Genomic DNA, 115,343 nt, shown 5'->3' with positions numbered 1-115,343 from the left:
CGCCTTTGATAAACCCTTAACTTTACAACCAGGGCAAGTATTTGATATTGGTGTAGAACTGATTACCGATCATCCTGTAGATCATGTAGTCATTACAGATCCTCTACCAGCTGGATTAGAAGCAGTAGACGCAAGTTTCCAAACTACAACCGCCGCATTGCAAGCCAAAGCCGATAGTTGGCAATTAGGGTTCAAGAATATCTACCGCGATCGCATTATCGCCTACGCCGACCACCTCGAACCAGGAGTTTACAGCTTGCATTATTTAGTACGTTCCGTTACTCCCGGTAAATTCCTTTGGCCTGGTGCGGAAGCGCATTTACAATATGCACCTGAAGAATTTGGACGTGCGGCTGAGTCTACACTAATAGTAGAGGAGCAAAAGTCATAAAGAACTTTCACTCTAGGAAAGCTGTATGCATGAAGTCGATATTCTGGAAGCTACTAAATCCTTACCTGAATTAACTCAATCTGTGATTGAAGGTGAAGAGGTAATAATCACAAGTGAAAATCAGCCTTTAGTTAAACTTGTACGAATTGCTGAAACAAAGCCTCGTCCAAAGTTTGGTAGTGCTAAAGGTTTAATTGTGATGTCTGAAGACTTTGACGTACAATCAAGCTAATCACACTAAAATTCACTCTGTTTAGCTTGGACAAATCCCAAGACTTAGTATTAACTAAATTAGGAGAAGGGCTACCCGCCATAACTCCATCTTTTGGAGCTACTTTAGCAGAAGCTTGTGCGGTTTGTTTAGAAGAACAAGGTCATTTGCAGGGTGTAGAACTCGCGGTGAACGGAGAATTCAATACTACTTTTAGACTATATTGGCAACCTGTCACAGAGCAAATGCTGCGTTGCTGGAATGATGAAGAGTTTACAACAGAACAAGCAGCCTATGGTATTGCTTTTATGCTCATCAGACAATTAACTGAGTTTACAGTGATTGAGCGATCGCGCAAAGGTACTGGATTTGACTATTGGTTGGGTAGCGAAAATACAGCAGGTGAACTTCCATTTCAAAATAAAGTCAGGCTGGAAGTTTCAGGTATACGTAAAGCAGAAGATAGCAGGATTCGAGCTAGAATCAAACAAAAAATCGAGCAAACTAATCCTTCAGATGGTAAATTTCCCGCTTACATTATTGTTGTTGAATTCAGCAGACCTCAATCGTTTATTTTAGAAAAATGAGTCAGATTCAAGAGTTACATCAACAGGCGATGGATTTGGCCGAAGCAGCCTTTACTGTTAAGCTCAGAGGTGACTTAGCGCAAGCTATTCAACTTTCTCGACAAGCGTTAGATAAGGAATCTCAAGCTGCTGCACTCATAGCCAATCAACTTGATGCTGAACCAACACGTTCAGTATTACATCGTAGCGCTGCAACCCTTGCTATTGACTGCGGTGAATTTCGCGCAGCAGAACGTTTGATTGCAATCGCATTATCTGGAAATCCACCTCAAGAAATCGCTGAAGAACTGAAGGATTTATTTATTCAAATAAATCTGCGTCCATATTTAGAACGTCATGGGTTGACTTTTGATGAACAAAAGTTGAGTACTTTAACTTTAGATAAAAAATCTAGTTAACATTCAAGTGTATGAATGTAAATATTAATATTCAAGAAGCAGAAGTCACCTTTTTTATGGTGGATTACTGATAGCTCTCGATTATCGTTCGTGAGTCCAACATAATCATGCAACTACATCGATTTGACAACATTCAGGAGTTCTGGCACTGTACTCAGGCTTACTTACTTCAGCACCAGGTAGAAAATAATGTTTTGCTCAGTATTTTGCATACCTTATTGCATAACCCAGAACGTTATCTGAGTAAGCCTTATTTAGCAATTGTCCAAAAAAATGGCGAGATTGTGGCTGTTGCCATCCGCACCCCACCCCAAAAATTGATATTATCCAAAGCCCAAAATATAGATGCCTTGCGGTTAATTGCTCAAGATTTGCGTCAAGAGGAACTACCAGGAAGCATGGGACTGGCTTTTGAGGCAGAAATATTCTCGCATACTTGGCAAACGCTGACAGGACAATTCTATCAACGGTCGGTGGTAATGAAAATTTACCAATTAACGGCAGTGCAAAAAGTTTCAATGGCCAGAGGATATCTCAGACTGGCAACAAAAAGCGATCGCTCTCTTTTAATCAAATGGCTTTCTGCATTTTTATCTGAGATAGATGAGGCGATAAGCGAAGATGTGGAACACCAAGTAGATAATCGCTTGAAACAGCAGAATACTTATTTATGGGAAGATAGTACTCCAGTTTCCGTTGCTTCTAGTAAACAAGTTTTGCCTACAATTGGTCGAATTAATTTAGCTTATACACCACCAGAGTATCGTCGCAAAGGATATGCGACTGCTTGTGTCGCAGCGTTAAGCCAAAAACTGCTAGATCAGGGATGTCGCTATTGTTTCCTCATAGCAGATTTAGCCAATCCCACAGCTAATCATATTTATCAAGCGATTGGGTATCGCCCTATTTGCGATTGGGATGAATACTCTTTCACCTCGAGGGAGTAAGCGTATATCTATGTTTTTACCCGTTTGTCTTTGTCTATCTATTGTTTTGGGATAAACGCAATCAGCAATTGTAGTGTCAAAAGCAGCAATTGTAGTGTCAAAAGCAGCAATTGTAGTATCAAAAGCAGCAATTGTAGTATCAAAAGCAGCAATTGTAGTATCAAAAGCAGCAATTGTAGTATCAAAAGCAGCAATTGTAGTATCAAAAGCAGCAATTGTAGTATCAAAAGCAGCAATTGTAGTGTCAAAAACAGCAATTGCTTATGCGTAGCTAGCTTTTAGCATCGCCTATACAGTTGTAATATGATGCGTTACTTTTTGGAATTGGCGAATATATCAAGAAGATGGGACACAGTCAGAAATTGTAGTTTACTGTCACAGATTTGAGGCGATCGCAGCAAATATTGTGATCAAGATTAAAACACCTGACAACCAATATTGCGATCGCATTCTGCCTATAGTATCAAATCCTCGCCATTTCCCCGAGGAGATGAGTACAATATTGAATAATTTTATCCAAGAATATACTTACTTTTAAGCTGCCTCTTGTATAAACTAGTTGCAAAAAAGGCTTCTGAGGCGATACTGACATGATTCTATCTACTCGTCAGCATTTATGGCAATTGAGGTTGGTAATTGTATTAGTAATAACTAGTGTTACTACTGCATTGACGAATTCTGCACGCGCTCAAATTATCCCAGATAGCTCATTAGGTGCAGAAAGTTCCATAATTACACCAAATGCTACGATTCAAGGATTACCAACAACCTTAATTGAAGGTGGTGCTACCAGAGGTACAAACCTATTCCAGAGTTTCTTAAAATTTAATGTTGGTGATGGACAACGAGTTTACTTTACTAATCCTGCGGGGATTGAAAACATCTTCACTCGAATTACAGGTAATGAAGCCTCAAATATTCTTGGAACTTTGGGTGTAGATGGTCAAGCAAATCTATTTTTTCTCAATCCCAATGGTATCATTTTTGGTTCAAATGCCCGCTTAGATGTTGCAGGTTCATTTTTGGCGACAACGGCCAATAGTTTTGTGTTTGAAAATGGTTTAAAGTTTAGCGCTACCAATACTGAAGCTGCGCCACTGCTAACAGTTAGCTTGCGTCCGGGGTTACAATTTGGCGCGAATTCATCTGCAACTATTAATAATACTGGAAATTTACAAGCTGGGCAAGATTTGACTTTAGTAGCTGGTAATCTTGACTTACAAGGTCAATTACAAGTAGGCAGAAATTTAACCCTAGAATCTCACAATGATATCACAGTAAAAGATATTATCTCTGATAATTCACTCGGTGTTAGTGGAGATATAACTATCACTGCTCCTGGTGATATTAATGTAGGTAATATCAAAGTTGCTCGTAATTCTAATAATAGTGATTTTAATAGCATCAGCATCAACTCTACTGGTGGTTCTGTCTACTTAAATAACTCTAATTTGAATAGTAATAATATTGCTTCCGGCTATGCAGGCGATATCGCGATTAGTGCGCGCCAAGAAGTTAAAATTGAGAATAGCAGTAAAATATCTACTATAGGTAATCTAGGCAGAATCTTGATTGGAGCCTCAGAATATGCAGATTTTTCTCCCCAAAAAATCACGATTACCAACTCTCAAATAAATAATAGTAATTTTTCGACTAGTAATGACGCAGGTAATATCATAGTTAAATCTCTAGGAGATTTATTGATAACTAACAGTACTCTAGAAACATTAACTAATAGTTCCGGAAAGGGAGGAAACATTAATGTCGAGGCTGGTTCAGTATCTCTAATTAATAAAAGTTCTCTATTCGCTAATACTCTGGGAAATGGCAAAGCTGGAAGTGTAACTGTAAATGCAACTGGTGGTACAGTCTCATTATCAGACAGTAGTATTAATACAGGTAGCAATAAACTGGCAGTAAATATCCAAAATTTAACTGAGCAAGTAGGCGGTGGTGGCGGTGATATTAATATCACTGCGGCTTCTTTATATTTAACAAAAAGTTCTTTTTTAAATGCTAGTAGTTTGGGTGCCGGGGATAGTGGAAATGTTTCTATTACGGCAGACAAAACAGTATCTTTTACAGAAAATTCTATTTTAAATGCCAGAACTTATGTGCGAGGCAATGCAGGTAATATCAATATCAAAGCCCAGGAACTTTCTTTTAGTAAAGAATCGCTAATTCAAGCCACAACTTTTGGCAGTGGAAATGCAGGTAATCTGAATACAATTACGCAATCATTTTCTTTAAGTGATACATCCCGAATAGAAGCCCAGACTTTTGGTAGTGGTCATGCAGGTAATATCAATATCAAAACTCAATTTCTTTCCCTAACAGAGGGAGGAAAAATCAATGCGGAAACCTTTGATAGTGGTAACGGTGGGAATATTATTATTAATCCTCTCAACGATGAAAACCAAGCTACGGCTTCTGTGACAATATCTGGTTCAGCACCTTCGCTCGGAATTTCTAGCGGCTTATCTGTGAATACAGAAAGCGAAAAATCAGATGCTGGGGCTGGTGGTAACATCACTATTAAAACTGGAACATTAAATATCAGTGATGGCGGAGTTTTGAGCGCTCCTTCTAAAAGTAGAGGGAGAGGTGGAAATATCAGTATTAATGTGAATAATCTTAATCTGACAAGCGGCGGACAAATTACTACCAATGCCTATAGAAGTGGAGAAGCAGGTAGTGTCAAAATTAATGCAACTGATAATATTATAATTGCTGGACAAGATTATCAATATGAGCAAAGACTGAATGCACTAAAAAATAGACTTGATATCTTGAAAGCTATCTATGATGTTTTTTTAATTGACAATAACCAAGGAAATCAACAGATATTAGAACCAATTAATAATTTAATTAATAAATTAACTGAATTACTAGCTAATCCTAATTCTGCTGAATTACTTAATGAACTAAAAGAAAAATTTGAGTTATTTACAAATAGCTACGATTTTAGTCTAATTGCAAATAACCCAGAACTGAAAAGTTTATTTGAACCAATTAGTAATTTACTCGATAACTTCAATGGACTGCAGCAAATTCTGATTGCGGCTCAAGACTCTACTTTTGTGCAAAAAATTAATGAATTAAAGCAGCAAATTAATCAACTTCAATATGCCTATAATTTTGTTTTACCGCAAACTGATGGCGAACTGAAGCGCATACTTGGTTCTATTAATCAATATAGTGGACTATTCGCCAATACAGAAGCAAACTCTACTGGTAATGGCGGTACAATCAACATTGACCCCCAGCAAGTCACCATTAAAGATACTGCGAGAATTTCTGTAGATAGTAAGGGTACTGGTGTGGCTGGTAATATTAGCATTACCGCTAATCGGCTAACTCTGGATAATCAAGCCGCAATTACAGCCGATACCAACAGTGGTCAAGGCGGTAGTATAAACCTCAACCTGCAAGATTTACTGCTGTTTCGCCGCCAAAGTGTTGTATCAACTACCGCAGGGAGACAAGGTGCTGGTGGTAATGGAGGTGCGATCGCCATTAATCTAGATACTAATCATGGCTTTATCGTCTCTCCTGCTTTAGAAAATAATGATATCGCTGCCAACGCTTTCTCTGGTAGCGGCGGGACTATCGAAATTAACGCTAAAGGAGTGATAGGATTAGCGACTCTCACTCGACCAGAACTTGAGCAGAAATTAGGTACAACCGACCCAGAGAAACTTAACCCGCAATTTTTGGGTAGTAATGATATTACAGCCATTTCCCAAACCAACCCGCAGCTAAACGGTATAGTCAGCATCAGTTCCCCAGATATTGACCCCAGCAAAGGAATCGTTTCCCTACCCACAAATGCTTCTGACCCTTCCCAGCAAATTGCTCAAAGCTGTGGCGGTGTCAATAAGAAAGCAGGTAGTGCATTTACTGATATAGGACGTGGCGGTTTACCTCCCAAACCGGACGAACTTCTCAGCAGCGATACTGTGTGGGAAGATATTCGCCTGAGAAATAGTACGACAGAACAGGGAAATACAACTCAGGCTACTGTAAACCCAGTCAAACCAAAGGCAGTATTAATTATGCCTGCAACTGGTTGGGTATTTAACAACAAAGGCGAAGTGACGCTGATATCTCATACACCTCAATCTTCCGCTTCCTGGCTGAATTCTTCTAGCTGCGCTGTTAAAAGTCAATGAAAGAGAACAGCGAAGAAATCAAATTATTAGTAACTTTTAGCCTGATTATTTCTCACTAATCTTTCCGCCAAGCATAAGGCACTTTCTCTACTACTCTTCCGTCTATATTCTATATATTTATAGCAGACTGCATAGGAAATACTTTGCGTTACTTTGCGCTATCCTCTGCGTTTAAAAAGATATACCATTTTGAAAAAAGAATGCGACAGATGGGTAGGGGCACGGCACCAGTAAGATAATTGGATATACCAAAAGATTATGGATGCCGTGCCCCTACAAAGAATTTATTTGTCGCAAACGTTATTTCAATTTGTATTACAAATTTATACAAATTAGGAATTGGCAATATCTAAAGATAGATAAATTATGCAACTTAAAAATATTTTACTAGGAGTCGCCTTCACAGGCTTAAATTTTGCTGCTTATCCTAATTTAGTCAATGCTCAAACTTGTCACCAAAAGGAAGTAGTTGCCCCTACAAATCAAACTAGAACCATTCGTCAACAACAACTTGGCTATCAATTTAATATTCCCAATAACTATAGAGCTATGGCAGTTAAGGGAAATGCTATTCTCATCCTTGACCCTAACAATTTTACACTGACACAATGTTTAATCAAAAACAAAGCACCTAGAGAATATCCACCTAATATTTCGATTGACACAACACCAGTTAATGATCAAAATCGCACTTTGACAGAGATTATCAAAGAAAATCATCATACAGCAGATAAATTTAGCAATACGAAAGTTGCTAATGAAACTGCGATTATTTACACTTCTAACACCTTAGGAGAAGAGCAAACAGTTGCTTTTTTCAGTCCAAATCGCAAATATATCATTACTATCTCCGCTCCCTATAATTTCAATCAAGGAAAACCCACAAGCATCTTTAATAAAGCCGTATTTGAGCAGGTTGTCTCCAGCTTCACCTTTATAAATTAAATAGTTGGTGTTTGGTAATAGGTAATGGGAATTTCCCCCTGCTCCCTGCCCCCTGCCCCCTTCCTTTTCCCCCAGTCCCCCCAATCCGCTAAAATATAACTTCCGCCGGTCAGCATTGTTGTTCGGTGAGATTTGTTCTACACCTATGCGGTTAGGCCGGAAAGGAATCGCTATGTCATGGATGGAATTAAGCCTAGACACCACCAATGAGGCGGCTGATTGGGTTTGTACGCTACTGGCTAAAAATAACTATACTGATGAAATTCAAATTACAAAATATAGTAAACCAGATGTTAGCGCATCTCCAGCATGGGATTTAAGCATTAATTTGTACTTACCTAATGATGTCTATGCAAATAGCCGTAGTACAGAAATTGCCAATTTGCTTTCATCATTAGAACGTACAGGACTTTCTACTGCTCTGCAAATGGCTGTAGTTGATGAAAAACCAGTAAAATCAGAGCTAGCAAATCCCTTAATCCGGCGAATTGGGGAAAAGTTTGTGGTTATCTCGGCTGATACATCATATAGTTCAGAATCAAATGAGAAAATTACCTTAAGACTTAAACCCAGCTTGGCTTTTGGTAGTGGTTTACATCCTGCAACCATACTCAGCCTGAAACTATTGGAACGTTATATTAACCCAGCCATGAACGTGCTGGATTTAGGTTCGGGTTCTGGGATTTTGAGTGTGGCGATCGCAAAATTGGGCGCAAATGTTTTAGCTTTAGATAATGACATTATTGCTGTGGAAGCAACTCAAGATGCTGTATTGCGTAATGTCGTAGAACAGCAAGTTACAGTCACAGAAGGTAGTCTGGGATGTGGTAGCGAGTTAGGACATTGGTTAGGTGGAGATTCTATTAACAATGTCCCGACAGTGGAAGCAAAAGCGGAATTTGACTTGATTGTGGCAAATATCCCAGCGAGAATGCATATTGCTTTGGCTACTGATTATCAACAAGCGCTGCGTTCCTCAGGATTAGTCATATTAGCTGGTTTTACGAGCGATTATGAGGAAGATTTGGCGGTAGCATTCACAAATGCAGGATTTGAATATGTAGATTGCGAACGTCAAGATGAATGGCTGGCTTTGGCTTATCAGTTGAAATAAATATGCTAGTTGCGAAGCAATTAAAATGTGCGTTGCGCTGCGCGACAACGCACCCTATTGGCGTGAACAGGCTAAAATAGTGCATTGCTCAAACTCTTGTGGGATGGGCATCTTGCCCGTCCTGGGCGGACAAGATGTCCACCCCACAAGAAAATTATATTGCCACATTTTAGCCTTGTCATACCAAATTGAAAAAAGAATGCGACAGATATACAGACTCAAAGTCTTGTCCTGTCTGGATTCTTAATTTTGAATTTTGAATTTTGAATTTTGAATTGGTATCAGTCCATACATTTACAAACTGGCGACAGCTTCACCAACTAGCTTGGATATATAAGGTAAAATTGCTCTGCTTCTGGCGTTAGCTTTGCCTTCTGTGAATACTACCAACAAGTAGGGGCGGCGTTCGGGAATTTCGATATATGCTGCATCATGGCGCACTTGGCTTGTCCAGCCGGCTTTTGACCAAAGTTGAGCATCTTGGGGAATTCCACCGCCTAAAAAGCCTGTAACTTGGTCTTCATCAACATCGGTGGGTAAATCTTCGGGTTTGAGGCTGCGTTTTAATAAAGCCATCATTGCTTGCGATCGCACGCTGGAAACTGCGACTCCGCCAACGATACTATGTAATAATCTGGCGATCGCATTGGTGGTCAGCATATTGCGATTTTCTAGCATTTCTCCATAAAATGCCCTTTCTCTACCATAAGGGCCATCACCCCAGGTTTTTTGGCAGACGTTAATTGTCTCCATTTCTTCCCAACCTAAAGACTGATAGTAGCGATTGACAAAATTACGCTGGGATTTCCAAGTTTCAAAGGGGCCGGGGGGTAATTCGGGGCCGGAAGTTGTGCCTGTGAGCACATCTACCACTAAGCTGGTAGCATCATTGCTGGAATCAACAATCATATCGCGCATGGCTTTTTCCAAATCCTTGGAAGTTTGCACCATGCCTTTTTCTAACCATTCTTGTACAGCTACCAAGTAAAACAATTTCACTACACTAGCTGGGTAAATGCGCTCTACTCCCCGATACGTAAAACCACGTACACTATGATTCCAAAAAGCATCAGGAGTTAAAGCCCCACCAGTATTTACGAGAACTGGGGGATCGTAGACAATCCAAGTCAAAGCAATTTGATTCCGCGCTAATGTGGGAAATGCTGCCCAAGTTGCTTCTAAAATACTTAATCCGAGATTTTCGAGTTGTTCGTCTTTTCGGAAGAAAACCATATTTAGTTATTAACCTTAGAGAATGGTCATTAATTTAAAATCTCCAATCCAAAATCTCAACGCGGCTGAGTACAATTGTCTGGCTGACCTCAATTTATATGATTCTCCTGAATGTACTCGCTTGGCGACTCAAGCCGCAGCTGGGCGACATTTGCGGGTAACATCAAATCATCAGGATGCCGCTGTTGAAGTTTGTTTGTGTGAAGATGACTATCCAGGGTGGGTATCTCTTAGTGATTTGGGTTTATTACAAACAGCTACTTTACCTTATCGGGCAGCAAAATTAACGGAAGCAGAAATTAAAAAACTGCTACCAGGGGCGATCGCTTTTACGCACCAAGCCATGCAACAATCAAATTATTACCTGTGGGGCGGTACGGTAGGGCCAAATTATGATTGTTCGGGGTTGATGCAAGCGGCTTTTGTGTCTGTGGGAATCTGGTTACCGCGCGATGCTTACCAGCAAGAAGCTTTTACCCAAGCAATTAGCATTGCAGAATTAGTACCCGGAGATTTGATATTTTTTGGCACTCCCCAAAAAGCAACTCATGTGGGACTCTATTTAGGAGATGGTCGCTATATCCATAGTTCCGGGAAAGACCAAGGACGCAATGGTATTGGCATTGACCAACTATCGGAACAGGGAGATGCTGTTAGTCAGTCATATTATCAACAACTGCGCGGTGCTGGCAGAGTTGTCAAGAGTTACGAACCACAGGGAAGCTGAGGACAGGGAAAAAATATGACGACTGGCTGGGTTTCAGAGAGAACAGAAGGGGAAAATGGCACAAGCTTGGCGATTGTCCCTGATATTTCGGTGGTGGTGCCAGTACGTGATGAGGTAGAAAGTTTGCCATTATTATTAGAGGCGATCGCATCTGCTGTCAGTGAAAATCAGTTAACCTATGAAATCATTTGTGTTGATGATGGTTCAACTGATGGTTCCGCCGAATTACTCAAGGAACTAGCTAAAACCCGCAATGATTTAAAAGCCGTAATTTTGCGCCGTAACTACGGACAAACTGCGGCGATGGCGGCGGGGTTTAACTATGCTTTGGGTAAGGTGATTGTCACTTTAGATGCGGATTTGCAAAATGACCCAGCTGACATACCCATATTATTAGCCAAGTTAGAAGAAGGTTACGATTTGGTGAGTGGTTGGCGACATAAACGCCAAGATGCGGCTTTATCGCGGTTACTTCCTTCTAAAATTGCCAACTGGCTAATTGGTAGCATTACTGGCGTAAAATTACATGACTATGGCTGTTCTCTCAAAGCTTATCGTGCCGAAGTTTTGGCAGATATGAACCTTTATGGAGAACTACATCGCTTTTTACCTGCTTTAGCTTACATTGAAGGCGCAAGAATTACCGAAATACCTGTCCGTCATCATCCCCGCCGCTTTGGTCGCAGTAAGTATGGATTATCGCGGACTTTCCGCGTCATGATGGATTTGTTAACCATATCTTTTATGAAAAAGTTCCTAACAAAGCCTATGCATGTTTTTGGTTTGTTAGGTTTATTATCAATGGTTTTAGGGTCAATTTTAGGGATTTACCTGACTTTTATCAAATTAGCTTGGGGTGAAATGATTGGTAATCGCCCATTGCTAATTTTAGCGGTGCTGTTATTAGTAACAGGGGTGCAATTATTTTCTTTTGGGTTATTAGCAGAATTGTTGATGCGTACTTACCACGAATCCCAAGGTAGACCGATATATCGAGTGCGGGAAGTCATAGCAAAACATGTTAACTAACATAACAATAAAAGAACAACAAATTTAATCTTCGCTTTCTAAAATTTGCTTTGCTTGCAAAAGTTGCTGCTGATATTCTTCACTCAAAGTAGGGTATTTAAGATTAAGCTCTTTTAATTTAGTGCAGATAATATCAGCCACAGTCAGACGTGTAAACCATTTGTGATCGGCAGGAACAATATACCAAGGTGCCCATTCAGTGCTAGTATTTTGGAAAACATCTTCATAAGCCCTCATATAATCATCCCAAAAAGCTCTTTCTCGCACATCATTAGCAGAAAACTTCCAATTTTTTTCTGGCGATTCAATTCGAGCTAAAAATCTTTTTTTCTGTTCTGACTTAGAAACATTCAAAAAGAATTTGAGGATAACAATGCCATTATTTACTAAATACTTTTCAAAATTATTAATCTCTTCAAAACGCTGCTTCCATATATGATTTCCCTGAGGAAACTGTGGAAGTTGCTGTTTTTTGAGAATTTCCGGATGAACACGTACTACTAGTACTTCTTCATAGTATGAGCGGTTAAATATCCCAATCCTACCCCGTTCAGGTAAAGCTTTCATTGACCGCCAAAGGTAGTCATGGTCTAATTCTTCAGCACTTGGCGACTTAAAACTAAAAACTTGACAACCTTGGGGGTTAACCCCGGACATAACATGTTTTATTGTGCTGTCTTTACCAGCAGCATCCATTGCTTGAAAAATAATTAGTAATGCATAGGTGTTTTGAGCGTAGAGAACGTCTTGGTAATAAGCTAATCGTTGAATATCTGCCTCTAATTTACCTTCAGCATCAGCTTTTTGCTGGTAATTTCCTTTAAACCCTGGGTCATACTGCTTATTTAAAGAAACTTTTGAGCCTGGTTTAACAATAAAAGCATCATGGTTCATAGGTTTTAGCCTGACTGAATTTCAGCAGTAGCATATGTGCAACGACACAACACCAATAGATACAGTTAATTTTAAATCATGGGGTGGGCAATACTGCGATCGCAGCCTTGTCCCAGCAATAAGTCAGCTTAAAACCTAACTTTCGCACAACACTGAGATAAAGTAGGTATTGTAGCAATAATCACAGTAAATATTAATAATTGTATTTACTGAAAGACCATAGAATATCAAATGTACTCAGTGATATTGAACATAAATCAATATCGAATCTTGCTGTTCCCCTGCAACCTTTAGTGGTTGTAGGGGTTTATTTAAGTTTTGACTGCTGCTTAATCGCTCCGGTAAAAAGTTTAGATAATACAAATGATTTATTTAATATCACACAAACAATTAACAGTTATCTCTACCTAAAGACTAAGCTGATAGGCACATAGATAAAATATTTTTAGTTAGGTTTGTCCAATGTTAAAAGTTATAAGTAGGGCAATACTATTCGGTTAAACGTTTTGAACTCAAAATTGGTTTTGGGGAAAAGGTTAAAGGTTAAGGGTTAAAGGTTTTTTCTTTCCCTTTTCCCATTCACCTTTTTCCCTTTAACCGACAAGTATTGATAAGTAGGGTGTGTTACAATACTGCTCGGTTAAGGATTTTCAACTCGGAATTTGGTTTGGGAAAAAGGTGAAAGGGTAAGGGTTAAAGGTTTTTTCTTGCCCCTTTTACCCTTCCCCTTTTCCCCTTAACCGACAAGTATTGGGGTGTGTTACGGCTATGAAAGGATTTGGGACTTAGAGATAATAAAATTTAGCCGTAACGCACCGCCGCGTGGATGGTGTATTAGATGCTAGGATAGTTATTTCCTGACAAAGTATATTGGAATTCTAAATGGATAAAGTCGAATTAAGCTCCCATACCAGAATAGCGCTTTAAACCCATACGCCATAGCCAGCGATTTAAAACTAAAAATATTAATGTCCAACCTATCAGTGCTAGAAAACCACGCCCTAAATCAACAGGTAGTCCAATCAAAATACTAGCAGGGAAATCAATTAGATAGGGGAATGGTGTTAACATCACAATTGTCCTTACAGAGTCAGGAAATACCTCTAAAGGTGCAATCATACCTGATAAAAATAGATAAAATAACATCCAAAGATTTTCTAATGCAGTCGCTCTTTCTGTCCAAAAAGCGAACATTGCAAATGTATATTGAATTGCAAATCTCAATATAAAAGCTATTAATACTGATAGAACAAACAATAATATACTACCCAATCTCGGCACCCAAAAGGCTTGGGGATAAAGAATAAAAAATAAAGCTACTAAAATAAATGCAAACTGTAGGCGTGCAAATCTATCAGAAACATGAATGGCAACATGATGCCATACAGGGTCAATAGGCTGTAATAATCTAGGAGAAAGCTTCCCTTCTACCACTTCCTTTTCAAAATCCCAAATTACCCAAACAGCAGTAAATTGCCTAATAACAAAAACTACTAAAAAATAACGAGCAAAATCGACAGGTGTCAAATTAAAGCGTCCACCTTGGGCCGCTTGTATCCAGATACCCATAAAAATAATAGGTAACGAACCAGACAACACCCATAAAATCATTTCTGCTCGGTATTCAAGGATGTAAGCATAGTAGACTGCAAGTAAAGTTAGAGCTTTCCTAATAATTCGCTTCATTTCTGTTTGGTGTTGATTTTTGGTAAGTCTTGGCAGATTATTTATAGCAGTTTGCAATCAAATTAAGTACATAACTAGAGAATTAAAGATAAAAATTCGTTTACCTTTAAATACACATACTCAGCACTCTTGTACAGACGCGATTCATCGCGTCTGTTGCAACTTAGCACTCAGCACTTATTCTACAACTCCAGACTGAAATACTTTGCCAATCACTTCTTCTACTGGTGGTTCAGTTACTTGTAAATCTACTACTTCTAACTCAGCTAAAATTTGAGATACTGTTTGCGTTAGTGTATCTTGAGGTACTAAAAAACGCACCGTTCGCCCTTCTAATAGTTGTAAATCTCCATAAGAAATAAGTTTTTCTTTAGGCAAACATTTAGCTAACTCTAAATGAATTTCTCGATAAGGAGCGAAGCGTTCTAAAAGTTCATCCAAGCTGCCATCGTACATCAGCTTTCCCTGATGAATCAACAGCACTCGTTGACACAAAGCTGTGATGTCAGCCATGTAATGGCTTGTTAATAAAACAGTCGCTTGATAACGCTGATTGTACTCGCGTAAAAAATCACGAACTCCAGCTTGAGCATTCACATCTAATCCCAAGGTAGGTTCATCTAAAAATAACACCTGGGGACGATGTAAGAGTGCGGCTAAAAGTTCCGCTTTCATTCTTTCACCCAGTGACAGTTTTCTTACTGGTTGGGTAAGCTTTCCTTCTAGGGAAAGCATCTCTGTTAATTCTCCGACTCGCCGCTGAAATTCTTTATCAGGGATGTTATAAACAGCCGCGTTAATGTTTAAAGAATCTAAAGCTGGTAAATCCCAAATTAATTGCTGCTTTTGTCCCATCACCAAAGTAATTTTTTGCAAAAATGCTTCTTGGCGCTGAAAGGGAATTTGTCCTGCAACTCTCACACTACCGCTAGTAGGATGAATTAATCCTGTGAGCATCTTTAGGGTAGTAGTTTTACCAGCACCATTTGGCCCTAAAAAACCTACTACTTCTCCAGTAGCAATTTCAAAGGAAACATTCTGAACTGCTTTAATAGAACGGTAGGTGCGGCGGAAAAAGTGAGCAATTGTACCTTTAATACCAGGTTCCTTTACCGCCACCGGATAAAATTTATTTAAGTCTTCAGCCACAATTATCGGCATAGACCTCATTTTAAACGACCCGATCGCAAAATACTCAAAATTAGCCACAATCCCAACAGACTCGCAGCCGCAAACAAGATATTGCTTAACAAAGATAGTTGAGTTGTCTGGGCGTGGTTAGAAATAATTGCTGCTCCCATAATCAGTGAACCTACTAGGATGCTAAAAGAGAGACGATTGGCAGCATCATCCATAGTCCGTCGTACGCCATCTAAACCCCGCAGCGATAAATTCCACTGCAATGTTTCTGATGTTACTCGGTCTAATAGTAGTTCAATCTGACGGGGAGATTGTAAAGAAAGACTTTTGAGATCCAATGCTGTTCTTAAGAGCGATCGCAAGGGATTTTCGCCGACTAACTGACGACGGAACAAGTCTGTGAGTAATGGCTGAATTTCATCAACAAAGTTTAATTCTGGATTGAAGCCACGGGCTAACCCTTCTAAGTTAGCTAAGGTTTTGGCATATAACCCCATGTTACTGGGCAAGCGAATTTTATTATTGCGGGCGACTTGCAGAATTTCATAAATGACATGACTGAAATTAATGGCTGATAAATTGACGTTGAGGTACTTTCGCAGCATCCGGTCATAATCATTTTCCAGTCGCGCTAAAATCACTGGCTGGCTAGAATCTGCTAGCTGTAAAGTTAACTGGGCACAGCGTTGAGCATCCAAATCGACGATCGCTAACAACATCTCTGTTAAAATCTGCTGGGTACGAGGATCGAGCCTACCCACCATGCCACAATCTAACAAAGCTACCCGACCATCTTGCAGATAAAATACATTCCCCGGATGGGGATCAGCATGAAAAAATCCATCTATATATAGTTGTTGAAAAAAAGCTCTAAATAGTAAACTCGTGAGCGCTTTCCGTTCTGCGATCGGATCTTTACCATCTTGATTACTTAAATTTGCGGTGAGCAGAGGTACTCCTTCTAACCACTCCATCACCATCAACTTTTCTGTAGTCAACTCCCAATAAATTTCAGCAACTACTATCTGTTGGGGATCAAACCATTTACCCTGGGATAAGTTGCGGCGGAGTTGGTCTGTATATTCTGCTTCCCTAGTGAAATCTAACTCGGCTTCTAGGGCTTTAGTAAATTCTTCAGCGATAGATTTGATTTCGTTGTTTCGCCCAAAATCCGTGCGTGCGACTAAATCAGCAATCCCTTGAATTAAGGCAATATCTTGAGCTACTGTTAAATCAATCCCCGGACGTTGCACCTTCAAAGCCACTTCTCGACCATCTGCTAATGTAGCCCTATGGGTTTGAGCAATTGATCCCGCCGCTACCGCTACAGGATTAATCGTTTTAAAAGTCTCTTCCAAAGGAGTTTTTAGCTGTTGGCGCAGTAGTACTTCAATTTCTGACCAGGGAACTGGTGGAACTTCATCTTGCAGAGTTGAAAGTTCATCAATATAGCCAGCGCTAAGTAAATCAGGACGGGTAGAAAGTAGCTGCCCTAGTTTGACATAGACAGGCCCCAAATCCACCAGAATGTTTTTTAATACTGCAGGTGTTGGTAATTGTGGTTCATCAGCTTTACCACCAGTAAGTAACCTACGCATATAGTCCCAGCCGTTACGCAGGACTACTTCAATAATTTCTCGTTGACGAGGAACTGTTTGAGTGAGGAACATTTTTTTGGGGACTGGGGATTGGGGATTGGGGATTGGGGAACTCGGGGCCCCCTCTGGGGATAAGGGGTAATGGGGATTGGGGAACTCGGGGCCCCCTCTGGGGATAAGGGGTAATGGGGATTGGGGATTGGGGATTGGGGAACTCGGGGCCCCCTCTGGGGATAAGGGGTAATGGGGATTGGGGATTGGGGATTGGGGACAGGAGATTGGGGATTATTAATTTCCTTTGTCTTCCTAGTCCCTAGTACCTAGTACCCAGTCCCCAATACCTAGTTATAATGAAAATAGCAGAATCTTAGCCTCTGCCAAGGGTTTTAACTTTTACAGCTATAGCAAGTCGGTAAATCGGGGATCGCTTTGGAGTGTTTTAAGGATTTGTTTAATTTCCTGGGTACGGTCTTTTTTGACTATGAGGGTAACTTTGCGATCGCGCACGATCACTACATCCTCTAAGCCTATGGTAACAATGACATCTTCGGGATCGGTGGCGTAAAGTAGTGCTCCTTGGGTATCAAGCCCCACATGGGTAGCAAGTTCCACATTAGGAGTATCTTCTGTTTTCAGTAAACGTTCGATCGCATTCCAATCGCCTAAATCATCCCAGCCAAATGCCACTGGTAAGACATATGCTAAAGTGGTCTTTTCCATAAGTGCATAGTCTATACTTTTCTTAGGCAACTGCGGATAGATACTAGGGCCATTTTGTGCTAGAGGTTCGATAATTTCAGGCGCGTGGGTATATAGTTCCTTGAGAACAACACCGGCCCGAAACACGAACATTCCACTATTCCAGCTAAAACGCCCCGTTGATAAAAAAGTTTCTGCCGTTTCCCGGTTGGGCTTTTCAGTAAAGCGGTTGACGTGATAAGCTGGCAACTCATCAAAGGTACCAATTTTTTCGCCTTGTTCGATATAGCCGTAACCAGTGGATGGGAAAGTAGGCTTGATCCCCAGTGTGACAATCGCTTCTGTACTTGCCGCTAAAGAGCTAGCAGCATTTAAGGTGTTAGCAAACGCTTCTTGATCGGCAATCCAGTGATCTGCTGGAAAAAAACCGATGATCGCATCCTCGCCATAACGCTGTTTAATGACTAAACTTGTCCAAGCAACAGCTGCGGCAGTGTCTCTTCCCTCTGACTCGATCAATAAATTTTGTGAAGGCAGTTCTGGCAGCTGTTGTCGCACTCCTTCAGCTATCTGATTAGAAGTGATGACAAACACAGAATCCCACCCGCCCACGAGTTTTATCAACCGATCGGCGGTTGCTTGTAATAAGCTTCTAGAGCTACCATCAAGACTTAAAAATTGCTTGGGTCGTCCCGAACGACTTAAGGGCCAAAAACGCTCACCTTTACCACCAGCAAGAATTACCGGGAACAATGAATTAGTCATTATGTCATACAACTTTACTAAAGAACATTACAAGTTTACAGTGGGCTTTTCTACTGGCAAGATTTGTAGCTTGGACTAACATACTTTTAAGGAGTGGTTGAGTGGGGAGATAATTGTGATTAAACAAATGCAATGGACGGAAAATCAAGTCACGCCTCAACAAGTACCAGCTTTAGATTTAGATGAGGTTAAGCCTCAACAATTACCAAAGTCAGATACTCAAGTTACGCCTCAACCAGCAGTAGCACCAGAGCAAGAAAATAGACCCCAACAAGCTACTAATGTTTCCCGTGGTGTTGTCGAGTCTGTAGGTGAAATTCCTAACCAGCTTTATGAGCGGTTAGGCTTAACCATGCCACGCTGGCTATTGTGGGTGTTAACGGTTGTCTTAGGTATCGTTTTATCTGGGCTGCTAGTTTCTACCTTGGCGTTGTGGACTCCTTTATGGAGTAATCTCGACCAAACTGAAGAAGACGCAGGAACATCTGGGAAGGAACAGGCAAAAGTTCCACTTCCTGGGGAATTATGGGGCAAAATCTCTGAATATCAGCTTTCAAAACCCATGAATATTTTGATCATGGGGATTGAACCAGTCAAAGGTACTGTTGACGGCTCACCAGAAAGTTTTGCTGGCAAAAGCGACACGATGCTGATGGTGAGGCTCAACCCTGGCGATAAATCCATGAAGGTGCTGTCAATTCCTCGGGATACGATGATTGCTATCCCAGAAAAGGGATTAACTAAAGTATCTGATGCTAACGCTCAAGGCGGCCCAGTATTGGCAGCGCGGGTAATTAGCCGGACTTTAAATAATGCACCAATTGATCGCTATATGCGGATCTCTACTAGCGGCTTACGCCAAATGGTAGATCAGTTGGGTGGAGTAGAGGTATTTGTGCCGAAACCAATGGCATATCAAAACGCCTCTGGTCAGTCAGTTAGCTTAGTAAGCGGCTGGCAAACGCTCAACGGCGAACAGGCAGAACTATTTATTCGTTACCGCGAACCCGGTTTAGGTGATTTACCCCGAGTTCAAAGACAGCAAGCGCTGATGAAAGCGTTAGTAGAACGCCTAAATAGTCCTACAGTTTTACCCAGGTTGCCGCAATTAACCCGCATTATGCGGAAGTACTTTGACACCAACCTGAAAATTGAAGAAATGATGGCATTGGTGAATTTTTCCGTAAATCTGGAACGGGATAATTTCCAAATGACCGTATTACCTGGTGGCTTCAGCCGCTTCAGCCAAGACCCCAATAGTTATTGGTTGAATATGACTGGGCAACAAAGCCTATTGAATGATTATGTTGGGGTGAATGTACCTGGTCTCAAGCCGGATGTACGACCAGTTACTAAACTCAAAATTGCTATTCAAAATGCTTCCAATCAACCACAGTTAACTCAAAAAGTTATCAACTCTCTCAAACAAAAAGGCTTCACCAACGTTTATCCGGTACCAGATTGGCCTGATACCCAACGCCAAACTCAAATTATTGTGCAAGGAGGTAAGCGAGAATTAGGAATTGATCTCCAAAAAATTATTGGTTTAGGTCAAATTGAAGTGACTGCGACTGGTGATTTGGAATCTGACCTGACAATCCAAATTGGTAAAGATTGGAAATAGTTAAGAGTTGGAGAGACGCGATTGATCGCGTCTGTAGATTTAAGAGACGCAATTAATTGCGTCTGTACAAAAGTCAAGAGTTAAAATTAATTTATGATGAATTTTTGACTTTTGAATCTACAAAAAAGTTATGAAAAAGTTTTGGTTACGCTTTTTTAGCTTGATATTGATTTTGATATTGGCTGGTTTATGGGTGATTCTTACTCCTAGACCAGCCTTTGCTCAAATAAATACAATAAATTACAACAACACTAATTTAGAGAATCGTGACTTTTCACATAACGATTTAGCTAGGGTAACTTTTGTGGCAGCAGAAATGCGAGGCACAAATTTTGCAGGAGCCAACTTAACAAATGCAATTTTAACTAAAGGTGTGTTACTCAAAGCCAATTTAGAAGGTGCAAACCTCACAGGCGCTTTAGTGGATCGGGTAACTTTTGATAATGCCAACCTCAAAAATGCCATTTTTACAGAAGCAACTTTAACCCGCAGCCGCTTTTATGATGCTGAAATCACTGGTGCCGATTTTACAGATGCTTTAATAGACCGCTATCAAGTATCGCTATTATGCGATCGCGCCGATGGAGTTAATCCAGTAACCGGAGTTTCCACACGCGATAGTTTGGGTTGTCGATAGGAAGAAAATCACCAATACCAAACCCCAAACACCAAATAACTAATTTTTGATAATTTGCCTGATAGACTCTACAATTGCAGGTTAAATGTGTTGACATATGCACTCAGTTAGAGTTGTCAGGTATTATTCGTGACTAAACAAGACCAAAAGCCCTCTCGTTCATTTGCAGGAATTGCTGGCATTGTTGCCATAGCTACCTTAATTAGTAAAGTATTTGGTTTAGTAAGGCAGCAAGCGATCGCAGCTGCTTTTGGTGTGGGTGCTGCTGCTACTGCTTATAGTTATGCCTACATTATTCCTGGCTTTTTATTAATATTACTCGGTGGTGTGAACGGGCCGTTACACAGTGCTATTGTGAGCGTTTTAGCTAAACGCAAGCAAGAAGAAGCGGCTCCTTTAGTGGAAACAGTTACAACCTTAGTAGGTGGATTGCTGTTGCTGGTGACATTGGCGCAAATTGTCTTTGCCGATGTAGTAGTGGATTTTGTTGGTCATGGTTTAAAAGAGACTACCAGAGCGATCGCCATCCAACAAATCCGCATCATGGCCCCAATGGCTCTATTTTCTGGCTTAATTGGCATTGGTTTTGGTACTCTCAACGCTGCCAATCAATATTGGTTACTCTCTATTAGTCCTTTATTATCTAGTATTACTGTTGTTGCAGGGATTGGGATTTTAGCTTTGCAATACGGCAAAGATATTATCCTCCCAGAATACGCTTACATCGGCGGCATGATGTTAGCTTGGGGAACCTTAGCCGGAGCCATTTTGCAATGGTTGGTGCAGTTAATTGTGCAATGGCGCTTAGGATTAGGCACATTACGGCTACGGTTTGATTTCAAATCCCCAGGGGTTCAACAAGTAATTAAAATTATGACTCCGGCAACCATCTCTTCTGGGATGATGCCAATTAATGTGGCTACAGACCTTTATTTTGCTAGTCCTATTCCCGGTGCAGCGGCTGGTTTTAACTATGCCAATCTTTTAGTCCAAACTCCCTTAGGCATTATTTCTAATATTATTTTGTTGCCCTTATTACCAATATTTGCGAAATTGGCGGAGCCAGACAATTGGCCAGATCTCAAAATACGTATTCGTCAAGGGTTATTGCTGACCGCTGTAACTATGCTCCCTCTGGGCGCGCTGATGGTGGCTTTATCTGTCCCCATTGTGCAGATAGTATATGAGCGCGGCGCTTTTAAGCAAGAGGCTACCAAGCTAGTTTCTTCATTATTAATTGCTTACGGAATTGGGATGTTTGCCTATTTAGGGCGTGATGTTTTAGTCCGGGTATTTTATGCTTTAGGTGATGGTCAAACACCATTTCGCATTAGTGTTTTGAATATCTTTCTGAATATTGTACTGGATTGGTTTTTTGTGAAACCATTTGGCGCGCCTGGTTTGGTGTTAGCAACCGTAGGCGTAAATTGTAGCTCTATGTTAATGCTGTTATGGCTGCTCGATCGCAAACTTAATGGTTTACCTTGGCGAGAGTGGAGTGTACCGATTATTAGTTTAACTGCGGCTAGCTTAGTTTCTGGTGTAGCTAGTTATGCAACTTTATTCGGTTGTCAGCAAGTGTTAGGTAAATCTGGTTTAGTAATTCTACTAATAGAGTTATCTATTGCTGGCTTAGTAGGTCTTGGTTTGTTTGCAATCTTTGCCTCCTGGATGAAGATACCAGAGGTAAATACTTTTGTTGTGCGGATGCGTCAACGATTTTTGAAGAAGGGAAATCAAGTATAGTATGTAAGTCTTTGATTAAACTTGTGCATGAAATATAGACTACAAATAGTCTCTGTTAGAAAATAAAAGCAAAGGACTTAATCATTAATAAGTTATGTCAACAGTTCCACAACCACTGGAAGAACGAGTAGCAAATCTAGAGGCTGAAGTTGCAAGCCTCAAAAGCAAATTGGAAGTTGTTGCTTTGCCAACAAAACCTTGGTGGGAGAGGATAACTGGTACATTTGCTGAAAACTCAGCTTATGATGAAGCTATGGAGCTAGGACGTGAGTATCGTGAATCCCTGCGTTCCGGCTCTATAGAATCAAGTGATGCTTAGATGTACATTCTTGATACAGATCATCTCAGCATTTTGGATCGCGGAGGAGCAGGAGCGCAGCGTCTTCTCATGCGATTGGCAAATGTCAATCCTAATGAGATTGTAGCAACCATTATTAGCTACGAAGAACAAACACGGGGCTGGTTGAGTTATCTGGCAAAGGCTAGGACGTTTGAGGGACAAGTTGAAGCTTACAAGCAGTTGAAGAAGCAATTAACTAATTACTGTGCTATCCCAATCCTAGAATTTGATGGACAAGCAGCCCAAGAATTTCAACGTCTTAAGGCCTTATATCCTCGACTTGGAACGATGGATTTAAAAATTGCGGCGATCGCGCTTGTGAATCAAGCTATCCTATTGACTCGAAATTCTGCTGATTTTGGACAAATTTCCGGCTTAAGCATACAGGATTGGACTTGAAGAGAGCATCATTATTTAACATCCATATCCTAATAAGGGTGAACTGCGATCACCTCTTTGTTGGTATCAAAAATGGAGCAGGAGCGATCGCTTTTCGTCAAAACTAGGTTTATACGTACAACTGATCAAACAATTAGATACTAATTTTTTGCTTCACATTGCTGACATAGTTGATTGCGAAAGCTATGATGAAGCGGCCAAAAAAATTTGTCTAGGTGTGCGATATGAAACTACCAGAACCTCAAACCAAAACATTTTCAACTTTGGTAGGGGAAATTGAAAATGGTCAAATTAAAATTCCCCAATTTCAAAGAGAATTCGTTTGGACAATGCAGAAATCTGCTGCCCTTATTGACAGCATTATCAAAGGTTATCCCATTGGCACATTCATTTTTTGGCGCACTAATGAACGTCTTCGCTCAGTAAAAAATATTGGTAAGCTAGATTTACCAGAACCAAAGCCAGGTGAGTTTGTTGATTACGTTTTAGATGGACAGCAGCGATTAACTAGCTTGTTTGCTAGTCTGCAAGGCGTTATTTTAAAAAGAGAAGACGGAAGAGAAGATAATTTTTCACAAATATTCATCGATTTAGAAGCTCAAGACTCTGAGCAAATCGTCATTACTGATATTGTGGGTAAAGATGAAAAAAGTTTAATTAGCATTCTCAATTTACTCAAAGGTAGTTTTTTGCTTTTAGCAGCATATCCTCAGAAATATCATGATAAACTTCAAACTTATAAAAATAGGATTGAAAGCTATCAGTATTCAATAATTCAGGTCAAAGATGCACCGATAGAAATAGCCACAGAGATTTTTACAAGGATAAACGTTAGTGGTCAAGCTTTGTCTTTATTTGAGATTATGGCTGCTAAAACGTTTGATTACGAAAAGAAATTCGATTTAACAGAAAAATTTCAAGAGTTCATAGAAAATCTTAGACCTTTCAATTATGAGACTATTTCTGATGCTACTGTACTGCAATTTGTCTCAATCATTCTCTCCAAAGAGTGTAAAAGACAAGTCATATTAAAACTTGACAAGAATAGTTTTATTAATGTTTGGGGCCAAGCAATAGATGCTATTGAACGCAGTGTAGAGTATTTCAGAAATTTTTATCGTATCCCGGTTTCTCAGTTACTTCCATATAATGCCTTAATCATTCCCTTTTCATATTTCTTCTTTCACCACAAAGATAAACCAACTGATGATAAACAAAAATATCTAGAGGATTTTTTCTGGAGATGTTCTTTATCTGGACGCTATTCTTCTTCTGTAGAAAGTAAATTAGCACAAGATATAAAAAGAATAGATGAAATTCTTGCTGGAAATTTACCTAGCTATGATTGGTCAGTTGATACTTCAGCAGAATTTATTAAGGATAATGGTTGGTTTAGTACTTCTAGAAGTTATATCAAAGCAATCTTATGTATATATGTGTATCATCAACCAAAGTCATTTAATGATAACTCTATCGTCAATGTCAGTAACTATTGGCTCAAACAAGCAAATAGTAAAAATTATCATCACTTTTTTCCAAAAGCACATTTAAGAGGAAAGAATTATTTAGATTGGTACATTAACCATATTCTAAACATCACCATAGTAGACGACTTTTTGAACAAAAGGGAAATTAAAGCAAATCCACCTTCAAAGTACATGGCTAAATTTCAAGCAATAAATCATGACTTGGCGACTACTATGAAAACTCATTTAATAGAGAATTTAGATAATTTTGGGATTTGGAATGATGATTATGACCAGTTTTTATCTGAAAGAGCAAAAGTTGTTAGTCGAGAAATTTCTAAAAGAATTATTAAGCAGGAAATAGACAAAAAAGGACAATCGAATTTAGTTGATGATTTTGAAGAAGATTTAACAACTATTGAATAAATATAAATACTACTATCCAAAAGTAAGATAGAGGTACGATGGAAAATTCTCCGCGTACCTCCTCGCTTACCTTCGCACCACTTTGCTTTTAAACTTAAGCAGTTCTAAACCGCGCCAATTCTTCACCAGTCTTGGCATCGTGGGCGTGAACTGTACATACTAAACAAGAGTCAAACGATCGCGCAACGTGACCTACTTCTACTGGATCTTTAGAATCGTAGATAGGTGTGCCGATTAAAGCTTCCTCAATCGGGCCACGTGCGCCATTACCATCGCGAGGGCCAATATTCCAAGTACCAGGGGCAATAACTTGGTAGTTCTTAATTTTACCGCCCTCTACTTCTACCCAGTGACACAAAGAACCCCGTGCAGCTTCGGTTCCACCCCATCCCTTACCATCTTTTTCTTGGGGTTTGATATACCAGGGGTCGTTTAACTTAAATTCGCGCAAGCAGTGTTCGGCTTGGCGGTAAAGCTTGACAATTTCGTGAACTCGTGCTAACTGACGCACATGAATGCTAGGGCCACCCATTTGCTTGAAAACGTCTAAAATAAACCCGTCTTGGTGTTGCCAAGATTCGCCATGCTTACCACCTGCAACTAACTGACGCGCTAAGGGGCCTGCTTCTAAGCGTCCGAAATCTTTGTGGAGGACTGCACTGGCCCAAGAATAGGCATTATCGAAGTCTTTTGTATTCTTTTGAATGGGATTAGTTGTGCGATCGCCTGGGTAAACATCGGCTGTACCCTCATCGTACCAAGAGTGAGTAGTATTCTCACGGGCAAAAGATGGGTGCATCAAGCTGTGAGTGTCGCTGAAGCTGTCATACACTCCACTCTTCATGATCATCGCCGCATTTCGTCCATCAATTGTGGGCTGTTGATATTTGTCCTCATGGGGTAAATATCCCCAAGTCACATATTTACCAACACCAGCGCCGTATCTATCTAGACCAATATCTAAACCCATGCGCCAATATAAACCCAAGTCGGATTCCCGATGCTTGCGGTCTTCATCTAGCCAATCCATGAAGTCATCATAAGTTTGAATTTCTTCGTAGCGTTCCAGAGAACAACCCAACCACACCGGTTCTAACCAGTTGGTACGGAAATATTCTAATAGTGACCAAGCGCGGGTAATGTCTGTTAAAGTGGGGGCGCACATCACACCGCCAGGAACCATGTAACTAGAATGGGGCCATTGACCACCTAATAAAGCGTAAATTTCTACAGGTTTTGCAGAAATAGTCACACCTAGTTCGTAGGAAGTGCCTGTGAAAGCTGCAAAGCGTCTGGTAGCTTCTTCATAAAACCGACTATTGCGGTATTTTTTATTAGTCAGGTCAATTGCAAATAGACCATAAAAATAGCGGGGTATACTTTGGATAGTTTCGACAATTTGACCTAAATTTCTTGCTAAAATCGCATTGCGTGGAACTTCTGTACCCCAGAGTGTATCCAGTGCCCAAGATGCAGAAGTCAGGTGAGAACCACCGCAAATACCACAAATGCGAGGTGTAACGATTAATCCAGCTTGGGGGTCTTTACCACGGAGGATAATTTCAAATCCCCGGAAGAGTTCTGCATGAGTCCAGGCGTTGACTACATATCCGTCTTCAATTTCCACCCGGACATCTAAATCACCTTCGACTCTACCGACTGGCGAGATGTCTAATGTTTGAATTGTCATTTGTTATTTGTCCTTTGTCCTTTGTCATTAGTCAAGAGTCCAGGGTCAACGATATTGGTTATTCACCCAATGCCCAATGCCCTGTGCCCAATGCCCTATGCCCCATTCCCTAAATTGTGAAAATATCTTCTTCTGCCCAAGGTGGTGCGATGTCTTTGGCTACCATTGTCAGTAAGGCGTAGTCTTTTGCTTTGACTCCTGGTGGTAGTTCTTTGGGAACTCCCATGACAGTTTGGGTTTTAAATACGGTTCCTGGTTTAAGGTCGTAGAAGGGGAATTCTGGTTCGGTACATCCTAAACAAGGCATACCAGCACGGGTTTTGGAAGAGACCCGATTCCACAAAATACGGTTGCAGGAAGAATGGGTCATGGGTCCACGACAACCTAAATCGTAGAATAGGCATCCTTTGCGTTGACCAAATTCCACAGTGGATGCTTTATAGGCAAAGTGGACGTTACGCGTACATCCGATTTGGGTGTAGCTTTTAAAGAAGGTTTGCGGACGATTGAGTTCGTCTAAGGTAATATCGCCTAAACGTCCGGTGGCGATCGCCACTAAAATTTGACTAATCCAATCAGGATGGGCGGGACATCCGGGAATGTTAATCACGGGTAAGCCGGATTTGGTGCGGAAGTCTGTGCCGAAAAAACCACCGGGTTCACGCTTGAGGAATTGCAAACCTTGGGATTCGCTAGGATTGGGTGACATAGCTGGTATACCTCCCCAGGTAGCACAGTCTCCTACAGCCACAATAAAACTAGCAGTTTGGGCGAGGTCACTTAACCAATCTTTCATGGGGCGATCGGCAAAGCGGTTCCATTCACCTGTACCATTGGGGGCATTCACAACACTACCCTCAAATACCAAGATATCTAGGGGAATTTTCCCGGAAATGCAATCTTGGAGTAGTTGTTGTAAATTATCGCCTAGTTCCACACCCAAGGAGGGATGCCAAAGTAGTTTAATGCCAAAGTCCGCTATTAAATCGCATACTGTCGGTTCTTCAGCGTTGAGAAAGGACATATTATAGTCACTATAGAATAAATTTTTCCTTATGGGCGAGAAATGGTTTTATGGTAGGGTTTCGACGATTGAACAACAAGAGGATCGCAACGCACTCAAAAAACAGCTAGAAAGAGGTAAAAATGTCGGATGCGATCGCTTTTATTGGGATATTCAAAGTCGCACCACTGAAGTACGGACTGGGTTACAGCAATTAATTGATGATTTAAAAACATCGCCCAAGGGTACTGTCAGCGATTTAGTCGTTACCAGAATTGACCGCATTGGTTCATCATCAAAACTGTTCTACTCGTTGTTGGAAGTATTACGCAGTAAAAGTATCAAGCTAGTAGCACTCGACCAAACCATAGATACAGAAAGTCTGGGTGGGGAGTTGACAATAGATATTTTGTTAGCGGCGAGTAAATTTGAAATTAAAATGTTATCCAGCCGTGTATCTGCTGAACGCAAGCATCGTATGGTGCAGAGGAAAAGCCATCGGTTTGCGCCTTTTGGTTGGAAGGTAATGAATGATTGTTATGTTAAAGATGAAAGCTGGTGCGTTTCCCTGATAGAAGGGAAAAGAAGTTTTAGAGTTTGGGAATTAGCTTTATTTATATTTGAAATATTTGATAGTTGCGGTAGTGTGAGAAAAACCTGCAATCTCTTAAATGAGTTATTTGGGGTAAGCGGGAAAGTAGACGCAAAGAGTAAAAAATTAAAAGATAATCATCGGATTATGCCTGATGATATCGAGCAATTTGATTTATTACAAAATCAGAGAAAAACTTATCAAAGATACCCTTGGACTGGCTTACAATGGTCGCCAGCCGGGTTAAAAAACTTCTTAGTTAATCCTGTACACGCAGGTGGGACACCCTTTAATGTCACCACATCCAGTCCCTCAGGTAAACAAATCAACCATTTTGATCAATGGGATTGTAATTGGGATACCCATGAGGGGATAATTAGCCGCGAACAACACGAACAAATCAAACGCCAAATTCGTCAAAATCGCCATAATAAATGGGCTGCACGTCAAGAAGATATCAACCCATTTGCTAATTTATTGAAGTGTGGTCGATGTGGCGGTGCATTAACTCGGATGTCATCCCGACGCGATCGCAATGGAGAATATACAGCCTACTATCAATGTACTTACTATGCCTTGAGACGTTGCGATGCCAAAGAGATGCTAAATAGTCGGAGTTTAGATTCTCAGGTAGCTGATTTGCTAGTAAATGAAGCTACTAGGCTAGCGGGAATGGTAGATTTTGAAGAAGATAAAAATCCTGAACCAACAGAAGTGCAAGAACTGCGCGAAAGTTTAGCAGCCTTAGAGAAGATACCTAGTAATCCTTTTGTAGAGCAAGCCAAAGATGGTATCCGCGACCAAATTGCTAGTATCTTAAGTCTCCACGAAAACATTACAAAACGTAGCCTGATAGTGCGAGAAGAGTTAGTGCAAATGTTCCGCGATCGCGAATACTGGGAAAGCCGCACATCAGAGGATAAAAAACGCATCCTAAACAAACTTGTCCGTCGTATTGTGATTGATGGGAGAGTTGTTTTGAGTATTGAGTTTCTTTAGTTTTCTTTGACGAACAAGTGCTCGGTATTCTTCTAATTGACGCAACCAAAATTCCTTATCCGATTCTATTCTCATTTGTAGCGTTATCTATCTATAAATTTAGATTAGCTTTGAGCCACAAAATTTCTGTTCTCTACGAACAAGGTTTATGGAGACACATCAAGAATAAATTTAACCAAAAACTAACAGTACGAAACTGGTATAATTTTAAGATTACAATTTGTAGATAATTCTCACCATTATTTGTTTTTTTACATCAAACTCAGAAAAATTTAATTACATAATATCGTGCAATTTTCATGAATACAAATAACTCAAATTTTAACTCTTGGATAATTTGCCCTCAGCCTAAGCCACAAGCCAATTTACGTTTATTTTGCTTTCCCTATGCGGGTGGAAGCTCTTTAATTTTTCGTACTTGGTCAAATTCTCTATCATCAAATATAGAAGTTTGTGCAGTTGAAATTCCTGGTAGAGGCAGACAAATTCAGTTTCCACCATTCAGTAAAATAGAACCGCTTGTAGATGCGATCGCATCCCATATCTACCCATACTTAGATAAACCCTTTGCCTTTCTTGGTCATAGTATGGGTGCTTGGATCAGCTTTGAATTAACACGTTTACTCCGCAGAAAGTATGGGATTATCCCAGTAAATTTATTTATATCTGCTCGTCGCGCCCCACACTTACCTAGCTCAGAAGCAGTAATCCATAACCTTCCAGAAGCAGATTTTATAGAAGAATTGCGCCACCTCAATGGTACACCATCAGAAGTGTTAGAAAATGCAGAACTTATGGAGCTATTTCTGCCAATTTTAAGGGCTGATTTTGCAGTTCTCGAAACTTACATTTATACTCCTGAATCACCTTTAGAATGTCCCATTATCGCTTTTGGTGGATTAGAAGATGCAAGAGTTAGTTTTGATGAACTACAAGCATGGCAAGAGCATACCAAAGCTGATTTTTCGTTACATATGTTCCCCGGAGATCACTTTTTTATAAATTCTGCCCAACTTCCTTTATTAGAAACATTAACTAAATACTTATCTAATAAATTACCAACTTGATTTTTAATTTAAAAGGTATTAATTAAAAAATATCAATGACTAATACCATTTTGAAAAAAGAACGCGATAGATGAGTAGGGGCACGGCACCAGTAAGATATTTGATATGCCAAAAGATTGAGGATGCCGTGCCCTTACAAAGGATTTATCTGCCGCCAACATTATTTGATTTGGTATAACCGAATTAGTAGAAGCTCTACTACGAATTCATAATTATTTACTTATAGCCCAATTTTATCAGTCCAAAATTTATACAAATTTGTATAAAGAATGCGACAGATTGTAGGGGCACGGCAGTGCCCATAAGTGTCAAGTTCGCCTAATTCCAAATCACCTCAATACTGCTCGGTTAAGGATTTTCAACTCTTAATTTGGTTTGGGGAAAAGGTGAAAGGGTTTTTGCTTACCCCTTTTCCCCTTCCCCTTTTACCCTTAACCAACAAGTATTGCAAATCACCCTACTGTGATGCATCTGGGCTAGGTGCAGCCACAGGAGCAGGCTGACTGCTCCGACGCAGAGCATTTCGTAAACGACTAGCACTATCTGATGGTTGCGAAGATGGTTGCACAGTGCGTCGCCGTCTTCTCAGACGTTGTGGTGTTTCTCCTGATGTTCTCACATCAGCCGTAACTTCCCGTTGTCTGCGTCGCAGACGATTTCCAATAGAATTTTCTCCTTCAGAACTTCTTACCCTTGTTGGTGTTGCTTCTGCGGTATTAGCGCGCTGCAATCTCCGGTTGAGTCTTGATTCTCTACTACTAGCAGTGCTTTGCTGTCTGGTTGATGTTACAGGAACATCGTTACCCCCAGCCACCGCAGCTTCTATACGCCGCCTGCGCCGTGGTGTTTCTTCACCAGAGTTGTTATTTGAAGAAGCTGCTGTTTGTTGTTTTCTTTGGCGTTCTTCTCGTTCCTGCTGCTGCTTCCTAACTTGGCTGTGGCGACGTGAACCTTGTATTGCATACTCTGTAGCTATTTGGACTCCTTGTCTACCACTTTCAGAGGGCTTGAGTTTCCAGTTCCTAGCTTGGCGGAGATGTTCTTCATCTAAGTCTCTATCACCACTGGAACCAATCAGTCTGACATTAGTAACTTTCCCATTAGAGTCTGTATCAACAGCTACGGCAACTCTTCCTTCTGCTTTACGCCGTCTAGCTCTTTCGGAGTATCTAACATTACATTCTTCACAAGCTGCTCGACCATCACCACTACTGGGTAATTTTGGCGTTGTGGATGTGGTAGCTACTCGTTCTCCTCCATTATTGCCACTGCCGACACCAGAACCATTACCGCTACCTGTACCAGAACCGGAACCACTACCGACACCAGAACCGCTACCTCTGCCAATACCTGAGCCGGAACCACTACCGATACCGGAACCACTGCCACTGCCAATGCCAGAACCTGTACCGCTACCAATACCAGAACCGTTACCCGTACCAGAACCGCCAATACTGCCAATTCCGTTACCAGTTAAAACTGATGTACCGCCGCCACCCCCGCCACCACCACCACCAGGCGCACCATTTCCTGGTGTTGTGGAAGTGCTGACGTTATTAGTAGCAACCGACTGACTCCTACTAGAGTCTCTAATACCTCGCAGAGTATCGCGTAAATTACTGCCGGAATTACTGGAATTAGTAGGATTTGCGTTATTTACAGCAACAGATTTTGCTGGAACTGGGTCAACAGGCTTCTGGGCGACATTGGTTTCTGGTTTTACTGGCTGAACTTGAGGTTTTATTGGCTCGATAGGTTTCCGCAAATTCTCTACCAACTTTTGAATGGGTGGCTCTGCGACAACAGGTTGCTTAGGCTGTGGAGGTGGTAATTCCACTTTGGCAGGAAGCGGAACTGGTTTTACTGGGTTCTCAGGTTTGACAATAGTTTCAGTTTTAGAATTATTCGTTGAACTTGTCAGAACCTCTGCTTTTTCGTTAACTTCAAGCTTTTGGGGAGACTGCTCCGGCTTTTTATCTTCTGGGGTGTCGATAACTGTGACCTCGATTGGTTCCTCTTCAACTGGAGACACTCTGGAAAAGTAATTACCAATCCCAGAAGCGAGTACCGCTACATGAAAGCCGAGGGAACCTATTAGGCTCAAAACCAGAAAACCTTTAAGCGCCTTTGTCTCTTTCTCACGCTGCTCGAAAGTAGTGCCGGAGAAGCTCATAAGTATATTGCCATCTATTCTCACTAAAAAGGTTAAAGTGTCAGGGTGCAAAAGTCAATCAATATCTATAAATATTCTGACATTGCTTTTGCGTAAGTTTTTCAAATATTGGCGACGAAAAACTGTTAAATAAGAGCAATTGCATCACTAACACTTGAATAATTTACTAATTCGCTGTCATTATATTTTCACATCATGTTGAGAAGTATTCGCAGTACTATATAATTCTCAGTTGAGAGTATATCTCAACTCCACTGGAAACTGACGGCATCAGCATATCCATTGAAATTGAACTAAAGGATTTATGGGGATAAAAAATTTATTTGCTGCGGGTGGCGTGGTTATGTGGCCCCTGCTGGCTTTCTCTGTTGTGGCGTTAGCTTTGATTGTTGAGCGTGTGCGGTTTTGGTATCGAGTCAATACTCGCCAAGCCAAGGTAGTACGAGAGATTCTCAATCTCTATCGGATGGATAATGTGGTGGGAGCTATTGAAAAGTCCCGTCAGAATGCAAATTTACCGATTCCCCGGATTTTCCTTGCAGCGTTGGAATTAGAAGAACCGACTCCAGAAGAGTTTCGCTTGGCGTTAGAAAGTGAAGCACAAGCGGAACTACCAATTATCAAACGTTTCAACACAATTTTTGACACAATCATCGGACTTTCGCCACTATTTGGCTTGTTGGGTACGGTATTGGGTTTGATTGTTTCATTCGCTTCCCTCAACCTTGGTGATGTTGGTGGGACAAAAACTGCAGGTGTGACATCAGGGATTAGTGAAGCGCTTGTTTCCACAGCTTCCGGTTTAATTGTGGCAATTTTTACCCTGTTCTTTGCTAATTCTTTCCGAGGATTGGCTCAACGTCAAACTGGCTTGATTCAAGAATATGGTGGGCAATTAGAACTGTTGTACCGCCGTCGTTATGAACGAGGAGACAAAGTCTATGCGTCTACAAGATGAACCGGATCTACCCGCACAGATTAATATTGTGCCGATGATTGATGTCATCTTTGCTATTCTGACGTTTTTCATCATGTCTACCCTTTTTCTTACACGCCAAGAGGGATTACCCGTCAACTTACCTCAAGCTGCAACTTCCCAACAGTCACAAGTTCCCACCAAAGTAACTGTGACAGTCGAATCAGACGGCAAAATTAGCTTAAATAAACAGCCAACAACAGTTGATGCACTCACAGAACAGATACGTGCTTTGGTTGGTTCTACTCCAGACACAATTGTTGTGATTAACGCCGATCGCAAAGTTGAACATGGGGAGATTGTGACGATTATGGATCAAGTGCGTCAAGTTAAAGGTGCAAGGTTAGCTATTGCAACTCAAAAGCCTTAGTTAGGGGTTTGGTAATTGGTAATTGGTAGTTGGTAATTGGTAATTGGTAATTGGTAATTGCTAATGGGGATCGAGAATTTATCCTCTGCTTCCTCATCTCATATCCTACGGGTACTCCTACGAAGAACTCGCAGAGCAGGCGCTTTGTTTCTACCTACATCTCCCTAGTCCCCAGTCCCTAGTCCCCAATCCCCAACTTCCATGAACAGAAAATTGTCGAGATTTTTAGCCTTTATCCTCTGTGCAATTTTAGTTGTAGTTTTGGGCAATAACAGTTTTGCAACTGCGCCGAGAACTACAGAAATATTGTGGGATACCTACGGTATACCGCATATATATGGTAAAGATGTTCAAAGTGCTTTTCGGGCGTTTGGTTGGGCGCAGATGCAAAGTCACGCTAACTTGCTGTTGCGCCTTTATGGTCAAGCTAGGGGAAAAGCAGCCGAGTACTGGGGAGAAGATTATTTAGAGTCTGATAAATGGGTAGTAACGATGGGAGTACCTAATCGTGCTAATTCTTGGTATCAGGCACAAAGTCCAGCTTTTAAAGGTTATATAAATGCCTTTGCTAATGGGATAAATACTTATGCAAAAGCACATCCTGATTTAATTGATGATGATGTCGAAATTGTATTACCTGTAAAGCCAGAAGATGTATTGGCACACTTGCAAAGAGTGCTGTACTTTACTTTTATTGTTAACCAAGACCAAGTAGCAGATAATACTCAAACTCAACCGAAAGCTGGTTCTAATGGATGGGCGATCGCACCGAAACATTCTGCAAGTGGTAAAGCAATGTTACTGGCAAACCCCCACTTGTTATGGTCAGATTTGTTTCTTTGGTATGAAGCACAACTAACGGCCCCAGGGATGAATGCTTATGGCGCAACCTTGGTAGGAATTCCAGTATTAGCGATCGCCTTTAACGATAATTTAGGTTGGACTCACACCGTCAATACCCATGATGGTTGGGATCTGTATGAATTGAAGTTGGCTGATGGCGGTTATCTTTTAGATGACAAAGTCCGTCCCTTCACCACAGAAAACTTTTTGTTAAAGGTTAAACAAAAAAACGGCTCCCTCGTTGAACAACCTTTGTTGGTCAAAAGTTCCGTTCAAGGTGCAGTAGTACAAGAAAAAGAGGGTAAAGCTTTAGCACTGCGGGTTGTAGGCTTAGACCGTCCTGGGGTGTTGGAACAGTGGTGGGATATGGCGGCTTCCCAGAACCTTGACCAATTTCAAAGAATATTACAACGCTTACAACTGCCAATGTTTACCGTCATGTATGCAGACCGAGAAGGGCATATCATGCACCTATTCAACGGTTTGGTACCGATTCGGCAACAGGGAGACTTTCAATATTGGCAAGGCTTAATTCCTGGTGATACCTCCAAAACTTTATGGACAAAAATGCACCCGTACCAGGATTTACCACGTGTAATTGATCCGCCTAGCGGTTGGTTGCAAAATGCCAACGATCCACCTTGGACAACTACTTTTCCAGTTGCGATCAAAGCTGATGATTACCCTGCTTACATGGCTCCACGAGGAGAAATGGATTTCCGCGCCCAGAGTTCTGCAAAGATGCTAGCTGAAGATAACCAAATTTCCTTTGCGGAAATGATTAAGTATAAGCATTCTACAAACATGGAACTTGCAGAACGTATCCTTGATGATTTAATTCCCGCCGCGCAAAAATCTGGCAATGAATTAACTCGTCGTGCTGCTAATATTTTGGCTGCTTGGGATCGCAATGCTGATGCTGATAGTCGTGGTGCAGTATTGTTTTCCTTTTGGTGGCAAGAAATGTCTAAGGGGGAAATCTTTAGTATTCCTTGGAGCGAGAAATCTCCCCGCACCACACCCGATGGTTTAAAAGATCCAGACAGCGCAGCAAAAGCCTTACAAATAGCAGCAACAAAAGTCGAAAAAGCTTATGGCAAGCTAAATGTAGCTTGGGGTGAAGTTTTCCGTTTGCATAGCGGTAACTTAGATTTACCCGCCAATGGTGGTGATGGGGATCAAGGTATATTCCGCACCCTCTATTTTGCTCCAGCTAAAGATGAACGCTTTCAAGCCGTGGCTGGAGATAGTTATGTTGCAGCTATTGAATTCTCGCAACCAATTAAAGCAATGGCCTTGCTCAGTTATGGTAACGCTACTCAACCAGGTTCACCCCACATTACCGATCAGCTACCGCTATTTGCTCGCAAGCAACTGCGTCCTATTTGGCGAACTCGCCCAGAGATATTAGCAAACCTGGAGGAACGCAAAACTTTTTAAGAGCTTCGCCTGGTTATAGACTATGAGTTATGCATCGAAAATCTGCCAGCATATTGGGAAGATTCTGCTTTTGATAACGCTGATGAGTTTGCCTTTACCAGCGTTATCAGAAAATAAACAGCTAAATAATGAACCCCAAACGCTGCAGACTGAAATTAGCGATCGCGATTTAAAAATTATTGAGCAGCTAGTAGCGATCGCCCAGCGTCAGTCTTCGCAAGTAGGGGAGGCAAAAGCGGCAATGGGATGGGGTGCTTTCACTGATATTTTGAGTGTGGAATTTTCACCATCTCAAAGCACAACCAATTACAACTTGCCTGAGATATTATCTGAAAGCGAACGTAGTTTTGGGATCGCATTGACATTTGATCCCATTAAATTGTTGAACATTATTCAAGAATTACCACTAAGAGAAGCTCGTTGGCAAGAAGCCAAACAGCAAAAACGTTTAGCAGTTTTACAATCCTATCTAGCTTACTTACAAGCCCAACAAGCTAAGAAAATTGCCGCCTATAAAATGCAACAGCTTGCCGTTGCTGAAGCAAAAACTGAGCGGATTGCTAGTGTGAATCCCCAAGTTACTGTTCCCCATCAGATTAGCTTGGCGAATCCTGACTATGTTGCAGCCGCAACGGAAATGTTAAATACAAACGCACGCGAACGCCTAGCATTAGAAGAACTAGCAGCTTGTGTTGGTTTATCTTCCCAAGCAACTATGACAATACTGACAAAAGCCGCATTCACTTTTCACGAAAAATAATTAAGTAGGAATTTGTTTTCATTTTAATGGACATATGTTTTTTATCAATTGAAAATATCTCAAATTTATCAGGCTTTTGAATAGCTAGAAAATTAGAGAAAATTCCACCAATTGATATTTTATCTCCAGAATCTAAATTTAATGATGAATTCGGTATTTGTTTATCCATGAGATACACTGTACTATCTTTAACATACCAGCCTCCATAAAATTGTTGACTTAAGAAACCCATCGCTAACTGTGTAATTAAGTTGTCTCCTTTGACATTTAATTCATAAGTAAGATTCCTTTTAAATTCTGTATGATATGCAAAACCTTGATATTCATATTGCCATTTACCAATGATTAATAACTCTATATCTTTGTCTGAATTATTCTGCGTCATATTAAATCTATATGTTGATTTACTATAGTATTGATATTTGAGCGATTCGGTTAAGGATTTTCAACTCGGAATTTAGTTTGGGGAAAAGGTGAAAGGGTAAGGGGTAAGGGTTAAAGGTTTTTTCTTGCCCCTTTTCCCCTTCCCCATTTTGCCCTTAACCGAAAAGTATTAGTACCTCCCCGACAAATTCAAGCGTTACACCCAATACCTGACACCTCGCACCCAAAAGCCTTATCTTCGTGCCATCTGCTTGTGAGGCCTGCTCAATTATGAAAGCAAGGAACTATACTTTTTTGGTACCCAAGGATATTTATTGATATGTCGCCCTGGACGAGTCTGATAACTACTTTGTCATTGCTGCTGTACTTGGTAATCACAATTAATGTAGGTCGAGCAAGAGCTAAGTATAAAGTCTTACCTCCCCAAATGACAGGAGATGCTAACTTTGAACGAGTACTGCGCGTCCAGCAAAATACCATAGAACAAATGGTTTTGTTTCTCCCAGCTTTATGGATATTCTCCTTCTACGTCAACTCGTTGTGGGGTGCTGCAATTGGTTCTATCTGGCTTGTAGGTAGAGTGATTTATGCTTGGGGATACTATCAAGCTGCTGAAAAACGTATGATTGGCTTTGTCATCAGTAATTTCAGTAGTGTAGTGCTACTTTTAGGTGCGCTCGTTGGCTGCATCTTGTCTTTGGTGCATTCATAAGTCATTTGTAGAATGAAAAGCGATGTCTATCGACAAGACGCAGAGCGTCTACACACTTGGTTAGTGACTTCTTCCAGTGTTGATCGCTTTTAATTTATCATCAGTTTATTGCTATCAAAAAAACTGCCAAATCATTTAAGCCCATGAGTATTTAATGGGAATTTCCTCAACAAGATACTCTCAATCGCCCACTTAAATAAATTAAGTGTATGTGTCTCATGAAACAAAAATATTGGCAATATTTTTGGTGTTGTACTATGTTAATCGTTCTAGCGTTGACTTTTGGTGGATTAGGGGTGAAATCAGCACAGGCGCTACTTCGTCAACATCACGATTCACCTGGTATTTTACGTTACCATTCTCAAGTATCTATCAAAGATGAATTTGGATATGCTTGGCAAGTGCTGTTATTTAAACAAAATTACAATAGTATAGTTCCAGATTTAAGGTTGCGCTTGGTGGGGTTTCCTGGTGTTGTGGAAATAGCTCACCCTCAACCATTAGAAATTGAGACAGCAAATGGAAAATTGCTTTTAGCATCAGATGCTTATGCTTTCAATACACCTGCACCCAATGTAGGCGAATATGAATTAACAAATGTTTTACCTAAATTACCAACAACAGATGCCCTCAAACTTTATGTGCCCATCTCTGCTAAAAAGCCACTAGTTCTGAACATACCCAACACCATAGTAACTGAGTGGCAATGGTTAGTGACAGAGATTGATTAATGATTGCAAAAGTCTACGCCAGCCTTTTAGAGAAATCTAGCCAAATTGCTATACTGTCACTAAATTGATATCGTACTTTTTAGCATCGCTTTCAATACGTATAAATTCATTTAATGGGTTATAATTCTCAAAATTTTGGAGATTTTCCGCTTTATTATGAGAATTCTCCAAATAAGTTAATGCTAATGTAGAAGTCACATAAATATTTCCATGTTGTTTAAATCCTTCTATAATTTCGGCTTCAGGAGGATAATCTTTAACTAAATGCTCTGCTAGAAATCCTTTTAAGATTATTCCTTTTAAGCCCGTTTCTTTGTAACCTTCCTTCGCTATCATCAACGATATCTTATCCGCATCGAGATTTTTAAATTGCTCGTAATCTTCAAAAAACGGGCAAACTATTTTCATCAGATTTTTGACAGGATTTTTAACCTTTCCGTAGTTCGCCTCTTGCTGTTTTCTACGCTTTGATTCGCCCATGATAGCTATCTCCTAATAAACGTTGGTATTGTCATGCCTTCTAGATAAAACGGCACAACATAGTTTTACAATTGGCAAAATTATTTGGCAATACAAGATATCAAGGCGTACTCGGAATAAATACGGGGAAAGAGTAAGGAGAAAAGGGAAAAGGATTGAATTAACGAGAATTACGTAGATATGTAACAACCTCTCCAGGCTATTACGAATTTGTATTTAAGTAAGTCGGTCATTCCAGCAAACCATGTTAAGAAACCTAAATAGGCTTGAAAACTTTACCAATGAGTAATGACAGCCCTTACCAACCATCTTTAATTGCATCGCTCTACTTAATTAATATTGATGCTAGTTCTTCAGGACAAGATAAATGAGGGCAATGTCCAGAAGGTAGTTCAATCGCATCGACTCCTAAGCGGTGGCGTGCAGCGTAGTGCGACCAAGTAGAAGAGATGATTCGGTCATTTGTACATACAATATATTGGCGCTCTACTTCTGGCAAAGCTTTTAGAGGATTCGTCTCAAAAATATATGCCAGAGATTGTTGTGGAAGGCTGTTAGAGAGTGCCCACTGTGCTATGTTTGGCGGACAGTCATGATAGAAAAATTCCATTAATACTGCTGGATCTGAATAATCCTTCCCTAAAGAAGCTGGTTCATACATATTAGGTTCCGAATGGAACTGCTCTAGTAGACTTGGGTCTTTTGGCTGATAATTAAATGATTTCAGCGTATCAGCATCAATATAATGAGCAAATTGGTCGATGGTACTGACTCCGGGAGATGGAAGCAGTGCCCCTAGAAAAACTAATTTACGTACTTTTACTGCTTCTGCAACCAGAGGAATGATCGTACCAGCCATTGAATGCCCAACTAGTACGATATCATCGTCAGTTTTCGGTAGCGCTTGAATTACCACATCCGCAAATTGGGATAAAGTCGCGGAAGGATCTTCAATTGGTAAATCCATTGTTACAGTTTGATGACCCTGTGCTTCTAAGTAGGGAATTAGTAAATCCCAACACCAAATCCCTTGGAAGGCACCGTGAACAAGACAAAAAAGGCTCATATTAAGTAATTCAGTAACTAAGGTAAATTACGGATAACTAGTGTATTATTTTGTGGAGCAAGCTGTGCGATCGCCTCCTGCCATCAAGAATAATTCAGTAGTCATCTGGATGATAGTAGCGCAGATATATGCAAGTGAATATATAAATACTTCACCTCTAAATTGCTTATTTTCTTTATACAAATGAATAAAAAACTGTAGTTTTCTTTCCGGAACAGACTATTTTGCTCAGTAGATGTGAAATAAGTACAAAAATAAGAGTAAAACAGTATTCATTTGAATACTGTTTTACTCTCATAGTACCTTATGAATTCCATGCAAAAATGCCAGCATGGCCGTGCTGGCATTAGAACAAACAAACATTTCGTTAATCAAGTTTTGAAAGGAGTAACTCGGATGAGTAACATATTTAGCTCTGATTCAAATACTCAGTATCCGACAGCAAAAATGTTCTGGAGTCAGTTACCAACTATGAACCAATGGACTAACAACAATCAAAACCTGTTAAATGTAGTCTTCACAAGCAGCGAAGGTAAATCCGGAAAAAATTCAGATATTACAATACAAAGTTATACAGCCCAAGCGGAAACCCCAAATCTACCTCTACTGCTGGATAAAGCCATTGAGTTAGCCAAAACTAATGAAGTGGCGGGACTGATTATAGCTTGTGCCTTTTTTACATTTGTGATTTGTGCGGCTTTGTCCACATTTCTTCGCAATTGTGTAGATACTTTGCGGATATCTGTGGATATAGTAATTCGGTTAATTAATTACTTCCGAAAATAACTAGATCTATCTCATCAATTTAAGCACCCCAAAAAGGAAACATCTCATAATAATTGGTGCTTCTACCTTTCATCCCCAAAGGTATACAAAGGATGAATGACATTTCTGTGAAATAATTGCAATTTGCTAGTCTAACTTTCCCAACATCAGTATTTACTTACATTATTAATTAGAAATATTCTATGCCTACAATTATGGATAATAAAGATTTAGATGAAAAATTTAAACAACTCAATCGTTCGCCTAAACGCAAAGAAATTTTACTTAAATTGCTCTCTGGGGAAACAGATGAAGCAATTGCTTTAGCACTAAAAATTGAAACAGGAACAGTGAGAAGGCAAATTTCTTTAATTTGTCAATTATTTGGCTTAAAAGAAGAAGAATCGTATGAACGCCGTTCCAGACGCAGTGAATTAATTAGCTTATTCGCCAAATATAAACCAGAACTAGTGAGAAATAAAATCTCTACAAATTTTACTCCACAAGCACCTTTTAATTCTGAACAATATATTGATTTACCACAAGTTGAATCGATATGTCACCGAGAAATACTACAACCTTCTGCTTTAATCAGAATTAAAAGTCCTGGTTTAACAGGTAAAACTCATTTATTAAAAAATATTTTGCAATACGCTCAATCACAAGGATATTCCGCGATTAATATAAATTTTCTCGAAGCTGATCAAGAAGTTTTGAGCAACATCGAAGCTTTAAACTATTGGTTTTGTAATACTGTAGGTTATGCCTTATTCGGTGCCACTAAAATGGATATTTATTGGGATAAAACTCTATCTTCTAATATGAGATGTAGCGTTTATTTCCAAGATTATATCTTAGCTAATCTAGAGAATCCTTTAGTTCTTGGCTTAGATAACGTCGATCACATCTTTCCTTATGCTAGTCTAGCATCTGATTTTTTTGGGCTGTTAAGAGCTTGGCATGAAAAAGGAAGAAATGGCAATCAATGGCAAAATTTAAGAATCATACTTGCCTATAGCACAGATGTGTATATTCCTTTGAATATTAACCAATCGCCATTTAATGTTGGACAAATAATTGAGTTACCAGAGTTTACTAAAGCACAAGTACAAGAGTTAGCCATTAGATACGGATTAAATTGGCATGACAAGCAAGTAGAAAAATTAATGGCACTAGTAGGGGGACATCCTTACTTAGTTCAGAAAGCATTACTGCATATCAAAAATCAGCCACATATCAAACTAGAAGAGGTTTTAAATACTGCTGCAACCCCATCAGGATTATATGCCGATCATCTCTGGGAAATTTGGGTGAAGTTAAAACAAGAACCGCATCTAATTACAGCCATGAAAAGTCTTGTACAAGCGAATCAACCAATATTGTTAAACCCAGAGCAAGTACGTCAATTAAATAGAATGGGATTAGTTCGTTTATCAGGTAATAATGTAGAACCTCGATGCCAATTATATCGTCTTTATTTTCGTGTTTGGTTAAATTAAGAGATAGCTTATGTCAGCAGAAAAGACTTTACCTTATAGATATCAAGTAGGAGGTAGTTTACCTCATGATGCTCCCACTTATGTTAAACGCAAAGCAGATGATAATCTGTTTAATGCACTAAAAGCAGGTGAATTTTGCTATGTATTTTCTTCTCGGCAGATGGGTAAATCTAGCTTGAGAGTACATACTATACACCGCTTACAAAAAGAAGGAATAATATGCTCTGTAATTGACCTCACAGAAATTGGCTCTCAATTGAATTATCAGCAATGGTATAAAGGCATTGCCTACTCTTTAATGATGAATTTACAAATTAATAATCCTATCATTCACAAAGAATGGTGGGAGAAACACAAAGATTTATCATCTGCTTATCAATTAAGTTTATTTCTCGATGAATTGCTAAAATCTACTTATCAAAAAATTGTCATCTTTATAGATGAAATAGATTTTGTTAAATGCCTAGATTTTCCTACAGATGAATTTTTTGGCATCATCAAAACTTGTCATAGCAAGCGTTCTTACACACCAGAATATAAACGCTTAAGTTTTGCTTTAGTGGGCGTGACTACTCCCTCAAATTTAATTCAAGATAAAAATCATACACCCTTTAATCTTGGTAGACCAATTGAATTATCAGGTTTCCATTTTTCAGAAGCCGAACATTTAGCAAAAGGTTTGGCTAAAAAGTTCTCTAGCTTGGAAATAGCTAAAAAAGTTCTCAAAGATATTTTAAGTTTAACTGGTGGGCAACCATTCTTAACACAAAAAATCTGTGATTTAGTTGTTAACCTTTCCGAACGTCCGCGTCTGGGCGAAGAACAACAATGGGTCAAAAATATTGTAGGTGAAAAAATAATTGAGAATTGGGAATATCAAGATGAGCCAGAACATTTAAGAACAATTAGTGAACGCATTTTGAGGAGTCAGAATGCAATTGGGGTTTTGCATTTATATAGAACTATTTTAGAGGGTAAGATAGTTAAATATGATAATAGCGAAGAAGCGACAGATTTATTACTATCTGGCTTAGTCAAAAACCAAGGTAGATTGAAAATCTATAATTATATTTATGCATCTGTTTTTAATCAAAAATGGATTACTAAAACATTAGAAAAACTTGGCTGTCCTTATGCAGAACAGTTACAAGAATGGATACAATCTGGTCGGATTAATAATTCACAATTATTATTACCAGAAGCAGCCCTGTATAAAGCATGGCAATGGGCTGATGGGAAGTCATTAAGTTTTGTAGATTATGAATTCCTTTGTGCTAGTTTATTGGCGAATAATATTAGCAAAAATAGTATTAATTTTGATAATCAAATTTTTACTGGTTTAAAAGTTAGAGAAACACAAGAAAAGACAAACAAGATAGCATCAAACAACCAAGAAGATGCCAGAGTTACATCATCTAAACTTTCCCAATCAAAAGCCCAAGCTATCCATGAATATTACAAAAATAATTATATTAAGTTATTAATGCTGATTTTGGGTATTCCTTTTGTAATTCTAATTTCTCAAATTTTGTTTTTACAAAAAAATATTGGTAATAACTGGTTTAATTCTGGCAATAACGAAAATATTTTACGGATAATTAATCAATTACCTGAAAATACAAGTTTTAATAGTAGTGATTTGAAGACAGATTTAAGATTTAGCATCACACCTAATTCAACACAATTGTTAAATACTGAAGATAGTAAAATTCCTGTTTTTATCCCTCGATTAGTTGAAAATAGTCAAATAATTTCAGTACCAAACACTCTGGTATCATCACTTTTAAATGATCAGCAGCAAAAAAAATTAAAGTTAGAAGTAGAAATTAAGTATGACGGCAGTATCAAAGTTTTACGTGCCATTGATGAAAATAATAGAATATATGATCATCCCCAAAGTTCAGAAATGCAGTTAATCAAGCAAATAGAGAATGCATTCCGTTATGAGTACGAGCCTGGATTTGCTAGATGGGGTTTTCAGAACAAACAAACATTATCTTACAGTTTGTCTCTGACAATTTTAAAATATTAGGTATAATTTTCAACAATAAACCTTTGAGAATTCATGAAATTGCTAGATGCGATCGCAACCAAAACCACAGAGTATTTTAACTCTGTAGCGGGCAAGATGCTCGCCACCAATAGTTATATGATTTATTCTATAGCATTTACAGAAAGGACATGGTGTTGCCCGAACAAGCACCACCCTGTAGCCATAGTACGTTAGTCATAGACTATGTGTTTTTCTATTGGTTACTATGCATGATTCAGGTGATAAGTATTGTAGCGTATCACCTGTTTCTCAATATTTATCTCTCATTATCAAGAGATGGTTTTTTAATTATATACGCTAAAGCACAAAATCATGATTCTTAATGTAATTATCACAAAATATCCGTAACTATAATTTTCATCAAAAGGTTCTATGCATAACAGCTTTTTTTTCAAAAATGTGGATAATATTTAGACCAAAATAATTTTGATATTTCACATTTATAATTGAACTTTTTACTAAAACCAGAATATACAAATAAATTAAGCTTCATAGTTTCAGGTATGATTGCAATATCATGTTAATTAAGCCTATAAATAATGGTTGATTTTTTCTGACATATATGCATTGATTGCATATAGTATATGGGAATATTTCATGATAAACTTTTATTTTTTGTTGGCAGGCGATACAAAATTCCTGGCTAAATATTGAATGTATTGAAACTTGTCTGAATATTGGCAAATATCCCCTAGAAATTTGCCAATATCTTGTTTTATAGTTGAAAATCTTGATACCTTAAATCTAAGGAGTGTTGAGCAGATTCCTGGTAAAAACACCTATAGCAATCCTCAATCATTCACTTTGCAAGCATAATTGTTTCGGGTAAAGATATTTGTATGTTGTAGGAAATTGCCCAACTTACAAAATTTTCCCGGGATGATAATTCTTATTTTCGGGTAGATAGAAAGCGTCTTATTTTTTCACCCTACCCTTAGATTTAACTTCAACAAATCCTAGATATCGTATCTGAAAACAGGAAGAGTTAGTTTAGTTAAGGGTTCAAGGGGGAAGGCAAAAGGGGAAACCAAGGGAATTCTGCTTCACAGAATCACTATCTGCGTAAATCAGCTGACTATATATAGCCCTAGATGATAGATGCTTATATCTCTTCATCTTTTTTAGGCTTTAAACATTTAATTCCCCAACAGCCAGATTACGGTAGTTATGACTCCTAACATTACAGATTCAGTAGTGAAGGCGACAATAGCAGCCATTGCATCTGAGTCAGCAACTACAGAAGAGCAAATTCAGATGCTGATTGAGATAGCATTAGGCTGGCAAAAAAAGCATCCAACTGTCAAAGACTTGCGGAATGTAATTTCTCTCTATTATCGGATTTATGAAATGTGCGGTGAAGACTATCCGCTACTCAAAGCTCAGGCTAAAGTAGGGATGGCTAAGGCACTGCAGAGAATTCCAAATGTAAGTCCGCAACTGCTGCTGCAAGCGAAAGCTGCTTATGAAGAAGCATTGCCCATATTACAGCAGTTCACTGTCAAAGCAGAAGTGGCAGAAGTGCAGATGAACTTGGGGTTGGTGTTGCAATCACTAGTACCCTTCAATTTAGCCAGGATAGTAGACAGCATCAGCGCTTATCATCAGGCTTTGCAGGTATTTACTTGGCAAGACTATCCCCAAGAATACGCCATCTTATACAACAATCTTGCGATCGCTTACCTTTCTATGCCCCTCGCCTCAGAACGAGAATACTTACACCAGGGATTAGCGGTGCAATCATTGCTAGTAGCGCTGAAGCATATCAAGTTGAGCGAACATCCTAGAGAATATGCCATGTTGCAGAACAACCTGGGTAACGCTTGGCAATATTTAGTAACTGCCCATCCTTTAGAGAATAACTTACGCGCGATCGCAGCTTATGATGAAGCCTTAAAGGTGCGTAATCGGCAAGATACACCTATCGAATACGCTCATACAATTTCTAATAAAGCCTACGCTCTGCGTCACTTACCAGATAATTTTCAACAGCCAGAAGCTCATAATTCACACAATCTCTCACAGTCTCGCACTTACTATCAAGAAGCTTGGGAAATTTTCAGTCAGTACCAACATTTAAAACAAGCACAATTAATAGCCCAATTACTCCAAAAAACTGTTACAGAGGCTACAAATAGCCATCAGCGATAAGTTTGGCATTAACAGTTACTATTTATCAGTTTGTGTACTGTGTATTCACTAGCAATTAAAAATTTATTCGTTATTCAAAAAAAGACTAACAAGGAGAGAAATCATGAGCAATTTCTTCACCAATTTAGCATCTGGTAACCTAAATATTGCCACAGTAATTGTGTGGGTCTTAATAGCAACCGTCTTATCTATGCTTGGCGGTGCTATTGGGGGCATACTACTAGCTGGCAAAGATATAGGTTATAAGTTTTCTGCTATGTTGGGCGGATTGTTTGGCCCTGCAGGTGTAATTCCTGCGATTCTATTAGGACTAGCTGTACTGAATTTGTTCACAAATTTATAGTACATACTTGCACCAATTGTCCGTTAGAAAAATCAGAAAAAGCTAGGATTATTCTGGGTTGATAAATGCTATAAATTCATGCCAATAACTAGGAGGTATCATGTTTGAACTTGGGTGGTTTTCTGCTAAATTATTTTTTAAAGGCAGGCTACTCCGCGACCCCATATATTTTGTGCGACAAATTGCGATCGCAACTGGTATCAATTCCTTAATTTTATTACCACTGGAACAGACTTCAATGCCTTTCTGGTTACCAATCGTCATATCTAGTCTAGCCACAGGTGCAACCATGCCATTTCTCTTGAAAGATTTCAAAACTAAATAGATTATTAGTTGTTTATCTCTAGCAATTGGTCATTAGTCATTTATCTAAAAAACTTGACTTTTGACCTTTCGGCCTTGAAATTTTCCCATTAATGATTGAATTTTGATAAATGAATAAGTTAGAAGAATTAGTGCAAGAAATCAGCCGTTTTGAAGCAATTATATCTGAGTGGAATGAAAGTGAAAAGTATGTGGCTTTAGGTTTAAAGAGAGCTATTGAAGAATTACATAAAACTGCTTTAGAACGGTTAATCAAAAATCTCAAAAAAGAATCTTTATCTGCTTTGCGTCATGCTGTCGATGATGAATTCATTTATGCAGTATTGCTATATCACGAATTAGTCAGACCTCCACAACCGCCTTTAGAAAAACGTATTCAAACAGCTCTTGCAGAAGTACGCCCAGGCTTACAGAGTCATAATGGAGATGTAGAACTAGTAGCAATTAAACTTCCAGATACAGTAGAAGTCAGATTGGTTGGAACTTGCAGTAATTGTCCAGCTTCTACTTTAACTCTCACGCAAGGAATCGAACAGGCTATTAAATCTCATTGCCCAGAGATTACTAAAGTTATTGCTGTGAGTTCTAACTTAAAAGTTGATAATTCCAAGCAAAATTTAATTAATCATCTATCTCAGCTAAAAGGCGCTACCTGGGTGAGAGTGACAACTGTGGAACAAGTGCCAGAATCAGGTATTCTCGAAGTCTCTTTTGCTGGTAATTCCTTAATTTTATATCGTCACGGTATTGATATTATTTGTTATCAAAATGCTTGCGCTCACTTAGGATATACTTTGGATCGAGGTGAAATTGACAATGGTATTCTTACCTGCCCTCATCATGGTTTTAAGTACAACTTAAAAACAGGTGAATGTTTAACAATGCCTGATGTTTCGCTGAAGTTATATCCTGTACAAATTAAAGAAGGTAAAGTTTTTGTTCAACTGCAATCATCAACAGCGAGCTAAAATTTTATCCTGAGATTAGTAACTATTTCTGAAAAATTACACCCACCTGGCTGACAAATTATAGGCGCTACCAATGACAAATGACTAATAACAAATAACAATCTCCACAACTTACAACTGCATTGATTGATTTACATAAACTTGTAATTCTGTCCCAGCAGGTAAAAACCAAATATTGGTTCGTTGCATTAATTGAGAGATAGCTTGTTGATTACGTTGTGTAATTTGAGGAACTAGAGAATTGATACCACCTTCTAAAACTCCAGTCAAAATGTTCCTTTTAGGATTAGTGTTACTCACCACAGTACTACCAGAGGTTGTAGTAATCACTTGAGATTCAGTACGGTTTGATAAATCTGCAAGTTTACCCAATCCACCCAAGATAAATAGTCCCGCATCCATACCAGCAATAGATCCATTTCCCTGGGAAAATTGATTTGCTATTAGGGGTTTTCCATGAGGTGCGCGAATTGTTAATGCATTGCTAGGTAGGCTGATTTCGGTGATGTTTTGATTACTTTGGGAAACAACTTTCAAAACATTGAGCTTTAATAAACCCTGCTCAGAGATAGAATTAATTTCAGTTAATAATTCGGTGGTTTTAGATAGTGCGATCGCACCATCTACAGATTTTAATGGCTCTTTCAACCGTACCACAAATAAGTTTTTGCCACTTTCGTCATTGTTACCGCTAGAACTAGATCTGCTAGTTTCCCCAAATACTGCTGTTGCTAAAACAGCTTTAGCGCTACTTCCTACCGCTAAAGATTTTGGCATTTTTTGAACTGGAGTTGCTACAGGAGATGATTGTACTGGGGTTTGATTGATTGGGGAATTTATTATTGATGACTGTAAACTAGGATTTCTTGGAGGTTGATAACTAGTAGGATTAATATTGGGTTGCTCGTTTGCCTGATTAGAGGGATTTGGCTGTGTTTGAGGTGGGGGTGCATTTGGTGTAGGTGATGGCTTTGTACTCCCCAATAGTTGAGAGGTAGATTTTGTCGATGTGCGCTGTGATTTCGGTGCAACTTTAACAGCAATAAGTTTGGGTTGAGAATTAGCTAATTGCACAGAGTATTTGCTTGGAATACTCCGAGGCACATAAACTGTTGGCAGTAATGTTGCTGTTCTTGTTTGTACGACTTGTAGTTTATCTCTAGAAACCACTGAAGGTTTCATCTGAGAAGCTGATTGATTAATCAATTTTGGTGGCTGTATTAATAGGCTTCTCAGTTCTTGTTGCGCGGCTTTGACTTCTTTGACTTGTTCTGTAAGCGCTAATTTGGTTTTGAGAGTTTCTATTTCTGAAATTCGAGAATCTGTTTCGTTTTGAGGTAGCGATCGCACTTCTAAAACACCAGTCTTTTTTTGAACTGGCTTTTGGCTATTACTACCCATCAACTGCAGCAGAAAAACACTAACCAATAAAACTATAGATAAAGTAGCAGTGCCAACTAAAATAACTTTTGCAAAAGGATTAGATGAAACAGATTGCTTAGTTGCAACTACTTCTGATGTAATAGGGAATGCTTCTGAGACGTTTGATGTTTGTATTTCCTCTATATCAGAAAGATGTTCTTCAAGTCCAACTAATTTTGCTATCTGTGTTTCCCAATCAGAAGATTCTACTTCTATGTTTTTTACAGATTCATCCTGAGATAGCAGATTAACTATGTTTGATGAATGGGTATCTGTAACAATTAAATTTTGATTCATATTATATCAATTAAATTTTCAAACAAAGGGATATTTTTTTGAAAAAAATACAACTTAATTACACATTTTTACTAGATTGGTTGTAGCTAATGTATGATGTTATATATAAGTTTAATAAAAGCAATATCTTTTTATTTAATGTTAATTATCTGATGATGCAATCTTTCTCCCTAACAAATCTGGTTGGGAACTAGTGCGTAAAAGTCTGGCTGCTTCTACAGCAGTATCTACTCTGCGAAAGTGATTTGCATCTTCAATTTACTGAGAGAGATTAGCAAATTTAAATTAGAATATTGCAGAAAAATTAACCAAAGTACCAGCAGTGATTGGATCTGGTATATTTAATTGTCCTGTAGACTGATTGATTGATTGCATTTCCAGCTTGAATTTCTACAGGCTTTAATGTTTGCCGCAAGTTATTTCTCAGATAGGTTTGTAAATTTCCAGAATATGATTGGAACTCCTGCCAAACTCTACCTAATTTTGCCATAGATGGCATCGCAATTAGCCATCCTAAACTAATCGTAAAAAAATAGACTTTTGCATCACACTAATTAATTTACGGTATTTAATCATTCAAATTGCTACTTTGTCCATTACCCACAATACCTAATACATTCATCGGCGAAATTTTCAAGTGATCTAAAGTTTGTTCTACTTTGGCAGAATCTGTTTTATCAATCCTAACTACTAATAAAATCCCATCAGTATTTGGTGCTAGCAAGCTAGCATCAGCTAACCCTAGTAAGGGAGGAGTGTCATAAATTACTAAATCAAAGTTATTATGGAAATCTGCCATCAAGCGTTTCATCTTCTCAGATGAAAGCAACTTTGTGGGATCAGGAGGTATGGGGCCAGCCGTGAGCACTGATAATTGGCTCATAGAAGGTAATTTACGAATTACTTCCTCTGGTGGTAAATTTGTAGAAATTAAATTACTTAATCCCCATAAATTATTTAAATGTGACAGAGAGTGAATTACAGGCTGACGCAGATTTGCGTCTACAAGTAGTACTCTTTGCCCCATTGCTGTAGCTATTTGCGCTAAATGGAAAGCAACTGTAGACTTGCCATCACCAGACATAGCTGAACTAATAATGATAGAGCGCATCTGGCGATCGCAACTGAGAAGTTGAATATTTGTATAAAGTACCCGTAAAGCTTCTAAAAATTGTACAGAATGATTGCTGTAGTTTTGAGCTGGTATGACTGCTAATCCAGGAATGCTTTCAGAGGGAAAATTTGGGATTCTGGCTACGGTAATATTTCCTTCAGAGCCAGGGGATTGACTAATGTGCAGTTGCTTTTCAAAGGGAATATTACCTAATAATGGTAGCTTCAGCTTGTCCTTGAGATCATTGGTGCTATGGTAGGTATTGTCAATCTTTTCAATCAGGACAGCAACACCTATTCCTGCTACTAAACTCGTAATCAATCCCATGATTAAATTACGTTTTATATCAGAACTAGTAGCAGGAAATTGAGGTTGAATTGGCATCTTCAGTAATTGCCAACCCAATTCTGTCTGGGATATCCGAATTTGGAGATCTTCACGAGTAGATAAAAAACGATTGAGGCTTTCTGTAGTGATCTGTAATTTTCTTTGTAGTGCGTTATGTTGCCTTGCCAAAGCTGGCAATGTCTTGCGTTTCTGTTCAAGTTTTTGTATTGTTTTGTCTATCTCCTGCCCTTGCACCTCTAGGGTTTGAACTTGTGTTGCGATCTCAGAAAGCTTTACATCCATAAAGCGTTGTGCTTCATTACGCAGCAACGGCAATAAACTTTCTCGTTTAGCTTGCAACGTTTGAATTGTGGGATTTTCTGATTGTAGCCGCGTTGACTCTTGGGCAATTTGAGCATCTAATTGACGAATCTGAGTTAGTAACTGCTGATATAAAACAGCATTATTAAGTGCAGATGTTGCTCCGTCTTTTCCTTTAATAATATCTAAGTTAGACCGAGCTTCCCCCAACTGCATATCAATATTTTGTCGTTGTTCAGACAATTTGGCTATTTGCTCATCTACTTGCTTCGCCTCAGCTTCTGGGTCGTTAAATTTGTAATTTAGCCGAAAACTTTGCAATTCTCTTTGGATATTATCCACTCGATTCTGTAAATAAGGAAGTTGTCTTTCAACGAACTGAATTCCTTGGCGTAGTTTCGTTTGCCGCCTTTCTTGGCTGTATTCTACATACTCTTGAGAAATTTTGTCTAATACAACTTTAATTTTTTTGGGATCTGTACCGCGATATTTAACCTCTATAATTTTGGTTTCACCTAAACGATTAATCTGCAAGCCATTGATTAGCTCATCATAACTAATGTCTGGATAATAGGGTTTTATATGTTTAACGATCCCCCCTATTAATTCAGGGCTTTTTAGAACCTGAATTTGGCTATCATAATCTAGATTACTTTTACTTGTTGAGTTAGCATCTTTGACAACATCCACTACTTTACTGTCATCATTCACAGGTTCAACTAGCAACTGAAAACTACTTTCATACTCTGGTTGCTTTTGATTGAACCTCATATTAAAAGCAGAAGCTAGCATCACAACCGTAGATACTCCAACAATCACTAGAAATCGTCGCCTGATTAGACCGATAAATTCACGAAAATTCCAACCTTTTTCTGGATCTTCCATCTCGGGGAAAGGTTGTGACAAGTAAGATGCTGGTACAGAATTTCTATTCCGGTCATAATCCGAGAATTGATAAGGATGATTCTCCATCATTTATAAATATTGGGTAATTAGAAAAGGAAATTTCAGATAACAGGTTTAAAATTATTAATTATGCAGCAACTAACAGCTTAATTGAAGCCTACTCTAGAAAGTTATTTCTGTACTAAGTTTAGAGGTTGGCAGTTTTTTAATAAGGCTGTATATGGAATAAGCTGAGTGCTATCTGTGAGTAAACAAGCTTTGGTCAACTATATCAGTAGTTTAACGATTAAATTATAAGTGAGTAACATACGTATTAATATATTAATTTTATGAAGTTCATAATATTTATAAAAAATCCTACTTGCTTTTTAAGCATTTAAGCTCTCTAGAAACTTGCCATGTACAAGTTTTATTCTCAGTATGCTTGACGATAGTTGAGTAAGCTTTTTGTATTTCCAATACAAAAAGCTTTGTTAGCTCGACTTTACTATTACAATTCATCCAAATTATTTTTAGTACTTGCGGTTTATTGTTAGATGTTTCCATAATCTGCTTTCAGATATTTAATCTGACCTGCTAGCATAGCCTTTTTAAAGGTTATATATAACTCTTATATAACTAGATAATTATAATTGTTTGGTATAAAAAAATACTGATAATCTTTTTGAAAATTAATTTCTATAAGCAATTTATCTTTTGTGATTTATTCTTATAAAATAAAAATATGATCTTTAAATCTTCCTTAAGATAGTAAATATTATGGAAAAAAACTCTAAAAAGACTTGTAGCTGAGGTATGAAAAGTTACTATGTTATAATAGATATGGAACCTGAGAGGTAACTTATATCACTAAATACTTATTGCCTCTATATAATAGTTGAAATTTACCTTAAATGTTTAAAATCGATAATTTTTGGCTGATTTTTGAATTTACAAATTTTACATAATCTTGACCATACTGCTGAATACTGAATTTAAATTTAACTCCTACAGCGAAAATACTCTAAAAACAATGTAATTTTATATACAATTACTTAGCTGATCAAAAAAATATCTCAGTTGTATACATAGTTATTTTATAAAGATTATGTATGAAATTTTTTGTGAAATCATGAATTTATGATGAAGTACGCACGTAAATTGGAAACATGGTATTGTAATTAGAGGTTAGACGTGATGAGCAATTATAAGCCTAAAGTTCTTAAGGGTTTGTAGTTGTTTAATAATCGCTAAAGCAACTGAAACAAGTAGTTTTTGCAATTGTGATTGTCATTTGGAAGCTTTCTTTAACCCCAAGTTACATTTAACGAAGAAATAATTAATAGAAACAATGATGTGAAGAAAGAGAAACGAATTCAAAATCTAATACCAATTGTTCTATATCTAAAGATTCCGCATCAAGTTTGATTTCTGGAAAAATACCGTAGAACTCTAATCCTCTTCTTGTGTGTTCCATTCTCAGAGTTAACTGTTCCCTAATATCTACGAGTAAGTACAAAAATCAAAATTGATTCTTAAAGCAGAATACTTAGATAATTAATAGCCTGGAAAGAGCTAAAGAAGAAAGTAATAAGATAAATTTAACTGCCTTCTTAAACAAAGCTTTCTAGTTCATAAACCTAATACTACTACTCCTATTTCTCCTTTAATTAAGATTTACGTTTTGCTAGGATATTTAGGAAATAGTTTTCTCATTTCAAGTTTTGGGAACATAGTTTAGATTGTAATTATTTTTTACTATGCTTGTGTTAGGTGTAGAATTTGCCTTATATAACTTGAAGATATAGCTGCAGGTATATATAGATGATTTTCTAAAACCTGTTGACTAATGTATTGACATGGAATTAAAGCAGGCTGGGTTCCATATAAATTAATAGACTCAGCGCCACTTTAAAGCAAGATTTACACTATAGGATAGGCCGATGAGACTTAATGAATGGATTAATCAAAAATTCTTTCCATCCATTTCTACTCAATTAGAACCAAAAGAACAGCTTTCTTTCAAGACTCATAAATCCTTGAAATTATCTGTAATCACTCAGTTTTTTCCTCCAGACTATGCAGCTACGGGACAGTTAGTGGAAGAACTAGTGAGAAATTTAGGTCAACAAGGAGTAGATGTTGAGGTTTTTACCAGCCAACCAGGGTATGCGTTTCAGTCAGCTAGTGCACCCTCTGTTGAGCGTCAGGGTAGAGTAAGAATTCAGCGATCGCGTACAGCGCAGCTTTGGCCGGGACGAATTCGTGGTAAGGCCATCAATGGTGTTTTATATACTGTGCGTGCTTTCCTCTATCTCATAAGAGGCTGGAGGCGCAGTAATTTATTGTTATTGACTACAGCACCTCCATTTTTGCCAATTGTTGGATATCTAGCGCATAAATTTTTCCGATTGTCCTATGTCTGCATATTGTATGACCTCTATCCAGACATTGCGATCGCCCTCGGAGTCATCTCCAAACATAACTGGATGACCAGATTATGGCAAAAACTCAATCAGCAAATTTGGCTCAATGCTAAGGGCATCATAGTGCTGAGTCCTGGGATGAAACAAAGAGTGGTAGCACATTGCCCACAGATAGCTGATAAGGTTTCTGTAATTCACAGTTGGGCAGATCCGGAATGGATTAAGCCCATTGATAAACATAAAAACTGGTTTGCATGGAAGTATAATCTTGTCAACAAATTTACCGTACTTTATTCCGGTAATATGGGTCGCTGTCATGACATAGATACTATTGTGCAAGCAGCTAGATATCTGCATGATGAACCAATCCAGTTTGTTTGTATTGGTGGGGGAGCAAAACGGAACGAGCTAATCGAGGAAGTGAAGGTATTAGGGTTGAAAAACTTCTTGTTTTTACCCTATCAGGATCAACAAGTACTTCCCTATTCCTTAACTGCTTGCGATCTAGCGCTAGTAAGTGTAGATGCATCTTCAGAGAGTATGGTCGTTCCTAGTAAGTTGTACTCAGCTTTAGCGTCAGGACGGCCGATAGCAGTGATATGTTCGCAAGATTCTTACTTAAGAGAAATGATTGCAGAAGCCAACTGTGGTGGCACATTTGACAATGGAGACGGATATAGTTTAGCCCAATTTATTCGCTTGCTCTCTCATGATCCCCAACTAGGAGAGAACATGGGTAAGTCGGGTCGTCAATATCTGCGATCACATTTCACACCAAAAATCATATCTAAACAATATCTTGAGGTTCTGAAGCAAGCGATATTTGCTGAAGGTGTGGCTACTCTATCAGAAAGCCGTACCAAGTAAAGGTGGTTGATGGGGCTTTATATGTCAAATTTCTGGTTACTTTTATTTGGTGCATCATCACCATTTTCTGTTCTTTGATTGAACAGTTCAACTTACTGAAGTTTTCCTGAAAATTTATTAGTTTGAAGTGCCATTTTTATCTCATTATTTTGAGATAACCAGCTTGCCAAATAATTTTTATAGCAAGTTATATTTCTTTCATAAAGCAATTCAAACTAATACATAGACATATAGTATAATTTTGCTTTCAGTAACCTATGCCCCATTATAATTGGTAGATTTCATTATTAGGTAGTTCAAAAACAAAGGGAAAATATCGCTAAATTTTTGATTCTTAGTCTTGGATAAACACCAATTTATAGAGCTTTCATCTAGATAACGTCAGACTAGCGGTATTTTGCGACTTTACATGAAACTTCAAAAAATCAGGAACTTATTTATATAAAAAATATTTAATAGGGCTAAAAAAACATGCTATAGTTACTTTTGTAACATTCTTAAAGAGAGTTAATCTATATTAAATTTAACTCAAGACCGAGGTTAAATTATTGGAAAAAATACTTTATCCTATTAAATAAGTTTGTTTTTATACTGATTTTACATGGCTGTTAAATAAAGCGTTTTTATCGCAGATTAGTTGAATAAATTATTTTCAATTTTATGGAGAAGGGCTTTGATGGTCTTATAGATCTCAGTCCCTCCAAACCTAACCTTCCTGATTTTGTTGTCTATTTATTGATATGGGAGGTCAAATTGCAGAGAAGGTGTGACCGAAATCGGAAACGCTCAAAACGGCGTGCTATCTACTGTCCATGTCACGGCTGCTATCTCGATAGCGTCAGCCAAAAATATCAGCTGTATGCTACCCAAGCAGGACAGTTGCAGCAGCGAGGTATAAGTAGGCGTAATGCATTGATGCTAGTAGCTAATCAAGGTGCAGTATTAATAGATGGAGAATGGCTAGAGGCATTTTGGTGCGATCAGTGCCAGCAAACCAAATGGTATCACGTCCATAGGTGCGGTGAGCGGACATATGAACTTTCACTAGCACCAAGAGAGCTTTGGCAACAGGTAACAGGAGTCAATCACCCTGAAGGAAACCCTTCTGTAGGCGAGTTTACTCGCAGACAAGCAAGAGTACTTGGCTATAAAAGTATTAAAGATTTTCATTTTGTAGGTCAGTATTAAAAATCTTCAACCAATACCCAACTTATGAATAGCCAAGAAATTACACAACCAGAATTAGTAATTGAAGCTGGACGTACAGAACAGCAGTATTGGAAAGACCTATGGCGTTATCGCGAGCTATTATATTTTCTTGCTTGGCGTGATATTTTGGTGCGTTACAAACAAACCTTTATTGGTATAGCTTGGGCACTTATTCGGCCATTTTTAACAATGGTAGTGTTTACTGTAGTTTTTGGTAATTTAGCGAAATTACCTTCAGAAGGTGCGCCTTATCCAATTTTGGTGTTTGCTGCTATGTTACCTTGGCAGTTTTTTTCCAATGCTTTAGGTGAGTGCAGTAACAGTTTGATTGCTAATGCCAACCTGATATCTAAGGTCTACTTCCCGCGTTTGATTGTACCTATCAGTGCAGTAACTGTCAGCTTCGTTGACTTTATGATTTCTGGCATAATTTTGCTAGGATTAATGGCTTGGTATAATTTTATTCCTGGTTGGCGAATACTAACATTGCCTTTATTTATAGCTATTGCCTTTGCAGCTTCTATGGGAGTAGGGCTTTGGCTAGCAGCATTAAATGTAGAATATCGAGATTTCCGCTATATTGTGCCATTTATTATGCAATTTGGCCTATATATATCACCAGTAGGCTTTAGTAGTAGTGTTGTCCCAGAAAAGTGGCGTTTACTCTATTCTTTAAACCCAATGGTGGGGGTAATTGATGGTTTTCGCTGGGCAATTATAGGAGGAGATTCAAGTATTTACTTGCCAGGGTTTATATTATCCATGTTATTAGTTATCTTTTTACTGATAACTGGTATCTGGTATTTCCGCAGAATGGAACGGACGTTTGCTGATGTAATTTAGCAAGGAGCAAAGCAGATGTCTGATGTTGTAATTAATGTAGAGAATTTAGGTAAAAAATATATTCTTAGTCATCAGCAGGAGCGTTCTGGACGCTACCGCTACAAGGCTCTGCGTGATGTCATTGCAGATGGAGCTAAATCGCTCGCTCAAAGATTTATCAAGCCTGCTGCGAAAGAATTGTCCAATCCAGCAAGAGAAGAATTTTGGGCATTGAATGATGTTTCCTTTGACATTAAGCAAGGTGAAGCCATTGGTATTATTGGGCGTAATGGTGCTGGTAAATCGACACTTTTAAAAGTTTTAAGCCGCATCACAGAACCAACTACAGGACGTATTGCAATTAAAGGGAGAGTAGCAAGCCTCTTAGAAGTAGGTACAGGATTTCACCCAGAATTAACGGGGAGAGAGAACATCTACCTCAACGGTTCTGTGTTAGGTATGAGTGGATTTGAAATCCGCAAGAAATTTGATGAGATAGTTGCTTTTGCTGAGGTAGAAAAGTTTTTAGACACACCAGTAAAACGCTATTCTTCCGGGATGTATGTGCGCCTTGCTTTTTCTGTAGCAGCCCATTTAGAACCGGAGATTTTAATTGTCGATGAAGTTTTAGCTGTAGGCGATTCTTCCTTTCAAAAGAAATGCTTGGGAAAAATGGGCGATGTCGCTACAAAAGAAGGCCGCACAGTCTTATTTGTGAGTCATAGTATGCAAGCGATCGCTCAGTTAACACAACGTTGTATCCTACTGTCTAAAGGTAAGGTGCAGTTTGAAGGCAATACTGGCAAAGCTGTGCAATTATATCTGGCAGGTCATCAAGACGAAGTAGTTAAATCTGCCTATTATCAAGCACCTGTCAATAAAGCTGGTAACTACGTAGCTTGGGCAAAAGTAGAAACTTCAGAAGGGCAAGGTATTCACTGTTGGGGTAAACCAATTGTTTTTGAGTTTGCGCTCCATGTAGCTCAACCCCATGAAAGTCTCTGGTTCTCTTTTCAAATAGTTAGCGCCCTGCAACAACCCATTTGTATTTTTTGGTATTACGAACCCCAAGCGCCATTTCGACGTGAGCCAGGAACATTTATTATTCGATGTGAAATACCAACATTAAGGTTATATATGGGTTCCTATACCTTAACAACATGGTTTTCTGAGCGTCGTAGCGAAACCCTGCTAGAAAACTTGAGAGGAATTTGCGAGTTTGAAGTTAGTATGCATAATTTCGAGCGCCCAGAATATCAATGGCAACCTGATGAATGTACTTATTTAGAAAAGGCTACATGGAAAATGGTCTAATTATTCAATTAGCAACTAATTAACAAATAACAAACAGCTTTGCATTATCTAGAATTATATTTTTTAAATCCAAGTAACACTCTTACTTGGATTTTTTACGAAATTATATCATTATTTAATTTTATTTATTATTTTTAGTATTAAAAATACTAAGGCGGCAGATAGATAAAAACATAAATTATCCGTAATTACGGATAATTTATGTTTTCTCAGCATGATTGAAATAGGGAAGAAGAATTATTTAATCATAATTTTTATTCCCATTAACTGTTTGATTAAGTAAAGCTAAAAACCATCTTTTATGATATTCCCAAGACGTTATGCCAGATATATTTTGGCATTTTTCTGTAGTTTTCTCTTGGTTGTGAGCCAAGTAAAAGTAGCCTTCCCGCAAAGCTCGGTAGGCTTGAAGCAGGTAAAAAACAACTCTAATACTGCGGTAACATCCCTTGCCTTCAGTGCGGATGGTAAGAAGATAGCAACCGGGACAAATGATTCTCGAATTATCATCTCGGATGCACAAACTGGCCAAGAGCAACGAACCTTAAAAGGAGATGAAGGTCTTCCTGTTACCAAAGTAGCCTTCAATCCCAAAGGCGGTAAGCTTGCTAGTGTGGGTCGAGATACCGTACTGCGGATATGGGATGTAGAAACTGGAGAACAAACCCAAAGTCAGACTGGCCACGAAAACCCTACTAGGACAGTTGCTTACGCTCCTGATGGTTTAATTGCTACAGCAGGCGAAGATACTAGAATCACTTTGTGGAATGGAGATAAAATTCTCCGCATATTGCAGGGTCATCTAGGCTTTGTTAACGACCTTGCTTTTAGCCCAGATGGTAAAAGGTTAGCAAGTTGTTCAGAAGATGGCAGGATTATCCTTTGGGATATAGTGTCTGGTAAAAAAGTCTTGACTCTACGAGGACATGCTGGTGGAGTTACATCGGTAGCATTTAGTCCTCGTGAACAGCTGTTAGCTAGTGGCGGTAAAGATGGTACAGCTAGACTCTGGGATTTAGTCAAGAACACAGGTACGCAAAGCCAAATCCTTGAGGGGACAAGTAAAGTAATTACCACAGTTGCATTCAGCCCCAATGGTAAGTTCTTGGCTGCTGCAGGTGCAGGCGACAGAGCTTTTGTGTGGAACTTAGCAAATGGTAAATTACTCAAAAATCTAGCGAAAAATAAAGCTGCTAAAACAAATATAGTTGCCTTTAATCCAGCTGATGATAACAGCTTGGTTACAGGAGACGATGATGGTGAGATTTCAGATTGGGATGTAACCAAGGGAACTAAAAAGAAAAGTCGCCAAGTACCTGCTAAAATTTCTCAACAAAAGATTTTAAAACCCCAGAAATCTAATAATCAAATCGGCGACGCGAGTGTTATTTCTAGTTCTCAAAATCTCATAGCTGCCATACCATCTCCACCAGGAGGGCCAATTCTGGTAGTGACTAGTAGTACCAACAAATTTGGTGACTACTATGCTGAAATTTTGCGTAATGAAGGATTTAACTACTTTAACGTCAGTGATATTTCCGCAATTACTCCTCAAACGTTAAGCAACTATGATGTTGTCATCCTGGCTGAGATGGCTCTTAACTCGGCTCAAGTGACAACATTTACTGATTGGGTAAACAGTGGTGGTAATTTAATTGCCATGCATCCTGACAAGCAACTTGCTAGTTTGTTAGGTCTAACAGATGCAGGTTCAACCTTAAGTGAAGGCTATTTACTTGTAGACACCTCTAAAGCTCCTGGCAATGGTATTGTCAATCAAACCATCCAGTTTCATGGCACAGCAGACCGCTATAACTTAAATGGTGCTGATAGTGTCGCTACACTCTATAGCAATGCGACAACAGCGACTGCTAATAATAATCCAGCTGTCACACTGCGTAATGTTGGTAGTGGTAAAGCCGCCGCATTTACTTACGATTTAGCGCGTTCAATAGTCTACACTCGTCAAGGTAATCCCGCTTGGGCAGGACAGGAGCGTGATGGATTTTCTCCCATTCGCTCTGATGATCAATTTTATGGTGCTGGCAGCTTAGATTGGGTAAATCTTGATAAGGTTGCTATTCCTCAAGCAGATGAGCAACAGCGCTTATTGGCAAATCTAATTACCAAAATGAACTTGGCTAAAAAGCCACTACCGCATTTCTGGTATTTCCCTAATGGTAAAAAAGCTGTTGTACTTATGAGCGGTGACGATCATGGCAATGGCGGAACTATACCTCGTTTTGACCAGTATATAAATTTGAGCCCAACTAATTGTTCAGTTGACAATTGGGAGTGTATCCGTGGTACTTCCTATGTCTACACTACTGTACCTTTCACCAACACTCAAGCAGCATCTTATAACACAAATGGCTTTGAAATTGCCTTACATGTTAATACAGGCTGTGCAGATTACACAACGACTTCACTGAATACTAATTACACCCAGCAACTTAGTGCATTTAGCACTAAGTTTCCTAGCCTACCTGCACCTACAACCCAAAGGCACCATTGTCTGGTTTGGAGTGACTGGTCTAGCACACCAGAAGTAGAGTTGAGTAAAGGAATACGGCTTGACACAACGTACTACTACTGGCCACCCACTTGGGTTTTGGATCGCCCCGGATTCTTTACTGGTAGTGGTATGCCAATGCGCCTGACTAAGTTAGATGGTACAGTCATTGACGTATACAAGGCAGCTACACAAATGACTGATGAATCAGGGCAGTCATTTCCTTATACTGTCAATACACTACTAGATCGGGCTATAGGCGCAGAAGGATACTACGGTATTTTTACTGTTAATGCTCACACAGATAACAGTAATACAGGTTCTCAACAAGAATCGGATGATGTTGTCGCCTCAGCTAAAGCTCGTGGTGTACCAGTTGTTTCTGCTCGTCAAGTGCTAACTTGGCTTGATGCTCATAACAATTCGACCTTTGGCTCTATAGTATGGACTCCTGGCCAGACAAATCCCCAGACTAGCAGCACATTGAGCTTTAACATCACCAAAGCTACTGGTGCAACTGGTTTACAAGCAATGCTACCAATTAGGTCTAGCAACGGTATCCTCAGCAGTATTACTCGTAACGGCAGCACTGTTTATACGCCATCTACTGGCAAGACTGAGGGTATAAAAGGTATTGAGTATGCGATTTTCTCTGTTGATACTGGTAATTACGTTGCTACTTATGACCCAGACACAACATCTCCACAGGTCATAACGGATATTACACTTTCTCCTCCATCCCCTGCTAATGGAGCAACAAACGTAACTGTTGGCACCACAGTGTCAGCTACTTTTAACGAAGCAATTGATCCGGCAACAATTAATACCAGTTCCTTTGAATTGAGAGACTCATCGAACGCGTTGGTAACTGCTACGGTCACCTATGATGCTGCAACGCGTACTGCTAAATTGAATCCGATCGCAAATTTGTCCAATAACACTACCTATACTGCTACCTTGAAAAGCGGAATAGTCAAGGATCAAGCAGCTAATGCTTTAGCAGCTAACTTTACTTGGTCTTTTACTACCGCAGGATTAGTTTGTTCTGAGCAGCAACCTTGTAGTATTTGGACGACTTCGACAGTTCCAACCAACCAATCGGAAAACGACAACAATGCTGTAGAACTGGGAGTCAAGTTCCGTTCAGATATCGATGGCTACATAACTGGTATTCGCTTCTACAAAGGTAATACCAACACAGGCAACTATACTGTTAACCTGTGGAACAGCAATGGCCAGAATCTAGGTGCAGCAAGTATTAACAGTTTGAGTGCTTCCGGTTGGCAACAAGCCAAATTTGCTAGTCCAGTAGCAATTACTGCTAACACCACGTATGTAGCTTCCTATTACACAAGTATTGGCAGATACGCATCTGATAATAGTTTCTTTGCTAGTTCTGGTGTGGTGAAAGCACCATTAACCGCCTTAAGTAATAGTGCAGGTGGAGGTAATGGTGTTTACAAATATGGTAGTAGCGGATTTCCCAACAATACTTATCAATCCAGCAACTACTGGGTAGATGTTTTATTCAGCACTACTGTAGCTACAGATACAACACCTCCCACAGTTATTTCCACCACTCCTAGTAACAGTGCTACAGGTATTGCTATTAACACAACAGTCAAAGCTGCCTTTAGTGAAGCTATGAATTCGGCAACTATTAGTAGTAGCACTTTTCAGTTGCTGGGCCCAAACAACACAGCAGTAAATGCTGGTGTTATTTATGATGCGTCAACCAAGACGGCAACACTGACACCAAGCACCGCCTTGGCAGCTAATACTTCCTATACTGCTACTATTACTAGTGGGGTAAAAGACATTGCAGGTAATGCCTTAGCACAGAACTATATCTGGTCATTTACTACAGGTAGTGGAATCACCCTTTGGGATAACTCAATCACTCCAGCTGTATTACAAGACTCAGATACTAATGCAGTCAACTTAGGTGTGAAGTTCCGCGCCGACGTGAATGGTTATATCAAGGCTATTCGTTTCTACAAAGGAAACAGTAATACAGCAAACTATACTGTCAACCTTTGGGACAACAGTTCTCAGACAAGTATAGGAACTGCTTCTGTAAGTAATGTGAGTGGTACTGGCTGGCAGACAGTTAACTTTACTACCCCAGTAGCAATTACAGCTAATACAGTGTATGTAGCTTCTTACTTAACAACTATTGGTCGTTATTCAGTTAACCAGAATTACTTTGCCAACGCTGGTGTCGATACTGCACCACTTCATGCATTGCAAAATGGCGTGAATGGAGGTAATGGAGTTTATCGTTACAGTTCAACGGTTGGCTTTCCTAACTCAACTTATCAATCCAGCAACTATTGGGTGGATGTTGTGTTTAGTACAACACCTTAGGATGACGCACATATAGAAAACAGGAGGTAAAAAATAGTTTTTAAATCAAAACTATTTTTTACCTCTTTGTTTATTCACTGGCAAAAATTTTGACGTGAATCTAATCAGGAACTAGCCATCTACCAAAACTATTTCCCACAATCACTAGTTTTTGGAAGAATCATACTTATGAGAAGCATTTTATTTATTACTTCAGTTACAAATTTACGGTTACTAATTAATAAAGTAAAAAATATAACAAATTTACGACTCTTAGAAAACAACTGGTGTAGTCCAAGATTGTTATTTAGCGGTTACTACCAACCTGTAAAGGAAAAGGCAGCTGTATGAGAAAGTGGATGCGCGCGATCGCAATAGCTATCATTACGGCGCTACTAACGATCAACCTCAGTGGAGATTATAGACTAGGAATACAGCCTGCGCCTGCCCAAACTAGTACGAACCCAATTGTCGTTGAGAACAATTCAGACGGTAATCCCAAATCTGAATGGGATATTACAGGCGCTGGTAGTTCTAACATTCAAGGTTTTACTGCTGATATCAGTTATAACCTAGGTGATATAGTCAACTTCAAGATTAAAACTAGCACCAATGCTACTAACTACCGCCTTGATATTTATCGTATGGGTTACTACCGTGGGAATGGTGCCCGTAAAGTAGCCACTGTAAATCCTACTACACAGCAGATTTCTGATGCTAAAAGTCAACCTGCTTGTCTGACAAACTCTAGCACTGCACTATATGATTGTGGAAACTGGAAGCAATCTGGAGCTTGGAATATCCCAGCAAACGCCACCTCAGGAATTTATTTTGCCAAGGCGGTAATTACAAGTGGATCGGGTGGAGTAACTGGTGGAGCCAGTCATATTTTCTTCATTGTTCGGGATGACTCAAGTACATCTGATATTCTCTTCCAAACTTCTGATACTACTTGGCAAGCATATAACACTTACGGTGGAGCAAGTCTTTATACTGGTGGGCCAGGCCCCAAAGGTGGTGCTTATAAAGTAAGTTATAACCGTCCGTTCAATACTCGTTCTGTTGATAGCGGTCAGGACTGGGTATTTAATGCTGAATACCCGATGGTGCGTTGGTTAGAGGCTAATGGTTACAATGTTAGCTATTTTACTGGTGTAGATAGCGATCGCTATGGTGATTTGATCAAAAACCATAAGCTGTTCCTATCAGTAGGTCATGACGAGTATTGGTCAAAGCAGCAACGGGCAAAAGTGGAAGCAGCAAGGGATGCAGGTGTAAATCTGGCATTCTTTAGTGGCAATGAAGTCTACTGGAAAACCCGTTGGGAAAATAGTATTGATAGCTCAGGTACGCCCTACCGCACACTGGTTTGTTACAAGGAAACTCACGCTGGCGCAAAAATCGATCCAACACCAGAGTGGACAGGTACTTGGCGTGACCCTCGTTTTAGTCCACCTTCCGATGGCGGTCGTCCAGAAAATCCTTTGACTGGCACGTTATTTACGGTCAATGATGGAGCAACTACAGCTATTCAAGTACCAGCAGCAGACAGCAAGATGCGTTTCTGGCGCAATACAACTATTGCTAACCTGTCAGCTGGAAGTACTGCCACATTGCCTAATGGTACTTTGGGTTACGAATGGGACGAAGATATCGATAACGGTTTTCGGGCTGCTGGCGCGATTCAGATGTCAACAACCACTGTAAATAATGCCCCTGTCCTTACAGACTACGGCTCAAATTTTGGATCTGGTACAGCTATCCATCACTTGATGCTGTACAAATATAAAGGCAGCACTGGTAACAATGCCTTAGTGTTTGGTGCCGGAACAGTCCAGTGGCCCTGGGGGCTGGATGCAAATCATGATCGCACTGTTACACCAACAGATGTGCGGATGCAGCAAGCAACTGTTAACTTGTTTGCTGATATGGGCGTACAACCAGCAACGCTCCAATCTGGTCTAGTGCAAGCTTTTGCTTCAGCTGATATCCTAATTCCCACGTCCACAATTACTTCTCCCACCAATGGCGCATCTGTAGCCAGTAATACTTCAATCACCATCAGTGGTACAGCATCTGATTTTGGTGGCGGTGTCGTCGGTGGTGTAGAAGTATCAGTTGATGGCGGGACAACATGGCATCCAGCAAATGGTCGCGCTAGTTGGAGTTACAGTTGGCAACCTGCAACTGATGGCACATACACCATTAAAAGCCGTGCTATTGATGATAGCGGTAATATTCAAACACCAGAAACACAGATTACTATAACAGTCGCAGCTAGATGTAGCACAAATAAACTCTGTAGCACTATTTGGGATAGTAGCGCTACACCAATTGTGCTGACAGATTCCGAAACTAAAGCAGTAGAACTAGGGGTAAAATTCCGCTCTCAAGTAAGTGGTAATGTTACTGGTATTCGCTTCTATAAAGGGCCGCAAAATACTGGTACACATGTGGGTACTCTATGGAATAGCAGTGGAACCCAACTAGCAAGGGCAACTTTTACCAACGAATCGGCTTCTGGTTGGCAGCAAGTTAATTTCTCTAATCCAGTAGCAATTACGGCAAACACTACTTATGTAGCTTCCTATCATACTAATGTTGGAAGTTATTCCATTAACGAAGGATACTTTGCCAATTCCGGTGTAGATAGCTACCCACTTTATGCCTTGCGTAATGGTGAGAGTGGTGGTAATGGCATTTATGCTTATAATGCTAACCCGACTTTCCCCAGTTCCACTTATAACTCCAGCAACTACTGGGTAGATGTTGTTTTCACTACAAGTACTGTAGCTGACACAACACCGCCAACGGTAACTGCTACAACTCCAAGCAATGGGGCAACAAACGTCAGCACTGCTACAACTGTCACAGCCACCTTTAATGAGGCAATTGATCCAGCAACAATCAACACCAATACCTTTGAGTTACGTAGCCCAAACAGTTTAGTAGCTGCCACTGTTACCTATAACTCAGCAAACAGTAATGCAACGCTCACACCAAGTGCCGCACTCGCAGCAAACACTACCTATACTGTCACAGTTAAAGGTGGTACAACTGACCCACGAGTCAAAGACCAAGCAGGTAATGCTCTAGCAGCAAATTCTAGTTGGTCATTTACTACAGCTGCAGCTGACACCACACCGCCAACAGTAACTGCTGCAACTCCAAGCAATGGAGCAACAAACGTTAGCACTGCTACAACTGTCACAGCCACCTTTAGTGAAGCAATTGATCCAGCAACAATTATTGGCAATACCTTTGAATTACGAAATCAAGCTAATAACACATTAGTAACTGTTACTGTCACCTATGATGCTGCCAGTCGTACAGCTACACTCACACCTAGCAGCCCACTAGCAACTTCTACCACTTATACTGCTACAGTCAAAGGTGGTACAACTGACCCACGAGTCAAGGATATAGCAGGTAATTCTCTAGCCCAAAACTTTACTTGGTCATTTACTACCAGCGCCACATCAATAATTAGTATCTGGGATAACAGTGCTACGCCTGCTATTATCACAGATCCAGACAACTCACCTGTGGAATTAGGTGTGAAATTCCGCTCTAGCGTCAATGGTTATATCAAAGGCATCAGGTTCTACAAGAGTCCCCAAAATACTAATACTCATGTAGGAACTTTGTGGAGTAGCACTGGTACTCAGTTAGCTCAAGTCACTTTTACTAGTGAAACAGCGTCTGGGTGGCAACAGGCAAATTTTGCTACACCAGTAGCGATTACAGCCAACACTACCTACGTTGCTTCATATCACACTAATGTTGGTAAGTATTCTGTAACTGAGAATTTCTTCACTTCTGGTGTGGATAAATCTCCATTACGCGCCTTGAGTAGCAGCGAAAGCGGTGGCAATGGTGTTTATACTTATAATGCCAATCCAGCTTTCCCTACTAACTCTTACGCTGCTAGTAATTATTGGGTAGATGTATTGTTTAGCACTAATCCTTAGCAGTGCTAACTAATGAATTACAAGGCTTAGTTCAAGTTACAATTTTACTGGGGAGTATGCTAAATATAAAAATTTTAGTATGCTCCCATTTTGTTTGCTGGATTTTGAATCACTCAAGAGATAGGAATTCAAAAAATTGTTGAGCCTTATATAAAGGCAGGTATATTATGCCAATAAATGATGATGTAAAGTTGGGTAATAACGTTAAAATTTTTCATACTCAATTAGTCAATCTCTATGGTTGTACTGTTGGGGATGATACGAAAATTGGCACTTTTGTGGAAATTCAAAAAAATGTCCTTGTAGGAAGTAATTGTAAAATTTCATCGCATAGCTTTCTCTGTGAAGGTGTGATTATTGAAGATGAAGTCTTTATTGGGCATGGGGTAATGTTCACTAATGATATTTATCCCCGTGCAGCTAATGAAGATGGTAGTTTAAAAACCGAAGCTGATTGGGATGTAGTTGAGACGGTAGTCAAAAAAGGAGCATCTATTGGTAGTAATGCTACTATTTTGCCAGGAGTAACAATTGGTGAAAGAGCCATTGTTGGGGCTGGAGCAGTAGTTACTACTGATGTTCCTGATTATGCAATTGTAGTAGGAGTACCGGCTCGTGTAATTGGTGATGTACGCGATAATAAAAGAAACTTAGAAATAGCTGCTACAAGTATGAGATAAGGTAGCAACATAGTGAATTATCTGTTTACCAAAGTTAGGAAAATCAATAAATAATCAAGATTTCGATTACCTAAAAAATCCGGTTTTTAGGATATGGATTGCAAAGATGATTCACAATTCAAAAATATCTCTAATTACAATAATTAAGCTTTTATATTTATTCCTAATAATTTGATTTGGCTGATGTATCCCTATTGGTCACATCATTTTTAGATGCTATGGAATATCCAGACTTTGGTATGAGGTGCAAATGTTTAATCAAATCTACCTGCTCAAAAACCCAATCACATCAAAATTTATTTATCTAGTTTCGGTTTTGAGTATTGCCACAGTTTTTGCTAACCCTGCTAATGGTGTACAAATAAAATATGGTAGTCCAGGTAATGTTAGTAAAATTGAGGATTTAGTTGTTGATGATATCGGTTATGATATAACCTTCAAATATGATTCATTTATCAACTTGTTTGGTTCTCCCAATAATTCTGATTTTCAGAAACCTACTTTTTGGGATAATCCTCAAGGAGCAAAAAACTTAGTTGATAGCATTGCCTCCTTACTAAATTTTCAACAAACTGTACCAACACAAATTAATAATTATCCATCAGCCTTGGTTCCATATCGAGGAGCAGTTGCACCCAATGGCACACTTTTTCTTGTCAGTAAGGTCGATAGTTATATTACCAGGTGGGATAATTATCGAGGAGAAAGTCAAGATATTTTCACACGTGGTAATGAACAAGCAAACTATGCAATAGTTAACATCAATCAATCATCTGATGCAGTTCCAGAAGGTAATATGTTAGCTACTGTAATGGCTGGTTTTTTCTTCGTTGTTGGCATGAAGATGCAGAGGAAAATGGCAAAATTAAATCAACAAAACAAATGAGCAAAAGCTGACATTTCATAATTCTTTGTAGATGCTCACAAATACACCCTTAACTACTTGTATGTAAAGTTGAGGGTGTTACAACACCTTTGAAGTAAGTCAGGTACATCATGAGTAATGAGTAATGAGTAAAAAATTTACTTATTACTCATTACTTTTTCAATTAGTTGCTGTACCTCATAAACATCGAATCTGCTGTAATTTTTGGCATATCTGTAGATAGCCAGAATTTCTATTTCATCTCAAATAAAATTCTCTTAGTTAAGAACAATGGGAAGCAACATTAAAATTGGTGTCATTGGCTATGGTTATTGGGGCCCGAATTTAGTTAGAAATTTTTCGGAAATACCAGGAGCAGAAATCAAGACAGTCAGTGATTTTAAACCAGAATTACTGGCAAAGGTACAGGCAAGATATCCCAAAATTAACGTGACAACAGATTGTCGCGATATCTTCACAGATCCGACGATTGATGCGGTGGCGATCGCCACACCAGTCTCTACCCATTTTGATTTGGCTTTAGCTGCATTGAAAGCAGGAAAGCACGTACTGGTAGAAAAACCAATGACTGTCTCTTCTGAGCAAGCACTGCGTTTGATCGATGAGGCTGAAAAACGCAATCTGGTGCTGATGGTAGATCATACCTTTGTCTACACTGGTGCAGTCCGCAAGATGCGGGACTTAGTGGTGACAAATGCTTTAGGTGATATTTATTACTACGATTCTGTACGCGTTAACTTAGGGCTATTCCAGCATGATGTGAACGTGATTTGGGATTTGGCAGTACATGACCTATCAATTATGAACTATGTTCTGCAATCCCAACCTTATGCAGTGTCAGCAACAGGGATTAGCCATGTTCCTGGCGAACCAGAAAATATCGCTTATTTAACTCTGTTTTTTGAAAGCAACTTAATAGCCCACATTCATGTCAACTGGCTCGCACCCGTGAAAGTGCGCCGGACTCTGATTGGTGGTTCCCAAAAGATGATCGTGTTTGATGATTTAGAACCTAGTGAAAAGCTGAAGGTATACGACAAAGGACTGATCCTCAACGGTCATACCGAAAGCGTTTACCAAATGCTAATTGGTTACCGCACAGGTGATATGTGGTCGCCGCAATTAGACATGACAGAAGCATTGCGAACCGAAGGCTTACATTTCATCAATTGTATCCAAACAGGCGATCGCCCCATTACTGATGGGGAAGCAGGACTGCGGGTAGTGAGAATTCTCGAAGCTGCAAGCCAGTCCCTCAAGCAACATGGCCGATTAGTTGAACTAAATTTAGCAGAGGTGGCAGCGTGATTCCATTCGTAGATCTCAAAACTCAATATCTCAGCATCAAAGATGAAATTGATACTGCTGTTCTCAAAGTCTTAGAAAGTACTCAATTCGTTTTGGGTAATGAAGTTAAAGCCTTAGAAGCAGAATTTGCTGACTATTGCAACGCAGACTTTGGTATCGCTGTCAATACAGGTACTAGCGCCCTCCATCTAGCATTATTAGCAGCAGGTATTGGTGCAGGCGATGAAGTCATTACTGTACCTTTTACCTTTGTCGCCACAGCAGCCGCGATTTGTTATACCGGAGCCAGACCAGTTTTTGTTGATATCGATCCGATTACCTACACTATAGATGTCAACAAAATCGAACGAGCGATTACTGAACGTACCAAAGCCATTCTGCCTGTACATTTGTATGGTCAACCAGCAGATATGGAACCGATTATGGAAATCGCGCGCCGTCATGGTTTGACAGTAATTGAAGATGCTGCCCAAGCTCATGGTGCAGAATACAAGGGACAGAGGGTAGGTAGTATTGGGGATATTGGCTGCTTTAGTTTTTACCCTGGTAAGAATTTAGGAGCTTATGGTGAAGGTGGGATGATTGTCACTAATAACCCCGAATACACCCACACCATGCAAATGTTACGCGACTGGGGTCAAGAACGCAGATATCACCATGTCCTCAAAGGTTATAACTACCGCATGGATGGTATCCAAGGGGCAATTTTACGGGTGAAATTACGCTATATCGAAGAGTGGACAGAAGCTAGAAGAACACACGCCGCCCAGTACAATCAACTTTTAGCCAATACTGGTTTAACTACACCTGTAGCCTTACCTCATAATCGCCATGTTTATCATGTCTATGCAGTGCGGACTTCCCAAAGGGAATGGCTACAGCAACAGCTAAATGCACAAGAAATTCAAACAGGGATTCATTACCCCATCCCAGTTCACCTACAAACAGCTTACTCTGATTTAGATTACAAACCAGGTGATTTTCCCCACTCAGAATTAGCCGCTAGAGAAGTGCTTTCCTTACCCATGTATGCTGAACTCACAGCTACACAGGTGAGCAAAGTAGCTAATAGTCTCCAAAACATTCTGCAGGGAGTGGCTGTTTAATGAGCGATCGCCGTCCTGGTTTAAATCCCCATCGCCTTGTTTCCTTGGTACGCCAAGCTGTTGAGGGTTGTGATTTGCAATTGCAAAACGCGATCGTGCTGACAGAAGCCGCAACAGGGGCCTATGCAGTGACACCAATTGTAGCTGCGATCGCTGGAGCCGAGAAAGTCTTGGCGATCGCCAAGACTACCCGCTATGGTACCGTAGAGCAAGTGCAAGCTTTGACAAAGCAACTAGCTGATATTGCCGGAGTCAGCGACCGCATTGAATTTATCGCCGAAAAAACTCCAGATATTGTTGCTCAAGCCGATATCATTACCAACAGCGGCCATGTTCGCCCCATCAATGCAGAGATGATTGGTTGGATGAAACCGAATGCTGTCATTGGCTTAATGTACGAAGCTTGGGAATTTAGACCAGAAGACTTGGATCTAATTACCTGTCGTCTCAAAGGTATCCAGGTTGTAGGGGTGAACGAACGTCATCCAGCAGTAGATGTCTTTTCCTTTTTGGGAATTATGGCAGTCAAACAATTGCTGGATGCCGGAATTTCCGTTTACACCAGCAATATTTTATTGTTATGTGATAACCCTTTTCAGCGATTTATTGAGCGTGGTTTAGTCCAAGCTGGTGCCACAGTAGATACTGTTGATAGCCTTGCCACTGCATCCATCAATAAAAACTACGATGCCATTCTCGTAGCTTTACAACCACGCCTAGAACCAATACTAGGCGCTAAAGATGCGGCAGCGATCGCTAAATATTGGACAGGTACATTAGTTGCTCAATATTGGGGAGACATCGAGCGATCGGCTTTTGCTGCCCAAAATATCCCCGTATCTCCAGAAATTGAGCCAAAACCAGGACACATGGGCATTCTCCCATCAGCCGTGGGGCCAGAACCAATTGTACGTCTGCAGACAGGCGGACTCAAAGCTGCTGAAGTGATTTGGCGGCAATCTTTCCAACCGCAAACATCTGGTTTGGAATTTGTGCAACTCCTGTGAGGAATTAGTCAATGGTCAATGTACTGCTAATTGGTATAGGTACCACTACTTTAACTGCCTTAGAGTCCTTAATTTCTCAGTGTCATGTTCAAGGAATAGTGCGTTATCCCGATACAGATGATCCTGTAGCTAATTTAGCTCAAAAAGCAAATATTCCCATATTTACAGATACCTCACAAACAGCAATTAAAGTACTAATTCTCAAATTTCAGCCAGATTGCGTGGTAGTTTCTTCTTATAATCAAATTCTGCCACCTGCACTGATTGAACTGTCTACATTCATCAATGTTCATTATTCTCCTTTGCCCCAATATCGAGGACGGGCTAATGTTAATTGGGCAATTATTAATGATGAACCTTGCGCGGCAATTAGCATTCATAAAATTTCACCTGATTTAGATGAAGGAAATATTTTCTTTCAACAGCTAATTCCCATTCATCGTAATGACACGGTAGCTGATTTGTATGACAGATTAAATGAAATTCAGAAGCAAAATTTAGGTGAGATAGTTGTTAAAGCCTTGAATGGTTACCCAGGAGTTCAGCAAAATAACGCTGAAGCTACTTATAGTTGTACTCGCCTACCTGAAGATGGTGAGATTAATTGGTCGGCTTCTACTAGAAGTATAGATTGTTTAATTCGGGCATTAGTTGCTCCTTTTCCTGGTGCTTACACATATTTTCAAGGAAAGAAACTCACAATTTGGCAAGCCCAGCCTGTAGATAATCCACCTGTTTATGTAGGACGCATACCCGGTAGAATTATCAATAGATCCAAAACAGATGGTTTTGTTGATGTGTTAAATGGTGATGGAGTGCTGAGAATTTTTACAGTTCAACTGACTGGAGAAGAAAAAACAGCAGCAGCTAATATCATTAAGTCTGTGAAAACTACTTTAGGCTTACAAACTTCTGATTTGCTAAATCGTATTCAACTTTTAGAAGCACAAATTAACCAATTACAAGAAAATGCAAAATAAGCGCGTATTAATTACAGGGGGAGCAGGTTTAGTTGGCTCCCATATTGCTGATTTATTAGTTAAAGAAGGCGTATCGGAAATTATTATTCTCGATAACTTCACACGCGGTCAAATTAAAAATTTAGCATGGGCAAAAGAACACGGGCCCTTAGTAGTTGTAGAAGGCGATATTAGAGACCAAAAACTGCTAGGCGAAGTTATGCAAGGCGTTGATGTTGTCTTTCATCAAGCAGCAATTCGCATTACTCAATGTGCAGAAGAACCACGTTTAGCTTTGGAAGTTTTAGCAGATGGCACTTTCAACGTATTGGAAGCAGCAGTCAAAGCCGATGTGAAAAAGGTAGTAGCTGCTTCTTCTGCTTCTATTTACGGGATGGCAGAAGATTTCCCCACTACAGAATCCCATCACCCATACAATAACCGCACCCTTTATGGTGCAGCCAAGGTCTTTAATGAAGGCTTATTACGCAGTTTCCATGATATGTATGGGCTAGATTATGTAGGTTTGCGCTACTTCAATGTCTACGGCCCGCGTATGGATATATACGGTGTCTATACTGAAGTTTTGATTCGCTGGATGGAACGCATCGCCGCAGGTCAACCACCACTAATTTTTGGCGATGGCAAACAAACAATGGACTTTGTATATATCGAAGACATTGCTAGAGCCAATATCTTAGCCGCTAAAGCTGATGTTACCGATGAGGTGTTTAACATTGCCAGTGGTGTAGAAAGCAGTTTGAATGACCTCGCGTATAGTTTGGCGAAAGTGATGGGATCAGATTTACAACCAGAATACGGCCCAGAACGCAAAGTCAACCCTGTACAGCGTCGGTTAGCAGATGTGAGCAAAGCTAAAGAATTATTGGGTTTTGAAGCCCAAGTATCTTTAGAAGAAGGATTACAACGGTTGGTAAGTTGGTGGCGCGAACAAAAGCTGGCAAAGGAAGCAAGCAATGTCTGAAAAAATTCAAACTATCCCCATTGCTAAACCTTGGATGGGAGAAGCTGAGGCAGAAGCAGCAAAGCGCCCGATTTTAGCTGGATGGGTAACACAGGGGCCAGAAGTTGCTGCTTTTGAGCAAGAGTTTGCTACCTATGTAGGAGCAAAATATGCTTGTGCTGTTTCCAATTGCACGACAGCGCTGCATTTGGCATTGTTAGCTGTTGGTGTCCAGCCAGGCGATGAAGTAATTACCGTCAGCCATTCTTATATTGCTACCGCTAACAGCATTCGCTACTGTGGCGCAATTCCAGTGTTTGTGGATATTGAACCGCAAACATATAACATCAACCCAATGTTAATTGAAGATGTAATTAGCGATTCCACCCGTGCAATTTTGGTAGTCCATCAAATTGGAATGCCTTGTGACTTAAAAGCAATTTTAGAAATTGCCCGCCGTTACAATTTACCAGTAATTGAAGACGCAGCTTGTGCTATTGGTAGTGAAATTCTCTGGGATGGACATTGGGAAAAAATCGGTAAGCCACATGGAGATATAGCTTGCTTTTCCTTCCACCCCCGCAAAATTATCTCCACTGGCGACGGTGGAATGCTTACCACCAACAACCCAGAGTGGGATAAACAGTTCCGCCTCTGGCGACAGCATGGAATGAGCGTACCTGACACCGTGCGCCACGGAGCCAAACAGGTAATATTTGAGTCATATCCTATGTTGGGCTACAACTACCGCATGACTGACATCCAAGCAGCAGTAGGGCGGGAACAACTTAAACGTCTACTGGAAATTGTCGAACGTCGGCGTTATTTGGCACAACGATATCAGGAATTACTAGCAGATATACCAGGGTTAAAGTTACCGACAGAACCAACTTGGGCAAAAAGTAACTGGCAAAGCTTCTGTGTCCGGCTACCAGAGAAATGCGATCAAGTGCAAGTGATGCAAGCAATGTTAGATGCTGGCGTATCTACCCGACGCGGTATTATGTGCGCCCATCGTGAGCCTGCTTACAGTATAGAAGCGTGGTCTTGTGGAATTGCTAATGATGCTTGTAATTGTGAGTTAGAAAAGTGTCAGCGTCTAACCGAAAGCGAACAAGCTCAAGAAAGAGCAATTATTTTACCACTATTCCATCAGATGACTGAGCAAGAACTGCAGCAGGTAGTTGAGCTATTAAAAGCAGCTTGTCAAGTTTGAAAAAGTTACCAAGGAAGTCTATGGAAAAATTAGCAACCGATATATTCACCCTGTGGAGAGAAGAAGGTCGCCAGAATATTCAACAAAATTTCGAGGTGTTTCGTAGTCTTGTCACACAAACCAAAGACTTGGCAGAACATGGTCAGTATGATGCAGCAGCAGTATATGCACAGATTGCAGGCCTTCATGCTGTACATCAACATTGTGGTCTCTTAGCAAGTTTTGAACTGGAACAAATCCTTACCTCTATTGGGTTAAAAACTATGCCAGGTAGTTTGTATAAGAATCATTCATTACCTGGACAACCAAAAAACATACTCCATGTTGCTAGCAATATTGCTGAACCCTTTAGTGGAATTCCCAGATTACTTCGACGTTGGATTCAGCAAGATAGTGATCGATCGCATTCACTTGTATTAACCCAACAATCACCACGTAATGTGCCAAAAATTTGCCAAGAAGCCGTGAGTAAAAGTAATGGTAAGATATACTTACTTAACGGATGCATTGGCGGTTTTGTATCCAGAGCCAAACGGCTACGGGAAATTGCGGCATCAGCAGATGTGGTTGTGGTTCATGCTTTAGAACATGATGTTATTCCCACAATTGCATTTGCAAATAAACTACAATCACCACCAGTGATACGCGTCAATCATGGTGACAACTGCTTCTGGTTTGGAGTTAGCACTAGCGATATAGTAGCTAACTTGCGAGTATCGGGTATGTACTTGTCACAAAATCGCAGAGGTATTGAAAAAGAGCGTAATATGCTCATACCTACTGTTTTAGAGCCTTTTTACAGAACCCTATCTAGAGCAGAGGCCAAGGAAAAACTGGGTCTTGCCAAAAACAGTGTGCTTCTTCTTTCTATTGCAAGACCACCGAAATACAGAAGTCTTGAGGGTATTAGTTTCGCTGATACACATATTCAATTGCTGAAGAAATATGACCAAGCCATTCTACTTGTAGTTGGCCCTGGTGAAAGCGAGGATTGGTCAGCAGCTATTCAGGAAACACAGGGCAGAATTATAGTACTTAAACAAACTGAAGATACATCGATTTTTTATCAAGCAGCTGACATTTATCTTGACTCATTTCCTTTTGTTTCAATTACATCGTTGCTAGAAGCTGGAAGTTATGGGTTACCTTTGGTTACTCGCTATCCATACTCTGATGGTTGTGAAATCTTAGGTGCTGATATGCCTGGTCTAGATGGCAATATGATTAGGGTACGTGACACTAAAGAGTATGAAGCAATTTTATCTCGCTTGATTGAAGATGAGAAATTCCGGCTATTCTTGGGAGAAGCTACTCAAAGAAAAATCACAGAAACACACATAGGAAATAATTGGCTCAAATTATTAAATGATATATATTTTCACGCTAGTATATTGCCTCGTGTAAATATACAAAGTCCTGTTAAGGATATGATGTTTTTGGGCGAACCAGATGTATTTTTTCCACGTATTCATGGGTTTAAAGTAGAAATAGAAGAATTATTTCGGTGGCACTTAAATGTCATGCCTGCTGATTTGCGGTTGCGTTTTTGGATAGATGATATTAAGAAGAACGGTTTTACTGGTTTAAGTCAATTAAAATATTTATTACCAGAATGGTTAAAATTCTTTTATTTGATTACAGAAAATAATTTTTTTCATCGACAGTAAGTTTTTTTGATTGCTTAACAAAAAAAATGATGGAAAATTTTAGATATCGTAATTATGAAAATAACAGTAATTATTCCGATATATAATCGGAGTAAAATGCTTACTCAAGCATTAGAATCACTACGATGGCAGAGTTATAAAGATTTCGTGGTGATGATTTGCGATGATGCATCCACAGCTAATCTCCAAGAGGTAGTAAACAAGTTTCCTGATTTAAATATTGAATATCTTCGTTATGACATGAATGTGGGACAGTTTGCAAATGCCATGCGTGGTGTAGAACGATGTCAAACACAATTTATCAAATTTCTTTACAGTGATGATCTTCTTTTTCCTAACGCTTTAGAAAAACAAGTTAAGGCTCTTGAAGATTCACCTAATACAGCAGTTTGTCTAGGAGAATACATAGAATTTAAGGAAGAAAATAATGATATTAGTTTATACAATATTATTTCTCCTTATATACCTGAATTAAGAACTAGAAAACAGTGGGCAAGGTTAGAAGAGTATGCTGGATTTATCCCCAGCGCTTGTATGTATCGTACGGAGTTTTTTCGCAATATAGGAGGATTTCACACTGCTCTTCCAGGTATAGGCGATTGGGAAATATTTGTTGCTTTGTCATATAAATATTCAGTGGTTGCAATTGACGAACCTGTTTGTGCGATGCGCTTACATAGCGATCAAGTGACAAAAAAATGTGGGGTAGACTCAGATGCCATCTATATCAAAGATGTATTATGGATGACATCCAATTCTAATCATTACAGAGAAAGGCTCGGTCTACCATTGTCTCAGCAGTTTTTTCTGCGACTCGATCAATGCTGGGTGAGTTTGCGTTCTATTGTTTCAGCACAGAATAAATTTGCATTACTGAAAAAGTGGTTAGGAATTTTTTCCTCTAATAAAATGCTGATACCATTTATTTTAGCTTTCCCTTGGTTTGTAGTTTTGAAGATTTTGCGGAAACCGAAGTTAAAGACAGATGGGGATGATGCTCTCAATAAAGAGGAATATGAGAATTATATATGCTCGATTGTTTTTGATAATTCTTCAGTCATTTTATCAAAATAAATAAATAAATAAATAAATTATTAATAATGAAACTTTGCTGGCTACTCCCTAATGATAAAAGTGGGGGCATATCTCCGGTAGCATTATCCTGTTGTCGTCAAGCTGCACAAACTGGATATGAAACCACGATGTTGTTTCTCAATAAACCTTCGTGGCTTACAAGTAATCAGTTTCAAGTATCATCATTAGGTTTAACCAATGGTGCAACAGAAACACCCAAAATGCTGCTGCAATGGTTAGAACAAAATCCTCAAGATGTGTTATTTTTTAACGGCTGTGAGGAATTTGATGTAATTATTCCTTACTTACCTGCCAAGATTAAATGTGTTTACGTTGTCCATGATACAGCTCCTTCCTATTGGTTGAGAGCTATAGCACAAGAGGATGCTTTAGAAGCAATTGTGGCTGTGTCTGAGACTGTAGCAAGTAAGTTTCGACACCAGTTAAAACGCTCAGATAAATTATCTGTAATTTATAATGGTTGCGTTTTTCCGGAAATAGAAAAATTAAATTATGTTAGGCAAGATGATTTAGTTTTTTTAGGTGGTGAAAATCCAACAAAGGGAGCCTTTGATATTCTAAATTTATGGAAATCTCTGATTAAATTGGGTTTTAAAGGCAAGCTGCATTGGTTTGGTAATATTACACCAAAATTTATTAGTAAAATTAGGCAATTACCTAATTCTGAGCAAATTAAAATTTATGGTTATGTGCCAAGAGATGTAATTTTCTCCATTGCTGCATCAGCAAAAGTTATCCTGATGTTAAGTAGAGTTGAACCCTTTGGGATGGCCACTATTGAAGCAATGGGTATGGGATGTATACCAGTTGCTTGGGATGTGGAAACTGGTACTAAAGAAATAGCCACAGCCAATAAAACAGGATTATATGCTCCTTTAGGTGACACCCAGGATTTAGCTCAAAAAGTTATCTTTGCTTGTGAGAATTATCCAGCTTTCAATCATGCTGTGATTGAATGTGCTAGGTCAAAATTTAATGAAACAGTAATGTGGAAAGGTTATGAATCTTTGATTGCAAAAATTTCCACTCTTCCAGCCATAAATAGAAGTAAACAGGGTCAACAACCCGCTTTATATCAACCTCCTATCCGTAGGTTTCAACTTTTACCTACAGGTTTACGTGCTGTAATTAGAGAATTGATTGGGCGATCGCCTACTCTTGGCTACTGGGTACGTGATTTGCGAGGGTGGTAATTTTTTACATTGAAGTATTTATTATGGGAAAACTCAGTTTTCTATATTTAGGTGCAAATAGTCCTTGGACTTATGGGATGGCAGAAGCTTTAGCTCAAAGTCACCTGACCTATGCAGTGCAGTTTTATGATTGGCGTACCTATCGCATCTTACGTCCCCAATGGTCTAGCCGCAAACCACCATCTCTATTAAAGAGGTCAATGCATGTATTACCTGCTGGTTATGCAGGACGATTAGAAAAAATATTTCGTTTTTATCTGCAATATTTAATACATAGTTGGTGCCAGCAAATCAAAGGAATTACTGGAGAATATCCTTGGGTAATAGCATCCGAACCTTATTTTACTCCTTGGTTACGGCAAGTACCTCAAGAAAAATTAATATATTACAATTTTGATGATTACGCGCTTTATCGGCCTGAGCAAAAAGATAAAATTCTCACACAAGAGCAGGAATTAATTACAAGGGCAAGCATTACCTTGTGTGCATCCTTTACCCAAATGATGACGCTAAGAGAACGACATCTTGATCAAGCTTCTCAGATTCATCATTATCCTCACGGGTTTGTTGACACCTACCTCAACCGCCAACCGGAAAATTCTCCAGAACCGATGACAGTGGGTTATGTGGGAAACTTGGGCGATCGCTTAGACTGGCAATTAATTTACCAAATTATTACAGCTTGTCCCGAAGTCACATTCGTGTTTGTAGGTGGTTTAGACGAGCAAATAATGCTAGAGCAAGGAAACTGGCAGAAAACTCGTCAAGCAGTCCTAGCCTTACCTAATGTTCGCCATATTGGCAAAGTTCCGTCCGATGAAGTAGCAAAACATTACTGGTCTTTTGCTGTGAATTGGATTCCTTACATAGTGGAACACCCATTTAACCAAGCAGCTTGTCCTACCAAAATCATGGATGGGATAGCCAGTGGTCACCCAATTTTAAGCACTGATATACCAGAGTGTCTTTTATATCCTGAGTGGATTAGTATTTTCCACAGTGTTGAAGATGCGATCGCTCTCATTCGCCAGCAGTTAGCCTGTTCAATGAAGCCCCAAGCTTATGAGAAAACTTTAAAGCAGCTAGAATTTGCTCAACAACATACCTGGAAACAACGCGCTCATACTCTAGAAAATTTATTATTGGGATTATAGGAATAGACTATGCAGCGTCGTAAATTTTTAAGTTTGTTTGGATTAAGCTCTTTGACTAGTCTTTTATCTGTTCTGTTGACAAATTATTTATCAAAAGCAGCACAGAAACTTACTAATAAAACTAATATTGCACAAATTCAAAACTTACCAACCAACTACGTAAATGTCAGGGCGTTTGGCCCACTTATTAGTGGTATTACTAATCTAGACTATATTATTAAGGCTAATACAGAAACTATTCAAGCTGCTATTAATACAGTAGGTGTAAATGGTGGAGGAAATATATATATACCTCAAGGAATATATCAAATAGCACCACTTAATTTGAATACTCAAGAGCCGTGTTCGCTGTTAATTAACTATGACAATATTACCTTGTTTGGTGATGGAATTGGTAAAACCATTCTTCAAAGTCGAGGGGATTACTCTTTAATTGATGGTAGAGTCGTTAGGGGTCATGGAATATTAATTAAAGGAACACTTGATTCGTTTAACCCTAGGAAAAACGTTACCATTAAAAATTTGGAATTAAATGGTGGAATTAAAGGATTTACAGGTAATCGTAATTGGCCTGCTGACCCGACTAATGGTGATGGTTGGGATCTTACTCACAAAGGAATTGCCTTAGATTTCAATACAAATTTAGACAATATAACTTTAGATTCTATTTCCGTACATAACTTTAGAGGTGAACTGATTTACGGTGGTGGAGGGGGAATTAGAAAATTAACTATATCAAAAACTCAATTAAAGAGTTCTAATGCTTCACTACTCAGTCTAGATGCAGACCTGACAGTTACGGAATGTGAATTCTCTGAAACTGCTACGGCATGGGTAGAAAATGCTCCGATAGCTCCCAACAAAAGTTATCAATTTCATAAATGTGTTTTTAAAGATTCTATTTATCAGGGTTTAGTGATAGGACAGGGCAATTTTCCTGATAATCACAACAAAATTATTACTGAATGTTCATTTTCTAACTCTCCTGATGGGGTTTGTGCTTTTAATGGAGTGAGTAATTTAGTTATCAAAAACAACTATTTTAATGATTGTAGAAATTGTTTTATTACTAGCGGTAAGAATCAAAACATAGAATTTTATTTAAATAAAATAAAAGGTAATACAGTAGGAGTAACAGCGGCAAATCTTTCTGGTAATTTAACGAATATAATTATTAAAAATAATGTTCTGACTGCAAGTGATATAGATAAAAGAGCTTGTATTTATTATTGGGGCGATTTCCAGAATATAGTTATAGAAGACAATATATTTGAAAACTGCCGCACTCCTGAGCAATCTTCTAACATAACCAATGAGCGACCATTATTCCGTAATAATAAATACTTCAATGTAGACAGAAGAGACTTACAAGGAAAATCTAACTTTTGGCAAGAACCTCCATATATTATAGAGCCAAAATTTGAAGAAGTCTTAGTAGAAAATAATACAAAAAATCGAGTAATTCAAGTCAGCATGAGTATTGATAAATATGTTGACGGGCAGGAGGTGATGATTATGGTTGATGGTAGCCGTGGGCAAATTAAATTTCCTAAAAAATCTAGTAAAATCCAATGTCGAAAAGAGAGATATCTAAGATATAAAGATGACAAATTACAATTAAGATTTCAGAAAGCTGACAATAAGTGGTATGAAATCGCTTATTCAAGTCACACTTCATCAACCGATAACAATGTTTGACAAATCTTCATCCTGGCTATGTTGCCAAATAGGTGCACGAGAGCATTATGCTCTGCCTAGGGCTTTACATCAAGCAGGAGAACTTACTAACCTGATCACGGATGCTTGGATTTCACCTAATTCTGTAATTAATAGACTGCCTCCAGGTTGGTTAACAAATTTGCGGGAACGGTTTCATCCAGATTTAGCCACGGCATCTGTAACATCCTTTACTGACTCTTTAATTAACTTTGAAATAGCTCAAAGAATTCAAAAAACTTCTGGATGGCAGCGTGTGATTACCAGGAATAACTGGTTTCAAAAACTTGCATTACAATCACTCAAAGCCATCAACCCAAAACTCAAATCTCGCACTATATTATTTTCTTATAGCTATGCAGCTTTAGAACTATTTCGCTATGCTAAATCTCAAGGATGGTACACTATTTTAGGTCAAATTGATCCTGGAGAAGTAGAAGAGAAATTAGTTCTAGAAGCACATTCTAAATATCCTGCCTATCAATCTAGTTGCGAGGCTGCACCACCCAATTATTGGCAAAATTGGCAAGAAGAATGTTTATTAGCTGACAAGATTTTAGTTAACTCTAATTGGTCAAATCAAGCGTTACAGCAATTAGGTATACCTGAAGAAAAAATTAACATCATTCCGCTTGCCTATCAACCACCAATCGAAGCACATAATTTTGTACGTACCTATCCAGCTAACTTTTCGGTAGAACGTCCACTGAGGGTGCTATTTTTAGGGCAAGTCATATTGCGAAAAGGTATTGCTGCACTGTTAGAAGCAGCAGAAATTTTACATAGTGAACCAATTGAATTTTGGATAGTTGGTTCTCAAGGTATTCCTCTACCTCAATATTCTCATTCCAAGATAAATTGGGTAGGTGCAGTGTCTAGAAGTGCCACAGCCAGGTATTATCAAATGGCAGATGTATTTATATTTCCTACTCTCTCTGATGGATTTGGAATTACGCAACTAGAAGCACAGGCTTGGAATCTACCCATAATTGCTTCCAAATTTTGTGGTGAAGTAGTGAAAGATAACATTAATGGATTAATTTTGCCAGAAGTTACAGCATCTGCGATCGCACAGAAGTTGCAATTTTGCCTGAATAATCCTCAAAAACTAGAAGCATTATCCCAAAAATCCACCGACACTGCTGTTTTTAATTTGGACAAATTACAGCATTCGCTCCAAATTCTGCCCTATGCTGTCTCTTAGCTATCAAATTGTACGATTAATTAAAAATCACGAGACGGTACAAGAAAAATAACAAAGGGATAAATTTAGCATAATTACTATTAAAGAAGCATTAATATTAAAACTGCATGGCAGAAGTATATCGAAATATTTTAGTCTGTATTTGCTTAGGATTATTAATCTGGGGAGTCATTCGCATTGAGCGAATTTACCAATACCCATTTTTTATGGGTTGTATGTTTCTTTCCTTTATTTTGCCTCAAGCATTCGCTTTAATCGCAAATCCTGGTACAGGAGTTAGCCCAACAGTACTAGAAAACGTTTTATTAGTATCATCTATTTGTGCTGCTTCCTGTTGGATAGGCTATCAAATGAAGCCTAATAAAAAGTTATTACAGTTGCTCAACATAGAAACTGACGAGCGGAAGTTATTTATAGGAGGAATCATGCTCATGGCAGAGGCATGGTTCTTTAATTTTTTACTTTCTCGGACAACTGTTCAAGTAGCAGAAAATTATAATTGGACAGGCCCAGCCACGATATATCTCTTCTTTATTCAAGCTGGGAATATAGCTTTTGGAATTTTTCTTTTACAGGCACTAAAACGTCCTCGATTTCTGAATATCATTTTTACAGTAATTTCTGGCTGGCCTCTATTTAATAGTGTGCTGATCGGCCGTCGTCAACCAACAATGACATTTGCTATTATTATCGGTATTTCATTGTTTTTGATTTATCGTTATGTCCCTCCTCGATGGTTAGTTGTCACAGGAATGTTACTAGTAACTTTCCTTATTCCTTTGTTTGGCGATTTACGTGGAGGTGTTTGGAATTTAATCTTTAGTGGAAATTGGCAGGCAATATTATCTGCTGTAGAGCAATCATTTAGCTCTCAGCAAAAGGGAGATTTTTTAGAACTCAGAAATGCAGCATTAATAATTGATGTAGCCAATAAGACAAGTTTATATGGTTTTGGAACTGGATGGTGGGATAGTATAGTTTTTCAATTTGTACCAGGACAAATTGTAGGCTTTGACTTTAAAAAATCTCTACAGTTTAACTTGTGGGACACCTATGTCATACAACTGAAGAATTTATATGGCTATATTCGTCCTAATGGTTCTACAATTACTGGTGTTGGCGATTGCTTTATGGAATTTGGCTACCTAGGATGCTTTATTTATGCACTAATAGCATATATTTTTAAACATCTTTGGATTTGTGGCGTTAATTATAAAAATACTTTTTGTCAAATACTTTATATGGGATTAATCAGCCCAGCTATGATCTGTTTAACGCATGGTGTGGGAACATTTTTACAACAGGGAATTTTTCAAGTTATCTTTATTGGATTAGTAACCTATTACTCGAGGGGTAAATATACATTACCTACTAAGCGCTACAAGAAAGCTAGATAAATATTAATTAATTCCCAGCCTTATATTAATATCAGTATCTTTTTTCCTAAATAAGATATTTTTTGTCTTTAAATAATTCATTTACAAAAAACTTTGTCATCAAAAATGAGTAGTCGTACTGTACTTCTTATAAGTTCTAATTCTAGTGAGCGAGGTGGGGGAGAGCGTTACTTAGTCTACTTAAATCAAGGTTTACGCTTGTTGAACTATGAAGTACATGTGTTACTTTCTACAGTTAGTTATATGGATAATTGGGCTAGTTTATTAGCCACAGAAAAAGCTCATGTACACCGCATAAATCTTACAGGATTGCGTTCTCGACCATTGCGATTTATGCAATCAATTTTAGATAAAAATCAACAATTGAAATTAGCTCAATTATGTAAACAAATTTCCCCTGATGCCATTCTGATTAACCAGCAATACGATGAAGATGGATTAGATTATATTGCTGGTGCTTTAATGGCAAATGTTGCTCCTGTGGGGGGCACAATGCATATGCCAATGACAGGTAACAAACATCAAAGACCTTTGGGCAAATTGCGAGGTCAATTACTACGTCAATGGTATAAAAAACACCCATACTCTTTAATTCTTGTTTCCCAAGGTAGCCAAAAAGAATTTGAAAATTACTATAGCTATCCACGTCCTACAAAGATAGTTAATTATGGATGCCCTTTTCCGGAAATTACTGCATCTCATCCACCGCTTCCTAGTAGTTGGGTGGAACCATTACCAATAATTGGCTTCTCTGGTCAATTTGTTTACCAAAAAAATCTCTCATTATTGTTAAATGCATGGTTATATACCATAAAACAGGGAGTTAAAAGCCGATTGTTACTTATAGGCGATGGGCCAGAAAGAAATAATTTAGAACAATATTTGCGTAATCATGCTCCTGAAAATACATGGCACATCACAGGCTGGCAGCAACATCCAGAGGCATACTTATCTGTATTAGATATTTACACCATGACCAGCCATTTTGAAGGTTTACCTCTAGCACTGCTAGAAGCGGCGGGTCGGGGAGTACCTACTGTAGTTACCAATTTTAATGGCGCTGTGGATGTTGCTGAACGTGCTTCATGGGTAAGTATTGCGACTAATCCTAATCCTGAATCAGTAGGTCAAGCATTAATTAAGTCAATTAATAATCTTTCCTGGCTCAAGCAAGAAGCCGGAAATGGAAAAAAAGATTTCCAGAAATATTTTTCTTTAGCAAGAATGGCAAGTGAAACCCTAGCTGCACTTGGGATAGCTTAGGTATTAAACAAATGCATATTGTTGTAATTTTTATCAATGTTGGCAGTTATCATGCTGCACGCTTACGTGCTGCTTATTCTGCTTGTCAGGAAAAAGGTTGGCAGTTTACAGCTATTCAAGTCACAGATGATACCTTAGAACATCCTTGGGGGGATTTAGAGCGAGAAATTACATTTCCGCTAAAAACCTTACTGCCTAAGAATGATGAGTCTTCATATGCAGAACAGGCGGCGGCTGTACTTCCTGGTTTTTTAGACAACTTACAACCAAGTGCTGTTGTGATTCCTGGTTGGGGTTTTCCAGTATCCCGCGCTGCGCTTTCTTGGTGTAAGCACCATCAAGTACCAGCGATTTTGATGAGTGAAACCAAGTGGGATGATGAAAAACGTCTCTGGTGGAAGGAGAAAATCAAGTTTTGGCTACTGATTGGCAAGTTTGATGCAGCTTTAGTGGGGGGTAAACTACATCGTGACTATTTGATGGAGTTAGGTTTTCCCCGCGATCGCATTTTTCTGGGATACGATGCTGTTGATAACGATTATTTTGCCAAACAAGCTGAGATAGCAAGGTTCGATCCGGTTGAAACAAGACGGCGAAATCCCCAGATACCGACTAAACCTTATTTCATTGCTGTCACTCGTCTACTCAAACGGAAAAATGTCTTTGGCCTTGTACAAGCATTTGCAGCTTATCACCAACAAATGGGAAATGAGCAAGCATGGGATTTAGTCATTTGTGGTAGCGGTGAAGAAGAAGCGGAAATTCGCAATTTTATTATGGAACAAAAATTGCAAGATGCTGTATATTTACCAGGTTTTATCCCTTACCAAAATATTGGCGATTGGTATGGATTAGCTAATGCTTTTGTCCATCCCGCTTTGCAAGAACAGTGGGGTCTAGTACTGAACGAAGCTTGTGCTGCTGGACTACCAGTACTCTGTAGCCGTACTGTAGGCGCTCGTTATGAACTTATAGATCATGGTCGAAATGGCCTGCTATTCGATCCAGAAAGTGTTTTAGATATGACTGATGCTTTGAAAACTATTCATCAGATGGATGCAGATTTAAGAATAAAAATGGGCAGGAATAGCCAAGAAATCGTTGAAAATTTTAGCCCACAAGTTTTTGCAGATGGCTTATTAAAAGCAATTCAAGCATCATTAAATGGGTAGTTACAAAATAGCTTGCGCCTTTGGAAGATATACAGCGTACCTAATTTACCTGAAATACGCTGTATATCTGAAAATAATTGAATTTAACTGCTGCCCAAGCTTACTAACTTAACTCACAGTAAATATTCCAACTACTGACCTAGTAAATCTAGGTTCAATCACTTCTGCAGATTTTTGTGGAAGTGATTTGGACTGCTTATTTACATAAAGTTAGCAATTTTGATTCGTCTAATTTCCTAAATTCATAGCCTCACATGAAAGTACTAATTTTTATACCTTATGTTGGTTCACATTATGGTGGAACTTCAAAGGCAACTAGAGAATTCGCTGACACTCTTAGTAGCTTAGGAGCTAATGTAGATTTAATTACTACTGATGCGAATGGCTCGGATAAATTAGACGTACCATTAAATAAATGGATATATCAAAAATCTTATAAAATCAGATATTTCTCTTGCTGGCATCGCCATGATTTTATTGTTAGCTTATCTTTAATTTACTGGCTAATTAAGCATATTAAGGATTATGATATCGTCCACACTAATACAGTCTTTTCACCACTGGTTTTCTTAGTACACTTACTTTGCCAATGGCGCAAAATTCCCTATGTAGTTACACCGCACGGAATGCTTGAGCCTTGGGCTTTGTCTTACAAAGCCTGGAAGAAAAGAATCTACTATAATTTATTGGAAAAACCTGCTTTAAAAAAAGCTAGTGTTATTCAAGTAATTGCTAATGCTGAAGCTAGTAACGTCAAAAAATTAGGATTTCGTAATTTAGTTGTTGTTCCTAACGGCATTCATCGCCAAGAATTTGAAAATCTACCAACAGATGAAATTTTCTATGAGCAATTTCCAGAAACAAGAAATAAAACTCTACTGCTATTTTTAGGAAGAATTGATCCTAAAAAAGGTTTAGATTTACTTGCTCCTGCTTTTGGCAAAATTCATAAAAAATTTCCCCAAACTCATTTAGTAGTAGCAGGGCCAGATTCTACCGGATTTCTGGCAACAGTTAGGCGCTATTTTGTCCAAGCAGGTTGTTTAGAAGCTGTTACCTTTACAGGTATGCTTACAGGTAAATTGAAACAAGCAGCTTTGGTCGCAGCTGATTTATATGTTGCACCTTCTTACTCAGAAGGTTTTAGCATGTCTGTCTTGGAAGGTATGGCTTCAGGTTTACCCTGTGTGATTACCACCGGATGTAATTTTCCCGAAGCTGCTCAGGCTCAGGCTGCACACATTGTTGACACTAATTCTGATGAAATTGCTAACGCCTTAATTGACTGTTTAAGCAATCCAACACAGGCCCAAACAATGGGCGATCGCGCTCGTAAATTAATTTTCCGCAATTATACTTGGGAGCGTGCTGCTGAAAAGTTAGTGAAAGTTTATCAAGCAATTATCGATAGAAAAGCATTACCAGAATATCAAGATTTTATTCCAGCAAAATCTGGTAGGGAAATCTAATTTTAAAATTAATTATGTCAAAATTTTTGGTGCCTTAATTCAACACTAATTAGTGCCAAAAATTGGTAAAAATGTAGATTTCAAAAGCTAGAATGCGCCTATCGGTAAAATGTATAGTCGTCGTAAACTGAAAAAATATAGGTTTTTGGCTGTAGCGAGTTTGATTCTTACCCTATTAGCGATCATTCCTTTGCGTTTAGCGATCGCAACAACTCAAACACCCCACCCTCAAGCCTTTCTTACCTTAGGTGGCGATCCTCCTAGGGAACAATATACTGCTGAACTAGCTAAATGGTATCCATCGTTAGAAGTTTGGGTGTCTTCTCCTCCAGAACCAGATAAGACATATGCATTGTTTCAAGCTGCAAATATCGCTACTCGGTTACATATAGATAATCGTGCTACTGATACGGTTACTAACTTTACTACCTTAGTTTCAGATTTTAAGAAACGCCAGATTCAGCATCTCTACCTGGTAACATCTAAAAATCATATGCCTAGAGCCACAGCGATCGCTTTTTTTGTTCTAGGTAGTCAAGGAATCGTTTTCACTCCACTTTCTGTACCATCCGATCAACCTCAAGAATCGGTAATTCGTATTCTGCGAGATATTGCTCGCTCCTTACTCTGGATAATCACAGGTTATACAGGAGCCAATCTTTAGTATCCTTTTTGCATCTATAAATTATGCGTCTAGATCAATATACTGTCGGTACTTACACCCCAGGTGCACCCTACTGGAAACAACTTCTCTGGTATTTTATCGGGTCGCCTTTGGTTGAAAGTTATTGGCTTCCCATGTCATCGTTAAAAGTCTGGATACTACGCAGCTTTGGTGCCACTATTGGTCAACAAGTTAGGATTAAACCAGGAGTAAAGGTCAAGTTTCCTTGGCGATTAAGTATTGGTGATTTTGCTTGGATTGGGGAAAATGCTTGGATTGATAACCTAGCACCTGTGATTATTGAAAGTCATGTTTGTTTATCTCAAGGAGTCTATCTCTGCACTGGCAATCATAACTGGAATCATCCTGATTTTAAACTGATGCCTGCTCCTATCTACATTCAAGAGAGTAGTTGGATTGCAGCTAAGTCTGTAATTGGCCCAGGAGTGACAATTGGTAAAGGTGCAGTGCTGACCTTGGGTGGCGTAACTGGGTCTTCTTTAGAACCAATGATTATTTATGCTGGTAATCCGGCTCAACCCATCAAAAAGAGATTCAATTATTAATATTAATAGGTTTTTTATTTTCAAAAAATCATCATTGCCGCCAAAATTTGAAAATGTTACGTAAGAAAAATATAAGGCTGGATTTTCGCCGCAAAAACTAAAATTAGATAAAAAATGGAAACTAAAACTGGTAGTTTTGTGAGCTGTTTTATTTTGTAAAATGAATAAAATACTGTGACAAGGTAATTTTTTAAGCAATTGCACTATTAGATGTTTCACTTCTAGATATCAAAGAATTAGTTACTTGCAATTTAGATTAGCTTTGATATCTGATACATCATTTATCGAAAAAAATTGAGTTTTAGTGAATAATTTGCTTTTGGCAAACTCCAAGTTTCAAGATGGACTGAGTTACAGCAGATTGCCAGTTGGTAGGGCGGATAATTATAAGTGCATAGCACTGCAATGCGCCTACTTGAGTACCTCATTATTTACCTAAAATAAGCTGTAGATTGATAATTACATATACATTCATTATTTGTTTTTATTTAAATATTTTTCTACGAAAAAATAAAAATATCCTAAAAATTACCTGCTATGAATAGCACACTTGAATATGTGAGATTAATTCTTCTTTGGGTATAAGGGAAGTAATCCCTCATATATCATGTAACTAGCAGATATGTAGTCAAGGATTGATGGTAGTTGCTGAATCTTGCAAATGCATCAAATATACTGTTATATAAAGTTTTTAATGTCGAAATTTAAATATTTATCAGTAAAAACGGCAAAAGCAGGAGATTAAGACCTAAAATACATAGACTAATACTATATACCACTGTTTCTAGTGTTAACATTGAGATTAGATTTGTAAAATTTACTAGTATCGATGTTCTACTGGTCTGTTTTTCAGCAGTTAAATCAGCAAACTCCATCTGCAAACTTTGATATTACTTACTAATGTAAGGACTGCAATATGAGACACAGGATAAAAACTTAGAACTATATCCAGCAACGATTCGGTGCTTTACCACTAAAACAAAATCATATATAGCTAAGTATAACAAAAATGCTAATCTCTTCAGAAAGTCCTCCACAAGATTTAGTTCTACTCAAATCTGATAATTCTCCGTTAGAGGTACACTCTGATGAATGGGAATCACGAATAGCACAATTAGTTGGTTTTGAAGATGAATCTGCATCTGTTGATACGGAAGCAGTATCAGAGGCTGCTGAATTGCAGCCATCATTACCTGAACCATCAGAAGTTAAAACTGAGCAGTCACTGTCATCTAATCCCTTTGCTAAGTTAGGTGTGGTAAGTACTGCCACTTTAGCTATAGTGTTAGTTGCTGGCGCATTTTTATCGCAGTTGATGGGTAGTAATCAAAAGCCCAAAAAGAATATTATTGTTTCTCCAGAAATGCAGCCGACAACCACAAAAGACTCAATTTCTGAAGATTTAGCAGCAGAAGTAGAAACTCTTAAAACTAAATTAGCCCTTACAGAACAAGCAGACGCTATCAAATTAGCACAACAAAAATTAAGGAGTGGAAAACTCATATCTGCTTCTCAGGTAGCCAATCAACGAAATTCGCAACCAGATACTTTTCCAGATAGACGAACTGTGTTACCTATAATACCAACACCCCCATTACCACCATCAGCAGTTAATGCACCCCGTGTAGTCACTGTTGAGCGCATTGTCAGACCTCCCTATCCTCAACAAACGCCTTTTCCTCTACCTTCGCTGTTACCACAACCAATAGTTACCAACCCAAATCCTCAGCCATTAATTAATATAACTCCATCACCGACACCGAACCCGCTTCAAGAATGGTCAAAGTTAGCAAAGTTAGGTAGCTATGGACAGGTTGCTGTCACTAATACACCTAATGTGAATGCAACCACTCCGATCAACCAAAGAAATGAGCCAGTACAGCCACAGAGTAATAATCCTCAGCCTGAACAACCCAGACAGCAAACTTCTGTGGTTAGTCAAGTATCATCGCAGAGTCCAAAATCTATAGCCATTGGTAGTAGTGCTAAAGCTGTTTTGGCGACAGCAGTATTTGGAGAAACCAGTAAATCTTCCAATAGCGATGACAAAAATGTTTTTGTAGTACGTTTAAAAGAGCCATTAAAAGCAGTGGATGGTGCGATCGCTATTCCTGCAAATACCGAATTATTAGCTGAAATTGGTTCTCTTTCCGAACAAGGCTTACTGCAAATGAAAGTAGTAAAAATGATTGCCAAAGATAATGGAAATCTTACGGAAAGAAGCTTACCAGAAAATGCGATGATGGTGCGTGCATCCCAAGGTAGACCTCTAATCGCCAACCAATTCCCTAATAGGGGTTCATCTATTTTAGGTATGGATATAGGACTATTTGTCTTAGGTGGCCTTGGTAAAGCAGCAGAGTTAACTAACCGTACAGAATCTCAAGTTGTGACTACAAATGCTGGTGGTACTGTCATTAGTAATACCAACCCACAACGCAACATTTGGGCGGGAGTTTTAGAAGGTGGAATGAACACTGTGGTTCCCCAAATTACCCAACGCAATCAACAAGCGATCGCCCAAATGAGCCAAAGAACTAATGTTTGGTTTTTACCTGCGGGTACAGCAGTTGAAATCTACGTTAATCAATTGATGCAATTGTAAGTAGGTCGGCGAAATTTAAAGATAACTGGCTGAGGCTGTCATTTGTTCTTGGTCATTTGTCCTTGGTCATTTGTTATTGGTAAGGATTTCAAGCCTATTGTTTAAAGCAAGGCTGAATCTTTTTGTAGTATTACGAGATTCAGCCCCAAAAATTTCAAGGCATAACAATGTTGTGTGCCCCTACTCATATGTTGTACTGTGTTTTTAAATTGGGATAAAAAACTTATACCAAATCAAATAATGTTTGCAACACATCAATATATTCTAGAGGGCAAGGCAGTGCCAATGCCCTCTAGAATATATTGCATTCTTTTTTCAAATTGGTATTATTTCACAGTAAATTTGTAAGTTTCACCGTGATTTAAGTATCTCACCTGAGTTTCTAAACCTGCTGCTGTAACCGCCTGCATAAAATCCTCTAGCGGTGACTTGAAAACTGTGTAATCGTTATAGTGAATTGGTATAGCAGTCTGGGGAGCAATTATTTTAATTGCTTGTACTCCCTGCATTGCATCCATAGTTAGGAGAATACCAAATATTTTTGTTCCTCCTAGGTGCAGTAATGCAAGGTCAATGTCAGGGTACTTTTGGGGAATCTCTTTTAACTCTTCATACAAAAGTGTATCGCCCGTAATGTAGAGGCGATATAGAGTTTCTTTGGTAGAATTTTGAAACTCTAACATACTGCCCATTACAGGTGGAAGTAAAGCATTGATCGCGCCAGGGCCATGTCTTCCTGGCATAGCGCTAATTCGCAGTGAATTATTGCCTTTAGTAACAGTCAAACTTTCCCAAGTCTCAAGTGCTTGCGTTGCTTTAAATCCTTTTTGTTTCAACTTATTTGCTGCATGAGGGGTTGTGATAATTGGTAAGTTTTTGTCGAGTTTTTGCTCGACAACGCGGTCAAAATGATCCTCATGCATATGCGACAGCACAATTAAATCCAGGGGTGGTAACTCCGTCATTTCTATTGCTGGATTAGTTTTCCGAGCCGAGCGGATGCCATAATGCAGATGCACGTGTTCTCCTTTATGGAGAAAGTTCGGGTCGGTAAGTATTGTAAATCCTGCATAGCGCAAAAGCACAGTTGCAGTGCCAATAAATAAGATTTCACCCGTTTCAATATCTGCTTTGTTGCTGTCTGTAGGCAAGACAAGTTGAGTAGGGTTATCCATCATATCGTGTTCAGCTAAAGACTGATCGTGAAGGCAGCACAGGAGAGAATTTTCAGCTTTCTGCACAAAGGTGAATAAATTTCACTTGCAATTGTTGAATGTTCGACTACTAGTTCACCTCAGTACTTGGGAGCATTCATCGTCCTAAAGACACAGTTACACTTAGTACTGGCTCAAATTAAACTGTAATTTTTATTTGGGCAGTCTACATGATTATTGATCCTTCACAAATTGATCCTAGAAATAGCTACCAATTACTGATTGGCTCGATAGTTCCCCGACCGATCGCTTGGGTGTCTACAATTGCTAGCGATGGTACGTTAAATCTTGCACCTTTCAGTTTCTTTATGGGTGTGGCTGCAAACCCACCAACTCTAGCCATTTCTTGTGGTTCTCGTCGTGGGACAAAAAAAGACACACTGGTGAATGTGGAGCAGTCAGGAGAATTAGTAGTCAACATCGTTGCAGAAGAATTAGGCGATCGCATGAATCTCACTAGTGGTGAGTTTACGCCTGATGTTGATGAATTTCAAATTGCCGGGCTAACCCCTGCACCTTGCAAACGCGTGCGTGCGCCGCGAGTTGCTGAGTCACCAATTAATATTGAGTGTTTACTCAAACAAGTAGTTTATGTTGGCAATGAAGGTAGTGAATCGGGATTAATTATCGCTGAAGCAGTGATGTGGCATATCCGCGACGATTTACTTACACCTGAAAACACCATTGATATTAGCAAACTACATGCGATTGGTCGTCTCTCAGGAAATTGGTATACAAGTACTCACGATTTATATCAAATTACTCGTCCTGATAACCAGCCGCCTAGAACTTGAGCTATGAAGTACTTGGTATAAGTAATTATTCACTACCACCTGATAAATACTTGTGCTACATTAAGTAGTGGAATAGTAATACATGAGCAAAGCTATGGTTCGGGTTCTGTATGCCCGTCTGGTGCGCCAAACTCTGGATTGAGCGCATACCGCCGAGCAATGCGTCACTAATCCTCCGTTTGATTAGCTCAGTGGTAGAGCAGCCGAAGAGGTCGGACGTAGGTTCGAGTCCTACATCAAACACCAAGGAAGTTAGCTCATTGGTAGAGCAATCGACTAATAATCGATGTGTTACAGGTTCGATTCCTGTACTTTCACCCAAAAACCCTGTCCGGGTCAAAAGACAAATTTGCGGAATAGAGCAGTGGTAGCTCGTTGGAATTAGTATCCAAAGATCAGTGGTTCAAATCCACTTTCTGCCCCAAAAACCCTGTCCGGGTCAAAAGACACTACCCTGTCACGGTAGCCCATGTAACTTAATGCAAAACTCTGCGGTGTAGGTGCTTACTACTAGCGATCGCTCTGCGATCCGAAGTAGTAACAGTGAAGGCGCTAGAGCAAATGTTCTCTCCCTAACTTGAGTATGTCCCTTCCTTTGTTACATCTGGTTTCTCTAGGGAGACTCTGGAATTCGCAAGGCGAACGGTATATCTGAGCGCTGTTTTTTCTAGGTTACCTTTGGGTAATTTAGGGAATTTAGCAGTTCTCTTAATCCAGTTTTGGAGATGCTATTTGCCCGCAACTGAACTGTAAACACTTGCATTTGCAGAGTTTTAAAATATAATGTAGTATATGTATTACAAAAACAATTAAGTTTATAAATAACTGAAGTAAGTAATGTAACACAAAAGTATTTTTATTTTAGCTGTACAAAAAATTAGCTCAACGAAAATAGAGAGTAAATTTTATCAGCCAAAGTTATAAATATTGTGATCAAACTTGCTACAGCAGCTATGATTACCTAAATTAACTATGCAATTTTCTATGTGGAAGACTTTCTATATCAAACCTAATGAAATTGGTATTTTATATCATCGCAGTGATTTTAAAAGAATCTTACAGCCTGGAACCCATACTTATTTAGGTTGGCATTGGCAAGTAAAAACCTATGACCTTAACCAACCAGAAGCTAATATTAATAACTTGGAATTGTTACTAAGAAATCACAATGCACAATTACAAGAATATTTATTAGTAGTAAGAACTGCATTTAATCAAGTTGCTTTAGTGCGTGTGGGGCAAACTTGGGTGAGTGTTCTACCCAATCAACTGCGGGCTTTTTGGCGTGGTTTTATTGAAGTTGAATCTCATATATTTAACTTAGATGAAAGTTTAGAATTACCTGCTGAATTTGTACAGCAAGTACGTCTAACTACGATAAATGGGCTGAAAAAGTTCATAATTTCTGAATATGAAATTGGGTTGCTGTATGAGCAAAATAACTTTGTGCGCCCCTTAGAACCAGGAGATTATGCTTTTTGGACTGTGAATCGAGATGTTTCGGTTCGCTCTTTAAGTCGAATTGTTCCGAATCCTGGCTTTCCTTTAGAAGATGTATTAATTGAAAAGCATCCAGAATTTGTAGCGGCTTACTGCGAGACTGTACAATTACAGAACCAGCAAGTAGCAATTGTACGCTATCAAGGAAAAGTAATTGCCATTTTAGCACCATGCGATCGCAAACTTTTCTGGCAAGGTGTTGCAGTCGAAGTGATTGACATCAGCACCGATGCAAAGTTGCCATCTCGCTTAGTTGCAGAGTTAGTTGCGGGTTTACCAGAGGCTTTATCTTTGAGCCGCAATAGTTTGCATATTTGCGAAGTACCAGCACAGCACGTAGGTTTATTGTACATTGATCAAGAATTTCAAACTCTACTCCAGCCTGGAAAACACGCATGGTGGGTATTTGGGCGTTCTTGGCAAACGCAAGTCTTTGATTTGCGTCAGCAAACTCTCGAAGTCTCTGGCCAAGATATCCTTTCTAAGGATAAAGTACCTTTGCGTTTAAACTTAACGGCTGGTTATCGCATTCTCGACCCCCTGAGAGCCAAAAACGCTTTAGTAGATATTACTGGCTACTTATACAAAGAGCTACAGTTTGCTTTGCGTGGCGCAGTTGGGGAAAAAACTCTGGATGCGTTGCTAGAGGATAAAGGTGCAATTGATAGAAGCATCTCTGAATATATTCGCCAGAAAACCGCAGACTATGGAATTGAAGTAGATTCTGTAGGTGTGAAAGATATTATTCTTCCTGGTGAAATCAAGACGATTTTGAGCAAGGTAGTAGAAGCGGAAAAAGCTGCTCAAGCTAACGTAGTTCGTCGTCGTGAAGAAACTGCTGCTACTCGCAGTATGTTGAATACTGCCAAGGTGATGGAAGATAACCCCGTAGCGTTGCGGTTGAAGGAATTGGAAATACTAGAAAGAATTGCTGAGAAAATTGAAAAAATTCAAGTTAATGGCAGTTTGGATAGTATTTTAACCGAGTTAATTCGGATTAATCGTGAGTAGGGAGTAGGGAGTAGGGATTAGGTATTGGGGACTAGGGACTGGGGAAAGGGAAAAGGGTAAATTACAACCTGTTTTCTTTCCCCAGTTTTCGTTTCGTAATGCTGTATCGATTTTGAATTTTTACAATACTTGTCGGTTAAGGGCAAAAGGGGAAGGGGAAAAGGGCAAGAAAAAACCTTTAACCTTTACCCTTTCTCCTGCGGAGACGCTACGCGTAGCTTGCTTCCCCGCAGGGGTACACCTTTTCCCCAAACCAAATTAAGAGTTGAAAATCCTTAACCGAGCAGTATTGGCTTCCACCTCGACCATCAATCACCAAATAAGCGAAATTACGCCGAGAAATTCTCGAAGACTTCTCACTCTCGACTATTTGAGGTCATAGCGATCAAGGTTCATCACCTTGTCCCACGCCGCCACAAAGTCATGTACAAATTTTGGCTGCGAGTCCTCAGCTCCGTAGACTTCTGCGAGAGCTCGTAGCTGAGAATTTGAGCCGAAGATCAGGTCAACACGGGTACCAGTCCACTTAAGTGCCCCTGTTTTGCGATCGCTCCCCTCAAACTCATATTCATCTTCAGAAATCGCCTTCCAAGTTGTACCCAGGTCGAGCAGATTCACGAAGAAGTCATTAGTCAATGTCTCTGGACGATGGGTAAAGACACCGTGTTTCGATGCTCCATAGTTCGCGCCCAAGACACGCAAGCCGCCTACAAGAACCGTCATCTGCGGGGCTGAAAGGGAAAGCAATTGCGCCCGATCAACCAGCAACTCCTCCAGGGATTCGCTACGTTTGCCGCTGGTGTAGTTGCGGAACCCGTCCGCAGTTGGCTCCAGCACGGCGAAGGATTCGACATCCGTTTTCTCTGGCAACGCATCCGTGCGTCCCGGCTGGAAGGGAACCGTCAGGTCGTGACCAGCATTTTTCGCTGCTTGTTCGATCCCTGCACATCCGCCCAGAACGATCAAGTCAGCTAGCGAAACCTCCTTCCCGCCGGGCTGCGCGCTGTTGAACTCCTGTTGAATTGCCTCTAGGGTTTGCAGTACTGTTGCCAGTTGAGTCGGCTGGTTGACTTCCCAATCCTTCTGCGGCGCGAGACGAATACGCGCCCCGTTTGCTCCACCGCGCATATCGGAGCAGCGGAACGTTGAGGCAGATGCCCAAGCAGTCGTAACGAGTTGGGAAACAGACAGTCCCGAGGCCAGAATCTTGCCTTTGAGAGCGGCGATATCCTGCTCATCAATCAATTGATGGGTGACTGGGGGGATGGGATCTTGCCACAAAAACTCTTCTTCCGGGACTTCTGGGCCGAGATAGCGCGATCGCGGCCCCATGTCGCGATGCGTCAGCTTGAACCACGCCTTGGCAAACGCATCTGCAAACTCATCCGGGTGCTCGTAATAACGCCGCGAAATCGGCTCGTAGATGGGGTCAAGCCTCATGGCCATGTCCGCTGTAGTCATCATGGGGGCGTGCCGTTTTGCTGGATCATGTGCGTCGGGCACGGTACCTGCGCCAGCGCCATTCTTAGGTGTCCACTGATGTGCGCCAGCAGGACTTTTCACCAGTTCCCAGTCGTATTTAAATAGGGTTTCGAGGTAGCTGTTGTCCCATTGCGTCGGCGTAGGAGTCCATGCCCCTTCGATACCGCTGGTGATGGCATCAATGCCGACACCTGTGTTGAAGGTGCTTTTCCAACCGAGACCCTGCTCCACAATGGTGGCACCCCCAGGTTCATGACCTACGTGCGTCGCTTCGGCCGCACCATGACATTTGCCAAAGGTATGCCCGCCAGCAACGAGCGCCACCGTTTCTGCATCATTCATCGCCATCCGCCCAAAGGTATCGCGAATATCGCGCCCTGAGCCAACAGGATCGGGTTCGCCGTTGGGCCCTTCGGGATTCACGTAAATTAGACCCATCTGAACCGCAGCCAGGGGATTGAGGAGCACACGATCGCCACTGTAACGCTCGTCGCCGAGCCAGGTTTTCTCAGAACCCCAGTAGATATCTTCTTCTGGCTGCCAGACATCTACGCGCCCGCCCGCAAAGCCGAGCGTCTTGAAGCCCATCGACTCTAAGGCGCAGTTGCCGGCGAAGACCATGAGGTCAGCCCAGGAGATTTTCTTGCCGTATTTCTGCTTGATTGGCCAAAGTAACATCCGCGCCTTGTCGAGGTTGGCATTGTCGGGCCAACTGTTGAGTGGCTCAAACCTTTGGCTACCTGATCCCGCGCCGCCGCGACCGTCGCCAATCCGATAGGTGCCTGCGCTGTGCCAAGCCATGCGGATGAACAGCGGCCCATAATGACCGTAGTCGGCTGGCCACCAGTCTTGAGAGGTGGTCATCAGCTGATAGATATCTTGCCTGACAGCATTTAAGTCGAGACTCTGAAACTCCTGAGCGTAGTTGAACGCCTCACCCATCGGATTGGACTGGGGTGAGTGCTGGTGGAGAATGCTCAGATTCAAATAATTTGGCCACCAGTCTCGGTTCGACGGCACATGACGAGCCTGAAATTTCTGGCCTCCGCCCGTAAATGGGCATCCGCTTTCGCTGCTCATAGTATCTCCCGTCAAATTTTGTGTTGTGGATTTTTTGATGTAGTGCTGGTATAGCCAACAAATAGCACATGGGCAATTATTGGGATGATCGATGAGAAATATAATCGAAGAGAAATATAAACAACGTTATGATTTGAAACAATCGGTTATATTCATAGACTAAGCAGGGCGATCGCATCTAAGATACAAGCTTGGGTTGAGGGGGGAGAGGAAGCAGCCTCCTCTGCATACACAGCAATGGAATATTTTTTGAGTTGGAAGTCTCTAAGCTGTGGCACTGCGTACCAGAATAACTGTGCAATTACTTCTACGAGAAATATTTTCAGGAATATTGCCATTAATCACTTGCTTAAGAAGACTTTCACGACTAGCGCCCAGGATAATTACATCACTGCGGTCTTGTTGAGCACAATCAATGACAGCCTCAGGAACCGAATTAGCACAGACTGGGGTAGCAGTCACTTTACCACTAACTCTCGGCTCAAGAAAGCGAAGATATCTGTTGAGCAATGTTGTATCTGGTTGAGATTCAGTAGGTTTGAAAACCTGATATAACTTAATCGCAGGTGATGAACTCAGGGTAGTCAGCGCAGGTAATAGCTCAATTGCTTGGCTGGAGTTGGGGCCACCTGCCATTGGTAGCAACCAACGCTCAAAACTTTTATGGTCATTTAATTTCACTAACACAACATCACAAGCCGCCTGGCGAATCACAGTATCAACAACTCGGCTGAAAACTCTACCCGGAGTTGAAGTATTGCCTTTCCAACCCATGAGTACCAAATCAATATGTCGCTCTTTGACAGTCTCTAATATTGCCCCTGCAACATCATGGGCAACCCGAATCTGTGTATGCACAGGAATGCGCCAATCTTCTCCTAACTGTACAGCCTGTTGCAACAGACGATGACTTTTGACAGTTGGCACTGGTGTTTCCGAAGGAGTGCGATCGCGTGGCACGATAATTACTTGCAGACATTCGATTTCGTAATGCTTCTCTTTAGCGATCGCTGCTGCCATTTCTAGTAAGGTTTCGGCTGTCTGTGGATGGGACAATGGCACTAACAACCTGCCTTTTCTCATAGCCGGAGCGCGAGTTTGGTAAATTACATAGGAAGGTTCTAATGTCTTGGTCGGCTCAATTTTCTCTACATTACCATTGAGTCGCTCGGCTTCAACGCGGATAATATCAGTCCGTGTAATAATTCCTACAAGTTTGCGCCCTTCGGTAACAGGCAAACAGCTCAAGTTATAACGGTTGAGTAGATGTAAAACATAAGCCAGGGTAGCTGTGGGGCTGACTGTAACTGGCTCTGGTGTCATAATCCCATTGATAAGTGTATCACGAGCTAACTGCTGGGAGCCAGTATTTACCACATCTTTTTGAGTGACAATACCTACAAGTTTACCATTCTCAACTACTGGGAAATTGCGATGGTGAGAATGGGAAAATGCTTGTACTGCTTCATCAATACTCATTTTGCTAGAGAGAGTTTCCACACGGCGCTGCATGACATCTGCGGCAGTTAACTGTGCTAAAAGTCCCTCCACAATTGGTTCTTTTTTAATGTGAATGCCTTTCCATTCTAGTAGCAAATCGTAAAGCGACCTATAGTCTATTTTTTCTGCAACTAAATACGCAACTACAGACACAATCATTAACGGTAGCACCAAATTAAAATCTGTAGTCATCTCAAAGACAATGACAACTGCTGTAATTGGCACCTTAGAGACAGCACTAAAAAATGCCGCCATGCCTACGTGGGCGTAAGTTGTGGCTGCACTCATGCCCAGCAAACTCTCTTGCGTAGCGCCTACTAAGTAGCCAAGGGCAGCTCCTAAGACTAAGGTGGGAACTAGCAAACCTCCTGGCGCTCCAGAGCCGTAAGTTAAAATAATTAAGCTAAATTGAACAACAAAAGCGATCGCAGCTAATACTGAATCACCATTACCTGTAAGCAACAGATCTCGCAACCCAGCATGATTGCGAAAGGCTACAGGTAAAATAGCGATCGCAATCCCAGTAATTAACCCAACAATTCCAATTCGCCAGGGTAAACTCAAGCGTAGCAGGCGGCGGTTAACTGCCAAACTAGCAATCACACTCTTATTAAAGAGAATTCCTAGTAACCCAGCCAGAACTCCCAAAATCAAGTAGAAAGGAATTTCCTGAGCAAAGAATGTTGTATGTGTCACAGCTAAATTAATGTTCAGATCTAACCTGTGACTGCCATAAAGCCGAGAGATAACAGAAGCAATAAAAGAAGCCAAAATTGCAGTGCCAAGGGTAATACCTGAGACATCTTGGAGTAGTTCTTCCACCACAAATAACACACCTGCAATCGGCGCATTAAAAGCTGCGGCTAACCCTGCGCCAGCTCCAGCAGCGATCAGTTGACGACGATGTTCTGGGGAAGTCGGCACCCAATTACTCAGTTGATTGGCTAAAGCCGCCCCAATTTGTACAGTCGGCCCTTCCCGTCCTAAAGGCATTCCTGAACCTAGTACTAAGGTGGCACTGATCAATTTGACTAGAGCAATCCGCAAATTCAACGGCATGGGTACACGAGCTAGTACCGCCTTCACTTCCGACATCCCACTACCAGATGCTTCCGGTGCAAAGCGTTCTACTAGCCAACCAGCTAAGACTCCTCCTACTAAGCCAATAGCAGGTAGCACCAAATAGGCAGGCCAAAGGTAGGAAATATGAACTCGCCATGCCCCTGCCCAGTCTACTGCTTGCCCTAAGACAACTGCTGCCAGTCCAGAAACCAAACCAATTACGCAAGCTTCAAAGAAAGCCAAGCGTCTTGGTTGCAGCATCTGGCGGTAAAGCCTCAACCACAGAATTTTTCCCCTCACAAACATCATTTTTAGCAATCACTTTTCAAGAGTGATGGTGTTTTAGTTGTCAAAATGTTTTTTCTTCTATCAATAGCGTTTCATTAAAAAATGAAAATTAAATGAAATTTCTATATATCAAAAGAAAGATAGATATAAGTAATACCAATTTTAAAAAAGAATGCGACAGATTGTAGGGGCAAGGCACTGCTTTGCCCTCTAGAATATGATTGATGTGTCGCAAAAATTATTTGATTTGGTATCAGTTGGTAATTGCACCAAACTATATACTCTACGTAAACACGCTTGAAATTCTTACCAATTACTAATAAAAAATTACAACTAGTTATAAAGGCAGACGGACTGTAAATGTACTACCAAGTCCAGGTTGGCTTTGAAGATGAATAGTGCCTTTGTGTGCAAGCGCGATCGCCAATGCTATAGCTAAACCTAATCCCGAACCACCAGAGGTGCGAGAGCGATTGCGATCAACTCGATAGAAGCGATCAAAAATTCGCCCTTGATGTTCAACAGCAATGCCAATTCCTGTGTCTTGAACTTTGATAATCGCGTAATGCTCGCTATCTTCTAAAAAAACTGTAACTTTTCCCCCACTAGGTGTCGCTTGAATGGCATTCATAATTAAGTTAGAAATTAAACGATAAAGCTGTTCTTCATTTCCCATGACATAGATTTTTTTGGCAACTAGCATCTGCTGAGAAAGATTAACTTGAGCCTCTACAGCTAAAAATGCTAATTCCTCTATTAAGTCGCTAATTAAATCATTTAAACAGCAGGATTTATATTCTCCTATAAGTTGTTTCTGGTCTATCCTGGTCAACAGTAATAAATCTCCGACCAATTGCGACAGGCGACGATTTTGACGTTTGAGAACATCTAAAATGCTACTATTTGATTTGGGTTCTTGCTGTAACTTAATCGCAGCTTCAATAGTAGAATACATTGCAGCTAAGGGTGTACGAAACTCATGGGCAGCATCAGCAGTAAATTGTTGCATTTGTTGATAGGAATGATATACAGGTTGCATGGCTCTCCCTGCTAACCACCAACTTGATAAACCAACAAAAATCATGGAAATTGGCAACCCTAGAATTAAAGTTAATCTTAAATAATGAAGATGTTGGTCTAAGTCTGTAAGGCTGCGTGCTACCTGAAGATAACCAGAAAGCTGGTTTTGAGTATATAAAGGTAAAGTGATTTGACGGTATCTAGTACCAGAAGAATTTGTGAGAATTTGCCATTGTTTTGTCGGTGAAGTCATTGGTAAATCATTAAATGACATCCCTGCAATGGCAAACAGCTTTTCCGAACGATCCAATAAGCGTATATAGTAATTAACTTGATTAGCTGCTTCTACTATTGGTTGTTTAATAATAGTTGTTTTCGGCAAACAGTTGATTGGAGTTATACATAATTTTACTGAAAGTTCTTGAGCAAGTTGCTCTAAATGTCCAGGTTGCTGCCAAGCTGGTTCAATACTTTGATGTAATGCCTTTGCTACTGATTGCAATCCCTGATCTATGGTTTCATAGTAGGTATGGGCAACTACACTATAAACCCCTAGTCCAGATAGCCCTAAAATACCACCCATCACGAGTGTGTACCAAGCTGCTAAACGTAAACGAGTCTGGTAAAAAATGGGATTGCGTTGCATATTTTTACTCAAAGTGCAGTTTTTTTTCGGTATGAATGTTGAGGCGATAGCCTACACCATAGATAGTTTCTATTAAAGATTCGCTATCTTCTTCTCCTAATTTGCGTCTTAATAAACGAATTTGTGCAGCTACTACATTGCTACATGGTTCTGCACCAATTTCCCACAGTTGATTAATAATTTGGTCGCGACTGATAATTTGGTGAGGATGGCGCATGAAATATTCTAATAATTGGAATTCTTTGGCAGTTAAAGATAATAATTGCTTCTCCCCATTTGGATAATGTCGAGTCAGTTCATGAGTACTGTAATTAAGAGTTAGACAACCTACTTGTAAGCGTCGGGGTTGAATTTGGGGTGTAAATGTTGTGCCTACATAAGAAGCACGGCGTTGTAATGCTCTTAATCTTGCTAGCAGTTCTGCCATATCAAATGGTTTCACCAAATAGTCATCAGCACCGCTATCTAGACCAATAATTTTTTCTTCCATACGGTCTTTTGCCGTTAACATCAAAACAGGCAGAATTAATTGGCGCTTCCGCAACCATTTACACAACTCTACCCCAGAAACTCCAGGTAGCATCCAATCAAAAATCCCTAGCGTATACTCAGTCCAGCCGGTTTCCAGATATTGCCACGCCTGAGTCCCATCCAGAAACCAATCAACTACATAGGCCTCATGAGATAGGACTTCTTTGATTGCTGCGCCTAAATCTGCTTCATCCTCAACTAATATCAGCCGCATACTCAACTCATTGCTAAAAGCCTTCTTTAATTACGCTGGCATAGAAAAGTGAAATCACTATGAAATTTTGATTCTACTTTAGATAGAAACTAAAATAATTTGATATATCACAAGCTTGTGGTAAAAAATATTTGAATTGGTATTAATCTTTGTTGTTTCCCATTCTACAGTTATATGCACCCTCATTTAGAATCGGTATTAGGAAATTAGTCTCCTGCTAGGGGCAATTCTGTTTGTGGTTCCTTACGTGTAAACTCATCAATGAGCGTCACAATCACGGCTGCTGCTGGAACTGCAAGCAATACCCCAATTAAACCAAATAGCTTACCCATAACCAGAAACGTCACAATTACCATTACAGGATGTATATTAACTTGCTGTCCCATGACTAATGGTTGCACAATATGAGCGTCTATAGGAATCCGATTTGATTATTGAAAAAATCTAGGTATGTGTAGGGTGCGTTATCACCAAGTGTAACGCACCGTATTCTGGGCTTTGGTGCGTTGCGCTGTGCGACAACACAACGCCAGTTGCTATAACGGAGGGAACCTCCGCAACGCACTGGCTCCCCTACGTGTATTTCAGAAATCAAATATGAGTCCTATAGGATTCCTATATGTGTATTGACATGAATAATCATCCTTCTAAAGTCAGTTGTTTGACTTGGGATATTGAATTTGCTTGAATTAGCCAATTATGATTTTAATTTATGGTATGTATTCGCTCAATATTTGGATTTTTTCTGAAAAATAAATTATCATAAATGATTAGTATCTAAATAAATAAATCTGATTTTCTCCTACTAATAGATGCTACTTTTGATAGTAGCTAAATAAAGCTATCGTGCAGAATCAGTCTCAAAATCTGTTACTAATGATTGCAGAAACTTAATATTTTCAACCTTCTCCAAGTTGGGAACAGGAGTTTTCCCAAGAGAGCAGGAAATCGGGAACAGTCGCAGATTAGACGAATACAACCCGATGCTCAACAATTAAAAATTTCAAAGTAGATGGTATTTAGATAGATTTTCTTACTTCAGATGGTGGAAGTAGTCTTGAAAGAAATCATATTCTATACATAGCAAGAAGAACACGCTTAATGTATTGCTCACAGAAAAATAGTAATTTTTGTCTGATTACAAAAACAGGCAGAGTAAATGATTGAATGTTCAGCGTGTTTAACGAAATATGTTGTTAAGGGAGAAAAATTATGAATATTCTAGCTTGGATCGTTTTAGGATTGATTGCAGGTGCGATCGCCAAAATGATTTATCCCGGACATCAAGGGGGTAACATTTTAGGCACAATCCTCCTAGGAATCATTGGTGCGCTCATTGGTGGGAGTATATACACTTTGTTAACCACAGGAACGTTAGCCTTAACCTCAGCAGGATTGAGTATTGGCGGTATTATCGTCTCCATCATTGGTGCCATTATTGGTTTATGGCTTTACTACACTTTTACCCGCAGAGCTTACTAAATCGATAGCCTCTGTTGAGAAGTTGTCATAGATGGGCAATAAGGCAGAGAACGATTCACAAATGATTAATAAAGTAAACCTTGCGATCAACATACATTTGTGTAGGGGTTTAGCATTGCTCATAGGTGTCAACTTAAGCTAAAAGCGATATAGGGCGGGCGTTGTACAAATACCTCGCGCCCTCATCCCCTAACCCCTTCTCCCGCAGGAGAAGGGGAACTAAATCTCTTGCTCCCTTCTCCCTGTGGGAGCTACGGTGTACACAGAAGTCTTGAAATCCTACCTGGAAGGGAGTTTTAAACTCAGATAAAAATCGCTCACAACCTGTCATTGCGAGCGAAGCGAAGCAATCGCAGGGTGCTGGGATTGCTTCGTCGTTCCTCCTCTCTACGAGACGCTACGCGAACGCAATGACAATTTAAGGGGGTTGAAATCCCTGAAACGTATGCGGAGAGTACTTGTGTGTACACCTTAGCCCTGTGGGAGAGGGGCTGGGGGAGAGGGCGAAACCTTGCACAAGAGCGGGTTTCACGTTAAGTTGACACAGGTGAGTATTGCTAAACCCTCTACCCATGTAGTTTTCGTATTCAGATAATCTCTTCAAATTCAATTGGAAATGCGTAATACAGCTTTACCTAGATACTGTCTTTCAAGTAACTTTTGCGCTACCTCCGCAATTTGTGTCCAATCGGCTTCAATATTAATATGAGGACGCAATTGCCCAGCTTCTACTAAACGTAAAAGTCTTTGCAATCCCAATGCAGCAGATTCTCGTTGTAGTTCATGAAATAATATCAAACCGTACAAACTTGCGCCACCTGTGCCATAAAAACTCTGGGCATTAAATGTGACTTCTGTACCTCCAGATGTACCAAATAGCACAATTGTACCATTTGGAGCCAACCAACCAAGAGATGTTCCCAAAATGTCGCTACCAACGGACTCAAGAATTAAGTGATAGGAACCATATTCGCTCTGTGGTGGCAACTTTTCCCCAATAATTACAGCATGGGCACCAGCGCTTTTGACAAAAGATTCGTATTCTGGACGGCGAATATGTGCGACTACTTGTGCGCCGCTGATCTGTGCTAATTGAATAGCAAAGTAGCCTACACCACCCGAAGCACCTGTAATTAATACTGAGCGTTCTAAAAGTGAACCGCCTTTAAGTAGAGCGTGATAGGCGGTTAGACCTGCTACTGGTAATGTGGCAGCTTGTTCAAAAGATACTGAAGCAGGTAATTCTGCTAATGAGTGGGTGGGTACTGCTACCAATTCCCCCCAAGCACCAAAACGCAGTAAACCAACAACTCTGGTTCCCGCAGCTGGCCCTGAACCATCAGCTGCAGGAGTTTCTACGACACCAGCTAAATCCCAACCAGGCCGCCAACCAGAAGCAGCAGAGGTTGTAGAACGTCTAACTTCTCCTCGGTTGAGAGAAATTGCTGCTACTCGAATCACTGCTTCATTAGCAGCTGGGGTAGGTGCATCGACATCACGCAGTACTAAACGCCCTGATACATTGGGGTCAACAACAACGGCACGTATTTTGCTCATATTGGGGATTGGGGATTGGGGATTAGGGACTGGGGAACTCGGGGCCCCCACGACCGCAGGGAGTGGGGATTAGGGGTAATGGTTAATGGGAAAGAATTAACTTTTGTACAGACGCGATTAATCGCGTCTCTGCAATTTTTGTACAGACGCGATTAATCGCATCTCTCTGACCCTTGTCAATTCTAACGTTTGACGAGTTTAAGCAATCTCTTCTCTTTCTCTGCTTCACGGATATGGTTCTTGTATTATGTTGATTGGGTATAGCTGCTATGCCTTGCTCCACACCATCCGCAGTTAAAATTTCTATTTGGATAAATTCATGTAAAACTAATAATTAGTTTTGCTAAGTGAATTTGGCTTGTATCAAGTTCAGCAAGTAGAACTCCAAAACACTAAGCCCTGAATACCTAATTCCTACTCGCTAACACAATAAATTTAAACCCGGATAGCGCAAGGCATCAAGATGAATCAAGATATAACACGCCGCAACTTTATCGCAACTGCTACCCTGGCTACAGGCTTTGCTTTAGCAGTACAACCTGTAAATGCGAAAGTCATTACCACCGATACTAAAGGATTAGTCGCTGGTGCGGTGAAAATACCTGTACAAGATGGTGAAATTCCAGCTTATAGAGCGCAGCCAGCCAGGGGTAGCAATTTTCCGATTGTGCTGGTAATTCAAGAAATTTTTGGTGTACACGAGCATATTCAAGATGTTGCCCGTCGTTTTGCCAAGTTGGGATATTTAGCGATCGCACCCGAATTATTTATCCGTCAGGGTGATGTGTCAAAATTAAGCAACATTGATGAAATTCGCCCCATAGTAGCAAAAGTTCCCGATGCTCAGGTATTATCTGACCTTGATGCTACTGTAGCTTGGGCTGTGAAATCGGCAAAGGGAAATGCTAACAGGTTGGCAATTACGGGTTTCTGCTGGGGTGGTCGTATTACCTGGTTATATGCAGCACATAATCCTCAAGTTAAAGCAGGTGTAGCGTGGTATGGCAGATTAGTTGGTGATGCCACAGAACTGCAACCCAAGTATCCCATTGATATTGCCTCAACGCTAACAGTTCCCGTACTAGGACTTTATGGCGGTAAGGATACAGGGATTCCTTTAGATACTGTAGAAAAAATGCGCGATCGCCTCAAGTCTAGCAGCAGCAAATCGGAAATCATCGTTTATCCCAACGCACCCCATGCCTTTTATGCCGATTATCGCCCCTCCTACCAGGAAAAGGAAGCAAAAGACGGCTGGAAAAAACTCCAAGCATGGTTTAAACAGCATGGTGTCTAATTACCATTAAGGGGAAAGGGGAAAGGTTTTTGTCCCTTACCCTTTTCCCTTTTACCTTTACCCCGTTCAATTGCTCGAAATTCCATGCCATTTTGACATCTTGTCCGCCCCGGACGGGTGAGACACCCATCCCACAAAAGTTTTACTAATGCACCACTTGCTGCCGTGCCAGTCCAGTAGTTGAGAAATGGTACATTAGCCTGCGGTATAATACACCCTAAATCTTCATTTTGGGATTATCTGCGTACTCTGGGGTAGCCGTGGTGTATCTATCTCCGCAATTTAAGCAAGCTAATAGTAGTAAAACTCACATTTACCGCAAAAGTGAGGAGAGGTTGTAAGAGTATCTTGCAGCCTAGCAGTCCTGAAATTGCCACAAACTGCATAAGTTACCTCTCCCTAGAAATATTTAGTTAGGAACGAAGGTTGAGAAGCGATTCTCTCTATGGTGAAAGCTATCTATCACGCTTATGTTTGATCAAGTTCGGCAAAAGCTATCACAAATAAAACCCAAATTTCAACCCATTCGCCGCACACCTACCTTACTGCAAATGGAAGCAGTAGAATGTGGGGCGGCAGCTTTAGGGATGATTTTAGGTTACTATGGGCGCATTGTTCCCCTAGCAGAATTACGCCAAGCTTGTGGTATTTCGCGGGATGGAAGTAAGGCTTCAAATGTACTCAATGCTGCTAGGAGTTACGGCTTACAAGCTAAGGGTTTTAAGACAGATATTGCTGCACTGCAACAAATGTCCTGTCCTTATATTGTATTTTGGAATTTTAATCATTTTTTAGTTGTTGAAGGTTTTAGTAAAAATCACGTTTTCCTCAATGACCCAGCAACAGGAAGACGTAAAATTGCTTTAGATGAATTTAGCTCGTCTTTTACAGGTGTTGTTTTAGTATTTGAACGCGGCCCGGAGTTTAAAAAGGGCGGAAGTAAACCGAGTTTATTTTTAGCTTTAACTTCCCGGTTGCGTGGTTCTTATGCTTCTTTACTATATTGTGTATTAGCTGGTTTTTTCTTAGTAATTCCTGGGTTAGCCATGCCGACTTTTTCCCAGGTATTTGTAGACCAAATCTTAATTCAAGGGCGAGAAGATTGGTTACGTCCTTTAATATTTGGAATGCTATTTACAGCCTTAATTACTGGCTTATTAACCCGCTTGCAATTACAGTTGTTGCGGCGGATGAAAATTAAATTATCAATGTCAATGTCAAGTAAATTTATTTGGCATTTACTACATCTACCTGTCAGCTTTTACGATCAACGTTTCGCTGGGGAAATTAGTAGCCGGATTCAACTCAATGACCGATTAGCAAGTTTATTATCCGGTAAACTGGCAACAACAGTAATTTCAGCGGTAATGGTGTGCTTTTACGGTATTGTCATGTGGCAATACGATCGCATTTTAACTTCCATTGGCGTTGCCTTTGTTTTCGTGAATTTGGTAGCTTTGCAGTGGGTAGGGAGAATGCGGGTAGATACCAATATTCGCATGATGCAAGAATCGGGTAAAGTCAGCGGGGTAGCGATCGCAGGTTTGCAAAGTATGGAAACCTTGAAAGCTTCCGGGTTAGAGTCAGATTTTTTCACCCGTTGGGCGGGATATTACGCCAAGTCAATTAATGTGCGTCAAGAAATGGACAGCATTAATCAAGGCTTGGGAACATTACCAAGCTTTTTATCTGGTATTACCTCCATGTTATTACTCGCTGTGGGGGGATTGCGCGTCATGGATGGGGCGCTAACTATCGGGATGCTGATTGCGTTTCAATCCTTGATGCAGCAATTTATGCAACCAGTTAACCAACTAGTAACTTTAGGTGGTGAATTACAAGAACTCGAAGGTAATTTAAATCGACTAGATGATGTTTTATTTAACCCCACAGAAGTAGACAGCAAACCATCTTCTGCATCTGTGCTTCCTTATCCCAAATTGGAAGGACATTTAGAACTGCGTAACATCACCTTTGGCTACAACCGTACCGCCGCACCTTTAATTGAAAACTTTAGCTTTTCCCTCAAACCCGGACAACGTGTAGCCTTAGTTGGTGGTAGCGGTTCGGGAAAATCGACAGTAGCTAAGTTAGTATCTGGACTTTATCAACCTTGGGCGGGAGAAATTCTGTTTGATGGAGAACTGAAAAAAGATATTCCCCGTGAGGTAATCGTTAATTCTGTCGCCACAATTGAACAGGAAATTATGTTATTTGCTGGAACTGTGCGCGAGAACCTGACGTTGTGGGACACCACTATTCCTGATAGTAACCTGATGCAAGCTTGCCGTGATGCCGCAATTCATGAAATTATTTTGTCACTTCCCGGCGGTTACAATGCAGACTTATTAGAAGGCGCAATGAATTTAAGTGGTGGACAAAGACAAAGGTTAGAAATCGCCCGGGCTTTGGTGAATAATCCCTCAATTTTGGTAATGGATGAAGCTACAAGTGCATTAGATGCAGAAACCGAAAAAATTATCGACCAAAATTTGAGATTACGGGGTTGTAGTTGCATCATTGTGGCTCACCGTTTGAGTACAATTCGTGATTGCGATGAAATCATCGTTCTCAATCGCGGTAAGGTTGTGCAACGCGGTACTCATGATGAGTTGGGTGCTGTTGAAGGCCCGTATTTAGAGTTAATTAAGAGCGAAGGCGGGGTTTTGGAAAGTTAAATTTTACAATGCCAAAAACTCTCTTCCTCTCTTCTTCCTTCGTGTACTTCGCGCCTTCGCGGTTTTTTTTATCTCACGCAAAGGCGCAAAGGCGCAAAGAAGAGAGTAATAGATATTAGAGTGAGCTATTTTACAAAAATCCATTAACTTTTATTTCTTCTTCCCTATTCCCTGTTCCCCGTTCCCTTCCTACGCCAGTAATTTCTCAAATTAAACCTAAATATTTTGATATAAATTTAATTATGCTAGCTGAAGAAAATCAGATGGACTTATTTGAAGAACCCTATGAATTTAAGAGTAATGACCCCCTATTACTCAACAATCCCGAAAAAGTTTGGGTGGTTAAATCTGGTTCTCTAGCACTATTTGCAATTAATGTTCAGCACGGCATTGCTAAAGGTAGAAGACGTTATTTATTTAGCGTCAAAGCAGGTGAAGCGATGTTTTCTGCCAAACCCACATCACCTGATGGGCAGCATCATATCATGGCGATCGCTCTTAGTGATGCAGAACTTTTGCCAATTCCACCAGAATATTTAGGTGCGGAACTCCCCGCAGCAGTGGAACGTTGGGTAAATCATCTAGGTTCGGCTGTCGCAGAAATTACTTCTAGAACTATCCCTACGCCCAACAAAACCCCAGGTTGCGCGGTTTTGGGGGATAATGAAGTGTTTCAAGTATCACATGACTCTGTTGCCTGGGTGAAGGTATTACAGGGACAGGCGAATTTACTGGGATTCCCAGATTTAGAATTTAATTCGGAGATGGGGCGTATTCCCTTAAATTCTCAACTCTGGTTACAAGTGCGGGAGATTGTCGAAGTTGACTCAGTAGCGAGTGCAGAGATCACCGACAATCAAACCCTGATTGATGGGGTACAACAAATTCAAAGCTACGTTTTAACAGGACTCCAACAACTCGAACAAAAACATAACCAAGCTGAATTAGTCCGCTTCCAAGAACGGGCGCATCTGAATAATCAAGCGATCGCAACTACCCTGAATGAGTTTGCGAATCTATTTGAAAGCGAAAAAGCTGCGACTTCTCCCTTAAAAACCGCCCTGACTCCCGAAGAAGCGCTATTATTTGCGGCTGGGGCGGTGGGAAGGGTTTTAGATATTACCATTCGTCCCCCAGCAAACTCCGAAGATTTGCGAAGAGTCCGCGATCCTTTAGATGCGATCGCCCGCGCTTCCCGTATCCGCATCCGGCGCATTACCCTGCGGGATGGCTGGTGGAATCGTGATAGCGGCCCTTTATTAGCTTATACATTGGGAGATAATCGCCCAGTTGCAGTTTTACCCGTCTCCGAAACCCGTTACGAACTCATCGACCCCATAGAAAAGAAACGGGTGAAGTGCGATCGCAAAATTGCTCAAACTTTATCACCAACTGCATATACTTTCTACCGCCCCCTACCAGAGACTTTAAAAGTCATCTCTCTGATTCAATTCGCAGCAAAAGGGCATTATAAAGAACTATTTACCATATTATTTGTCGGAATTGCAACCACACTCCTGGGTATGGTGACACCCCAAGCCACCGCAATTCTTATTGACCAAGCAATTCCCGATGCTGATAGAGCGCTTTTATCCCAAATTGCCTTAGGGTTAGTAGCTACTACCTTTGGGGCAACGCTATTTCAGCTTACCCAAGGCATAGCGCTGATGCGCTTAGAAACCTTTGCCGATACTTCCACCCAAGCAGCTATTTGGGATCGATTATTAAACCTGCAAGCATCATTTTTCCGCCAGTTTTCCATCGGTGATTTAAGCGCGCGGGTTTCTGTAATCAGTCAGATTAGGCAAAAACTCAGCAATACTTTACTCAAAACCTTATTTTCTAGCGTCTTCTCGCTCTTAAATTTAGGCTTACTGTTTTACTACAGCCCACCTTTGGCGATGATTGCCGTATTGGTGGCTTTAGTGAATGTCACCGTCACCATTGTGACTGGGATTCTCACACTACGCAAAATCCGCCCCTTGTTAAATATGCAAGGTAAACTCTTTGGAATGATGGTACAAATCATCAACGGTGTGTCTAAATTCCGGACAGTAGGCGCGGAATCGAGAGCATTTGCTTACTGGGGTAAACAATATCGTGAGCAACTCCATTTAACCTTAGAATCTCAGAGTATTGACGATAATTTAGTCGTCATTAATAATCTGCTCTCCGCCTTAACCCCCGCCATCATTTTTGGCTTCGCCACCAGTTTATTGCAACAGTCCCAAGCTAACGGCGGTGGTTTTTCTACAGGGACATTCTTAGCCTTCAATGCCGCATTTGGCACCTTTATCAGTGGT

Annotated in this window: 87 protein-coding genes and 3 tRNA genes (2 of these 90 running past the window's edge); 68 read left to right on the top strand and 22 right to left on the bottom strand. The window is 39.9% G+C overall.

Translation table 11 applies throughout. The annotated features are described in order from the left end of the window. The 9 genes from HG267_RS08390 to HG267_RS08350 form a co-directional block, all read left to right on the top strand. A protein-coding gene (locus tag HG267_RS08390) for an alpha-2-macroglobulin family protein (protein ID WP_045872896.1) crosses the window boundary here: on the top strand, positions 1–391 show its final stretch. The gene continues 5,333 nt to the left of window position 1, outside the view; the window shows 391 of its 5,724 coding nt (coding positions 5,334–5,724); the start codon falls outside the window, past its left edge; the stop codon is at positions 389–391. Between the two features lie 25 nt (positions 392–416). After that, the gene (locus HG267_RS08385; protein WP_045872895.1) at positions 417–623 is read left to right on the top strand and encodes a type II toxin-antitoxin system Phd/YefM family antitoxin; all 207 of its coding nucleotides are present in this window, start codon (positions 417–419) and stop codon (positions 621–623) included. A gap of 26 nt (positions 624–649) precedes the next feature. After that, positions 650–1,189: a hypothetical protein gene (locus HG267_RS08380; RefSeq protein WP_045872894.1), complete on the top strand. Its 540-nt coding sequence runs from the start codon at positions 650–652 to the stop codon at positions 1,187–1,189. Continuing rightward, positions 1,186–1,587: a hypothetical protein gene (locus HG267_RS08375; RefSeq protein ID WP_045872893.1), complete on the top strand. Its 402-nt coding sequence runs from the start codon at positions 1,186–1,188 to the stop codon at positions 1,585–1,587. The genes HG267_RS08380 and HG267_RS08375 overlap by 4 nt, the downstream gene beginning before the upstream one ends. A 107-nt stretch (positions 1,588–1,694) precedes the next feature. Then, positions 1,695–2,534, top strand: a complete 840-nt coding sequence (locus tag HG267_RS08370; RefSeq protein ID WP_045872892.1) for a GNAT family N-acetyltransferase — start codon at positions 1,695–1,697, stop codon at positions 2,532–2,534. Positions 2,535–2,607: 73 nt separating this feature from the next. Next, entirely contained in the window at positions 2,608–2,805 is a 198-nt protein-coding gene (locus tag HG267_RS08365; protein WP_045872891.1) for a hypothetical protein, read from the top strand. A gap of 319 nt (positions 2,806–3,124) precedes the next feature. Beyond that, a complete protein-coding gene (locus HG267_RS08360) occupies positions 3,125–6,706 on the top strand; it encodes a filamentous hemagglutinin N-terminal domain-containing protein (RefSeq protein WP_045872890.1) in 3,582 nt (1,193 codons plus the stop codon). 366 nt (positions 6,707–7,072) lie between these two features. Beyond that, complete coding sequence (locus HG267_RS08355; RefSeq protein ID WP_045872889.1) at positions 7,073–7,651, top strand: hypothetical protein; 579 nt, start codon at positions 7,073–7,075, stop codon at positions 7,649–7,651. Positions 7,652–7,823: 172 nt separating this feature from the next. Next, entirely contained in the window at positions 7,824–8,765 is a 942-nt protein-coding gene (locus tag HG267_RS08350; protein WP_045872888.1) for a 50S ribosomal protein L11 methyltransferase, read from the top strand. Positions 8,766–9,059: 294 nt separating this feature from the next. On the opposite strand, the gene HG267_RS08345 is transcribed toward HG267_RS08350, so the two are convergent. Beyond that, positions 9,060–9,998: a serine hydrolase gene (locus tag HG267_RS08345; RefSeq protein ID WP_045872887.1), complete on the bottom strand. Its 939-nt coding sequence runs from the start codon at positions 9,996–9,998 to the stop codon at positions 9,060–9,062. A 22-nt stretch (positions 9,999–10,020) separates the two neighbouring features. Between HG267_RS08345 and HG267_RS08340 the strand changes: the two genes are divergently transcribed. Both HG267_RS08340 and HG267_RS08335 read left to right on the top strand, forming a co-directional pair. Continuing rightward, entirely contained in the window at positions 10,021–10,725 is a 705-nt protein-coding gene (locus HG267_RS08340) for a C40 family peptidase (protein WP_045872886.1), read from the top strand. Between the two features lie 15 nt (positions 10,726–10,740). Then, positions 10,741–11,754 carry a glycosyltransferase family 2 protein gene (locus HG267_RS08335; protein ID WP_045872885.1) on the top strand — a complete coding sequence of 338 codons (1,014 nt, stop codon included), beginning with the start codon at positions 10,741–10,743 and terminating at the stop codon, positions 11,752–11,754. 24 nt (positions 11,755–11,778) lie between these two features. On the opposite strand, the gene HG267_RS08330 is transcribed toward HG267_RS08335, so the two are convergent. The 5 genes from HG267_RS08330 to HG267_RS08310 all read right to left on the bottom strand — a co-directional run bounded on the left by HG267_RS08330 (position 11,779) and on the right by HG267_RS08310 (position 18,536). Next, positions 11,779–12,648, bottom strand: a complete 870-nt coding sequence (locus HG267_RS08330; RefSeq protein WP_045872884.1) for a polyphosphate kinase 2 family protein — start codon at positions 12,646–12,648, stop codon at positions 11,779–11,781. 897 nt (positions 12,649–13,545) lie between these two features. Beyond that, complete coding sequence (locus HG267_RS08325) at positions 13,546–14,334, bottom strand: ABC transporter permease (RefSeq protein ID WP_045872883.1); 789 nt, start codon at positions 14,332–14,334, stop codon at positions 13,546–13,548. A 177-nt stretch (positions 14,335–14,511) separates the two neighbouring features. After that, positions 14,512–15,495 (bottom strand): ATP-binding cassette domain-containing protein, encoded by a 984-nt coding sequence (locus HG267_RS08320; RefSeq protein ID WP_045873025.1) that lies wholly within the window; start codon positions 15,493–15,495, stop codon positions 14,512–14,514. Positions 15,496–15,500: 5 nt separating this feature from the next. After that, on the bottom strand, positions 15,501–17,144 hold the full coding sequence (locus HG267_RS08315) for an ABC1 kinase family protein (protein ID WP_045872882.1): 1,644 nt from the start codon (positions 17,142–17,144) through the stop codon (positions 15,501–15,503). A gap of 327 nt (positions 17,145–17,471) precedes the next feature. After that, positions 17,472–18,536, bottom strand: a complete 1,065-nt coding sequence (locus HG267_RS08310; protein ID WP_045872881.1) for a mannose-1-phosphate guanylyltransferase — start codon at positions 18,534–18,536, stop codon at positions 17,472–17,474. 115 nt (positions 18,537–18,651) lie between these two features. Here HG267_RS08310 and HG267_RS08305 point away from each other — a divergent pair, with 115 nt between their 5' ends. The 6 genes from HG267_RS08305 (at position 18,652) to HG267_RS08280 (ending at position 25,174) form a co-directional block, all read left to right on the top strand. Beyond that, positions 18,652–20,160 (top strand): LCP family protein, encoded by a 1,509-nt coding sequence (locus HG267_RS08305; RefSeq protein ID WP_045872880.1) that lies wholly within the window; start codon positions 18,652–18,654, stop codon positions 20,158–20,160. Between the two features lie 130 nt (positions 20,161–20,290). Further along, entirely contained in the window at positions 20,291–20,797 is a 507-nt protein-coding gene (locus tag HG267_RS08300; protein ID WP_045872879.1) for a pentapeptide repeat-containing protein, read from the top strand. 129 nt (positions 20,798–20,926) lie between these two features. Further along, positions 20,927–22,543, top strand: coding sequence for a murein biosynthesis integral membrane protein MurJ (gene murJ, locus HG267_RS08295; RefSeq protein WP_045872878.1), 1,617 nt, complete (start codon positions 20,927–20,929; stop codon positions 22,541–22,543). A 94-nt stretch (positions 22,544–22,637) separates the two neighbouring features. Further along, positions 22,638–22,862 (top strand): hypothetical protein, encoded by a 225-nt coding sequence (locus HG267_RS08290; protein WP_045872877.1) that lies wholly within the window; start codon positions 22,638–22,640, stop codon positions 22,860–22,862. Continuing rightward, complete coding sequence (locus HG267_RS08285) at positions 22,863–23,282, top strand: type II toxin-antitoxin system VapC family toxin (protein ID WP_045872876.1); 420 nt, start codon at positions 22,863–22,865, stop codon at positions 23,280–23,282. Positions 23,283–23,506: 224 nt separating this feature from the next. Continuing rightward, a complete protein-coding gene (locus HG267_RS08280; protein ID WP_045872875.1) occupies positions 23,507–25,174 on the top strand; it encodes a DUF262 domain-containing protein in 1,668 nt (555 codons plus the stop codon). Positions 25,175–25,268: 94 nt separating this feature from the next. Here HG267_RS08280 and HG267_RS08275 read toward each other — a convergent pair whose 3' ends face one another. Both HG267_RS08275 and HG267_RS08270 read right to left on the bottom strand, forming a co-directional pair. Continuing rightward, the gene (locus tag HG267_RS08275; RefSeq protein ID WP_045872874.1) at positions 25,269–26,864 is read right to left on the bottom strand and encodes a nickel-dependent hydrogenase large subunit; all 1,596 of its coding nucleotides are present in this window, start codon (positions 26,862–26,864) and stop codon (positions 25,269–25,271) included. Positions 26,865–26,973: 109 nt separating this feature from the next. Beyond that, complete coding sequence (locus HG267_RS08270) at positions 26,974–27,888, bottom strand: hydrogenase small subunit (protein ID WP_045872873.1); 915 nt, start codon at positions 27,886–27,888, stop codon at positions 26,974–26,976. Between the two features lie 31 nt (positions 27,889–27,919). On the opposite strand from HG267_RS08270, the gene xisF reads away from it, so the two are divergent. Together xisF and HG267_RS08260 are read left to right on the top strand one after the other, a co-directional pair. Then, positions 27,920–29,458, top strand: coding sequence for a fdxN element excision recombinase XisF (xisF, locus tag HG267_RS08265; RefSeq protein WP_045872872.1), 1,539 nt, complete (start codon positions 27,920–27,922; stop codon positions 29,456–29,458). 299 nt (positions 29,459–29,757) lie between these two features. Further along, complete coding sequence (locus HG267_RS08260) at positions 29,758–30,525, top strand: thioesterase II family protein (protein ID WP_045872871.1); 768 nt, start codon at positions 29,758–29,760, stop codon at positions 30,523–30,525. Between the two features lie 457 nt (positions 30,526–30,982). On the opposite strand, the gene HG267_RS08255 is transcribed toward HG267_RS08260, so the two are convergent. After that, a complete protein-coding gene (locus HG267_RS08255; RefSeq protein ID WP_045872870.1) occupies positions 30,983–32,698 on the bottom strand; it encodes an energy transducer TonB in 1,716 nt (571 codons plus the stop codon). A 304-nt stretch (positions 32,699–33,002) separates the two neighbouring features. On the opposite strand from HG267_RS08255, the gene HG267_RS08250 reads away from it, so the two are divergent. The 4 genes from HG267_RS08250 to HG267_RS08235 all read left to right on the top strand — a co-directional run bounded on the left by HG267_RS08250 (position 33,003) and on the right by HG267_RS08235 (position 37,087). Continuing rightward, the gene (locus HG267_RS08250; protein ID WP_045872869.1) at positions 33,003–33,656 is read left to right on the top strand and encodes a MotA/TolQ/ExbB proton channel family protein; all 654 of its coding nucleotides are present in this window, start codon (positions 33,003–33,005) and stop codon (positions 33,654–33,656) included. After that, the gene (locus HG267_RS08245) at positions 33,640–34,044 is read left to right on the top strand and encodes an ExbD/TolR family protein (protein ID WP_045872868.1); all 405 of its coding nucleotides are present in this window, start codon (positions 33,640–33,642) and stop codon (positions 34,042–34,044) included. The genes HG267_RS08250 and HG267_RS08245 overlap by 17 nt, the downstream gene beginning before the upstream one ends. 201 nt (positions 34,045–34,245) lie before the next feature. Further along, positions 34,246–36,327 carry an acylase gene (locus tag HG267_RS08240; protein WP_045872867.1) on the top strand — a complete coding sequence of 694 codons (2,082 nt, stop codon included), beginning with the start codon at positions 34,246–34,248 and terminating at the stop codon, positions 36,325–36,327. Between the two features lie 22 nt (positions 36,328–36,349). Beyond that, a complete protein-coding gene (locus HG267_RS08235; RefSeq protein WP_045872866.1) occupies positions 36,350–37,087 on the top strand; it encodes a hypothetical protein in 738 nt (245 codons plus the stop codon). On the opposite strand, the gene HG267_RS08230 is transcribed toward HG267_RS08235, so the two are convergent. Beyond that, positions 37,068–37,472, bottom strand: a complete 405-nt coding sequence (locus HG267_RS08230; protein ID WP_045872865.1) for a hypothetical protein — start codon at positions 37,470–37,472, stop codon at positions 37,068–37,070. The genes HG267_RS08235 and HG267_RS08230 overlap by 20 nt on opposite strands. Before the next feature lie 318 nt (positions 37,473–37,790). On the opposite strand from HG267_RS08230, the gene HG267_RS08225 reads away from it, so the two are divergent. Next, positions 37,791–38,183 carry an MAPEG family protein gene (locus HG267_RS08225; RefSeq protein WP_045872864.1) on the top strand — a complete coding sequence of 131 codons (393 nt, stop codon included), beginning with the start codon at positions 37,791–37,793 and terminating at the stop codon, positions 38,181–38,183. Positions 38,184–38,440: 257 nt separating this feature from the next. Then, positions 38,441–38,914: a DUF3122 domain-containing protein gene (locus HG267_RS08220; protein WP_228045223.1), complete on the top strand. Its 474-nt coding sequence runs from the start codon at positions 38,441–38,443 to the stop codon at positions 38,912–38,914. Between the two features lie 48 nt (positions 38,915–38,962). Here HG267_RS08220 and HG267_RS08215 read toward each other — a convergent pair whose 3' ends face one another. Next, on the bottom strand, positions 38,963–39,394 hold the full coding sequence (locus tag HG267_RS08215; RefSeq protein WP_045872862.1) for a hypothetical protein: 432 nt from the start codon (positions 39,392–39,394) through the stop codon (positions 38,963–38,965). A 325-nt stretch (positions 39,395–39,719) separates the two neighbouring features. Continuing rightward, positions 39,720–40,460 (bottom strand): alpha/beta fold hydrolase, encoded by a 741-nt coding sequence (locus HG267_RS08210; RefSeq protein WP_045872861.1) that lies wholly within the window; start codon positions 40,458–40,460, stop codon positions 39,720–39,722. Between the two features lie 396 nt (positions 40,461–40,856). Here HG267_RS08210 and HG267_RS08205 point away from each other — a divergent pair, with 396 nt between their 5' ends. The 7 genes from HG267_RS08205 to HG267_RS08175 all read left to right on the top strand — a co-directional run bounded on the left by HG267_RS08205 (position 40,857) and on the right by HG267_RS08175 (position 48,560). Next, complete coding sequence (locus HG267_RS08205; RefSeq protein WP_155539497.1) at positions 40,857–41,246, top strand: hypothetical protein; 390 nt, start codon at positions 40,857–40,859, stop codon at positions 41,244–41,246. A 182-nt stretch (positions 41,247–41,428) separates the two neighbouring features. Then, on the top strand, positions 41,429–42,724 hold the full coding sequence (locus HG267_RS08200) for an AAA-like domain-containing protein (protein ID WP_052335330.1): 1,296 nt from the start codon (positions 41,429–41,431) through the stop codon (positions 42,722–42,724). A 10-nt stretch (positions 42,725–42,734) separates the two neighbouring features. Continuing rightward, positions 42,735–44,756 carry an AAA-like domain-containing protein gene (locus tag HG267_RS08195; RefSeq protein WP_052335329.1) on the top strand — a complete coding sequence of 674 codons (2,022 nt, stop codon included), beginning with the start codon at positions 42,735–42,737 and terminating at the stop codon, positions 44,754–44,756. Positions 44,757–45,944: 1,188 nt separating this feature from the next. Beyond that, the gene (locus HG267_RS08190; RefSeq protein WP_045872859.1) at positions 45,945–46,925 is read left to right on the top strand and encodes a hypothetical protein; all 981 of its coding nucleotides are present in this window, start codon (positions 45,945–45,947) and stop codon (positions 46,923–46,925) included. A 103-nt stretch (positions 46,926–47,028) separates the two neighbouring features. After that, entirely contained in the window at positions 47,029–47,268 is a 240-nt protein-coding gene (locus HG267_RS08185) for a hypothetical protein (RefSeq protein ID WP_045872858.1), read from the top strand. 100 nt (positions 47,269–47,368) lie between these two features. Further along, positions 47,369–47,593 carry a hypothetical protein gene (locus HG267_RS08180; protein WP_045872857.1) on the top strand — a complete coding sequence of 75 codons (225 nt, stop codon included), beginning with the start codon at positions 47,369–47,371 and terminating at the stop codon, positions 47,591–47,593. Positions 47,594–47,702: 109 nt separating this feature from the next. Next, positions 47,703–48,560: a Fe-S cluster biogenesis protein NfuA gene (locus tag HG267_RS08175; RefSeq protein WP_045872856.1), complete on the top strand. Its 858-nt coding sequence runs from the start codon at positions 47,703–47,705 to the stop codon at positions 48,558–48,560. Between the two features lie 111 nt (positions 48,561–48,671). Here the strand turns inward: HG267_RS08175 and HG267_RS08170 are convergent, their stop codons facing one another. The 3 genes from HG267_RS08170 to HG267_RS08160 all read right to left on the bottom strand — a co-directional run bounded on the left by HG267_RS08170 (position 48,672) and on the right by HG267_RS08160 (position 53,013). Further along, positions 48,672–50,279: a TrbI/VirB10 family protein gene (locus tag HG267_RS08170; protein WP_045872855.1), complete on the bottom strand. Its 1,608-nt coding sequence runs from the start codon at positions 50,277–50,279 to the stop codon at positions 48,672–48,674. Positions 50,280–50,583: 304 nt separating this feature from the next. Continuing rightward, positions 50,584–50,769 (bottom strand): hypothetical protein, encoded by a 186-nt coding sequence (locus HG267_RS08165; protein ID WP_045872854.1) that lies wholly within the window; start codon positions 50,767–50,769, stop codon positions 50,584–50,586. 78 nt (positions 50,770–50,847) lie between these two features. Further along, a complete protein-coding gene (locus HG267_RS08160; protein ID WP_045872853.1) occupies positions 50,848–53,013 on the bottom strand; it encodes a GumC family protein in 2,166 nt (721 codons plus the stop codon). Positions 53,014–54,869: 1,856 nt separating this feature from the next. Between HG267_RS08160 and HG267_RS08155 the strand changes: the two genes are divergently transcribed. From HG267_RS08155 to HG267_RS08025, 27 genes are all read left to right on the top strand, one after another. After that, the gene (locus tag HG267_RS08155; protein ID WP_045872851.1) at positions 54,870–56,219 is read left to right on the top strand and encodes a glycosyltransferase family 4 protein; all 1,350 of its coding nucleotides are present in this window, start codon (positions 54,870–54,872) and stop codon (positions 56,217–56,219) included. Positions 56,220–56,972: 753 nt separating this feature from the next. Then, positions 56,973–57,407, top strand: a complete 435-nt coding sequence (locus HG267_RS08150) for a hypothetical protein (protein WP_045873022.1) — start codon at positions 56,973–56,975, stop codon at positions 57,405–57,407. A 24-nt stretch (positions 57,408–57,431) separates the two neighbouring features. Further along, on the top strand, positions 57,432–58,271 hold the full coding sequence (locus tag HG267_RS08145) for an ABC transporter permease (protein WP_045872850.1): 840 nt from the start codon (positions 57,432–57,434) through the stop codon (positions 58,269–58,271). Between the two features lie 15 nt (positions 58,272–58,286). Continuing rightward, on the top strand, positions 58,287–59,564 hold the full coding sequence (locus HG267_RS08140; protein ID WP_045872849.1) for a polysaccharide ABC transporter ATP-binding protein: 1,278 nt from the start codon (positions 58,287–58,289) through the stop codon (positions 59,562–59,564). Between the two features lie 301 nt (positions 59,565–59,865). Next, positions 59,866–64,443 carry a DUF4082 domain-containing protein gene (locus HG267_RS08135; RefSeq protein WP_045872848.1) on the top strand — a complete coding sequence of 1,526 codons (4,578 nt, stop codon included), beginning with the start codon at positions 59,866–59,868 and terminating at the stop codon, positions 64,441–64,443. A 326-nt stretch (positions 64,444–64,769) separates the two neighbouring features. Next, on the top strand, positions 64,770–68,393 hold the full coding sequence (locus tag HG267_RS08130; RefSeq protein ID WP_045872847.1) for a DUF4082 domain-containing protein: 3,624 nt from the start codon (positions 64,770–64,772) through the stop codon (positions 68,391–68,393). A gap of 167 nt (positions 68,394–68,560) precedes the next feature. After that, on the top strand, positions 68,561–69,073 hold the full coding sequence (locus HG267_RS08125) for an acyltransferase (protein ID WP_045872846.1): 513 nt from the start codon (positions 68,561–68,563) through the stop codon (positions 69,071–69,073). 250 nt (positions 69,074–69,323) lie between these two features. After that, positions 69,324–69,959 carry a hypothetical protein gene (locus HG267_RS08120; RefSeq protein ID WP_045872845.1) on the top strand — a complete coding sequence of 212 codons (636 nt, stop codon included), beginning with the start codon at positions 69,324–69,326 and terminating at the stop codon, positions 69,957–69,959. 270 nt (positions 69,960–70,229) lie between these two features. Then, complete coding sequence (locus HG267_RS08115; RefSeq protein WP_045872844.1) at positions 70,230–71,267, top strand: Gfo/Idh/MocA family protein; 1,038 nt, start codon at positions 70,230–70,232, stop codon at positions 71,265–71,267. Next, positions 71,264–72,373, top strand: a complete 1,110-nt coding sequence (locus HG267_RS08110; protein WP_045872843.1) for a DegT/DnrJ/EryC1/StrS family aminotransferase — start codon at positions 71,264–71,266, stop codon at positions 72,371–72,373. The genes HG267_RS08115 and HG267_RS08110 overlap by 4 nt, the downstream gene beginning before the upstream one ends. After that, on the top strand, positions 72,373–73,380 hold the full coding sequence (locus HG267_RS08105; RefSeq protein ID WP_045872842.1) for a hypothetical protein: 1,008 nt from the start codon (positions 72,373–72,375) through the stop codon (positions 73,378–73,380). The genes HG267_RS08110 and HG267_RS08105 overlap by 1 nt, the downstream gene beginning before the upstream one ends. Positions 73,381–73,391: 11 nt before the next feature. After that, a complete protein-coding gene (locus tag HG267_RS08100) occupies positions 73,392–74,360 on the top strand; it encodes a methionyl-tRNA formyltransferase (protein WP_045872841.1) in 969 nt (322 codons plus the stop codon). Then, positions 74,350–75,324: an NAD-dependent epimerase/dehydratase family protein gene (locus HG267_RS08095; protein ID WP_045872840.1), complete on the top strand. Its 975-nt coding sequence runs from the start codon at positions 74,350–74,352 to the stop codon at positions 75,322–75,324. The genes HG267_RS08100 and HG267_RS08095 overlap by 11 nt, the downstream gene beginning before the upstream one ends. After that, on the top strand, positions 75,317–76,519 hold the full coding sequence (locus HG267_RS08090) for a DegT/DnrJ/EryC1/StrS family aminotransferase (RefSeq protein WP_045872839.1): 1,203 nt from the start codon (positions 75,317–75,319) through the stop codon (positions 76,517–76,519). Before HG267_RS08095 ends, HG267_RS08090 begins: the two co-directional genes overlap by 8 nt. A gap of 20 nt (positions 76,520–76,539) precedes the next feature. Beyond that, positions 76,540–78,186: a glycosyltransferase gene (locus HG267_RS08085; RefSeq protein ID WP_045872838.1), complete on the top strand. Its 1,647-nt coding sequence runs from the start codon at positions 76,540–76,542 to the stop codon at positions 78,184–78,186. Positions 78,187–78,240: 54 nt separating this feature from the next. Next, a complete protein-coding gene (locus HG267_RS08080; protein ID WP_045872837.1) occupies positions 78,241–79,260 on the top strand; it encodes a glycosyltransferase family 2 protein in 1,020 nt (339 codons plus the stop codon). Positions 79,261–79,286: 26 nt separating this feature from the next. After that, positions 79,287–80,474, top strand: coding sequence for a glycosyltransferase family 4 protein (locus HG267_RS08075; RefSeq protein ID WP_045872836.1), 1,188 nt, complete (start codon positions 79,287–79,289; stop codon positions 80,472–80,474). A 23-nt stretch (positions 80,475–80,497) separates the two neighbouring features. Continuing rightward, entirely contained in the window at positions 80,498–81,628 is a 1,131-nt protein-coding gene (locus tag HG267_RS08070) for a hypothetical protein (RefSeq protein WP_045873021.1), read from the top strand. Positions 81,629–81,637: 9 nt separating this feature from the next. Beyond that, complete coding sequence (locus HG267_RS08065; RefSeq protein WP_045872835.1) at positions 81,638–83,326, top strand: right-handed parallel beta-helix repeat-containing protein; 1,689 nt, start codon at positions 81,638–81,640, stop codon at positions 83,324–83,326. Further along, the gene (locus HG267_RS08060; RefSeq protein ID WP_263420037.1) at positions 83,277–84,548 is read left to right on the top strand and encodes a glycosyltransferase family 4 protein; all 1,272 of its coding nucleotides are present in this window, start codon (positions 83,277–83,279) and stop codon (positions 84,546–84,548) included. Before HG267_RS08065 ends, HG267_RS08060 begins: the two co-directional genes overlap by 50 nt. 107 nt (positions 84,549–84,655) lie before the next feature. Then, positions 84,656–85,945 (top strand): hypothetical protein, encoded by a 1,290-nt coding sequence (locus tag HG267_RS08055; protein ID WP_045872833.1) that lies wholly within the window; start codon positions 84,656–84,658, stop codon positions 85,943–85,945. Positions 85,946–86,050: 105 nt separating this feature from the next. Further along, entirely contained in the window at positions 86,051–87,208 is a 1,158-nt protein-coding gene (locus tag HG267_RS08050) for a glycosyltransferase (RefSeq protein WP_045872832.1), read from the top strand. An 11-nt stretch (positions 87,209–87,219) separates the two neighbouring features. Further along, positions 87,220–88,380 carry a glycosyltransferase family 4 protein gene (locus tag HG267_RS08045; RefSeq protein WP_045872831.1) on the top strand — a complete coding sequence of 387 codons (1,161 nt, stop codon included), beginning with the start codon at positions 87,220–87,222 and terminating at the stop codon, positions 88,378–88,380. Positions 88,381–88,634: 254 nt separating this feature from the next. After that, on the top strand, positions 88,635–89,849 hold the full coding sequence (locus HG267_RS08040; RefSeq protein WP_045872830.1) for a glycosyltransferase: 1,215 nt from the start codon (positions 88,635–88,637) through the stop codon (positions 89,847–89,849). Positions 89,850–89,958: 109 nt separating this feature from the next. Then, positions 89,959–90,513, top strand: coding sequence for a YdcF family protein (locus HG267_RS08035; RefSeq protein ID WP_045872829.1), 555 nt, complete (start codon positions 89,959–89,961; stop codon positions 90,511–90,513). Between the two features lie 23 nt (positions 90,514–90,536). Further along, the gene (locus HG267_RS08030) at positions 90,537–91,079 is read left to right on the top strand and encodes a WcaF family extracellular polysaccharide biosynthesis acetyltransferase (protein ID WP_045872828.1); all 543 of its coding nucleotides are present in this window, start codon (positions 90,537–90,539) and stop codon (positions 91,077–91,079) included. Positions 91,080–92,079: 1,000 nt separating this feature from the next. Next, positions 92,080–93,684, top strand: a complete 1,605-nt coding sequence (locus HG267_RS08025; protein ID WP_045872827.1) for a TrbI/VirB10 family protein — start codon at positions 92,080–92,082, stop codon at positions 93,682–93,684. A 326-nt stretch (positions 93,685–94,010) separates the two neighbouring features. On the opposite strand, the gene HG267_RS08020 is transcribed toward HG267_RS08025, so the two are convergent. Then, positions 94,011–94,862: an MBL fold metallo-hydrolase gene (locus HG267_RS08020; RefSeq protein ID WP_235623103.1), complete on the bottom strand. Its 852-nt coding sequence runs from the start codon at positions 94,860–94,862 to the stop codon at positions 94,011–94,013. A gap of 206 nt (positions 94,863–95,068) precedes the next feature. On the opposite strand from HG267_RS08020, the gene HG267_RS08015 reads away from it, so the two are divergent. The 5 genes from HG267_RS08015 (at position 95,069) to HG267_RS07995 (ending at position 98,203) form a co-directional block, all read left to right on the top strand. Next, positions 95,069–95,692 carry a flavin reductase family protein gene (locus tag HG267_RS08015; protein ID WP_045872825.1) on the top strand — a complete coding sequence of 208 codons (624 nt, stop codon included), beginning with the start codon at positions 95,069–95,071 and terminating at the stop codon, positions 95,690–95,692. A gap of 177 nt (positions 95,693–95,869) precedes the next feature. Beyond that, a tRNA-OTHER gene (locus HG267_RS08010) sits at positions 95,870–95,938 on the top strand. Continuing rightward, positions 95,939–96,013: transfer RNA gene (locus tag HG267_RS08005), tRNA-Ile, on the top strand. Between the two features lie 30 nt (positions 96,014–96,043). Beyond that, positions 96,044–96,116 (top strand) — tRNA-Leu (locus HG267_RS08000). 560 nt (positions 96,117–96,676) lie between these two features. Beyond that, positions 96,677–98,203 (top strand): slipin family protein, encoded by a 1,527-nt coding sequence (locus HG267_RS07995; RefSeq protein WP_045872824.1) that lies wholly within the window; start codon positions 96,677–96,679, stop codon positions 98,201–98,203. A 366-nt stretch (positions 98,204–98,569) separates the two neighbouring features. On the opposite strand, the gene katG is transcribed toward HG267_RS07995, so the two are convergent. From katG to HG267_RS07970, 5 genes are all read right to left on the bottom strand, one after another. Beyond that, on the bottom strand, positions 98,570–100,765 hold the full coding sequence (katG, locus tag HG267_RS07990) for a catalase/peroxidase HPI (protein ID WP_045872823.1): 2,196 nt from the start codon (positions 100,763–100,765) through the stop codon (positions 98,570–98,572). A gap of 264 nt (positions 100,766–101,029) precedes the next feature. Further along, positions 101,030–103,633: a chloride channel protein gene (locus tag HG267_RS07985; RefSeq protein ID WP_045872822.1), complete on the bottom strand. Its 2,604-nt coding sequence runs from the start codon at positions 103,631–103,633 to the stop codon at positions 101,030–101,032. A gap of 319 nt (positions 103,634–103,952) precedes the next feature. Then, positions 103,953–105,281 carry a two-component system sensor histidine kinase RppB gene (gene rppB, locus HG267_RS07980; protein ID WP_045872821.1) on the bottom strand — a complete coding sequence of 443 codons (1,329 nt, stop codon included), beginning with the start codon at positions 105,279–105,281 and terminating at the stop codon, positions 103,953–103,955. A 4-nt stretch (positions 105,282–105,285) separates the two neighbouring features. Next, positions 105,286–106,026, bottom strand: coding sequence for a two-component system response regulator RppA (gene rppA / locus HG267_RS07975; RefSeq protein ID WP_045872820.1), 741 nt, complete (start codon positions 106,024–106,026; stop codon positions 105,286–105,288). A 206-nt stretch (positions 106,027–106,232) separates the two neighbouring features. Further along, positions 106,233–106,430 carry an AI-2E family transporter gene (locus HG267_RS07970; RefSeq protein WP_255325313.1) on the bottom strand — a complete coding sequence of 66 codons (198 nt, stop codon included), beginning with the start codon at positions 106,428–106,430 and terminating at the stop codon, positions 106,233–106,235. 808 nt (positions 106,431–107,238) lie between these two features. Here HG267_RS07970 and HG267_RS07965 point away from each other — a divergent pair. Further along, a complete protein-coding gene (locus HG267_RS07965) occupies positions 107,239–107,508 on the top strand; it encodes a GlsB/YeaQ/YmgE family stress response membrane protein (RefSeq protein WP_045872818.1) in 270 nt (89 codons plus the stop codon). 606 nt (positions 107,509–108,114) lie between these two features. Here HG267_RS07965 and HG267_RS07960 read toward each other — a convergent pair. Continuing rightward, a complete protein-coding gene (locus tag HG267_RS07960; RefSeq protein WP_045872817.1) occupies positions 108,115–109,065 on the bottom strand; it encodes a zinc-binding dehydrogenase in 951 nt (316 codons plus the stop codon). A 463-nt stretch (positions 109,066–109,528) separates the two neighbouring features. Between HG267_RS07960 and HG267_RS07955 the strand changes: the two genes are divergently transcribed. The 3 genes from HG267_RS07955 to HG267_RS07945 all read left to right on the top strand — a co-directional run. Next, positions 109,529–110,362, top strand: coding sequence for a dienelactone hydrolase family protein (locus tag HG267_RS07955; RefSeq protein WP_045872816.1), 834 nt, complete (start codon positions 109,529–109,531; stop codon positions 110,360–110,362). A gap of 470 nt (positions 110,363–110,832) precedes the next feature. After that, on the top strand, positions 110,833–113,040 hold the full coding sequence (locus HG267_RS07950) for an NHLP family bacteriocin export ABC transporter peptidase/permease/ATPase subunit (RefSeq protein ID WP_045872815.1): 2,208 nt from the start codon (positions 110,833–110,835) through the stop codon (positions 113,038–113,040). A 242-nt stretch (positions 113,041–113,282) separates the two neighbouring features. Then, positions 113,283–115,343 carry the 5' portion of an NHLP bacteriocin export ABC transporter permease/ATPase subunit gene (locus tag HG267_RS07945; RefSeq protein ID WP_045872814.1) on the top strand. The gene runs 843 nt beyond the window's last position, so the window shows 2,061 of its 2,904 coding nt (coding positions 1–2,061); its start codon is at positions 113,283–113,285; its stop codon lies off the right edge, out of view.

The sequence above is a fragment of the Tolypothrix sp. PCC 7601 genome (assembly GCF_025677855.1).
Lineage (GTDB): Bacteria > Cyanobacteriota > Cyanobacteriia > Cyanobacteriales > Nostocaceae > Aulosira > Aulosira diplosiphon.
This window is presented reverse-complemented; position numbering and strand designations above follow the sequence as displayed.

Bases quoted from the DNA above. Each gene is read 5' to 3' on its own strand.
- HG267_RS08160 (WP_045872853.1), bottom strand. From the start codon at position 53,013: ATGGAGAATCATCCTTATCAATTCTCGGATTATGACCGGAATAGAAAT.
- HG267_RS08220 (WP_228045223.1), top strand. From the start codon at position 38,441: ATGTTAATCGTTCTAGCGTTGACTTTTGGTGGATTAGGGGTGAAATCA.
- HG267_RS08145 (WP_045872850.1), top strand. From the start codon at position 57,432: ATGAATAGCCAAGAAATTACACAACCAGAATTAGTAATTGAAGCTGGA.
- HG267_RS08335 (WP_045872885.1), top strand. From the start codon at position 10,741: ATGACGACTGGCTGGGTTTCAGAGAGAACAGAAGGGGAAAATGGCACA.
- HG267_RS08175 (WP_045872856.1), top strand. From the start codon at position 47,703: ATGAATAAGTTAGAAGAATTAGTGCAAGAAATCAGCCGTTTTGAAGCA.
- HG267_RS07985 (WP_045872822.1), bottom strand. From the start codon at position 103,633: ATGTTTGTGAGGGGAAAAATTCTGTGGTTGAGGCTTTACCGCCAGATG.
- HG267_RS07955 (WP_045872816.1), top strand. From the start codon at position 109,529: ATGAATCAAGATATAACACGCCGCAACTTTATCGCAACTGCTACCCTG.
- HG267_RS08255 (WP_045872870.1), bottom strand. From the start codon at position 32,698: ATGAGCTTCTCCGGCACTACTTTCGAGCAGCGTGAGAAAGAGACAAAG.
- HG267_RS08085 (WP_045872838.1), top strand. From the start codon at position 76,540: ATGGAAAAATTAGCAACCGATATATTCACCCTGTGGAGAGAAGAAGGT.
- HG267_RS08015 (WP_045872825.1), top strand. From the start codon at position 95,069: ATGATTATTGATCCTTCACAAATTGATCCTAGAAATAGCTACCAATTA.
- HG267_RS08240 (WP_045872867.1), top strand. From the start codon at position 34,246: ATGAACAGAAAATTGTCGAGATTTTTAGCCTTTATCCTCTGTGCAATT.
- HG267_RS08190 (WP_045872859.1), top strand. From the start codon at position 45,945: ATGACTCCTAACATTACAGATTCAGTAGTGAAGGCGACAATAGCAGCC.
- HG267_RS08350 (WP_045872888.1), top strand. From the start codon at position 7,824: ATGTCATGGATGGAATTAAGCCTAGACACCACCAATGAGGCGGCTGAT.
- HG267_RS08375 (WP_045872893.1), top strand. From the start codon at position 1,186: ATGAGTCAGATTCAAGAGTTACATCAACAGGCGATGGATTTGGCCGAA.
- HG267_RS08080 (WP_045872837.1), top strand. From the start codon at position 78,241: ATGAAAATAACAGTAATTATTCCGATATATAATCGGAGTAAAATGCTT.
- HG267_RS08320 (WP_045873025.1), bottom strand. From the start codon at position 15,495: ATGCCGATAATTGTGGCTGAAGACTTAAATAAATTTTATCCGGTGGCG.
- HG267_RS08170 (WP_045872855.1), bottom strand. From the start codon at position 50,279: ATGAATCAAAATTTAATTGTTACAGATACCCATTCATCAAACATAGTT.
- HG267_RS08280 (WP_045872875.1), top strand. From the start codon at position 23,507: ATGAAACTACCAGAACCTCAAACCAAAACATTTTCAACTTTGGTAGGG.
- HG267_RS08105 (WP_045872842.1), top strand. From the start codon at position 72,373: ATGAGCGATCGCCGTCCTGGTTTAAATCCCCATCGCCTTGTTTCCTTG.
- HG267_RS08055 (WP_045872833.1), top strand. From the start codon at position 84,656: ATGGCAGAAGTATATCGAAATATTTTAGTCTGTATTTGCTTAGGATTA.
- HG267_RS08260 (WP_045872871.1), top strand. From the start codon at position 29,758: ATGAATACAAATAACTCAAATTTTAACTCTTGGATAATTTGCCCTCAG.
- HG267_RS08235 (WP_045872866.1), top strand. From the start codon at position 36,350: ATGAGTTATGCATCGAAAATCTGCCAGCATATTGGGAAGATTCTGCTT.
- HG267_RS08100 (WP_045872841.1), top strand. From the start codon at position 73,392: ATGGTCAATGTACTGCTAATTGGTATAGGTACCACTACTTTAACTGCC.
- HG267_RS08115 (WP_045872844.1), top strand. From the start codon at position 70,230: ATGGGAAGCAACATTAAAATTGGTGTCATTGGCTATGGTTATTGGGGC.
- HG267_RS08075 (WP_045872836.1), top strand. From the start codon at position 79,287: ATGAAACTTTGCTGGCTACTCCCTAATGATAAAAGTGGGGGCATATCT.
- HG267_RS08060 (WP_263420037.1), top strand. From the start codon at position 83,277: ATGAAATCGCTTATTCAAGTCACACTTCATCAACCGATAACAATGTTT.
- HG267_RS08185 (WP_045872858.1), top strand. From the start codon at position 47,029: ATGAGCAATTTCTTCACCAATTTAGCATCTGGTAACCTAAATATTGCC.
- HG267_RS08035 (WP_045872829.1), top strand. From the start codon at position 89,959: ATGTATAGTCGTCGTAAACTGAAAAAATATAGGTTTTTGGCTGTAGCG.
- HG267_RS08050 (WP_045872832.1), top strand. From the start codon at position 86,051: ATGAGTAGTCGTACTGTACTTCTTATAAGTTCTAATTCTAGTGAGCGA.
- rppB (WP_045872821.1), bottom strand. From the start codon at position 105,281: ATGCAACGCAATCCCATTTTTTACCAGACTCGTTTACGTTTAGCAGCT.
- HG267_RS08210 (WP_045872861.1), bottom strand. From the start codon at position 40,460: ATGAGCCTTTTTTGTCTTGTTCACGGTGCCTTCCAAGGGATTTGGTGT.
- HG267_RS08045 (WP_045872831.1), top strand. From the start codon at position 87,220: ATGCATATTGTTGTAATTTTTATCAATGTTGGCAGTTATCATGCTGCA.
- HG267_RS08195 (WP_052335329.1), top strand. From the start codon at position 42,735: ATGTCAGCAGAAAAGACTTTACCTTATAGATATCAAGTAGGAGGTAGT.
- HG267_RS08310 (WP_045872881.1), bottom strand. From the start codon at position 18,536: ATGACTAATTCATTGTTCCCGGTAATTCTTGCTGGTGGTAAAGGTGAG.
- HG267_RS08120 (WP_045872845.1), top strand. From the start codon at position 69,324: ATGTTTAATCAAATCTACCTGCTCAAAAACCCAATCACATCAAAATTT.
- HG267_RS08360 (WP_045872890.1), top strand. From the start codon at position 3,125: ATGATTCTATCTACTCGTCAGCATTTATGGCAATTGAGGTTGGTAATT.
- HG267_RS08030 (WP_045872828.1), top strand. From the start codon at position 90,537: ATGCGTCTAGATCAATATACTGTCGGTACTTACACCCCAGGTGCACCC.
- HG267_RS08225 (WP_045872864.1), top strand. From the start codon at position 37,791: ATGTCGCCCTGGACGAGTCTGATAACTACTTTGTCATTGCTGCTGTAC.
- HG267_RS08330 (WP_045872884.1), bottom strand. From the start codon at position 12,648: ATGAACCATGATGCTTTTATTGTTAAACCAGGCTCAAAAGTTTCTTTA.
- HG267_RS08290 (WP_045872877.1), top strand. From the start codon at position 22,638: ATGTCAACAGTTCCACAACCACTGGAAGAACGAGTAGCAAATCTAGAG.
- HG267_RS08355 (WP_045872889.1), top strand. From the start codon at position 7,073: ATGCAACTTAAAAATATTTTACTAGGAGTCGCCTTCACAGGCTTAAAT.
- HG267_RS08180 (WP_045872857.1), top strand. From the start codon at position 47,369: ATGTTTGAACTTGGGTGGTTTTCTGCTAAATTATTTTTTAAAGGCAGG.
- HG267_RS08340 (WP_045872886.1), top strand. From the start codon at position 10,021: ATGGTCATTAATTTAAAATCTCCAATCCAAAATCTCAACGCGGCTGAG.
- HG267_RS08200 (WP_052335330.1), top strand. From the start codon at position 41,429: ATGCCTACAATTATGGATAATAAAGATTTAGATGAAAAATTTAAACAA.
- HG267_RS08090 (WP_045872839.1), top strand. From the start codon at position 75,317: ATGTCTGAAAAAATTCAAACTATCCCCATTGCTAAACCTTGGATGGGA.
- HG267_RS07995 (WP_045872824.1), top strand. From the start codon at position 96,677: ATGTGGAAGACTTTCTATATCAAACCTAATGAAATTGGTATTTTATAT.
- HG267_RS08065 (WP_045872835.1), top strand. From the start codon at position 81,638: ATGCAGCGTCGTAAATTTTTAAGTTTGTTTGGATTAAGCTCTTTGACT.
- HG267_RS08250 (WP_045872869.1), top strand. From the start codon at position 33,003: ATGGGGATAAAAAATTTATTTGCTGCGGGTGGCGTGGTTATGTGGCCC.
- HG267_RS08125 (WP_045872846.1), top strand. From the start codon at position 68,561: ATGCCAATAAATGATGATGTAAAGTTGGGTAATAACGTTAAAATTTTT.
- HG267_RS08095 (WP_045872840.1), top strand. From the start codon at position 74,350: ATGCAAAATAAGCGCGTATTAATTACAGGGGGAGCAGGTTTAGTTGGC.
- HG267_RS08230 (WP_045872865.1), bottom strand. From the start codon at position 37,472: ATGACGCAGAATAATTCAGACAAAGATATAGAGTTATTAATCATTGGT.
- HG267_RS08135 (WP_045872848.1), top strand. From the start codon at position 59,866: ATGATATTCCCAAGACGTTATGCCAGATATATTTTGGCATTTTTCTGT.
- katG (WP_045872823.1), bottom strand. From the start codon at position 100,765: ATGAGCAGCGAAAGCGGATGCCCATTTACGGGCGGAGGCCAGAAATTT.
- HG267_RS08325 (WP_045872883.1), bottom strand. From the start codon at position 14,334: ATGAAGCGAATTATTAGGAAAGCTCTAACTTTACTTGCAGTCTACTAT.
- HG267_RS08020 (WP_235623103.1), bottom strand. From the start codon at position 94,862: ATGATGGATAACCCTACTCAACTTGTCTTGCCTACAGACAGCAACAAA.
- HG267_RS08245 (WP_045872868.1), top strand. From the start codon at position 33,640: ATGCGTCTACAAGATGAACCGGATCTACCCGCACAGATTAATATTGTG.
- HG267_RS08215 (WP_045872862.1), bottom strand. From the start codon at position 39,394: ATGGGCGAATCAAAGCGTAGAAAACAGCAAGAGGCGAACTACGGAAAG.
- HG267_RS08385 (WP_045872895.1), top strand. From the start codon at position 417: ATGCATGAAGTCGATATTCTGGAAGCTACTAAATCCTTACCTGAATTA.
- HG267_RS08130 (WP_045872847.1), top strand. From the start codon at position 64,770: ATGAGAAAGTGGATGCGCGCGATCGCAATAGCTATCATTACGGCGCTA.
- xisF (WP_045872872.1), top strand. From the start codon at position 27,920: ATGGGCGAGAAATGGTTTTATGGTAGGGTTTCGACGATTGAACAACAA.
- HG267_RS08300 (WP_045872879.1), top strand. From the start codon at position 20,291: ATGAAAAAGTTTTGGTTACGCTTTTTTAGCTTGATATTGATTTTGATA.
- HG267_RS07950 (WP_045872815.1), top strand. From the start codon at position 110,833: ATGTTTGATCAAGTTCGGCAAAAGCTATCACAAATAAAACCCAAATTT.
- HG267_RS08040 (WP_045872830.1), top strand. From the start codon at position 88,635: ATGAAAGTACTAATTTTTATACCTTATGTTGGTTCACATTATGGTGGA.
- HG267_RS08345 (WP_045872887.1), bottom strand. From the start codon at position 9,998: ATGGTTTTCTTCCGAAAAGACGAACAACTCGAAAATCTCGGATTAAGT.
- HG267_RS08070 (WP_045873021.1), top strand. From the start codon at position 80,498: ATGGGAAAACTCAGTTTTCTATATTTAGGTGCAAATAGTCCTTGGACT.
- HG267_RS08165 (WP_045872854.1), bottom strand. From the start codon at position 50,769: ATGGCAAAATTAGGTAGAGTTTGGCAGGAGTTCCAATCATATTCTGGA.
- HG267_RS08275 (WP_045872874.1), bottom strand. From the start codon at position 26,864: ATGACAATTCAAACATTAGACATCTCGCCAGTCGGTAGAGTCGAAGGT.
- HG267_RS07960 (WP_045872817.1), bottom strand. From the start codon at position 109,065: ATGAGCAAAATACGTGCCGTTGTTGTTGACCCCAATGTATCAGGGCGT.
- rppA (WP_045872820.1), bottom strand. From the start codon at position 106,026: ATGCGGCTGATATTAGTTGAGGATGAAGCAGATTTAGGCGCAGCAATC.
- HG267_RS08315 (WP_045872882.1), bottom strand. From the start codon at position 17,144: ATGTTCCTCACTCAAACAGTTCCTCGTCAACGAGAAATTATTGAAGTA.
- HG267_RS08285 (WP_045872876.1), top strand. From the start codon at position 22,863: ATGTACATTCTTGATACAGATCATCTCAGCATTTTGGATCGCGGAGGA.
- HG267_RS07965 (WP_045872818.1), top strand. From the start codon at position 107,239: ATGAATATTCTAGCTTGGATCGTTTTAGGATTGATTGCAGGTGCGATC.
- HG267_RS08155 (WP_045872851.1), top strand. From the start codon at position 54,870: ATGAGACTTAATGAATGGATTAATCAAAAATTCTTTCCATCCATTTCT.
- HG267_RS08205 (WP_155539497.1), top strand. From the start codon at position 40,857: ATGAGTAACATATTTAGCTCTGATTCAAATACTCAGTATCCGACAGCA.
- HG267_RS08270 (WP_045872873.1), bottom strand. From the start codon at position 27,888: ATGTCCTTTCTCAACGCTGAAGAACCGACAGTATGCGATTTAATAGCG.
- HG267_RS08140 (WP_045872849.1), top strand. From the start codon at position 58,287: ATGTCTGATGTTGTAATTAATGTAGAGAATTTAGGTAAAAAATATATT.
- HG267_RS08370 (WP_045872892.1), top strand. From the start codon at position 1,695: ATGCAACTACATCGATTTGACAACATTCAGGAGTTCTGGCACTGTACT.